This is a genomic window from Bradyrhizobium jicamae (genome assembly GCF_018130215.1).
Taxonomy (GTDB): Bacteria; Pseudomonadota; Alphaproteobacteria; order Rhizobiales; family Xanthobacteraceae; genus Bradyrhizobium; species Bradyrhizobium jicamae_A.
The window spans coordinates 55,305-166,817 of the sequence record NZ_JAFCKQ010000003.1 but is presented as its reverse complement, the minus strand read 5'-3'; the positions used below and the strand labels follow the sequence as shown (position 1 = coordinate 166,817).

108 protein-coding genes, 1 tRNA gene and 1 pseudogene (1 of these 110 cut by a window edge) are annotated in these 111,513 nt (G+C 63.8%); 49 read left to right on the top strand and 61 right to left on the bottom strand.

Annotation, left to right across the window (positions count from 1 at the left end; genetic code table 11):
• The 4 genes from JQ586_RS06800 to JQ586_RS06785 form a co-directional block, all read right to left on the bottom strand.
• Window positions 1–786 carry the 5' end (the start) of a molybdopterin guanine dinucleotide-containing S/N-oxide reductase gene (locus JQ586_RS06800; protein ID WP_212393744.1) on the bottom strand. The gene continues 1,536 nt to the left of window position 1, outside the view, so only the first 786 of its 2,322 coding nucleotides appear in the window; the start codon lies at window positions 784–786; the stop codon falls past the left edge of the window.
• Between the two features lie 223 nt (window positions 787–1,009).
• Window positions 1,010–2,152 carry a S9 family peptidase gene (locus JQ586_RS06795; protein ID WP_212393743.1) on the bottom strand — a complete coding sequence of 381 codons (1,143 nt, stop codon included), beginning with the start codon at window positions 2,150–2,152 and terminating at the stop codon, window positions 1,010–1,012.
• Between the two features lie 4 nt (window positions 2,153–2,156).
• On the bottom strand, window positions 2,157–2,651 hold the full coding sequence (locus JQ586_RS06790) for a hypothetical protein (protein ID WP_212393742.1): 495 nt from the start codon (window positions 2,649–2,651) through the stop codon (window positions 2,157–2,159).
• Between the two features lie 380 nt (window positions 2,652–3,031).
• Complete coding sequence (locus JQ586_RS06785; protein ID WP_212393741.1) at window positions 3,032–4,588, bottom strand: porin; 1,557 nt, start codon at window positions 4,586–4,588, stop codon at window positions 3,032–3,034.
• Window positions 4,589–4,896: 308 nt separating this feature from the next.
• Here JQ586_RS06785 and JQ586_RS06780 point away from each other — a divergent pair, with 308 nt between their 5' ends.
• The 4 genes from JQ586_RS06780 (at window position 4,897) to JQ586_RS06765 (ending at window position 7,233) form a co-directional block, all read left to right on the top strand.
• Window positions 4,897–5,388, top strand: coding sequence for a MarR family winged helix-turn-helix transcriptional regulator (locus tag JQ586_RS06780; protein ID WP_212393740.1), 492 nt, complete (start codon window positions 4,897–4,899; stop codon window positions 5,386–5,388).
• Window positions 5,389–5,484: 96 nt separating this feature from the next.
• Window positions 5,485–5,700, top strand: coding sequence for a hypothetical protein (locus JQ586_RS06775; RefSeq protein ID WP_212393739.1), 216 nt, complete (start codon window positions 5,485–5,487; stop codon window positions 5,698–5,700).
• A 143-nt stretch (window positions 5,701–5,843) separates the two neighbouring features.
• Window positions 5,844–6,398 carry a hypothetical protein gene (locus JQ586_RS06770; RefSeq protein ID WP_212393738.1) on the top strand — a complete coding sequence of 185 codons (555 nt, stop codon included), beginning with the start codon at window positions 5,844–5,846 and terminating at the stop codon, window positions 6,396–6,398.
• 4 nt (window positions 6,399–6,402) lie between these two features.
• A complete protein-coding gene (locus JQ586_RS06765; protein ID WP_212393737.1) occupies window positions 6,403–7,233 on the top strand; it encodes a TIGR04222 domain-containing membrane protein in 831 nt (276 codons plus the stop codon).
• Window positions 7,234–7,493: 260 nt separating this feature from the next.
• On the opposite strand, the gene JQ586_RS06760 is transcribed toward JQ586_RS06765, so the two are convergent.
• Window positions 7,494–7,823, bottom strand: coding sequence for a plastocyanin/azurin family copper-binding protein (locus tag JQ586_RS06760; protein ID WP_212393736.1), 330 nt, complete (start codon window positions 7,821–7,823; stop codon window positions 7,494–7,496).
• A 32-nt stretch (window positions 7,824–7,855) separates the two neighbouring features.
• Entirely contained in the window at window positions 7,856–9,235 is a 1,380-nt protein-coding gene (locus tag JQ586_RS06755; RefSeq protein ID WP_212393735.1) for a hypothetical protein, read from the bottom strand.
• A 466-nt stretch (window positions 9,236–9,701) separates the two neighbouring features.
• Between JQ586_RS06755 and JQ586_RS06750 the strand changes: the two genes are divergently transcribed.
• Window positions 9,702–11,999, top strand: coding sequence for a bifunctional diguanylate cyclase/phosphodiesterase (locus tag JQ586_RS06750; RefSeq protein ID WP_212393734.1), 2,298 nt, complete (start codon window positions 9,702–9,704; stop codon window positions 11,997–11,999).
• A 1,323-nt stretch (window positions 12,000–13,322) separates the two neighbouring features.
• The gene (locus tag JQ586_RS06745; protein ID WP_409334565.1) at window positions 13,323–14,180 is read left to right on the top strand and encodes an urea carboxylase-associated family protein; all 858 of its coding nucleotides are present in this window, start codon (window positions 13,323–13,325) and stop codon (window positions 14,178–14,180) included.
• Between the two features lie 104 nt (window positions 14,181–14,284).
• On the opposite strand, the gene JQ586_RS06740 is transcribed toward JQ586_RS06745, so the two are convergent.
• Window positions 14,285–14,881 (bottom strand): TetR/AcrR family transcriptional regulator, encoded by a 597-nt coding sequence (locus JQ586_RS06740; RefSeq protein WP_212393732.1) that lies wholly within the window; start codon window positions 14,879–14,881, stop codon window positions 14,285–14,287.
• Window positions 14,882–14,974: 93 nt separating this feature from the next.
• On the opposite strand from JQ586_RS06740, the gene JQ586_RS06735 reads away from it, so the two are divergent.
• Together JQ586_RS06735 and JQ586_RS06730 are read left to right on the top strand one after the other, a co-directional pair.
• Window positions 14,975–16,285, top strand: coding sequence for an MFS transporter (locus JQ586_RS06735; protein ID WP_212393731.1), 1,311 nt, complete (start codon window positions 14,975–14,977; stop codon window positions 16,283–16,285).
• Between the two features lie 346 nt (window positions 16,286–16,631).
• A complete protein-coding gene (locus tag JQ586_RS06730) occupies window positions 16,632–17,495 on the top strand; it encodes a L,D-transpeptidase (protein ID WP_212393730.1) in 864 nt (287 codons plus the stop codon).
• Between the two features lie 116 nt (window positions 17,496–17,611).
• On the opposite strand, the gene JQ586_RS06725 is transcribed toward JQ586_RS06730, so the two are convergent.
• Together JQ586_RS06725 and JQ586_RS06720 are read right to left on the bottom strand one after the other, a co-directional pair.
• Window positions 17,612–19,372, bottom strand: a complete 1,761-nt coding sequence (locus tag JQ586_RS06725; protein ID WP_212393729.1) for an adenylate/guanylate cyclase domain-containing protein — start codon at window positions 19,370–19,372, stop codon at window positions 17,612–17,614.
• A 53-nt stretch (window positions 19,373–19,425) separates the two neighbouring features.
• Window positions 19,426–21,153 (bottom strand): adenylate/guanylate cyclase domain-containing protein, encoded by a 1,728-nt coding sequence (locus JQ586_RS06720; RefSeq protein ID WP_312016938.1) that lies wholly within the window; start codon window positions 21,151–21,153, stop codon window positions 19,426–19,428.
• 209 nt (window positions 21,154–21,362) lie between these two features.
• On the opposite strand from JQ586_RS06720, the gene JQ586_RS06715 reads away from it, so the two are divergent.
• Complete coding sequence (locus tag JQ586_RS06715; protein WP_212393727.1) at window positions 21,363–22,037, top strand: recombinase family protein; 675 nt, start codon at window positions 21,363–21,365, stop codon at window positions 22,035–22,037.
• A gap of 459 nt (window positions 22,038–22,496) precedes the next feature.
• Here JQ586_RS06715 and JQ586_RS06710 read toward each other — a convergent pair.
• Window positions 22,497–22,571 (bottom strand) — tRNA-Glu (locus JQ586_RS06710).
• Window positions 22,572–23,073: 502 nt separating this feature from the next.
• Between JQ586_RS06710 and JQ586_RS06705 the strand changes: the two genes are divergently transcribed.
• Window positions 23,074–23,526: a (2Fe-2S)-binding protein gene (locus tag JQ586_RS06705; RefSeq protein WP_212393726.1), complete on the top strand. Its 453-nt coding sequence runs from the start codon at window positions 23,074–23,076 to the stop codon at window positions 23,524–23,526.
• Between the two features lies 1 nt (window position 23,527).
• The gene (locus JQ586_RS06700) at window positions 23,528–25,843 is read left to right on the top strand and encodes a molybdopterin cofactor-binding domain-containing protein (protein WP_212393725.1); all 2,316 of its coding nucleotides are present in this window, start codon (window positions 23,528–23,530) and stop codon (window positions 25,841–25,843) included.
• Window positions 25,844–26,028: 185 nt separating this feature from the next.
• On the opposite strand, the gene JQ586_RS06695 is transcribed toward JQ586_RS06700, so the two are convergent.
• The 3 genes from JQ586_RS06695 to JQ586_RS06685 form a co-directional block, all read right to left on the bottom strand.
• Window positions 26,029–27,759 (bottom strand): methanol/ethanol family PQQ-dependent dehydrogenase, encoded by a 1,731-nt coding sequence (locus JQ586_RS06695; protein ID WP_212393724.1) that lies wholly within the window; start codon window positions 27,757–27,759, stop codon window positions 26,029–26,031.
• Between the two features lie 66 nt (window positions 27,760–27,825).
• Complete coding sequence (locus tag JQ586_RS06690) at window positions 27,826–28,473, bottom strand: ubiquinol-cytochrome c reductase iron-sulfur subunit (protein ID WP_212393723.1); 648 nt, start codon at window positions 28,471–28,473, stop codon at window positions 27,826–27,828.
• Window positions 28,474–28,597: 124 nt separating this feature from the next.
• Window positions 28,598–28,933: a hypothetical protein gene (locus tag JQ586_RS06685; RefSeq protein ID WP_212393722.1), complete on the bottom strand. Its 336-nt coding sequence runs from the start codon at window positions 28,931–28,933 to the stop codon at window positions 28,598–28,600.
• Between the two features lie 47 nt (window positions 28,934–28,980).
• Here JQ586_RS06685 and JQ586_RS06680 point away from each other — a divergent pair, with 47 nt between their 5' ends.
• Complete coding sequence (locus tag JQ586_RS06680; RefSeq protein WP_212393848.1) at window positions 28,981–29,961, top strand: RluA family pseudouridine synthase; 981 nt, start codon at window positions 28,981–28,983, stop codon at window positions 29,959–29,961.
• 216 nt (window positions 29,962–30,177) lie between these two features.
• Complete coding sequence (gene rpoH / locus JQ586_RS06675) at window positions 30,178–31,074, top strand: RNA polymerase sigma factor RpoH (protein ID WP_021077401.1); 897 nt, start codon at window positions 30,178–30,180, stop codon at window positions 31,072–31,074.
• Between the two features lie 289 nt (window positions 31,075–31,363).
• Here the strand turns inward: rpoH and JQ586_RS06670 are convergent, their stop codons facing one another.
• The gene (locus tag JQ586_RS06670; RefSeq protein WP_212393721.1) at window positions 31,364–32,098 is read right to left on the bottom strand and encodes an SDR family oxidoreductase; all 735 of its coding nucleotides are present in this window, start codon (window positions 32,096–32,098) and stop codon (window positions 31,364–31,366) included.
• Between the two features lie 238 nt (window positions 32,099–32,336).
• Between JQ586_RS06670 and JQ586_RS06665 the strand changes: the two genes are divergently transcribed.
• Window positions 32,337–32,573: a DUF1127 domain-containing protein gene (locus JQ586_RS06665; RefSeq protein ID WP_409334563.1), complete on the top strand. Its 237-nt coding sequence runs from the start codon at window positions 32,337–32,339 to the stop codon at window positions 32,571–32,573.
• A 136-nt stretch (window positions 32,574–32,709) separates the two neighbouring features.
• Here the strand turns inward: JQ586_RS06665 and JQ586_RS06660 are convergent, their stop codons facing one another.
• From JQ586_RS06660 to JQ586_RS06620, 9 genes are all read right to left on the bottom strand, one after another.
• Entirely contained in the window at window positions 32,710–32,901 is a 192-nt protein-coding gene (locus JQ586_RS06660; protein ID WP_212393720.1) for a hypothetical protein, read from the bottom strand.
• Between the two features lie 229 nt (window positions 32,902–33,130).
• On the bottom strand, window positions 33,131–33,595 hold the full coding sequence (locus JQ586_RS06655; protein ID WP_212393719.1) for a lipocalin-like domain-containing protein: 465 nt from the start codon (window positions 33,593–33,595) through the stop codon (window positions 33,131–33,133).
• 37 nt (window positions 33,596–33,632) lie between these two features.
• On the bottom strand, window positions 33,633–34,604 hold the full coding sequence (locus JQ586_RS06650; RefSeq protein ID WP_212393718.1) for a hypothetical protein: 972 nt from the start codon (window positions 34,602–34,604) through the stop codon (window positions 33,633–33,635).
• Window positions 34,605–34,942: 338 nt separating this feature from the next.
• Complete coding sequence (locus JQ586_RS41465; protein ID WP_212393717.1) at window positions 34,943–35,161, bottom strand: adenylate/guanylate cyclase domain-containing protein; 219 nt, start codon at window positions 35,159–35,161, stop codon at window positions 34,943–34,945.
• A 66-nt stretch (window positions 35,162–35,227) separates the two neighbouring features.
• Window positions 35,228–35,848, bottom strand: coding sequence for a peptidoglycan recognition family protein (locus tag JQ586_RS06640; RefSeq protein ID WP_212393716.1), 621 nt, complete (start codon window positions 35,846–35,848; stop codon window positions 35,228–35,230).
• 35 nt (window positions 35,849–35,883) lie between these two features.
• Window positions 35,884–37,107 carry a GGDEF domain-containing protein gene (locus JQ586_RS06635; protein WP_212393715.1) on the bottom strand — a complete coding sequence of 408 codons (1,224 nt, stop codon included), beginning with the start codon at window positions 37,105–37,107 and terminating at the stop codon, window positions 35,884–35,886.
• A 635-nt stretch (window positions 37,108–37,742) separates the two neighbouring features.
• Window positions 37,743–38,354 carry a LysE family translocator gene (locus tag JQ586_RS06630; RefSeq protein WP_212393714.1) on the bottom strand — a complete coding sequence of 204 codons (612 nt, stop codon included), beginning with the start codon at window positions 38,352–38,354 and terminating at the stop codon, window positions 37,743–37,745.
• Between the two features lie 15 nt (window positions 38,355–38,369).
• Complete coding sequence (locus JQ586_RS06625; protein ID WP_212393713.1) at window positions 38,370–39,242, bottom strand: dienelactone hydrolase family protein; 873 nt, start codon at window positions 39,240–39,242, stop codon at window positions 38,370–38,372.
• A 79-nt stretch (window positions 39,243–39,321) separates the two neighbouring features.
• Window positions 39,322–39,723 carry a response regulator gene (locus JQ586_RS06620; protein ID WP_212393712.1) on the bottom strand — a complete coding sequence of 134 codons (402 nt, stop codon included), beginning with the start codon at window positions 39,721–39,723 and terminating at the stop codon, window positions 39,322–39,324.
• 228 nt (window positions 39,724–39,951) lie between these two features.
• Between JQ586_RS06620 and JQ586_RS06615 the strand changes: the two genes are divergently transcribed.
• On the top strand, window positions 39,952–40,806 hold the full coding sequence (locus JQ586_RS06615) for an SDR family oxidoreductase (protein WP_212393711.1): 855 nt from the start codon (window positions 39,952–39,954) through the stop codon (window positions 40,804–40,806).
• A gap of 35 nt (window positions 40,807–40,841) precedes the next feature.
• On the opposite strand, the gene JQ586_RS06610 is transcribed toward JQ586_RS06615, so the two are convergent.
• From JQ586_RS06610 to JQ586_RS06600, 3 genes are all read right to left on the bottom strand, one after another.
• On the bottom strand, window positions 40,842–41,690 hold the full coding sequence (locus JQ586_RS06610) for an FRG domain-containing protein (protein ID WP_212393710.1): 849 nt from the start codon (window positions 41,688–41,690) through the stop codon (window positions 40,842–40,844).
• Window positions 41,691–41,793: 103 nt separating this feature from the next.
• Window positions 41,794–42,600: a lytic murein transglycosylase gene (locus tag JQ586_RS06605; RefSeq protein WP_212393709.1), complete on the bottom strand. Its 807-nt coding sequence runs from the start codon at window positions 42,598–42,600 to the stop codon at window positions 41,794–41,796.
• Between the two features lie 77 nt (window positions 42,601–42,677).
• Window positions 42,678–43,079 carry an ester cyclase gene (locus JQ586_RS06600; protein WP_212393708.1) on the bottom strand — a complete coding sequence of 134 codons (402 nt, stop codon included), beginning with the start codon at window positions 43,077–43,079 and terminating at the stop codon, window positions 42,678–42,680.
• A gap of 277 nt (window positions 43,080–43,356) precedes the next feature.
• Here JQ586_RS06600 and JQ586_RS06595 point away from each other — a divergent pair, with 277 nt between their 5' ends.
• On the top strand, window positions 43,357–43,593 hold the full coding sequence (locus JQ586_RS06595; protein ID WP_212393707.1) for a hypothetical protein: 237 nt from the start codon (window positions 43,357–43,359) through the stop codon (window positions 43,591–43,593).
• Window positions 43,594–43,772: 179 nt separating this feature from the next.
• On the opposite strand, the gene rpoD is transcribed toward JQ586_RS06595, so the two are convergent.
• Both rpoD and dnaG read right to left on the bottom strand, forming a co-directional pair.
• The gene (rpoD, locus tag JQ586_RS06590; protein ID WP_212393706.1) at window positions 43,773–45,908 is read right to left on the bottom strand and encodes an RNA polymerase sigma factor RpoD; all 2,136 of its coding nucleotides are present in this window, start codon (window positions 45,906–45,908) and stop codon (window positions 43,773–43,775) included.
• Between the two features lie 249 nt (window positions 45,909–46,157).
• Entirely contained in the window at window positions 46,158–48,164 is a 2,007-nt protein-coding gene (gene dnaG, locus JQ586_RS06585) for a DNA primase (RefSeq protein WP_212393705.1), read from the bottom strand.
• Window positions 48,165–48,325: 161 nt separating this feature from the next.
• On the opposite strand from dnaG, the gene JQ586_RS06580 reads away from it, so the two are divergent.
• Window positions 48,326–48,880: a chlorite dismutase family protein gene (locus tag JQ586_RS06580; RefSeq protein WP_212393704.1), complete on the top strand. Its 555-nt coding sequence runs from the start codon at window positions 48,326–48,328 to the stop codon at window positions 48,878–48,880.
• Between the two features lie 13 nt (window positions 48,881–48,893).
• On the opposite strand, the gene JQ586_RS06575 is transcribed toward JQ586_RS06580, so the two are convergent.
• The 3 genes from JQ586_RS06575 to JQ586_RS06565 form a co-directional block, all read right to left on the bottom strand.
• Window positions 48,894–49,292 carry a gamma-glutamylcyclotransferase gene (locus tag JQ586_RS06575; RefSeq protein WP_212393703.1) on the bottom strand — a complete coding sequence of 133 codons (399 nt, stop codon included), beginning with the start codon at window positions 49,290–49,292 and terminating at the stop codon, window positions 48,894–48,896.
• Window positions 49,293–49,401: 109 nt separating this feature from the next.
• Window positions 49,402–50,214 carry a transglutaminase family protein gene (locus JQ586_RS06570; RefSeq protein WP_212393702.1) on the bottom strand — a complete coding sequence of 271 codons (813 nt, stop codon included), beginning with the start codon at window positions 50,212–50,214 and terminating at the stop codon, window positions 49,402–49,404.
• A gap of 2 nt (window positions 50,215–50,216) precedes the next feature.
• Entirely contained in the window at window positions 50,217–51,116 is a 900-nt protein-coding gene (locus tag JQ586_RS06565) for a transglutaminase family protein (RefSeq protein WP_212393701.1), read from the bottom strand.
• Window positions 51,117–51,219: 103 nt separating this feature from the next.
• Between JQ586_RS06565 and JQ586_RS06560 the strand changes: the two genes are divergently transcribed.
• The gene (locus JQ586_RS06560; RefSeq protein ID WP_212393700.1) at window positions 51,220–52,026 is read left to right on the top strand and encodes an N-formylglutamate amidohydrolase; all 807 of its coding nucleotides are present in this window, start codon (window positions 51,220–51,222) and stop codon (window positions 52,024–52,026) included.
• Between the two features lie 69 nt (window positions 52,027–52,095).
• Here JQ586_RS06560 and JQ586_RS06555 read toward each other — a convergent pair whose 3' ends face one another.
• Window positions 52,096–53,073 carry an AraC family transcriptional regulator gene (locus tag JQ586_RS06555; protein ID WP_212393699.1) on the bottom strand — a complete coding sequence of 326 codons (978 nt, stop codon included), beginning with the start codon at window positions 53,071–53,073 and terminating at the stop codon, window positions 52,096–52,098.
• A gap of 558 nt (window positions 53,074–53,631) precedes the next feature.
• Between JQ586_RS06555 and JQ586_RS06550 the strand changes: the two genes are divergently transcribed.
• The 3 genes from JQ586_RS06550 (at window position 53,632) to JQ586_RS06540 (ending at window position 55,852) form a co-directional block, all read left to right on the top strand.
• Window positions 53,632–53,829: a hypothetical protein gene (locus JQ586_RS06550; protein WP_212393864.1), complete on the top strand. Its 198-nt coding sequence runs from the start codon at window positions 53,632–53,634 to the stop codon at window positions 53,827–53,829.
• A 79-nt stretch (window positions 53,830–53,908) separates the two neighbouring features.
• On the top strand, window positions 53,909–55,105 hold the full coding sequence (locus JQ586_RS06545) for an OpgC domain-containing protein (RefSeq protein WP_212393698.1): 1,197 nt from the start codon (window positions 53,909–53,911) through the stop codon (window positions 55,103–55,105).
• 459 nt (window positions 55,106–55,564) lie between these two features.
• Window positions 55,565–55,852, top strand: a complete 288-nt coding sequence (locus JQ586_RS06540; RefSeq protein WP_212393697.1) for a hypothetical protein — start codon at window positions 55,565–55,567, stop codon at window positions 55,850–55,852.
• Between the two features lie 49 nt (window positions 55,853–55,901).
• Here the strand turns inward: JQ586_RS06540 and JQ586_RS06535 are convergent, their stop codons facing one another.
• Complete coding sequence (locus tag JQ586_RS06535) at window positions 55,902–56,252, bottom strand: hypothetical protein (RefSeq protein WP_212393696.1); 351 nt, start codon at window positions 56,250–56,252, stop codon at window positions 55,902–55,904.
• Window positions 56,253–56,396: 144 nt separating this feature from the next.
• The gene (locus JQ586_RS06530) at window positions 56,397–56,630 is read right to left on the bottom strand and encodes a DUF6894 family protein (RefSeq protein ID WP_212393695.1); all 234 of its coding nucleotides are present in this window, start codon (window positions 56,628–56,630) and stop codon (window positions 56,397–56,399) included.
• A 200-nt stretch (window positions 56,631–56,830) separates the two neighbouring features.
• Between JQ586_RS06530 and JQ586_RS06525 the strand changes: the two genes are divergently transcribed.
• Genes JQ586_RS06525 through JQ586_RS06515 form a run of 3 tightly spaced genes read left to right on the top strand, consistent with a single transcriptional unit; the run spans window position 56,831 to window position 61,091 of the window.
• On the top strand, window positions 56,831–57,490 hold the full coding sequence (locus tag JQ586_RS06525; protein WP_212393694.1) for a TetR/AcrR family transcriptional regulator: 660 nt from the start codon (window positions 56,831–56,833) through the stop codon (window positions 57,488–57,490).
• Entirely contained in the window at window positions 57,490–60,171 is a 2,682-nt protein-coding gene (locus tag JQ586_RS06520) for a molybdopterin-dependent oxidoreductase (protein WP_212393693.1), read from the top strand. The genes JQ586_RS06525 and JQ586_RS06520 overlap by 1 nt, the downstream gene beginning before the upstream one ends.
• Window positions 60,168–61,091, top strand: a complete 924-nt coding sequence (locus JQ586_RS06515; RefSeq protein ID WP_212393692.1) for a xanthine dehydrogenase family protein subunit M — start codon at window positions 60,168–60,170, stop codon at window positions 61,089–61,091. The genes JQ586_RS06520 and JQ586_RS06515 overlap by 4 nt, the downstream gene beginning before the upstream one ends.
• A 105-nt stretch (window positions 61,092–61,196) precedes the next feature.
• Here JQ586_RS06515 and JQ586_RS06510 read toward each other — a convergent pair whose 3' ends face one another.
• From JQ586_RS06510 to JQ586_RS06495, 4 genes are all read right to left on the bottom strand, one after another.
• Complete coding sequence (locus JQ586_RS06510; protein ID WP_212393691.1) at window positions 61,197–61,790, bottom strand: DUF1349 domain-containing protein; 594 nt, start codon at window positions 61,788–61,790, stop codon at window positions 61,197–61,199.
• Window positions 61,791–61,881: 91 nt separating this feature from the next.
• Complete coding sequence (locus tag JQ586_RS06505) at window positions 61,882–62,856, bottom strand: substrate-binding domain-containing protein (protein ID WP_212393690.1); 975 nt, start codon at window positions 62,854–62,856, stop codon at window positions 61,882–61,884.
• The gene (locus JQ586_RS06500) at window positions 62,843–64,177 is read right to left on the bottom strand and encodes an ABC transporter permease (RefSeq protein ID WP_212393689.1); all 1,335 of its coding nucleotides are present in this window, start codon (window positions 64,175–64,177) and stop codon (window positions 62,843–62,845) included. Before JQ586_RS06500 ends, JQ586_RS06505 begins: the two co-directional genes overlap by 14 nt.
• Window positions 64,174–65,751, bottom strand: a complete 1,578-nt coding sequence (locus tag JQ586_RS06495) for a sugar ABC transporter ATP-binding protein (protein ID WP_249147388.1) — start codon at window positions 65,749–65,751, stop codon at window positions 64,174–64,176. Before JQ586_RS06495 ends, JQ586_RS06500 begins: the two co-directional genes overlap by 4 nt.
• A gap of 218 nt (window positions 65,752–65,969) precedes the next feature.
• Between JQ586_RS06495 and JQ586_RS41460 the strand changes: the two are divergent.
• Both JQ586_RS41460 and JQ586_RS40385 read left to right on the top strand, forming a co-directional pair.
• A pseudogene (locus JQ586_RS41460) lies at window positions 65,970–66,164 on the top strand (hypothetical protein); the annotation flags it as partial.
• Between the two features lie 27 nt (window positions 66,165–66,191).
• Window positions 66,192–66,698, top strand: coding sequence for a GntR family transcriptional regulator (locus JQ586_RS40385; protein WP_312016937.1), 507 nt, complete (start codon window positions 66,192–66,194; stop codon window positions 66,696–66,698).
• Window positions 66,699–66,752: 54 nt separating this feature from the next.
• On the opposite strand, the gene JQ586_RS06485 is transcribed toward JQ586_RS40385, so the two are convergent.
• The 3 genes from JQ586_RS06485 to JQ586_RS06475 form a co-directional block, all read right to left on the bottom strand.
• Window positions 66,753–67,370, bottom strand: coding sequence for a LysE family translocator (locus JQ586_RS06485; protein WP_212393686.1), 618 nt, complete (start codon window positions 67,368–67,370; stop codon window positions 66,753–66,755).
• Window positions 67,371–67,590: 220 nt separating this feature from the next.
• Window positions 67,591–68,130, bottom strand: coding sequence for a hypothetical protein (locus JQ586_RS06480; RefSeq protein WP_249147366.1), 540 nt, complete (start codon window positions 68,128–68,130; stop codon window positions 67,591–67,593).
• 8 nt (window positions 68,131–68,138) lie between these two features.
• Window positions 68,139–69,581 (bottom strand): LVIVD repeat-containing protein, encoded by a 1,443-nt coding sequence (locus tag JQ586_RS06475; protein ID WP_212393684.1) that lies wholly within the window; start codon window positions 69,579–69,581, stop codon window positions 68,139–68,141.
• 121 nt (window positions 69,582–69,702) lie between these two features.
• On the opposite strand from JQ586_RS06475, the gene JQ586_RS06470 reads away from it, so the two are divergent.
• The 3 genes from JQ586_RS06470 to JQ586_RS06460 are packed head-to-tail and all read left to right on the top strand — an operon-like array spanning window position 69,703 to window position 71,022.
• The gene (locus tag JQ586_RS06470) at window positions 69,703–70,017 is read left to right on the top strand and encodes a helix-turn-helix transcriptional regulator (RefSeq protein WP_212393683.1); all 315 of its coding nucleotides are present in this window, start codon (window positions 69,703–69,705) and stop codon (window positions 70,015–70,017) included.
• Window positions 70,010–70,474, top strand: coding sequence for an SRPBCC family protein (locus JQ586_RS06465; protein WP_212393682.1), 465 nt, complete (start codon window positions 70,010–70,012; stop codon window positions 70,472–70,474). Before JQ586_RS06470 ends, JQ586_RS06465 begins: the two co-directional genes overlap by 8 nt.
• Window positions 70,475–70,509: 35 nt before the next feature.
• The gene (locus JQ586_RS06460; RefSeq protein WP_212393681.1) at window positions 70,510–71,022 is read left to right on the top strand and encodes an SRPBCC family protein; all 513 of its coding nucleotides are present in this window, start codon (window positions 70,510–70,512) and stop codon (window positions 71,020–71,022) included.
• 57 nt (window positions 71,023–71,079) lie between these two features.
• On the opposite strand, the gene JQ586_RS06455 is transcribed toward JQ586_RS06460, so the two are convergent.
• A complete protein-coding gene (locus tag JQ586_RS06455) occupies window positions 71,080–72,678 on the bottom strand; it encodes an acyl-CoA synthetase (RefSeq protein ID WP_212393680.1) in 1,599 nt (532 codons plus the stop codon).
• A gap of 158 nt (window positions 72,679–72,836) precedes the next feature.
• Here JQ586_RS06455 and JQ586_RS06450 point away from each other — a divergent pair, with 158 nt between their 5' ends.
• The gene (locus tag JQ586_RS06450) at window positions 72,837–73,796 is read left to right on the top strand and encodes an MBL fold metallo-hydrolase (RefSeq protein ID WP_212393679.1); all 960 of its coding nucleotides are present in this window, start codon (window positions 72,837–72,839) and stop codon (window positions 73,794–73,796) included.
• Window positions 73,797–73,855: 59 nt separating this feature from the next.
• On the opposite strand, the gene JQ586_RS06445 is transcribed toward JQ586_RS06450, so the two are convergent.
• From JQ586_RS06445 to JQ586_RS06435, 3 genes are all read right to left on the bottom strand, one after another.
• Complete coding sequence (locus JQ586_RS06445; protein ID WP_212393678.1) at window positions 73,856–74,323, bottom strand: hypothetical protein; 468 nt, start codon at window positions 74,321–74,323, stop codon at window positions 73,856–73,858.
• A 16-nt stretch (window positions 74,324–74,339) separates the two neighbouring features.
• Window positions 74,340–74,795, bottom strand: coding sequence for a GatB/YqeY domain-containing protein (locus JQ586_RS06440; protein ID WP_212393846.1), 456 nt, complete (start codon window positions 74,793–74,795; stop codon window positions 74,340–74,342).
• Window positions 74,796–74,875: 80 nt separating this feature from the next.
• The gene (locus JQ586_RS06435) at window positions 74,876–75,577 is read right to left on the bottom strand and encodes an alpha/beta fold hydrolase (RefSeq protein WP_212393677.1); all 702 of its coding nucleotides are present in this window, start codon (window positions 75,575–75,577) and stop codon (window positions 74,876–74,878) included.
• A gap of 160 nt (window positions 75,578–75,737) precedes the next feature.
• On the opposite strand from JQ586_RS06435, the gene carA reads away from it, so the two are divergent.
• The 3 genes from carA to JQ586_RS06420 all read left to right on the top strand — a co-directional run bounded on the left by carA (window position 75,738) and on the right by JQ586_RS06420 (window position 78,122).
• Window positions 75,738–76,931, top strand: coding sequence for a glutamine-hydrolyzing carbamoyl-phosphate synthase small subunit (gene carA, locus JQ586_RS06430; protein ID WP_212393676.1), 1,194 nt, complete (start codon window positions 75,738–75,740; stop codon window positions 76,929–76,931).
• A 148-nt stretch (window positions 76,932–77,079) separates the two neighbouring features.
• Window positions 77,080–77,532, top strand: a complete 453-nt coding sequence (locus tag JQ586_RS06425) for a PaaI family thioesterase (protein WP_212393845.1) — start codon at window positions 77,080–77,082, stop codon at window positions 77,530–77,532.
• A 68-nt stretch (window positions 77,533–77,600) separates the two neighbouring features.
• Window positions 77,601–78,122: a hypothetical protein gene (locus JQ586_RS06420; RefSeq protein ID WP_212393675.1), complete on the top strand. Its 522-nt coding sequence runs from the start codon at window positions 77,601–77,603 to the stop codon at window positions 78,120–78,122.
• Between the two features lie 129 nt (window positions 78,123–78,251).
• Here JQ586_RS06420 and JQ586_RS06415 read toward each other — a convergent pair whose 3' ends face one another.
• Window positions 78,252–78,791, bottom strand: coding sequence for a DNA starvation/stationary phase protection protein (locus JQ586_RS06415; protein ID WP_312016936.1), 540 nt, complete (start codon window positions 78,789–78,791; stop codon window positions 78,252–78,254).
• Between the two features lie 128 nt (window positions 78,792–78,919).
• On the opposite strand from JQ586_RS06415, the gene JQ586_RS06410 reads away from it, so the two are divergent.
• Entirely contained in the window at window positions 78,920–79,609 is a 690-nt protein-coding gene (locus tag JQ586_RS06410) for a class I SAM-dependent methyltransferase (RefSeq protein ID WP_212393674.1), read from the top strand.
• Window positions 79,610–79,871: 262 nt separating this feature from the next.
• Here JQ586_RS06410 and JQ586_RS06405 read toward each other — a convergent pair whose 3' ends face one another.
• A complete protein-coding gene (locus JQ586_RS06405; RefSeq protein WP_212393673.1) occupies window positions 79,872–80,243 on the bottom strand; it encodes a helix-turn-helix transcriptional regulator in 372 nt (123 codons plus the stop codon).
• Window positions 80,244–80,357: 114 nt separating this feature from the next.
• Here JQ586_RS06405 and JQ586_RS06400 point away from each other — a divergent pair, with 114 nt between their 5' ends.
• The 4 genes from JQ586_RS06400 (at window position 80,358) to JQ586_RS06385 (ending at window position 86,555) form a co-directional block, all read left to right on the top strand.
• A complete protein-coding gene (locus JQ586_RS06400; protein ID WP_212393672.1) occupies window positions 80,358–81,524 on the top strand; it encodes an MFS transporter in 1,167 nt (388 codons plus the stop codon).
• Between the two features lie 160 nt (window positions 81,525–81,684).
• On the top strand, window positions 81,685–85,149 hold the full coding sequence (carB, locus tag JQ586_RS06395) for a carbamoyl-phosphate synthase large subunit (protein ID WP_212393671.1): 3,465 nt from the start codon (window positions 81,685–81,687) through the stop codon (window positions 85,147–85,149).
• Window positions 85,150–85,347: 198 nt separating this feature from the next.
• Window positions 85,348–85,821 carry a transcription elongation factor GreA gene (gene greA, locus JQ586_RS06390; protein WP_212393670.1) on the top strand — a complete coding sequence of 158 codons (474 nt, stop codon included), beginning with the start codon at window positions 85,348–85,350 and terminating at the stop codon, window positions 85,819–85,821.
• A gap of 335 nt (window positions 85,822–86,156) precedes the next feature.
• Window positions 86,157–86,555 (top strand): DoxX family protein, encoded by a 399-nt coding sequence (locus JQ586_RS06385; RefSeq protein WP_409334465.1) that lies wholly within the window; start codon window positions 86,157–86,159, stop codon window positions 86,553–86,555.
• Window positions 86,556–86,694: 139 nt separating this feature from the next.
• On the opposite strand, the gene JQ586_RS06380 is transcribed toward JQ586_RS06385, so the two are convergent.
• Window positions 86,695–87,174, bottom strand: coding sequence for an Lrp/AsnC family transcriptional regulator (locus JQ586_RS06380; protein ID WP_212393669.1), 480 nt, complete (start codon window positions 87,172–87,174; stop codon window positions 86,695–86,697).
• Window positions 87,175–87,455: 281 nt separating this feature from the next.
• On the opposite strand from JQ586_RS06380, the gene trxB reads away from it, so the two are divergent.
• From trxB to JQ586_RS06365, 3 genes are all read left to right on the top strand, one after another.
• Window positions 87,456–88,421: a thioredoxin-disulfide reductase gene (trxB, locus tag JQ586_RS06375; RefSeq protein WP_212393668.1), complete on the top strand. Its 966-nt coding sequence runs from the start codon at window positions 87,456–87,458 to the stop codon at window positions 88,419–88,421.
• Window positions 88,422–88,423: 2 nt separating this feature from the next.
• Entirely contained in the window at window positions 88,424–89,347 is a 924-nt protein-coding gene (locus JQ586_RS06370) for a LysR family transcriptional regulator (protein ID WP_212393667.1), read from the top strand.
• A gap of 533 nt (window positions 89,348–89,880) precedes the next feature.
• Window positions 89,881–90,798, top strand: a complete 918-nt coding sequence (locus tag JQ586_RS06365) for a 4-hydroxy-tetrahydrodipicolinate synthase (protein WP_212393842.1) — start codon at window positions 89,881–89,883, stop codon at window positions 90,796–90,798.
• A 181-nt stretch (window positions 90,799–90,979) separates the two neighbouring features.
• On the opposite strand, the gene JQ586_RS06360 is transcribed toward JQ586_RS06365, so the two are convergent.
• On the bottom strand, window positions 90,980–93,373 hold the full coding sequence (locus JQ586_RS06360; RefSeq protein ID WP_409410964.1) for a heavy metal translocating P-type ATPase: 2,394 nt from the start codon (window positions 93,371–93,373) through the stop codon (window positions 90,980–90,982).
• A 64-nt stretch (window positions 93,374–93,437) separates the two neighbouring features.
• Between JQ586_RS06360 and JQ586_RS06355 the strand changes: the two genes are divergently transcribed.
• Window positions 93,438–93,713, top strand: coding sequence for a metal-sensitive transcriptional regulator (locus JQ586_RS06355; RefSeq protein ID WP_212393841.1), 276 nt, complete (start codon window positions 93,438–93,440; stop codon window positions 93,711–93,713).
• Window positions 93,714–93,884: 171 nt separating this feature from the next.
• Here JQ586_RS06355 and ychF read toward each other — a convergent pair whose 3' ends face one another.
• The 4 genes from ychF to JQ586_RS06335 form a co-directional block, all read right to left on the bottom strand.
• On the bottom strand, window positions 93,885–94,982 hold the full coding sequence (gene ychF, locus JQ586_RS06350) for a redox-regulated ATPase YchF (RefSeq protein WP_212393665.1): 1,098 nt from the start codon (window positions 94,980–94,982) through the stop codon (window positions 93,885–93,887).
• Window positions 94,983–95,035: 53 nt separating this feature from the next.
• Window positions 95,036–95,647 (bottom strand): aminoacyl-tRNA hydrolase, encoded by a 612-nt coding sequence (gene pth, locus JQ586_RS06345; RefSeq protein ID WP_212393664.1) that lies wholly within the window; start codon window positions 95,645–95,647, stop codon window positions 95,036–95,038.
• A 55-nt stretch (window positions 95,648–95,702) separates the two neighbouring features.
• Entirely contained in the window at window positions 95,703–96,434 is a 732-nt protein-coding gene (locus JQ586_RS06340) for a 50S ribosomal protein L25/general stress protein Ctc (protein WP_212393663.1), read from the bottom strand.
• 272 nt (window positions 96,435–96,706) lie between these two features.
• On the bottom strand, window positions 96,707–96,964 hold the full coding sequence (locus tag JQ586_RS06335) for an accessory factor UbiK family protein (protein ID WP_212393662.1): 258 nt from the start codon (window positions 96,962–96,964) through the stop codon (window positions 96,707–96,709).
• A 176-nt stretch (window positions 96,965–97,140) separates the two neighbouring features.
• Here JQ586_RS06335 and JQ586_RS06330 point away from each other — a divergent pair, with 176 nt between their 5' ends.
• The 7 genes from JQ586_RS06330 to JQ586_RS06300 all read left to right on the top strand — a co-directional run bounded on the left by JQ586_RS06330 (window position 97,141) and on the right by JQ586_RS06300 (window position 103,228).
• Entirely contained in the window at window positions 97,141–97,875 is a 735-nt protein-coding gene (locus tag JQ586_RS06330; RefSeq protein ID WP_212393661.1) for a dienelactone hydrolase family protein, read from the top strand.
• Between the two features lie 14 nt (window positions 97,876–97,889).
• On the top strand, window positions 97,890–98,732 hold the full coding sequence (lgt, locus tag JQ586_RS06325; RefSeq protein ID WP_212393660.1) for a prolipoprotein diacylglyceryl transferase: 843 nt from the start codon (window positions 97,890–97,892) through the stop codon (window positions 98,730–98,732).
• A gap of 69 nt (window positions 98,733–98,801) precedes the next feature.
• A complete protein-coding gene (locus JQ586_RS06320; RefSeq protein ID WP_212393840.1) occupies window positions 98,802–99,857 on the top strand; it encodes a class I SAM-dependent methyltransferase in 1,056 nt (351 codons plus the stop codon).
• A gap of 2 nt (window positions 99,858–99,859) precedes the next feature.
• On the top strand, window positions 99,860–100,630 hold the full coding sequence (pgeF, locus tag JQ586_RS06315; protein WP_212393659.1) for a peptidoglycan editing factor PgeF: 771 nt from the start codon (window positions 99,860–99,862) through the stop codon (window positions 100,628–100,630).
• A gap of 68 nt (window positions 100,631–100,698) precedes the next feature.
• Window positions 100,699–101,397: a cytochrome c oxidase assembly factor Coa1 family protein gene (locus tag JQ586_RS06310; protein WP_212393658.1), complete on the top strand. Its 699-nt coding sequence runs from the start codon at window positions 100,699–100,701 to the stop codon at window positions 101,395–101,397.
• 103 nt (window positions 101,398–101,500) lie between these two features.
• Window positions 101,501–102,106 (top strand): hypothetical protein, encoded by a 606-nt coding sequence (locus JQ586_RS06305; RefSeq protein ID WP_212393657.1) that lies wholly within the window; start codon window positions 101,501–101,503, stop codon window positions 102,104–102,106.
• A gap of 168 nt (window positions 102,107–102,274) precedes the next feature.
• The gene (locus tag JQ586_RS06300) at window positions 102,275–103,228 is read left to right on the top strand and encodes a ribose-phosphate pyrophosphokinase (protein WP_212393839.1); all 954 of its coding nucleotides are present in this window, start codon (window positions 102,275–102,277) and stop codon (window positions 103,226–103,228) included.
• A gap of 42 nt (window positions 103,229–103,270) precedes the next feature.
• Here JQ586_RS06300 and JQ586_RS06295 read toward each other — a convergent pair whose 3' ends face one another.
• The 8 genes from JQ586_RS06295 to JQ586_RS06260 all read right to left on the bottom strand — a co-directional run bounded on the left by JQ586_RS06295 (window position 103,271) and on the right by JQ586_RS06260 (window position 111,340).
• Window positions 103,271–104,077 (bottom strand): SDR family NAD(P)-dependent oxidoreductase, encoded by an 807-nt coding sequence (locus JQ586_RS06295; RefSeq protein ID WP_212393656.1) that lies wholly within the window; start codon window positions 104,075–104,077, stop codon window positions 103,271–103,273.
• A 79-nt stretch (window positions 104,078–104,156) separates the two neighbouring features.
• A complete protein-coding gene (locus tag JQ586_RS06290) occupies window positions 104,157–104,618 on the bottom strand; it encodes a carbon monoxide dehydrogenase subunit G (RefSeq protein ID WP_212393655.1) in 462 nt (153 codons plus the stop codon).
• An 8-nt stretch (window positions 104,619–104,626) separates the two neighbouring features.
• On the bottom strand, window positions 104,627–105,463 hold the full coding sequence (locus JQ586_RS06285) for an XdhC family protein (protein ID WP_212393654.1): 837 nt from the start codon (window positions 105,461–105,463) through the stop codon (window positions 104,627–104,629).
• A 1-nt stretch (window position 105,464) separates the two neighbouring features.
• Window positions 105,465–106,676 carry a VWA domain-containing protein gene (locus tag JQ586_RS06280; RefSeq protein ID WP_212393653.1) on the bottom strand — a complete coding sequence of 404 codons (1,212 nt, stop codon included), beginning with the start codon at window positions 106,674–106,676 and terminating at the stop codon, window positions 105,465–105,467.
• A complete protein-coding gene (locus JQ586_RS06275) occupies window positions 106,673–107,545 on the bottom strand; it encodes a MoxR family ATPase (protein ID WP_212393652.1) in 873 nt (290 codons plus the stop codon). Before JQ586_RS06275 ends, JQ586_RS06280 begins: the two co-directional genes overlap by 4 nt.
• Window positions 107,542–109,968: an aerobic carbon-monoxide dehydrogenase large subunit gene (locus JQ586_RS06270; RefSeq protein WP_212393651.1), complete on the bottom strand. Its 2,427-nt coding sequence runs from the start codon at window positions 109,966–109,968 to the stop codon at window positions 107,542–107,544. Before JQ586_RS06270 ends, JQ586_RS06275 begins: the two co-directional genes overlap by 4 nt.
• Window positions 109,965–110,465, bottom strand: coding sequence for a (2Fe-2S)-binding protein (locus JQ586_RS06265; protein ID WP_212393650.1), 501 nt, complete (start codon window positions 110,463–110,465; stop codon window positions 109,965–109,967). The genes JQ586_RS06270 and JQ586_RS06265 overlap by 4 nt, the downstream gene beginning before the upstream one ends.
• A gap of 11 nt (window positions 110,466–110,476) precedes the next feature.
• The gene (locus tag JQ586_RS06260) at window positions 110,477–111,340 is read right to left on the bottom strand and encodes a xanthine dehydrogenase family protein subunit M (protein ID WP_212393649.1); all 864 of its coding nucleotides are present in this window, start codon (window positions 111,338–111,340) and stop codon (window positions 110,477–110,479) included.
• Between the last annotated feature and the right edge of the window lie 173 nt (window positions 111,341–111,513).

Genomic DNA, 111,513 nt, shown 5'->3' with positions numbered 1-111,513 from the left:
GATGCCTATCATCAGCGCGGTGTCGGTCCCGGGCAACGCCGTCATCCACTCGGCGCCGGCCTCCGCCGGCAGGTCGTCGCGCAGCGGACTGACCAGGACGAACTCGCAGCCGCGCCGGCGCGCAGCCGCCATGGCGCCGCGCTCGACATGCTTGGAGATCGAGCCGCCGGCCACCATCGAGTTCTTCAGCGCCATGCCCCCGAACGCCAGCACGATGTCGGTCTCGGCCGCGATCTGCTCCCAGGTGACGTTGCGCTTGGTGATGTCTTCGTAGCCCGAGAGGATCTGCGGCAGCAGCACCGAGGACGCACCCGAGGAATAGGTGTTCACCGAGCGCACATAGCCGCCGAGTGCGATGTTGAGGAAACGGTGCACCTGGCTCTGCGCATGATGGAAGCGGCCCGCGCTTGACCAGCCGTAGGAGCCGCCGAACACCGCGCCGGGACCGATGGTATCGCGGACCCGCGCCAGCTCGCCGGCAAGCAGGTCGAGCGCCGTCTCCCAGCTGACGGAGACGAACTCGTCACGGCCGCGCCGGTCGTCGGGACCGGCACCGCGCTCGAGCCAGCCGCGGCGGATCGCCGGTTGCGCGATGCGCGCCTGGTGACGCAACGCAGTGGGGAAGTTGTCGATGATGCCGTTCGGATCGGGATCAGCAGCATACGGCCTGACCTCCAGACCATCCTCCTTCAGGCGCGCCGAGAACACGCCCCAATGCGAGGTGTGCGGCTTGAAGCCGTCGGACAGGTCGAGGCCGGGATCGGGGAAGCCAATGGTTTCGCTCATCACATCGTCCCAATCGCAGGGCGGGCAGCCGTGCGAGTCCTGAATGCCATGCTCGGCGGGACAGGCCGCCTTGACCGTGACGATAGCCGCGCCGGGTTTCAGAGTACAGCCACGCGCGTCCGATCGCGCGCTGCAACGTTCACGCGCCGGAACCGGGAGTTCGACGGAACGGCTGTCGTCCGGCCTGCGACGTGTCACCGGGCGGGGGTTCGCCCAGGCTGCCTCAGGACAGGCTCTTCCTCAGCCCCAGCCGGTCTTCGAGCCAGTCGAAGATCACTTCGTTGGCCAGGGTAGGGTTATCGATATGCCCCTGCATGGCGGCCGTTTCGGCACGGCGAAACAGGATCAGCCTGGCGTCGCGATGGATGTTGTTCAACTGGTCGCCGAACTCGATCAAGGCGCCCGGAAGCAGCCAGCCGCCTTCGCCCGCGGTGACGAGGAGCGGACAATCGATGCTGCGTGAAATCGCGTTGGGCTCGTCAATCAATCGCGTCTGTTCCTGGGGAGCGGCATGTCGGTGGAAGAAACTTCTCTCATGCGTGTCCCAAATGCCGGCGTCGCAGACGGCTGCGGCGAACCGGGTGTCACTTGCGGCCGCGCGTGCGACCAAAGAAGAGCTCCACGCATCCGCCACGATGGCGATCCTTGTGTTGTCGACACCCGGCTTCTCGGAGAGATAGTCCAGCACGTGGCTCAAGGCAGCCTCGAACTTCTGGCCTTCGAGCCGCTCTGGCGGCAAGGCCATCTCGGTCCCAAGGAGATCCACCGTCAGAAGCGCCAATCCCCGCTCATAGGCATGAGCTGCGTATTTGGCGATCAATTCTTCCTTGTAGGAACCCGGCTCGCCGATGCACACGATGACCGGCGCATTGTCGCGAAAGGCCGATGGCAGATAGCAGGCTTGAAGGGACACCTCCTCGGTCCAGGGAATCGAAAGCACCTGGCCGGCCGGAACGCGGCTCTTCAGATAGCTTCTTGCGCATCGCCGCATGCCGTCGACGGCACATTGCAACAGATCATTGGCATATCCGGCAGGCCTCGCGGCCGCATGGAAATACGTAATCGCGCGCAGCCAGTTGCGACGGGCCGTGATCAGATTGCCGTTCAGATAAGAAAGATCGGCCCTGTTCTCGTTCAGCTCCGCGGTCCTGATCCACTCCTCGGACCACGAGACCTCCGACGCGAGGTCGATCCTGCTCAACGTCAACCAGCATTCGGAAACGGTCGAGCCGCCCTCCTGCGCGGCAGCGAGGATCTTGATGAACTCCGCCGACAGGTCCTCACGACCCGGCCAGCACGGCCAGCCCTTGTCATCAAACTCGACGCTGCTCAGGAAGGCGCCTCGCGCCCCGCGGTGGCCATGCATGTCGTCAGCTCGTTCGCTTTCCGGCAGGGGCGCTGATGCCGTTGCCGTAAGGGCGGCCCCCTTCAGCATTTCGCAGGCCCGCGGAAATCATCTTCAGATAAGCAGCATCGCTCCGACGAGTTGATAACGCCGACGTGATCAGTGTGAGCGAATCGTTCGGCAACAGACTTCCTCTTGCGAGCTGCGGCGGACCAGGTTCATTTGCCGGTATGCGTTTTCGATCCGAGTGCGCCAAATTCGTGTCCGCAAGCCGCTCAGCAAGCAGCCGCAACAAGAAAACCGAAATCGTAAACGCACCCGGCTCTCCCAGAAAAACGCCGCACGGATGCTCGGTCACATAATTGAAGCAAACTTCTCTGCTCGCAATCGTCGATATGGCGGCACAGGAATGCGATGCGCTTATGCCTGCGCGCGGATTGTTGCCTACGCAATTACCTTCCGCGCAAACGTTCGACGGTGTCTCGTCCTGCAAACCTGGAATAGGCGCAGGCTTGCTCACGAGGTCGCGAGACGAAAGGCATCGACACTCACTCGACTGTGATTGCGCAAGGTGCGTCGGGTCGAACGGTCACGGAAACGTTTGAAGCCGAAAGCGCAGTGCGCGCGGGATCGGCAGGCTTGCCGAAGCTTGCAGCCGACGATCGAAAGACCGAGCCAAAATGAAAAACCTCCGGCAGGGCATTGCCGGAGGTTTCGGAGGTTAGTTCATGAAGGCTTGCGTAATCTCCTCACTGACGTGGGCGGCAAAAGCCGACGCGACCTTATACATAAGCTAATAATGTTAGTAAATCACATAACAGATACTTGCTTAACACAAGACCCCGACGGGTGTCGCCCGTCGGGGTCGTTTTTCGAGATCGAGATCGGGCCAGCCCGATATTACCAGTTGCGCTGGGCGCGGAGCAGCAGGGTGACCGCGTCCTGGTTCTTCAGCTCGTACACGGCGGCCGGCTTGCCGATCGCGGCGCTGCCGGGATAGGTGATCGTGCCGGCGTACTTCTGATCGAGGCGCTGCCAGGTCAGGTCTGCCGTGAAGGTCAGGTTCTTGACCGGGGTCCACTGGGTCTGCGTGCCGATCTGCGCGATGTTGTAGTCCGGATTGCACGAGGTCAGGCCGGCGGTACCGAACACGGCGCCGAACGAGCCACCCACACCGTTGCCCGCCGGGCCGCAAATCGCGGTCTTGGCCGTGCTGTTGTACATGACCTGTGCGTAGGCACCGTAGATGCTGGTGTTCCAATAGGGATTCCAGTTGTGGGTGTACGCACCGCGCATGCCCCAGGTCTGGATCAGCTGTTGCTGACCGCCGGAGACGAACACGCTGTCCGGAGCCACGCCGAGGCCGATGCTCTGGTAAGCGCCGGCCACGTTGGTGCCGCTGAAGTAGGTCATGCTGCCGGCTTGCGACAGATCCTGGATGTTGTAGCGGGTCGCGCCGTCCGTATAGACGCCCTGGACGTTGATGGTGTCGCCGGGTCCGGTCGGGATGTTCTTGATCGACAAGGCCAGCTGGGCAGCCCAGCCCCACTTGTCGTCCGGATGACCAGTGAGCTCGGTGGCGCCGTAATAGGCCGCGTGGTTGTCATGGGCCGCGAACGACGCCTGGAACAGACCCCAGGCCTGGTCGACGCGGAGCGCTGCGACGAGATCCGGAGCGATCGTGCCGGCGTAGTCGCTCGCGCCGTAGGCGCCGAGAGCACCGGTGCCGAGCACGCCGAGATTCTGCACGCCGGCCTGATAGTAGGCCGCCTGGTCCTGAGCCGACAGCGACAGCGACACGCCGTTGCCGAACTGCGCGGTGTAGGTGAACTGGTTCACACCGGTGACCGTGCCGCCGCCGCCGACGAGACCATCGAAGTTGTTGCCGGGGTAGTTGGTCCACGGAGCCGAGAACTGCGAGACCGCCTTACCCATCGTGAACCCGGCGAACTGGATGAAGGCGTAGTAGACACCGAGCGCACCGCCGGCGACACCGCCACCGGTGGCGTTGCCGGGAGCGGCGGTCGTGCCGATCGGCGAGTAGACGGTCGAGCCGGCCGCAGCGCCCGCGCCATAGGTGTCCGACGTCCAGCTGAAGGTCAGGTCGACGTAGGTACGAACCACGCCGTACTCGGTCGCGGTGCGGGTATCGATGTTCAAGTCCTCGCGCGACCGCCAGGTGTAGCCGTTGGTGAAGCGGTTCTGTGCGCCACCGGCGCCCGCCATGTTGCCGGACGCGTCCGAGTTGGTGTTCGCCAGAACGTCGGCGCGCAGGTAGCCGCCCAGCTTGATGCAGGTGTCGGTGCCCGGGATGAAGTAGAACCCCGGACCGTACAGGGAGCAGATCTTCACATACTCGACCGCCTTCGCCTTGACGGGAAGGTCGGCCGCCAGCGCTCCGCTGCTCGCCGCGAGAGCTGCCGCCGAGCCCAACAAAAGGCCCTTTACCATCTTCATGCTATCCTCCAAGTGATGCCTTGCGCTGCAGGCAAAGCGACAAACGTATCCCCTCCCGAAGCCGCTGCCGTGCAGCGGATCTTCAAGATGCTCGTGGTCGGGTCGGCCACCGTGAGACGGTGGGTGCCCCCCTCCGCCATCGCCGACTATGCATTAGGTATTCACGTGTTCAACTTATATTAGTTAGTCATTCTATTGTTTTGTCGCTCATGTGTCATTCATGCAACGCCCGGGTGTGAACAATTTCGCCGACCCAGCTTCAAAACGAACCGGATATCTGTGAAGATGACGTGTGCCGAAGGAACGTCATGAACGAGCGCAAGTCGACCGACAAACTGCAGGACGCCGCTGAGCGATTGGCCTGGGAGATCGTGTCGACCAGCGTCCGGCTCGACGAGTTGCGCAGCATCTGGGCCAAGATGATCGGGATCACGGGTCCGCAATGGATGATCATGATGGTCCTGGCGAACGCCGAGGATCGCGCCGTCGGCCTGCCCGTCGGCGCGGTTTCGCGAGCGCTGCGCGTCGATCAGTCGTTCGTGGTGACGCAGTCGAAACTGCTGGAAAAGAAGAACCTGCTGCGCCGGAAAAGCTCGACCGAGGATGCCCGCGTCGTCAACCTGTCGCTGACCGACCATGCATACAAGCAGATGGCGAACCTGTCCTCGCAGCGCAGGGAGTTGAACGAATTCGTCTATGCGGATTTCGACCTGAAGGAGCTGCTGCAACTGACCGGCAAGATGAGCTCCATCAAGAGCCGCCTGGAAAAGGCGATACTGAAAATCTCGGTCGACCTCTAGGAAGGTTGCCGGGATCGGCCCGCAGGCCAACGCCTTGGCATCGGCCACAGGCCGGCATATCGGGCTCTGGAGAGATGAGGCAGAGGAGTTCCTGCAATGAAGCCATACGTCGTCTTCGCAACTGTCGCGTTGCTGGCGTCGATCGGGCCGGCCGCCGCGCAAAGCAGCATCAGCGGCCAGCGCAAGCCGGCGGGCCAGATCGGCGGCCCCACGACGGCCGCAAACCCCGTCGTACCGCAGCCGCGCGCCGCGCGAGCGTCGCTGCCGGCAAAGCCTGCGACGTCGGCACCGCAACCGCGTCCAGCGCATTAATACCGCCTGCAGGAAAAGCTGCGGGCTTATGCTATTGATCTTTTACGATGATTCCTGATTACGGCGATCGCCACCCCCTCTTCGGCGCGTTGTCTTGCCGTCTTGTGCTATAATCACCCATAGACGGTCATTCGGAGCCTTTGTTGCAACGGGCACAGCTCAAGATCGACCTCCAGTCGGGCGAGCCGGCCTGGACGCCCGCCCGACGGGACCTGTGGCGGCGCATCGAGCAGCATGATTTCGAGCCCGACACACCGCTGAACTTCACCCGCCGGCTTGCACGCGACCACGGCTGGGGCCTCGAGGAGGCCCGAGCGGCCGTCGAGGCCTATCGCCGCTTCTGCTTTCTCGCCATCGTTTCGCCGACGCCGGTCACGCCGAGCGAGGTCGTCGACGAGGTGTGGCACCAGCATCTGATCTATTCACGCGACTACTGGATGGTCTGGTGCGGAGAAAGGCTGCTGGCGCCGCTGCACCACGATCCCACGCCCGGCGGCCCCGAGGCCCAGGCAACCTATCGTCGGCAATATGCCGAAACCCTGGCGCTGCACGAGCGCTTCTTCGGACCGCCGCGTCAGGAGCTTTGGCCGGCCACACATCTGCGCTTCGCAAGCCCGCGCTATCATGTCACCGACCGCGGCCGCTGGCTTGTCGTGCCCAAACCGATCGCATGGATCCGCCATCTATGGAGGAGGTGAGCTGATGACATGGAATCCGTTCGACTGGACTGCCGGTCCCTTCCTGACCCTGTACGTCGCCCTCGCCGTCACGCTCATCGTGCTCGGCATCTACGCCAGGGCGACGATCGGACCGGCCGCCCGGGTGACCGATCGATTGAGCGTACTGGAATTGGCTTACCTTGCCGGTGGTGCGCGTCGTCTCGGCGATGCGATGTTGCTGAGACTGCTCGCGGGGAACGGCGCGACCATCGCCGCCAATGGTCGCGACATAACCGTCGCCGACCAGGCGCCGCTGACGACACTCATGAGCCGACTGCCCATTCTGTCGTTCGGGTCGAACATGACGCGACAGCACTTCCAGGCGGCGGTCAAGCCTGTGGTCGAGCGGATTCAGACGCGTCTGCAGGAGCTGGGATATTCCCCGACCGACGAGCAAATGGCGTCGTTCCGAATGTCCCTGCTGCCCTTCGTCGGGCTGCTCCTGATGTTCGGGACGATCAAGGCCTTCATCGGTGCGGAACGGCACCACCCGGTCGGGTTTCTGATCGTCTTCCTGATCCTCACGGCGATCGCTGGAATCGTGCTGGCGACGCGTCCCGCACGAACGCGCGCCGGCAAGGATGCGTTGCGGACCTATCAGGTCTCACATGCACGAGCCTCGCGCGCGCCGCTCGATCACGAATTGCTGCTTGCGGTCGCACTGTCGGGCGCCGTCGTTCTGTCGGGCACCGCCTACGCACCGGTCTATGCCGCCTCGCAGGCGATGAGCGGGACCGGTAGCGGCTGCGGCAGTGGTGGCGACGGTGGTGGCGGTTGCGGCGGCGGCGGTGGCGGTTGCGGAGGATGCAGCTGACGTCGACTTGCGGAGATCGGTCATAATGGCTGGCTCAAGTTTCGATTGACTCCACCTGAATGCGGCATAGCCTGTTCGACGGATCGAGACCGGTCTCCCACACCAGCAGCGCCCGAGCGGGTCGCTCCCGCCAGTGCCAGTCGAAGTGGGCTCGATCCACGCGTCAGGTGCACCAGAACGGCGCTGGCAACAGCGCCGTTTTCGTATGCGCCGAGGGTGCGAGCGAGCCGGACGTCGATCGACCCGCTTATTTGACCCGGCTATTTGACCTGCACAGACATCCTGACGGACGGGTGAATGTTGCAGCGAACCTTGTAGCTGCCTGACTTGTCGAACTTGTAGGTAAGTGTCTTGCCCGGCTTCTGCAGGCCGAGGTCCACGCTGTCGTCCTCTCCACCAGGTCCGAAAATATGGATGTTGTGAATGACATCGTCGTCATTGGTGAAGACCAGCCGATCGCCCTTTGCGATGGTGGCAGAGTCCGGATTCAGCGCCAGTCCATGCTGGATCACCTTCAGCGTGGTTGCTGCCGGCACGGCAACCGTGAAGCCCAGCAAGACGGCAAGTGCAATGGCAAGGCGATTTGACATTGGGGTTCCTGAAGCTGACATCGCTCTACTCGCTAAAACTTCACGGCGGTCCATAGGCTGAAATAGAGGTTGTTGTTCCTGCTGGCGCCAACAGACGTACCGTCGAACCTGAAATACGTCACGTATTGCACGGCGAGCCGCACGTTCATGTTCGGAAAGGGCGAATCCGGTTTGCCCCAGGGCACATAGGCAACCTCGAAGATCATGCCATCGGAATTGGGGCTGCCGTCGGGAGTTCCCCAGTAATTTCCATCGGCCGTGCCGGTCGTACGGAAATACTGCACCGACGGCGTGACGGTCGCCGCGATGCTGTAGGAGACGTCGGCGCGCATGGTGTCGAGCCAATGGCTCGGCAGTGCGCCGAGTGCCATCGCATCCATGTCGCCCATCGTGGCGGTCTCGTGGATGTAGGTCGCGTGCGCCGACAAGCGGTCGCTCGTGACCTTGCTCGCATCCGAGATGAATTGGTAGGTCGCATCCAGCGCGAGGTCTGTCTTGCGGACCGGAAGGCCCAGGGTCTGGCCACCGCCTGGAATCACGGTTCCCGACAACACATAGGCGCCGACCTCGGCGTGATGCTGCTCCCAGTCCTTCAACAGCGCGACACGTGCGTAGGGAAGAAAGGACGAGGTCTGGTCGCTGTCGTCAGGCACCTGACCGGTTGCCCGAAGCATCCCCCTGTCGAGCCCCTTGTAGACATCGGCCTCCAGATACAGGAGGTTGTTCCAGACCGAGTAGGCACCGACCCCGAGGACGCGCTGACCGAGCGTGTTGTCGACGAGGGTCGCCGCCATCGGCGTCGGCGCCAGCGCCGAGCTGTTATAGGGAAATCCCCACACCGGCGTGGAATTCCATGGATCCTGCACGGTCGGACTGTTGTTCGCCGTGATCCCCCAGAGCACGTCCTGCCCGAACAGTTCGCCTTCCTTGGCGTAGCGAACATCCATGTTGTTGAGCTTGGCCTGCTGAGCCACGCCGTCGTAGTTCAACTCAACGAAAGCCCCGGCGTTGGAAGCCACGGCTCCGGCATAGTAGAGCGACAGTTGATCGACGGCGAAATTGTCGTTCGACTTGAAGCCCGGCGCCGCTCCTCCTTCCTGGGGTTGCGCAGTGTGCGTGAAGGAGGATTGCGCGGTGAATGCGAGCGGCAGTCCGTGGTCCTTGCCGTCGCTTGCGACATAACCGTGCAATTTGAAGTCGCGGCCATAGGGCGTGAGCTGAGGTCCAAACGCTCCGATGTGGCATGCGGCGCAGGGCTGTCCGGTCTGGATGGCGAATGACGGCAGCGCCTGCGCCGGATGAATGCTCGCGAGCGCGATGAGCAACGCAGCGAACCAGGCAACCAGCGACCACGAACTGCTTGATCCGAGCGCTGCGCCCCCGCTTCCCCGGCCAAGAAAGACCTTCGGCATCTCGACCCCGACGCGGCTCGTTCAATGGCACACGACATCCGATTATGGTTAAGATTCGGTCAAGCGAGGCTCCCGCGACTTATCCGCGACGAGCAGCGATGCCTGTGATCGAGAATTGGCTCCTGGCCTCGCGAGGCCCCTTCATGCTCGTCGAAATACGGATGCACCTCCGTTGAAGTACGGATGTGCCCGGAGCTCCCGGGCACCGCGTGGGCCTCGTCCTCTGATTTTCCCAAAGCGAACTCCGCACGGCGAGCAAGACATTGCGTCGAGACACGCGCTCGTCGGGATCGCTCGCCTGGAACCTGCAGAAGGTTACCCGCCGCGCGACACGCGCTGACGCGCCGCCCTCATACCTGAACTTAAGACAAGCCGCCTATCGTCTCCCGGGATCGTCTATGGCTTGGTCTATGGCTTGGGGGCTGAAGTGGATCGCGCGGGTTCGGCTGACACTGGTGCGGAAGCAATGAACAAGTCGGCTCGGGGCGTCATTTCGACCGCCCTGGCAGGCGATCGCTACACGATCTCCTTTCGCCGCCGTTTCCTTGCGCTAACCACCGTCCTTCTGGCGGTCAATCTTGCAGTCGGGCTGATTGCGCGCCAGCAGCAACGCGCCATCATCGATCACGCCGTCAACATCTACGATACCGCCTTCATCTCCACCAACTACGTCAATCTCGCACAGATTGCGTTCCAGCACTATGTCGACGAGCGGATGCGCGCCGAGGATACCGTCGAGACATCAAAGGCGAACGAGCTGCTGGATGACGTGCTGGACAATATGGATGTCGCAATCGAACGCGCCAGCTCTCCCCTGACCAGGGTCGGGGCACAGGACATCAGAGTCAGGCTTTCCGAGCTTCGCGACGCGCCCGCCGGCGACATCGAGAACCACATCGCCGCGATCCGCAAGAAGATGGAGCGGCTGCGACAGCGCAATTCCGATATCGGTTTGAAGAGCCGTGATGACATCGAGGAATCTTCGGTGAAGGCCGACCTCCTGCTGGTGGCCTCGATCCTCACCAGCATCACCCTGGCGGGTCTTGTGCTGCTGGTCATGCATCGCATGATCGGCTCGATGAAGCGGCGTTCAAACGATCACTTTCAGGCAGCGCTGGAGGGCATGCCACAGGGCCTGAGCCTGGTTGACGACAAGCTGCGACTGATCGTCTGCAACGCACGATACGCGGAGATGTACGATCTTCCCGCCGAGCTCACGAAGCCCGGCACGTCGATTCGCTCCATCATCGAACACCGGGCGAAGCACGGCACGGCCTCCGTCGACTCGGAGGACTTCGTCTCCGAGAAGCTCGCTGAGGCGGCGCAAGCCACGACCCTGGCGCTCGAGCAGCAACTGCAGGACGGCCGCATCATCTCCCTGATCAAGGCTCCCCTGACCACCGGCGGCAGCATCACCATCCACATGGACGTGACCGAGAAGCGGAACTCGGAGAGGAAGATCGCATTCCTCGCCCATCACGACGCGCTCACGGCATTGGCAAATCGTGTCCAGCTGCGCGAGCATATCGAGAGGACCGTCAAGGACGTGGATCGAGCCGGCCGGGCGGCCATCCTTTGCCTCGACCTCGACAACTTCAAGACCGTGAACGACACCTTGGGGCACTCGGTCGGCGATGCCCTGCTTTGCGCGGTCGCCGGACGCCTGCAAGGCCTGCTCGGCGAGGGCGACCTGGTATCGCGGACAGGCGGCGACGAGTTCGCCATCGTTCAGACGGCAAGCGAGCATGCGGTGGAGGCTGCGGCCGCGCTCGCGCCCGGCATCATCGAAGCCTTGAGTGCGCCGTTCGAGATCGGCGATCATACGGTCGTGATCGGAGCGAGCGTGGGCATCGCAATGGCACCGGACGACGGCGGCGATGCCGACCAGCTCCTGAAGAACGCGGATATGGCGCTGTATCGCGCCAAGGGCGAGGGGCGCGGTCGATTCCATTTCTTCGAGCCGGAGATGGACGTCAAGGCCCAGAACCGCCGGCTGCTCGAGCTTGATCTCCGCAAGGCGATCGGCGCCCGAGAATTCGAGTTGTTCTACCAGCCGATCGTCAATCTCGCGGACAACAGGATCTCCGGCTTCGAGGCCCTCCTGCGCTGGAATCATCCCACCCGCGGCAGGGTCCCGCCCGGCGAATTCATCCCCGTGGCAGAAGAGACCGGGCTGATTACGACCATCGGAGAGTGGGTGATCCGGCAGGCCTGTATCGACGCCAAGACGTGGCCGTCGGACTTGCGCGTCGCCGTCAATGTCTCGCCGGTGCAGTTCCGCGCCAAGGGTTTGGCTCTTATCGTGACATCGGCGGTCGCCAACGCCGGACTGATCCCCGATCGTCTGGAGCTCGAAATCACCGAAACCGTGCTGATGCACGACAATGAGGAGACACTGGCGACCTTGCGCCAGTTGCAGGTGCTCGGCGTTCGCATTTCCATGGACGACTTTGGAACCGGCTATTCGTCCCTGAGCTATCTTCGCAGCTTTCCCTTCGACAAGATCAAGATCGACCAGAGCTTCGTGCGCGACCTCATCAACAACCCTGATTCGATCGGGATCATTCGCGCCATCGCCGGCCTTGGGCAGAGCATGGGCGTCACGACCACCGCGGAAGGCGTCGAGACCCAGGAGCAGCTGGACCAGATGCGCAACGAAGGCTGCACCGAGGTGCAGGGCTTCTTCTACAGCCGTCCCGTGCCCGTCAGCGAGGTCGCCTCGCTGCTGTCCGGCTTTGGCGGCCGCGGCCACGTTGCGGCGTGAGCGAGCTCAGCCTGTCTTGATCCCTGCAAAGTAGCAGACCAGCTGGGGACGGCGGCAAGGCAATCGTCGGCAACGTCTCTGTCACCGCAATTCGCCTTTCCTGAGGGAAATACGGCGATACGGTCGCGGAGCCAGCACCCTCGAACGAAGGGGCTGCAACCCTACGCGTCGGCTAATGGCCACGGGACAAAATTGTGAAGCCTGACGCCCGGCTTAAGGCGATTTGGAAACGGTCCAGCCAATTGCAGTCACTTGCCCGGCGGGTTCTGAAGCGAACGACGCACTTCTTGGAACAAAGGGGGGTTTGCCACGAGTAGTACCGGACGAGACCAAACTTGCCATCACAAACTGCGCATCGGGCGGTTCTGCCAGATCCAAGACTCTCGGAGCAGTGGGGCATTGTCGTCTCCTCCTGGGTTTCTGGACAGGCCGCCCCGGAAATGGGTCCGGACAGCCTGCCCAAACATCGACTCGACGAACGATGTTTAGCTTTTTAGCATCACTAAACAAAATACTAAATTTGAAAGACCGTCAAGTGGCTTTCTTCGAGACCAACGAGAATTATTGATGCGGGTGCATGTACCGGCGCTTTTCCACGGTGAATCGCCAGATGCTTGGTGCAATTTGAGCGTCGCGAAGGACGCGGCGCGAAAATGCGGAGCCGCAAAGCTATGTTTAGTAATTAGTTTTACTGAACGTTAAATCCACGCCCGCCCGTTCTACGGAGCGCCGGACAAGCCCGCCAATCAACTTGCAATGCCGCAATACAAACTGCCGCCCGTAGCGCACAGTCGGTGGCGTACGCTCGCGCGCGGGGCGAAGAGCGTTCGCCCACGAGATTCCGTCGAGGCCATGCTGGTGGCGCAGATGGTCTCGGTTCATGTGATGGCGATGCGATGCGCCCGGCACCCCGCGACTGCCGCATGCACGGCGGCGCACAGGGATCCGGTGCGCCGAGGGCAAACAGGAACGCGCACAGCACGGCCGGTTCACCAAGGCTGCGATCGCCGAGCAAAGGCAGATACGGGCATTGTTGGATGAGGCGCGGAAGCTGCCGAGGGGATGGAGTGATACTGTTTGCCCCTCACTCTTGTGCAGTTCGCGGCGCGATCATCCTGGACATCTCTCATGGCGGGATGAACGCGATGCAAACGATGGTTGACGCTTGTCCTCTGAAAAACCAGAAGGGAGTAGAAACAGATTCGATAAATCGAACAATTCTCACAACGTTGCAACAGAACAGGCCGAATGCGAAAAACCGACCTGGCTGAGCGTGTAGCCAACCAGGCGCCAGGTGCATATCGGTTGGATCAGGAGGTCATCGTGCAGAAATTGTTGTCAGTACCCGCGCCTCCGGATGCCGCTGAAAGGCGCCGCAAGCGCGCAGTCGTGGTTTATCCGGTCGAGACGCTGCCATCCGCGGATTTCGATGTGTTGAATGCCGCGAGACAAACTTTGAGAAAGGTGAGTGAGGTCATCGTTCCGCCCAGGGACGCACGCAGCTTCACCGTTCCCCGGGGGCATTTCTTTCGAATTGTCAGCGTGGAGGGCTCCCAGGTCGGCGACCTGAATCTCTGGAACGCAGAAAACCTGTCCGAGCGTTTCTTCAGCGGCAAGACCCGCGCGCTTCACGCAACCCATGTCAGCGTCGGCGATCGGCTGTGGAGCACACTGCCCTATCTGAGGCCGATGGCGACCATTACCTACGATACTTTGAGCTGGTACGGCTGGGATGACGACGGAGCTGGAGTGCATGACGTCATTGGAACACGTTGCGATCCCTACACGAACCGGCTCCTGAAAGGTGACGACTATCATCATTGCTGCCATTCGAACCTGATACGCGCGCTCTCGGCGGCCAAGGCCATATCGATGCAAGAGGCCGAGCATCATGTGCATGATGTGCTGAATGTCTTCATGTGCACGGGGTTTACCCGGGATACCCACCAGTATTTCATGAAGGCCAGCCCCGTGAGGACAGGCGACTACATCGAGTTCTTCGCCGAGATCGATCTTTTGGGGGCCTTATCGACGTGTCCCGGTGGCGATTGCAGCGCGAGCCATTCGAGCGATGCCGCCGCCTGTTATCCACTGAGGGTCGAAATATGGCAGGCTGATCCGGATAGCCTTGTCAAATGGGTGTATCCAAGCCCAAGTTCTTATGCCGGGACCCACCGATAGCAAGGCCAGCAATCACCTGTTGCACCGTGAATGGGATGGTCCGGCAAAGAAGTGGTGAAACACCAAGCTGCTGAAGCTACAAAATACTCCAAGTCAAGCGCAGCTCATCCCTTCGCCACGCTCGCATCGATCAGCAGCTTCGCGGCCGTGAGCGCCGACTGCGCCGGGCCGTCTTCCGACTGCTGGCCGGTGACGTAGATGCCTTCGATCAGCAGCAGCAGGGCGTCGCCGAGCACGGCGGGCTGACGCGCGCCCATGCCGGCTGCGAGCTCGCGCAGGCGCTTGCGGAAGACCTTCTTGTGCGCTTCGGCGACCTGCCGCGCGGGATTGTCGCGCGCGGGATATTCCACGGTCGCATTGCTCAGCCCGCAGCCGCGATAGCCCTTGCGCACGGCGCGCGAGGCGAGCCCTCTGACATAGGCGAGCACGTGCTCGCGCGCATCGCTGTATGATTTTCCGTCGGGCTTCTCGAATTCCTCCCAGAAGGCCAGGTCGTAATCGCGCATATAGGCGGCGGCGAGGTCGTCCTTGGACGCGAAGCTGCGATAGAGGCTCGGCTTGGTGACGCCGGCCTGCTCGACCACCTCGTCGACGCCGACGGCGCGGATGCCCTCGCGATAGAACAGATCGCGAGCGGAGGCGCGGATGCGGTCGGCGGCGCGGACCGGGCGTTCCGCAACTGGTTCGACGGTCTTCTTCATGACGGCTATCCGGATCCTCCCGCACGGCGGGCTTGACAATGTTACTTACCGGTACGTATACATGGCACATCGCAACACGTACCGGTAAGTAACATGCCGAACAGCCCGCTTCAAGCCGCCTCCGTTCCACCCGCCCCCGTGTCGAGACGCCCGTTCGGCCAGAATTACGCCTTCGTCGTCGTCGCCGTGATCTTCCTCGCGCTGCTCGCCTCGGCAGGCCTGCGCGCCACGCCGGGCGTGCTGATGCTGCCGCTGCAGCAGGCCTTCGGATGGAACGTCGGCGTGATCTCGTCGTCGGCCGCGATCGGCATCTTCCTCTACGGCCTCGCCGGCCCGTTCGCGGCGGCCGTGATGCAGCGCTTCGGCATCCGCCGCACGGTACTCGGCGCGCTCGCGCTGATGTCGGCCTCGACCGGCGCCAGCTTTTTCATGACCGCGCCGTGGCAATTGTTCCTGACCTGGGGATTGCTCTCCGGCATCGGCTCGGGCGCGGTCGCCAACGTGCTCGGCGCCACCATCGTCAATCGCTGGTTCACCACCAATCGCGGCCTCGTCATGGGATTGCTGACGGCGAGCACCGCGACCGGCACGCTCATCTTCATGCCGGGCCTCGCGGCGCTGGTGGAATGGGGCGGCTGGAGACCGGTGGTGCTGACGGTGGCCGCATGCTGCGCGGCGCTGATCCCGTTGGTGTACTTCCTCGTGCCGGAGCGGCCGGCTTCGGTCGGCCTGCGCTCGTTCGGCAGCCGGCACGACGATCATCCCGCACTGAGGCCCGAGGGCAATCCGTTCACATCAGCGCTCAGCAACCTCGCGCGCGCCGCGACGACGCGGGCGTTCTGGTTCCTGTTCGCCACCTTCTTCATTTGCGGCTTCACCACCAACGGTCTCGTCGGCACCCACCTGATCGCGTTCTGCGGCGACCATGGCATCGTCGAGGTGCAGGCCGCGAGCCTGCTCGCGCTGATGGGGTTCTTCGACCTGTTCGGCACCACATTGTCAGGCTGGCTCACCGACCGTTTCGATCCGCGCAAGCTGCTGTTCCTGTATTACGGACTGCGTGGCCTGTCGCTGATCTACCTGCCCTACTCGGATTTTTCGCTGGTCAGCCTGTCGGTATTCGCGGCGTTCTATGGTCTCGACTGGATCGCGACCGTGCCGCCGACGGTGCGCATCGCCAACGAGGCGTTCGGCGACAAGAACGCGCCGCTGGTGTTCGGCTGGGTGGTCGCCGGCCATCAGCTGGGCGCCGCCTGTGCCGCGTTCTTCGCCGGATTCATGCGCTCCGCCCAGGGCGATTATCTGCAGGCCTTCATGATCGCAGGCCTGACCGGGATCGTTGCGGCCGTCCTGTCACTGATGATCGCCCGGCGGCCGGCGCAGGCCGTGCTCGCGGCTGCGTGAGGCTCGTTGTCGCCTTGGCGCTGTGCCGCACGCCATCAGGCCATTGCGGTGCCGGCGCACTCAGCCGTTCGCGTCCTGAAGGGCGTTGTCATCTGAGTGCACTGTCACCGTCATTGGCCTGAACGTGGCGCACCCCGGGGGCGCTTCAGATCCCGAGCAGTTCCACCGTGAGAGGTGCGTTGTCCAGGTCGCTCCCGGATATCGAGCGGTGCGCTGAACTTTTTGTATTCCTGGCAGGAGCCGGCGTTAACGACGTTCAACGATCTCCAGCCTGAGCGGGGTCGCTTCGAAGTTTATTAGAATTTTGCCGAGTACCCCTTCCAGGCATGGGCACCTGGAGAAAGATATGAGTAAGCGGGCCAAACGCGGGAAGTCGGAGACGCTCGCACTACCGGTGATCGGAAGAGTTGCAATTGGCGCCATGGCCGCTGCCGCACTGGGGTACGGTTTGCTGTATCACCCGGCGAGCGTTCAGCCGATACGGACGCCGTCCACGCACCAGGTCCTGGTACCGTCAACTCCAGCGCACGTACCAGCTCCGGCTCCAGCTCACGCAGTCGCGTCAGCTCCAACCCCGATTCCGGCCCCGGCCCCGGCGGTTCGGGTCGAAACACCAAAAGCTGCTGACGTTCCCGGAAAACTTGTTCGGCAGGTGGTTGACTACGTCAGCCACCAGACGCCTGGCACGGTCGTCATCGATACCGGAAACACGTTCCTCTATCTCGTCCTGAACGACGCGCAGGCGATGCGCTACGGCATCGGTGTTGGCCGCGAGGGCTTCACGTGGTCCGGTGAACAGACCGTGGCTCGTAAGACAGAATGGCCGGATTGGCGTCCGCCTGCAGAGATGCTCACGCGCCAGCCCTATCTGCCGCGGTTCATGGCGGGCGGTCCCGGCAATCCGCTCGGCGCGCGAGCGATGTATCTGGGTGAGACCGAATATAGAATTCACGGCACCAACAAGCCCGATACGATCGGGAAGCGGGTTTCGTCCGGCTGCATACGGCTGACCAACGAGGACATCATTGACCTTTATGAGCGGGTGAAAGTCGGAGCGAAAGTGATCGTGCTTCCGGCAACCGCTGCCCGTCGACCGTCGCAGGGAACGCCGCCCGACGCCGACGCCGCCTTGCCTTCGCCGCCGAACCGGCCCTCGGCAACCAACGCGCAGGTGCCGTCACCGGAACCGAAGATGGCCGAGGCCCGGTAACTCACTTGCTCTGTCAGGGGTCTGCAACCGAGGACAGGCAGCCGTTCAGGTCGTAGCTATTGCGGCCGGGTCGCGTGGACTTCTCTCTTGACCGTTGATCCGGAGTTACGCGGGGATCACTCGGGCAGGCCCGTTTTCCGAAGCCCTTCGAGTATCCACTTGGAACGTGCTCTGCCGGCGACCCGCGCGCTTATTGTAAAGCCTGGGTCGAGTTCGAGAAGGCGACCGGCACTCTCCTGCGCCTCAGCATCTTGTCCAAGGTTCGCGAGGGCGGAGGTGAGACAGTAATGGGCCGGTAAGAAGGAGGGGTTTAGACGAAGGGCCCTCTTCGCGGCCTGCACTGCCTCGTCGTACCGACCAAGCTCGATCAACGCGAGCCCCATAACGTTGAACGATTGAAACAACAATGGGTCTACCGGGCTCAAGCGGATAGCGATGTTCTGACTTCGGACAGCTTCCTCAGGAAATCCCGCAATCCTGTAAACGGTGCCTCTGCCGTGCCAAGCATGAAACGAGTTCGGGTTGAGCGCAATCGACCTGTCAGCGATTTCGACGCTATCGTCACAGTCTCCATTCAATGCGAGCGTTGCGGCGACAAATGCTAATTTCTCCGCATCATCATCGTCGATCGCCAGCGCCAACCTTGCGAGCCGAACCGCTTCCGCACGGTCCGACTTGGGGTCGCTCGAATACCCAGAAATAACTGACAGAACGTGGCAGGCTCCTGCAACAGCAGCAACGAACCCGTATCGAGGATCTAGTTCTAGAGCGCGACGAGCAAGACGTATCGTTTCTCCCATTCCTTCCCGAGTAGAAAGATAGTAGTTCGGCATCATTCGCAGGAAGAACTCGTAGGCCGTAAGGTTATCCGGTCGCCGCCGCCTCGATGTCTCAATTTCTGTTTGGAGCAATTTTGGATGGATCGCTGAGACAACTGCAGCCGTCACCTCGTCTTGCAGAGAAAAAATGTCCTTGTAGTCGCGCTCAAACTTGTCCGCCCAAATGTGTGCGCCAGAAACCGCATCAATTAGCTGTCCCGTTATGCGAACTCTGTCCGATGCTTTACGTACCGAGCCCTCAAGAACGTATCGCACTCCCAGCCTGTACCCAACTTCCTTTACATCGACGGCTCGGCCTTTGAATGTGAAGCTTGAATTGCGCGCGATCACAAACAATGATTTGAACCGCGAAAGCGCCGTGATGATTTCCTCGACCATCCCGTCCGCAAAGTATTCCTGCTCGGGATCACCGCTCATGTTCTGGAACGGAAGCACGGCAATGGAAGGCTTGTCGGGCAGAGCCGGCGGGCTATCAATTTCAGCAAGGCTCGCGGAAGCCTCTCCCGGATCAGCCAGCGCATTCACCTGATAAGCCTTGATTGGCTCTTGGATGTTCTTCATCCGCTGAGTACCAAGATCCCCAAAGGTGATCGGCATGACCTTGTGCACCTGATCGTACGTTGCCCCAGAGATGCAGACGCCACCTGGCCTCGCCAATGTCTGTAGCCGCGCGGCAATGTTCACACCATCACCGAAGAGATCCCCAGCGCGCACCATCACGTCACCGATGTGCACGCCGATGCGGAAGTTGATGCGGCGATCAGGTGCGAGACCAGAGTTCGCGTCGGCCATGGCGGTCTGCGCCTCTACTGCGCACTGCACCGCCTCCACAGCGCTTCCGAACTCCGCAAGTACACTGTCGCCCGCCGTGTTCGCTATGCGGCCCCTGTGCTCCCCGATGAGCCTGTCGAGGACTGCGCGCCGTTCCGTCAGCCCCTTGAGCGTGCCGACCTCGTCATCACCCATGAGGCGGCTGTAGCCCTCGACATCTGCAGCGAAGACTGCGACGAGGCGTCGGTTGACTGTAGGGTCTGACATATTTACCCCGAAACCAACTAATCTGACCGCGCAGTGGTCGCCGCGGATGATACCTAGGGAAGCCCGGCTCGGCGCAAGCCTTCCGCGTATTTTTCCACGAACTCCTGCCGCCGATACGGCCCTAGATATTTACCAATGCGAGAAACACTGAACGCTGGATCAACTTCCAGCAAACGGCACGCTAATTGATGTGCCACGTCATCGCGTCCCGCGAATGCGGCACTCGCCGCTCCAATGCGTAAAGCGGGATGCATATCCGGATGGCGCTGGAGAAAATGCTGCGCCTGATCAAGCGCTTCTTCATAGCGTTCCAGAAAGTAGTAGGCGTGCGCCATGGGAATTGGGAAGCTAGTTGAAACGGGGTCCAGCCGCTGCGCGCGACTGAGTTGCTCAACGGCGATTTCGGGATGCCCAAGCCAAAGGCTTATCCAACCACCGGATGCCTGTGCGTTAACGAGATTGGGATTGAGTTCGACGGCACGGTCAATCAGTTCCTTTCCGGACGGAAGGTCCCGTAGCATGTACGCCACTGCCCAACCCGCCCCCGCCAAAGCTCTACCATCGTCGTTTCCTACTAGCGCAACAATTCGCCAAAGTCGGGCAACTTCGCTTTGCTCTCGTGCGAGGTCCTTGATTGACCCGAAGCTAAGGCGATTAGCGTGGCAAACCATCGCCTGCGCATAGGCGGATGCAAAGCCAGGATCGAGAGTTGTCGCCTTGCTGAGCAGCTCAAGCGCTTGATCTGTGTTTTTGTCTGTTGCCGGAGCGAGATACGCGAGGGCCTTCCAAAAGTAGTCGTAGGCATCGGGGTTGCTCGAAGATCTACGCCACGCCCGAGCAATCTCGGCCCGCTCGACCCGTGGGGCGGTAGCGATAATAACCTTCTCGGCCACATCGTCTTGAAGTCTAAAAATATCCTCCGCTGAGCCTTCAAAACGATCCGCCCATACGTGAGCTCCGGTCAGGGCATCTATCAACTGCGCCGTGATGCGTAGTCTGTTTCCGACCCTACGTACACTCCCTTCAAGGACATATCTGACGCCAAGGTCGCGCCCAACCTGCCTAATATCGGGTGATTTGCCTTTGTAGGCGAAACTTGAGTTGCGCGCGATAACGAACAACGATTTGAACCGCGACAGCGCTGTGATGATATCCTCGACCACGCCATCAGCGAAGTACTCCTGCTCAGGATCACCGGACATGTTTTGGAACGGTAGAACCGCGATGGAGGGCTTGTCGGGGAGCGGAAGCAGCGTGGGCTCGGAGTGCAGCACAGGCGCGACCATCCCGAGGTCCTCAGATTTTGCGGCGTAGACGCGCACTGGGCGGTCGATGTTCTTCAGCCTCTGCTCACCCAGATCAGCGAACTCAACAGGGACCTTGCCACGAACCTGTTCGTAAGCTGATGACGCGACACAGATACCACCCGGCTGAGCGATCCCCTCAAGTCGGGCCGCGACGTTGACGCCATCGCCAAGAATGTCATCGCCCTCAATGAGGATGTCGCCGAGATTGATCCCGATCCGGTACAGCATACGGCGGTCCTCGGGGACGCATTGGTTGCGCTCAGCCATTACCGCCTGCATGGCCACGGCACACTCAACCGCATCGACCACTGAGGGAAACTCAAGCAACACGCCGTCGCCCGTGGTCTTCACGAGGCGACCACCGTGTTTCGCCACAAGAGCGTCGGTAATCTGGCGGTGTTCGCGGAGTGCGCGGGCGGTGCCGACCTCGTCGAGCCCCATGAGCCGCGAGTAACCCACAACGTCGGCGGCCACTATCGCCGCCAACCTGCGTCCAACCCGAACTGGCCGCTCTTGCTCCATCGCCGAACTGCCCTAGCGACATCTCCTTGGCCGACGTCGCCTGGAACTAGTCTGAGCTTGAAGCCGGGCCTGGTCAACAAATGGGTCCGATGGTCCTCTGAGGATTGTATAAATTCTAAATGGTCGATAAGATTCTTTACAGATGACCTTTGGAGGCCGCTGTGACGACCGAACGCACCCTCATCACCTACATCCGGGTCTCGACCTCCCAACAGGGGCGCTCAGGGTTGGGCATAGAAGCGCAGCGTCAGGCCCTCACTCACTTCGCCCAAGCTGAGGGGTTCACGGTGGTGCGTGAGTTCGTGGAGGTTGAGACGGGCAAGGGTGCGGACGCACTCGGCCGCCGACCGCAACTGAAGGCTGCCTTGGCCGCTGCACGGAAACTCAGATGCCACGTAGCTGTAGCTAAGCTGGACCGTCTAAGCCGCGATGTTCACTTCATCTCAGGCCTCATGGCCCACAAGGTGCCGTTCCTCGTGGCCGAGCTTGGCCCGGACGTTAATCCCTTTGTCCTACACCTGTTCGCCGCCTTGGCTGAAAAGGAACGCGCGCTGATCTCGACACGCACCCGGCAGGCGCTATCGGCCGCTAAGGCTCGCGGGATAACTCTGGGCAACCCGAGGCTACAAGTGGCCCGTAAGACCGCTGTGGAGACTGTGAAGGCTGAGGCTGACAGATACGCGGCTAACGTGCTGCCAATCATCCGTGAGGCACAGAAGGCTGGCGCGAGCACGCTGCGGCAGATTGCTGATGCACTCAATGCACGAGGGATACCTACGGCACGCGGGGGGCTGTGGTACGCGCAATCTATCGCCAACATCCTCGAACGCGCCTGAGTAGCACGGGTGGCGCAGGCCCCACGGTGCATCATTCGGCCTGATGCAACAGGTTCAATAGCTTAACAGACCAACCGGCTTACGCTTACAGCAAAGGGCTGACCTTTCGGGCGGAACGGCAGCCAACGGTTGCTTTGGCGTCCGCTTGATCAGCGCTTCAGCTTCTCGCAGCGTACGGTCCAAATCTGCAAGGGTGCACAGCCTTCGACTGGCCTCACGCCGGTCTTTCGTTCCGAGAGACTTCTTGAGATAGGCTGGTCCTTCTTGCCGCCTAGTACGCGCGCTACGGCGACCTCAAGCTTCTCTGGCACCTTCCGTTCGACGCACCAGACACCCACAGAATTCTTAATCAGATAAGGCATCGCGCGCATCAAAAGCTACCATCATTTGCTACCAGTCAAGGACAGCAAAGCTTTTGATTTGTGGATGTTTTTGAAAGCTCAGCGCTTCTGAAGCTGCTGGCGCTCCCTAGGGGAATCGAACCCCTGTTTCAGCCTTGAGAGGGCCGCGTCCTAACCGCTAGACGAAGGGAGCGTTGAGAGGCAACGCAATAGCCTTGAAATCGGCCTGCCGCAAGGTGCCTTGTGCATTGCGGCGAGGTTTTCTCGGGCATGCTTTACGGCCCGGGGGCCTTTTCGGTGCCGAAGCCGGCCTCCACAGGCGCGCGGGACATCAGGCGCTTTCACCTGAGGGCATTGTCCGGGAACATCACCCAACCGGCGACAGCGCATCCATTGCCCTGTCACCTCGCAGTTCCGCGCAGCCGCGCTTTCGACAAACCGCGAACGCAAAACACCTGCCTGTGAAGTCGTGCGGCGCCGACGTCTGATAGCATCGCAGACCTTCACCCAGCTGCGCCGGGCATGGAGCGAGAGCAGCGAGAGGAGTGCTTGGAACAGGGCGCAAGCCCTTGGCGCAGGGCAATTCAGCACACCAACATCTTGGCACACAGAAACGACGCGGCCCGCAGGCGATGGAAGGTGTTCCGTCCCTCACACCGCACCGGTCAACAGCTTAGGCAGAGCGAGGACAGACCATGATCAAGCTAAAAATCAACGGCCAGGAGCAGACTTGGGACGGCGATCCGGATCTTTCGCTGCTCTGGTATCTTCGTGACGAGGCCGGCCTGACCGGCACCAAATTCGGCTGCGGCCAGGCGCTGTGCGGCGCCTGCACCGTGATGGTCGACAAGGAGGCGGTGCGCGCCTGCATCACCTCGGTGTCCGACGTGGTCGGCCGCGAGGTCGTCACCATCGAGGGCCTGCACCCCACCGGCGATCACGCCGTGCAGAAGGCCTGGCGCCAGGTCAATGTGCCGCAATGCGGCTACTGCCAGGCCGGCCAGATCATGCAGGCCGCGGCGCTGTTGACCGCGAACCCGAAACCCTCGCACGACCAGATCCGGGAAGCCATGTCGGGCAACATCTGCCGCTGCGGCTGCTACCAGCGGATCGAGAATGCCGTGCATCTCGCATCGACGGGGGTGTGACATGAATATCCTCACCAATCCGAACAGGCTTCGTGGCTTCGAGAAGCACATCAAGATCGAGAACGTCTCCCGCCGCAGCATCATCAAGGGCCTCGGCATCGCCGGCGGCTTCGTGCTCGCCGCCCCCGTGATGTCGCGGCCTGCCTTCGCCTATGAGACCGGCGCCGGCAAGATGCCGCACGGCGTCGTGGTCGACCCGCGCGTGTTCGTCGCGATCGCACCCGACGGCATCGTCACCATCCTGGCGCATCGCTCCGAGATGGGAACCGGCGTCCGCACCAGCCTGCCGCTTGTTGTCGCCGAGGAGATGGAGGCCGACTGGTCGCGCGTCCATGTGCAGCAGGCGCATGGCGACGAGGTCAAATACGGCAACCAGGACACCGACGGCTCGCGCAGCACGCGCCATTATTTGATTCCGATGCGCCAGATCGGCGCGGCGGCGCGCACGATGCTGGAGGCCGCCGCGGCCAGGAAATGGGGCGTGCCGGCAAGCGAGGTGAAGGCCGAGAACCACGAGGTGGTGCATGCCGCAAGCGGCCGCAGAAGCGGCTTCGGCGAACTCGCCCCGGATGCCGCCAAAGAGGCCGTTCCCGACATCAAGAGCCTGAAGCTGAAGGACCCGAAGAACTTCCGCTACCTCGGCAAGGGCGAGGTCTCGATCGTCGACCTGCACGACATCACCACCGGCAAGGCGATTTACGGCGCCGATATCCGGCAATCGGGCATGAAATACGCCGTCATCGCCCGGCCGCCGGTCACCGGCGGCAAGGTCAAGTCGTTCGACGACAGTGCGGCGATGAAGGTACCGGGTGTCGAGAAGGTGATGGAGGTCAAGGGCTGGCCCTGGCCGTCCAAATTCCAGCCGCTCGGCGGCGTGGCCGTGATCGCGCGCAACACCGGCGCTGCGATCAAGGGGCGCGACGCGCTGACGGTGATCTGGGACGACGGCGCCAACGCCAAATACGACTCGGTTGCTTATCGTGCGACCCTCGAGGAAGCCGCGCGCAAACCCGGCCTCGTCGTGCGCAAGGAAGGCGACGTGGATGCGGCCTTGAAGAGCGCCGACAAGGTCATAACAGGCGAATACTATCTGCCGCATCTCGCCCATGTCAGCATGGAGCCGCCGGTCGCGGTCGCCGACGTCAAGGGCGACAAGGCCGAGATCTGGGCACCGGTGCAGAGTCCGGGCGGCACGCGCGAGGATGTCGCCAAGACGCTCGGCATTCCCGAGGACAATGTCACCGTCAACGTGACGCTGCTCGGCGGCGGTTTCGGCCGCAAGTCGAAATGCGACTACGCGCTCGAGGCGGCGCTGTTGTCGAAGGCGCTCGGCGCACCGGTCAAGGTGCAATGGACGCGCGAGGACGACTTGCATCACGACTTCCTGCACACCGTCTCCGTGGAACGGATCGAGGCCGGTCTCGACAAGAACGGCAAGGTGATCGCGTGGCGGCACCGCAGCGTGGCGCCGACCATCGCCTCGACCTTCGCCGCCGGCGCCAATCACGAGGCGCCGTTCGAGCTCGGCATGGGATTGATCGACAATCCGTTCGAGATCGCCAATTTGCAGTGCGAGAATCCGGAAGCCGCCGCGTTCACGCGCATCGGCTGGTTCCGCTCGGTGTCGAACATCCCGCGGGCATTCGCCGTACAATCGATGGTCGGCGAAATCGCGCATGCAACGAACCGCGACCAGAAGGACATGCTGCTCGAGCTGATCGGCAGTCCGCGGATCGTCAACCTGTCCTCGGTGAAGGATCCCTGGAACTACGGCGAGCCCTATGACAGCTACCCGATCGACACCGCGCGTTTGCGCAAGGTGGTCGAACTGGTCGCCGAGAAGGGCGAGTGGGGACGCAGCGTGCCGAAGGGCCACGGCCTCGGCATCGCCGTTCACCGCTCCTTCGTCAGCTACATCGCGACCATCGTCGAGGTCGCGGTCGACGACAAGGGAAAGCTCACGGTGCCGCGGGTCGATACCGCGATTGATTGCGGCACCTATGTCAATCCGGAACGCATCCAGTCGCAGATCGAAGGTGCTGCGATCATGGGGCTGAGCCTCGCCAAATACGGCGAGATCAGCTTCAAGGACGGCAAGGTGCAGCAGAACAATTTCGACGGCTTCCCGGTGATCCGGATCGACGAATCGCCTGTGGTGACCAACGTCCACATCGTGCCGCCGGGGGCGGACACGCCGCCGAGCGGCGTCGGCGAACCCGGCGTGCCGCCGTTCGCACCGGCGCTGATCAATGCGATCTTCGCCGCCACGGGAAAACGCATCCGCGCGCTTCCGATCGGCAAGCAACTGGAGACGTGAGGGTCATATAGGATATTAGACAAGGCAGACCGGACGCCCGCTACTCCTCGGTCGCGGGCGTCTTGCTTGGAGGGAAGGATTGCTTCGCTTCGCTCTTAATGAGTGGATAGAAACGCGCGCTAGCCGGGAAGCGGCGAACTCCCCATTCGCCGCTTCCCGGTCGCATCGCCCCCTTGCAGGCACCGCTACTTCTTGTTGACGGCGAAGACCCAGACCACGCCGCCTTGCGGCACGTTGTTCTCGAAGCCGGCAACCTTTCCCGCCAGCGCGTCCTGGATTCGCTGCGCGTCGACGCCCCAGCCGGACTGCACCGCGATATACTGCGTGCCGTCGACCTCATAGGAAATCGGCATCGCCATGATGCCGGAATTGGTCTTCTGCTCCCACAGCAACTCGCCGGTCTTGGCGTTGAAGATGCGGAAGAAGCGATCGTTGGTGCCGCCGGCCAGCACGAGGTCGCCGGCGGTCGCGGTCACCGCGCCGAACAGTTGCGAGGTCTTGTAGTCGTGCTGCCAGACCTTCTTGCCGGTCGCCGGATCCCACGCCTGCAACTCGCCGAAATGATCGGCGCCCGGGGCCGGGCTCAGCCCGATGTCTTCCGGCCTGGTGCCGAGCCAGAGCTGGCCGGGGACCAGCGGCGTCTTCTCGCCGGTGAAGCCGCCGCAGAAATTCTCGTTGGCGGGAACATAGACGAGCTTGGTGTTCTGGCTGTAGGCCGCCGACGGCCAGTCCTTGCCGCCCCACAGCGACGGACAGAACTCGACCCGCTTGCCGAGCACCGGCTTGTGGTCGGGATCGAGGATCGGCCGGCCGGTTTCGGCCTCGACACCCTTCCAGACATTGGTCTTCACGAACGGCCAGCCGGCGACATAGTTGATCTTGTCCGGCTTGCGCTCCAGCACCCAGAAGATGGCATCACGTCCCGGATGCACGAGGCTCTTGAAGGAGCGTCCGTCGCGCTGCATGTCGATCAGCATCGGCGCGTCGACCTCGTCCCAGTCCCAGGAATCGTTCTGGTGATACTGGAAGTGGGTCTTGATCTTGCCGTTCTCCGGATCGAGCCCGAGCACCGAGCTGGTGTAGAGATTGTCGCCGGGATGCATCGATCCCGGCCACGGCGCAGCGTTGCCGATGCCCCAGTAGATCGTCTTGGTGTCCTTGTCGTAATTGCCGGTCATCCAGGCTGCGCCGCCGCCGGACTTCCAGTCGTCGCCGCTCCAGGTGTCGTGGCCGGGCTCGCCTTCGGCGGGAATGGTGAAGGTGCGCCAGAGCTCCTTGCCGCTGTTGGCGTCGTAGGCGACGACATAGCCGCGCACGCCGAACTCGCCGCCCGAGCCGCCGACGATCACCTTGCCGTCGACCACCAGCGGCATCAGGGTCATGTACTGACCCTTCTTGTAGTCCTGAACCTTGGTATCCCACACCGGCTTTCCGGTCTTGGCGTCGAGCGCCACGACATGGTCGTCGGTGGTGGCGAGATAGACCTTGTCCTGCCACAGGCCGACGCCACGGCTGGTCGGATGCAACTGGAACAGATCATCGGGGAGCTGGCGCTTGTAACGCCAATATTCCTCGCCGGTCTTGGCGTTGAGCGCGATCACCTGCCCCATCGGGGTCGCGACGAACATCACGCCGTTGTTCACGATCGGCGGGGCCTCGTGGCCTTCGAGCACTCCGGTGGAGAAGGTCCAGACCGGCGTGAGATCCTTGACGTTGGAGGTGTTGATCTGGGTGAGCGGACTGTAACCCTGTCCGTCATAGGTCCGGCGATAGAGCATCCAGTTGCCGGGTTCGGGGTTTTCGAGACGGGCCGACGTTACCGGGCTGTAGTTTTCGATCGGCCCTGCGACGGCAAAAGTCGAGACGAGGCACGAGAACGCGACACAGCCCGACAATAACAACTGCTTCCTTGTCATGAGATGCTACCTCCCTGCTCTGATTGTTTTTCAGTCTTGTTTGCGTGCAGAAATCCCGATGCGGCCTCATCCTCCCTGCTGGGCACCCACCTTTCCGATGAAACCTGCGGCGACTGATATCGCGCCGTCGGCGACATCAAGCGGCAGCGCCGCAAGACGTCGCGGCGCTGGACCGAACACGACCTGCGCATTCTGCCGCGGATCATATTCAGAGTTGTGACAGAGGCATTTGAGGACGTTCTTGTCGCCCTGCTCTTCCTTCACCCAGGCGGTGATCGGACAACCGGCATGCGAGCAGATCACGGAGTAGCAGACGATGCCGTCGGGCGCGCGGGCGCGCGTATCGTCGTCGAACTCCTTGGGATCAAGCTTGACGAGCACGACCTCGTTCAGGCGCGAGCCGTTGCGAATGACGGATGTCTTCGGATCCTTCGGCCAGGCGCGCAGCGGCGGGCCGCCGAGCGTCAGATCGTCCGCCTTGATGACTTCCCCGGCTTTGTCACCTTCGGCGCGCACCAGCACGTCCGCCTTTTGCGGCCGCTCGCTGCTTCCGGGCTGCGCGTCATCGGCTGCGGCGGGTTCCGCAGCGACGAGACAGGCGCATCCCGCCAGCGCCGTCAGCAGCAGCACGCGACGCGTCGGATCTGCACACGGAACCGCAAGGTCGGATGCTCCGATCTCTTCGATGGAACCGCTGAGGTTCTGATCCGACATTGCACAAGCTGAGCGTGCAACTCGGCCGAAAAGATGGCGGCGTGCGGTCTCGATGCGTCGACGGAGGTGAAATTTATACTTTGCAGCCGTGGGTTGATCGGCTGCGCGCTCGCGATTTTCCTGATCAGGGCTCGTTGACGAACGTCAGCTTGCCGACAGGTTTCAGGGTCTTAGCATCGAATGTGCGGATCTCGGTCACGCCGCCTATATCAAGCGTCACGACCAGCCGTTCGCCGGCGACGCCGGTCGACACGATCCGGGCGCCCTTCGGCAGCGCAGCAGTGACCTCGGAGACGGAAACGGGGCTTCCCTCGCTGCGATAAAGGCGGTAGCCGATGGCGATCAACACGACGGCTACGGCCAGTGCCGAGGTCAGGCCCGCGATCAGCATCATCCGTCGCACCCGCGCAATCAGCGCGGCCTGCTCGGGGGTCGGTTCGGTCACGGCGGTGTCGGTCATCACAAGGCTCTTCTTTGCAACAGGTCTCTTTGAATAACGGTCGGAAGCTGGAGGTCATCGTCGCGGGCGACGAGGGTTCGGTGCGGCTCGACCGCGTGCTCGCGCAGCACACCCCCGAGTTGTCGCGGTCCCGGCTCAAGGCGCTGATCCTTGCCGGTTCCGTGACCGTCAAGAACGCCGCCATCCGCGACCCCGCTTATCATGTCGCCAAGGGCGATACGATCATAATCGACGTGCCGGAAGCGGCCCCGGCCGAGCCTCAGGGCGAGGACATCGCGCTCGATATCGTATTCGAGGACGACGACATCATCGTCATCGACAAGCCGAAGGGCCTGGTCGTGCACCCTGCCGCGGGCCACGCCACGGGAACACTGGTCAATGCGCTGATCGCCCATTGCGGGACCAGCCTGTCCGGGATCGGCGGCGTGCGGCGGCCCGGCATCGTGCACCGCCTCGACAAGGATACCACGGGGCTGATGGTGGTCGCCAAGAACGACCAGGCCCACCAGTCGCTGACCGCTCAATTCGCCGATCATGGCCGCACCGGACCGATGCAGCGCGGCTACATGGCGTTTGCCTGGGGCGTGCCCAACCGACCGCACGGGACCGTCGACGCCCCGATCGACCGCCACCCGCACGCGCGGGAGAAGATGGCCGTGCGCCAGGGCGGTCGGGATGCCATCACGCATTTCGAGGTGCGAGGGAGCTTTGCCGGCCGCGACGGCAAGCCGGTCGCCTCGCTGCTGGCCTGCCAGCTCGAGACCGGGCGGACGCATCAGATCCGGGTACATCTCGCCCATATCGGCCATCCCCTGCTCGGGGACGCCGTCTACGGGCCGCACTTCAAGACCAAGGCCGGGCATCTCGGACCGGAGGCCCAGGCGGCGTTGACTGGGCTGGACCGGCAGGCGCTGCACGCCTACCTGCTCGCTCTGGAACACCCCAGAACCGGGGAACTTTTGCACTGGGAAGCGCCGTTGCCGGAGGATTTGCTTCTCCTGCAAAGGGCACTTGCAGCGGCGGTATGACGCACCCTCTCCTGGAAAGCCAAGGTATGACAACAGGTTATATCTGGCACACGGGGACGTGACGTCAGCAATCCTTCCCTATCACGGACCGTTTAGTGTATGTTGCACCTGCGTTGAATATCCAACGCGGAACATCGCAGCGCGGCCGGCTTTAACCCAGCGGCCGCCTGCCGGGCCCGCCGCTATCGGGGGCCTGAACCACTGGAGGGCGCACGAATGGCCCGTACAGCTACGTTACCGGTTCTCAACGGAGAATCCGGTCTTTCACGATACCTCGCCGAAATCCGCAAGTTCCCCATGCTGGAGCCCCAGCAGGAGTACATGCTCGCCAAGCGTTGGCGCGAGCATGACGATCGCGACGCGGCGCATAAACTCGTCACCAGCCACCTCAGGCTCGTGGCCAAGATTGCCATGGGCTATCGCGGCTACGGTCTGCCGATCTCCGAGGTCGTCTCGGAGGGTAACGTCGGCCTGATGCAGGCGGTGAAGCGATTCGAGCCCGAGAAGGGCTTCCGTCTCGCCACTTACGCCATGTGGTGGATCAAGGCGTCGATACAAGAGTACATCCTGCGTTCCTGGTCGCTCGTGAAGATGGGCACCACCGCGAACCAGAAGAAGCTGTTCTTCAACCTGCGCAAGGCGAAGAGCAAGATTTCCGCTCTGGAAGAGGGTGATCTCCACCCCGACCAGGTGAAGCTGATTGCCAAGCGCCTCGGCGTGACCGATCAGGACGTTGTCGACATGAATCGCCGCCTCGGCGGTGACGCGTCGCTCAATGCCCCGATCCGCGACGACGGCGAAGCCGGCGAGTGGCAGGACTGGCTGGTCGACAACTCGCCCAATGCCGAAGCCTTGATGGCGGAGAGCGAGGAGTTCGATCACCGTCGGCAGGCCCTGAACGGCGCGATCGGCGTGCTCAACCCGCGCGAACGTCGCATCTTCGAGGCGCGGCGCCTGGCGGATGAGCCGATGACCCTGGAAGACCTCGCCGCCGAGTTCGGCGTGTCGCGCGAGCGCGTGCGGCAGATCGAGGTTCGCGCCTTCGAAAAGGTGCAGTCGGCCGTCAAGGGCACGATCGCCCGGCAGGAAGCAGCGCTGGAGGCTGCGCACTAAGCGCGCGGCGACCAGACGAGAGATACGAAAGCCGGCGGCAACGCCGGCTTTTTGTTTGCCTGTAGGATGGGTGGAGCGCAGCGATACCTCTCCGGCTGCCCGCCTCGTTCCGATGGCCAAGCGCGCCGGTGGTCGCAAGCCTCGAAAGTGCCGGCGCCATACACTGGAGCCGGAGTGGCTCAGATCCGCTAGAGCATGATCCGGAAAAGTGTGTAGCGGTTTTCCGAGAAGATCATGCTCAAACGAAGAGCTAAAGCGCGATGACGATTCAGCCTTATCTCATAGCGTTTTAGTCTTGGGCAGTGGGCCTGATCACGATGCTTCCCACATCGACTTCGCTCGGCTGTTCGATGGCATAGGCTATGCCGCGAGCGATTGCATCCGGCGAGATTGCAATGCCCTTCGCGCGGCTTTCGATGGCTTCCCTCACGGCGGGGTCAGTCATGGAACTCGCGAAGTCGGTTGCGATCATTCCTGGGGATACCTCGGTGACGCGCAGATACGGCCCCGCTTCCTGTCGGAGGACCTCGCTTACGGTCCGCACGGCGTTCTTGGTGGCAGCGTAAACTCCCATGGTCGGAAGGAGTTTGAGGCCGGCTGTCGAGATGACGTTGACGACATGTCCGAACCCCTGCCGCTGAAACACCGGTAGCGCGGCGGCGATCCCGTACAGCGTCCCGCGGAGATTGACGTCGATCATCGCGTCCCAATCCTCGACACGGAGAGCGTCGAAGCGCGAGATCGGCCCGATTCCGGCATTATTCACAATGACGTCGAGCTTACCTCCGTGTTCAATCGCCAGCGCTACGAGCGCTTCGAGATCGGCGCGGCGCGTCACATCCGTGACCCGAAAGGTTGCTTTTCCACCGGTGGCCGCGATTCCTTCAACGATCGCGGTCAAGGCTTGCTCTCGCCTGGCGCCAAGCACAACCGTAGCTCCAAGCTCGGCAAGCAATTGCGCGGTCGCGCGACCGATCCCGCTGCTGGCTCCTGTGATCGCCACGACCTTCCCTGCGATGCTCATATTCGTTCTCCTTCGCTGAAACAGACGCCAGCCGGTGCGCTTTCAGCGTCTCTGCAAAAGCCCGCGCAGGACGGCGGTTACTTGCCGTGCGCCCTCAACATCGGACATGTCGCACTGCGCAAACGACGCGATGGGAGCCGAGGGCTCGGTCTGGCCCGAGAATGCCAATCGCTGCTGACAGTATGCTGGCAGCAGCACAGCGATACAGTTCTCCCGAACTTACAAGGGAGACAAAGCCGTGAAATCTGCCTCAACACGCCTGATCTCCGCTGATATCAAGGGTTTCCACGAGAAGTTGCCGGGCCAAACGTTAGAGCGGCGCGTGCGAGCGTTCGTAGAGATCCTTCATCTCTGGCGGCAGCGTTTTCGCTATCGCCGGGAGCTCGCAAGCTGGACCGAACGCGACTTGCACGATATCGGCGTCTCCAGGAGCGACATCGCCCACGAACTCGAAAAGCCGTTTTGGCGGGCCTAGCGGTGGCGGCCGGTCCGGTGTCGTCCTAGGGATTTCCGCTTCAGCCGCAAAGAGCGGACATCTGGCGGACATGCCGGGTCAGCCGCTTCGCGCCAATAGTTGACCATGCGAAAAAGGCAGCCAACTAGGCAGAGCCCTACTGCTTCGAGCGCCGCTTCAAAACGTCCTTGTCACCTTTCTCTTTCTTGGATCTGATTACGTCAGCCTGTGCCCGGTAGGCTTGGGCCATGGCATGCAAATCATCAGCGACATCGGGGTCGCGGGCCGAGACTGCCGCGCGCTCTGCGCCGTCAGCCTGCTTGCGAAGGGACTTAGTCAGCTTGGCCATAGTCGATTCTAATGAGGTACCTACTCATAGATGACAAGTGCCCCTAGCGCGATCAAGACGACCAAGGCTGCTATCGCGAGGACGGATTGCGAGCGCATGCTGCTTCCGCCAGTTCCCAACCGGCGACGCGCCAAGATGCCCGGTCAACCCCTAACAGTGACCAAAGAGCGGACATTTTCTGAGGTCGCAGATGGCCATGAGCAGACCTCGCGTTGCCTGGATCAGAAATCTAGCGTGCACTTTTTGCGCGCTCGAAGATTGTTGTCGCCACCCCACCGCCCGACGAGTGCGGGTCTGTGAAGTGCAGCTCATCACCCCTGATACCGAACGAACGTTTCGTGTTCTTGCCGTCCCAGTTGGGCAATGTCGCACGCTCGACTTGAAACGTGAAACTCTTGTCCACCTCGTCGACGACGTAAGTGCCGAAATGAGCGAAGCTTCCAGAAACGACAGCGATGCTCTCATCTGCCGTCGGGCTGGAGCGGCTACCCGACGCAAACTTCGGGAGGCCACCGGAAATGAAGATGATTGAATATCGCCCGATCGAATCGAACACCAGATGGCCCTTTGCATTTGGGCCATAAGCGTCGAATCTTTTGCCGTCCCGCTCGGTTACGACGGAAACAAGCGTCCACGTGCCTTCCAAATCTTTCGGATCATAGCTAACCGAAGGGGTGAGTTCCGAATTGACCATGGGCAATCCTCCTTTCATTGCTCGAAAAGCATTCCGGTCAAGCACGATCCTTAAGTGAACGTCTTGCGGCCGCGAAGGCGCCGACAATCTGAGGCGTCAAATAGATCGGAAGTTGGAGCAGTGCGAAGTAGAGCCACGTCAGCTCTGGCAGCGACGATCCCGACAGGGCGGCGGCCATAAGTCCAACGTTGCGATGGCCCGTCGCAAACCCCGTTACGAAGGCTTCGTCGGCTCCCATGGCTCGAAGCGAGACTATCGCGATTAAGAGACTGCCAAGAGCGACAAAAAAGGCGACCGCAGAGAGACCAAGCAGCAGGATCGGCTCCGCGAAGAGCTTCAACACGACGCCATCGAACATCGCAAGAGCAAACAGCGTAAAAGCTATAAGGTTGATACCGGCGAGTTCGCTGCGATACGCCTCGACACGAGCGCGACCGAGCCACAACCTCAAACCTGCCGCAACCAGAGCCGAACCGCCGATCATCACGAAGAGGTTGCGGCCGAGAACAAAGCCGTCAATCGGGATTGTCGTCCCGGCAACCCAGCTTACCAAAATGGGCGCAGTGAATGGTTGGATCGACATCGTGGCGAGCAAAAGCAGAACCGCGAAGGTCACGTCGATGCCCAGCACAAGAGCAACCGCCGGGGTGGCCATGATCGGTGCGGCCCCAGCCTGCAAGCTCAGCGACAAAACAAAATCGGGATCAAATCGATCTCGGCCGACAGTGTTCAGGAACGCCCAGAACAGGGCAGGAATAGCCAGCATCGCCCAGGCCGTTGCGGTCAGCAACCTCGTTGGCCGCGTGAGGCTTTGCTTTGCGTAGCTTAGATCGAGCTGCGCAAACGCATTGACAAGGAAAATTGCTATCATCAACGGGAGGCTCGGCCTGAGGGCCGTGCCCAATCCCGGCCAAATCACCGGAACGAAGACGCCGATGCAAAGCGCGATGGTCATTCCCCTCGCACCCTGCGTACCGACAATCGACAGCAAGGTTCGCAGCCTGGCCATCCGACCTTCCCCCCGGGAACATAATATTGCACATCGACGACGCGATGTCCGCTGTGGTCATAAGCGTCGGTTTGAGCCCCACGGATGACTTCCGCTCCCCACTCAACTTCAGGCTTTTTCCGGTGCCGCGCAAATGGTCGCAAGGGGCCAATGGCGGACCTTGGCGCTGCAACACATACTGCCGGACTTGACGTGTCTCTACAGCTGGTTCGGATGCCGGCTGCGCAATGCGTGAACTGCGATCTCGCGCTCTATGCCTTTCACGCGAACGATCTTTGAGCCGAAATGCATCTCCGCCAGCAAATCGGCAGCGCCCGTCGAGTCGTACATTTCGTCGCTCAGATAGATCTCGTTCTCCGCCGCCAGCCCTGTAGGCGCGACGCTAGGTTGACTGATTGACCGAAATAATCGAGCCGTTCGTTCAACGTTACCGCCAAGCACGGCCCGACATGGGCCCCAATTCTTAGCATGATCAGTTGCTCGCCCGCACCATCGTTGAAGCGCCTGATCTGCGCAAGAATGTTCAGCGCCGCACGAATAGCGTTCAGTGACCCCATGCCTGCCGGGTCGAGTTTCCGCTTCGTCCCCAAAAGCGGGCGCCCGGAGTTCAATGAGTAGGGGCCCTACTCGCCCCATTCCCGCGCCATGGTCGCGAGCGCGCAGCCCTCGCAATAGCGGGCATCCTTGAAGTCAATCCAGTTGTGCGCGTAGACGTGGTCGAGCGGGATGTCGTAACGCGCGCGCAGCACCTTCACCAGGATCCGCCAGGCCGCGATCTGGGCGTCGGTCGGCCCGCGCGTGACATCGGGGTAATTGCCGGCGAACTCGACGCCTATCGACGTGTCCTTGTTCACTTGGTGATAGGTCTTGCTGTTGTCGATATATTTGTTGTCGTTGCGGTCGGCGCCGTCGGTGTGGGTCGGAATCAGATTGTCCGCGACCGCCCAATAGACCGTGCCGTCGGTCTCGACCCAGACCATGACGCCGCGCCGGGTCGGGTTCTTGTGCTGCGCCTCGGCGCCATACCGCGCCGATCCGGCCGGCCCCTCGGTCTGGTGCACGATGATGTTGCGCCATGGATGGGCGCTGGCAACGTCGCCCCAGGGCGACAGCCAGACCATCCTCAGCCCGGGAATCCCGGGCGTGCCCGGCGAGCGCGCGATGGCCGCGAGATCCGGCGTTTCGGCGAAGGCGGACGAAGACAAGAAGAGTGCGAAGAGGGCGGCAAGCGGGCGGAGCGTCATGCGGACAGATCCAGTGCCGCTACGCCATAGCACGCTCAGGCGCTCCGGCGCAGCGCGCTCTCCGGAAGATCGGTCATGTCGGGCGCGAGCGGGGGCGCTCCCGGCTCGTAGGTCGAATAGCCGTTCTTGCCGCCCTTCTTGGCGTCGTAAAGCGCGTGGTCGGCGGCGGCGATCAGGCGGTCCGGATGCAGGCCGATCTCGCGGCTCCATTGCGCGACCCCGATCGAGACCGCGATCGGGATGTCGCCGCCGGTGCACTGTTCGGCATCGGCGCGGACGACTTCCAGCACGCGGCGGGCGATCATCGCGCCTTCGCGCAGCGTCGAGGACGGCAGCACGATGCAGAACTCATCGCCGCCGGTGCGGGCCAGCATGTCGCCGGCCCGCAGCCGGGTCTGCGCCATCAGGGTGAAATGCTGCAGGCAGGCGTCGCCCGCGGCGTGGCCGTGGGTATCGTTGATGCCCTTGAAGCCATCGAGATCGATCACCAGCAGCGCGAACGGATCGCCACTGCGGTCGGAGCGCGCGCATTCCTCGGTGAGCCGCTGCACCAGATGGCGGCGGTTGCCGACGCCGGTGAGGTCGTCGAGCAGCGCGAGGTCCGCGACCTCGCTGCGCAGCCGGTCCATTGCCATCAACAGGAAGCCGAAATTCAGCGCCATCGACAGGAATACCAACAGCAGGATGACGAGCGACTGGCCGGCGTTGAAGTGCACGAAGGAGAAATCGGCCGGCTCGACCAGGACGCCGACAAGGCGCAGCGCATAGATGCCGATGATCATGGTGGCGACGATGGTCGCAAGCCTGGCGCCCGGGGTGACGCGTCCGTTAGCCGGCGCCAGCAGCAGCTTCACCGTGAGCGCCATCGGCGTGATCTGCGCGGCCGTGTAGATGACGACGCGGGCCGGCATGCTGTCATAGGCGAAGACGAAGACGCCGAGGCCGGCGAAGGTCAGGCCCGAGAGCAGCGCGGTACCGCGCCAGGTGACGGGACGGCCGTAGAAGCACCGGACGCCCATCTCGGCGAGACATGCGGCAAGGATCAGCAATGTGCCGGCGACGATCAGCGGGAGGAGCGAGTCCGTCAACACCACGCGGAGCATTGCGATGGCCGCGCCAGCGGCCGCGGCGAAGGCCGAGCCGGTCCAGAATCGCGCCGCGCCGAATGCGGGATAGCTGTGCGTGACGTAGGCCCAGATCAGGCCGAGCGCGAGAAAATTGATGACGAACACCGTCCAAAGCGTCGGAACGCTCAACATCCAATCTGTCCGAGACCGCTGCGGCCTCGCCTCCCCTGCAATCCACCGCCCGCCCTTAGGGCGCTCCTCCGATGACAATCCCCGTTGTCTTGCGGACAGGATGCGGCCGCGCCGCTTAACGGACTCTGACCCGTCACCCGGCAATCCATGCCGTGGTTTTGAATTGATGAAGACGGCGCGCCGCCGCGCGTTTGCGCACCGTTAAGCATGATGCGGGCGATGGTGCCTGGCGCCGACGTGATGTGGAATGTCGCGAAAACACGTCGAAAACGCATAACAGCTGTGGATAACGTAATGACAGCGGCGTGACAGCCCACGGCAGCCGCCAGCGAATCTGCTGAGTTTGCTATCGAGGATGTTGCGAGGCTGGCCCTCCGCCAAGCATGCCTCGGAGTCGCGTTCAATCCATTTAACCCTGAGAGGATACTATGGCTAAGAAAGCGAAGAAGGCGAAGAAGGCGAAGAAGGCCAAGAAGACGAAAAAGGCCAAGAAGTAGTCCGATCTCGCCCGGGTAGCGGCTCAAGCCCTGCCCGGGCACCCGGAACGGGCAGATCGGTCTCGAGCTTCGAGCAAATGGGTTCCGACATCGCAGGCGCAACGCCTGCTTTTTTGTTGCCTGCATCCAGGCCGCGAGTCAGCGCTCCGCGAAGGCGAGCTTGGCGCCGAGCAGCGCAAAGCCGGCGGCAAAGCTGCGCCGCAGCCAGGCCATCACCTTCGGCCTGGTGATGATGCGATCGCGCACCGAGGCCGCAAACAGCCCGTAGATCGCGAACACCCCGAATGTCATCGCCATGAACACCGCCGAGAGCTCGGCCATCCGCGCCAGCGGATGCGGCTCGTCGACGGCGACGAACTGCGGCAGGAAGGCAAGGAAGAAGATCGACAGTTTTGGGTTGAGGATGTTGATCAGGATCGCGGTGACGATCACCCGCCCGCTCGAGCGCGGCTTGACCTCGGTATCGACGGCGAGCGCCCCGCTCTCGCGCAGCGCCTGCCAGGCCATATAGAGCAAATAGACCACGCCACACCATTTCAACGTCGCGAAGGCCATCGCGCTGGTGTGCAGGATGGCGGCGAGCCCGAGCATCGCCGCGATCATCTGCGGCACGATCCCGAGCGTGCAGCCGAACGCCGCCGCGACGCTGGCCCTGGAGCCCCGCGTCAGCGCCACCGCCAGCGTGTAGAGCACCCCGGTGCCGGGCGAGGCCACCACGATCAGCGAGGTCAGCAGGAAGGACAGCGACATCTCGGACCCCCAAACTCATTCCAAATGCATCTTCAGATAGTCCAGCACGCGCGGAAATGCATCCTTGCGCGCCTCAGGGTCGGTCCCGATCACCGGGATCGAACCGTCGTGCATCCGATACTGCGGCAGCTCGGTGCGCGGCAGATTGGGCGCATCGAAGGCATGCACGGCGCCGGGATAGCTCTTCAGTTCGACCGGATTGCCGCGCGCCTTGGCCGCGGCGATGAAGTCGTCGCAGGGTTTAAACGGCGTCCAGACATCGGCCTCGCCGATCAGTACGAGCAGCGGCACCTTCGTGGTCCAGCTGTTCGGCTCCACGTCCGTGTAGGGCTTCGACTGATAGCGGTCGGCGCAGGCGCCGGGATAGAACGACACCGCGGTCCGGAAATCCTGCGTCAGCCCGGCCGGCCGGCCGATGCTCCTGTCGTTGACGGTGAGGAGGGTCACCCCGCCGCCCTGCGACCAGCCCATCAGCGCGACATGGTCGGCCTTCACGAAGGGCTGCGCCTGCAGGTATCGCAGGGCGCCATAGGCATCCTTCGGCCGGTCATGCCACATCCTGCGGCTGTCGGGCCCGCGCGAGCAGGTCTGGCCGAGGCCGCGCGGCGTCGCGCTGTCGACGACAAGCGTGACATAGCCTTGCACGGCAAGCGCCCGCGCCCAGGCGCGATAGATCGCGAAAATGCGGCCCTTCCTGTCGTTGAGCCCGGAGCAGCCGTGCATCATCACCACCGCCGGCCGCGGCGCTTCGCCTTCCGGCCGCGTAAGGTGACCGATCAGGTCGGTCGTACCGTCGAGCGAGGGGAAATTGACCACCGTCTCCGCTGCCGCGGACGTGACCGCGAGGACAAACCAGGCCAGCGCGATGAGCGACCACAGGCGGGACATCCGCCGCCCATATCACGGCGGCCTTGCGGGCGAAAGCGATGCAGCCGCGCTGCGTCGCATGCCCGTGCTGACAACTTCGTTATGAGGACCGGCCGCCGGCCGCTTGCAGCTCGGAGGCCTTCGTCTCGGCGACGCGGATCACATCCAGCGGCGCCCAGGGCTTGGCCCAGAACATCGCCCCTTCCGGCAGGCGCTGCCGCAGCGGCCGGCCCGAGGTGACGATCACCTCGAGGTCGGGATTGTACTTCTTCGCGGCGTGTGCGAGCTCGACACCGGTCATGTGCCCGGCAAGCTGGACATCGGTCATCATCAGGACGACCTTGCGGCCCGTCCTCTGCAGCACCAGCTCGGCGGCCTCCGCGCTCTCGCAGGCGATGACGTCGAAATCACTTTCCTCCAGCAGCAAACCAATCATCTCGCGTTGCATCGGGTCGTCCTCGACCACCAACGCTTTCGCACGATAGGGTCTCGATTGTCCCATGGGTGTGCCTCCCTTAATGATCGCCGATTGACTGAAGCTGCTTCCGTTCCGATAAACGGAACGAAGCTCCAGGTTCTCGTCGCGACGCGTTTCTCCACGCGAACCGATATCCACTTCGCACTAAAACGCTCCAACGATCATATGTTAAGTGTGAAACCACTGGATGGTTCGGTTCCAATCTGAGAAAAAGCGCGGAACACGTACTTTATTTGGATGGAGCTGCCCCACATGACTGCGATCCGTGGATCCACTGCCGCCGTGACCGGAGCCGCCAGCGGCATCGGCCGCGCGCTGGCATTCGAGCTCGCGCAGCGCGGCTGTGACCTCGCGCTCGCCGACCGCGACGAGGCCGGCTTGCAGGCGGCCGCCGCCGAGATCACCAAGGGGAGCCAGCGCAAGGTCACCGTGCATCGCGTCGACGTCAGCGAGCCGGCCCAGATCGCGGCGTTCGCGGAGACCGCATGCGCGACGCATCCCACGCTCAACATCGTCATCAACAATGCCGGCGTCGCCCTGCTCGGCGACTTCAACGAGCTCGAACAGGCGCAGATGGAGTGGCTGTTCAACATCAATTTCTGGGGCGTGGTGCACGGCACGCGCGCCTTCCTGCCGCATCTCGCCCGGCAGCGCGAGGCCCATATCGTCAACCTCTCCTCGATCTTCGGCATCGTCGCGCCGCCCGGCCAGAGCGCCTATTGCGCGGCGAAGTTTGCGGTGCGCGGCTTCTCCGAAAGCCTGCGTCACGAGCTTGCGATGGCGAACAGCCCGGTCAGGCTTTCGGTGGTGCATCCTGGCGGAATCGCAACCAACATCGCGCGCAACTCCCGCACCGGCGCAGGCATCACGGACAATGCGCGCCGCGCCGAGTCGCTCGAGCGCTTCGACGCGCTGGCCAGGAAATCGCCGGCCGCGGCGGCGATGCACATCGTCGAGGGCATCGAGAAGAACCGGCCGCGCATCCTGATCGGCAGCGACGCCCGCTTCCTGGATCTGCTGCAGCGGTTCCGCCCCAGCACCTATTGGAAGGTGATGCAGCGGCAGATCGAGAAGGCGGCGGCGAAGGCGGCGGCAGGCGCAAAGTGACCGGCACCGAATAACCGGTAGCCAAATATTCGGTGTCACCCGCCCATCTGCTTCTTCACCCCGAGCGCCAGGCGATAGAGCGGATCGCTTTTCTCCGAGGGATACAGCGCGCTTCGCGCTACCTGCGGAAAGTCGTCGTTCTTCCAGAACGAGGCCGGCGAGAACGAGAATTTCGCGACCAGCCGCCTGCCGAAATCCATCTCGTAGGGAAAATAGTTCTCCCTTTGCTCGTAGCCGGCCATGTCGGGGTATTCACCGAGCAGATAGCCTTCCTGGATGTGCGGCCGCACCGCGGAGGGCGGGCAGACGCTGGAGAGCCGTACGATCTGCAGGCCGGCCTCGGCGCTCGCGGTGATCGCGCCGCTCAGATTCGGCACGCCCAACACATAGAGGAAGGCGGTCGCTGTCCCGGCGAGCGAGGCAAAGGACGCAGCGATCCGGATCGAATGGGTGACGTCGAGCAGCGGCGTTTCGCAGACCTCGTAGTGCTGCAGGATCGACCAGCGCAGGATGCGATGCCGCTTCAGCCGCTCGACGCCGAGCAGCTTGGCCTTGGCATAATCAGCGACCAGGAATCGCTCGGCGCGTTGCAGCGCCGCGAACCGCGCCACCAGCGTGGCCCGATCGGGATTGCCGTTGATGCCGCGGAACAGCGTCGGCTTAAGGGACGAATTGCGCTTGACGTTCCTGTGGTCGGCGCCCTGGCCGCGAAACAGCAACACATGGTCGCGGTTGAGGAATTGCAGCTCGGCGATCTTGGTAGCGAGCTCGAGGTACGAGCCGACGCGATGACCCGGCCCCTGCCGGACCGCGGTGTTCTTCGCGATCTGGCATCCCCTGCGGTCGAAGAACGACCAGATCTTCTGGCTGCCGATCGTTTCCATGCCGCCGAACTCTCTCAAACGTCATTCCGGGGCTCGCGAAATGAGAACCCGGAATCTCGAGATTCCGGGTCCGACTCTTCGGACCATCCCGGAATGACGTCCCTCACCGCCCAACCAGCTGATCCGCAAAATACCCGATCGTCTTGCGGTAGATCACCGCCCTGTTCCACTCGCGCATCGCCTCGAAATTGGCGCTGCCCTCGCCGTAGGGCGCGCCCATCTTGAAGCCGTTGGTGTGCAGCAGGTTCGCGGTCGAGGCCAGCACGTCGGCCACCGAGTGGCGCAGATCGACACGGCCGTCGCCATCGAAATCGACGCCATACTTGATGTAGGACGACGGCAGGAATTGCGTCTGGCCGATCTCGCCGGCATAGGCGCCGATCAGGTCGTTCAGACGAAGGTCACCGCGCTGCACGATCTTGAGTGCGGCGAGCAGTTCGCCCTGGAACAGGTCGGAGCGGCGGCAATCATGCGCCAGCGTTGCGAGCGTGCGGATCACCGGCAGCTTGCCCATGTCGCCCTTGCCGAAATCGGTCTCGAGCCCCCAGATCGCGACCAGGATCTGCCTGGGCACGCCGAACTGCTGCTCGATTCTCGACAACAGCGCCGCATGCCTTTGCAACATCGCCCGCCCGCCATTGATGCGGCCGGGACCGACCCGGGTCGAGACATACTGTTCGAACGTCTTGTTGAAGGTGTAGCGCTGCCGCCGATCGAAAGCGAGCACCCCGCCATCCTCCGTCACGCCGCCAAGTGCCGTCGAGATCACATCCTGCGAGATGCCGGCCGCGGCGGCATCCTGCGAGAACGACTGCACGAAGCTGCCGAAAGGGCCGCCGCAACGCGCGGCGTAGGAGGGAGACGCTGCGACAAGCGCGCCGAAAAGGACAAACCATCGAAGCTTGAGCATATTGATTTCCCGGAAGAGCCACCCGCTGCGGATCATGCCATGCGTCCGACGCGACGGTCAAAAGCCATCCTCAGCCCTCAGATACCGCTCCAGCCCCGCAAAATCGATCTCCGCCCAGCGTTCGCAAATCTGCCGTCGCGGATGCGCCAGAAAGTCATGCCGCGAAATTCGACGTGCTTGCCGGTGCGCGGGATACCGCGCCAGGGGCTTCGGTGCGTGCCACGCCAGATGAAGCGGCCGGCAACCATGTCGCGTTCGGCGACCAGGCATTCGGCGACCACGGACAGATTGGCGAAGGCTTCCTTCAATGGGGTCATGCGCGCGATCACCTCGTCCGCGTTCATCATCTTCCCCATCGAATGGTCGAAGAAATCGGGCGTAAGCTGGGTGCGCACCGCATCGGGGTCATAGCGATTGGTCACGGCCTCATAATGCGCGAGCACGAGCGCCTTGTTGGCCTCGAGGGTGGCGTTGGACATTGGGGGATCGCTCTTGGAGATACAGGTTGCAAGCTGGCGAGATACGCCTCATACGCGAATAGATCGCGACGGCGCAAGTACCGATCGTCAGAAAATTGTCATCCGTCGGCCGATCCGAAAATCATCGGTTAACCTCGTGGCACACCAGCCGCCGCCCGCGCGCGTGATCGAGCGGCGCCGCGCAAGGCCTTTTTGGGCCGATTGCGCAAGGCAGATCAGCGCAGTCGCCTGTGCGATTTGCTTTGACTTGGGCGCGCCGATTGACGACAAGCCGCGCATGCCGAAGAAACCCGGGACCAATCCCAAAGCCGAATTCGCCTTCTTCAACGTCGTCTATGAAGACGGCTCGCAGCGCTCCAACCGCCGCGTGCCGGCCGAACTGCTCGGCGGGCTCGACGGCGACGAGCCGGCGCGCGGCTTCATCATGGAGCAGGACCGCGAGATCGCGGAAAAGTCCGGCCGCCCGGCGCTCGGGATCAAGACGCTCGAGCGGGTCGGGGTGAAGAAGAAGTAGGCGCTGCGGCGGCTCGTCCGCCCAATCAACAGCAGCAGAGCAAGCGGCACCCCACTCCCCTTGCGGGAGAGAGTGGGCAGAGGGGCGGCCGCGGGCGCCGACGGTTGAGATCGACGCGCTCCATCAAAAACAAAAACGGCGGGCTGAGGCCCGCCGCATTGCTTTGGATCGATGTCCGATCAGTTGTCGAGGAAGCTCCGCAGCTTCCGCGACCGCGACGGATGCTTCAGCTTGCGCAGGGCCTTGGCTTCGATCTGGCGGATGCGCTCTCTCGTCACCGAGAACTGCTGGCCGACCTCTTCCAGGGTGTGGTCAGTGTTCATGCCGATGCCGAAGCGCATGCGCAGCACGCGCTCTTCGCGCGGGGTGAGGGAAGCCAGCACGCGCGTGGTGGTCTCGCGCAGGTTCGACTGGATCGCGGCGTCGATCGGCAGGATCGCGTTCTTGTCCTCGATGAAATCGCCGAGGTGCGAATCCTCTTCGTCACCGACCGGGGTCTCGAGCGACAACGGCTCCTTGGCGATCTTGAGGACCTTGCGGACCTTCTCCAGGGGCATGCCGAGCTTCTCGGCGAGCTCTTCCGGGGTCGGCTCGCGGCCGATCTCGTTCAGCATCTGGCGCGAGGTGCGGACGATCTTGTTGATCGTCTCGATCATGTGCACGGGGATGCGGATGGTGCGCGCCTGGTCGGCGATCGAACGGGTGATCGCCTGCCGTATCCACCAGGTGGCGTAGGTCGAGAACTTGTAGCCGCGGCGGTACTCGAATTTATCAACCGCCTTCATCAGGCCGATGTTGCCTTCCTGGATCAGGTCGAGGAACTGCAGGCCGCGGTTGGTGTACTTCTTGGCGATCGAGATCACGAGACGGAGGTTGGCTTCCACCATCTCCTTCTTGGCCTGACGGGCCTCGCGCTCGCCCTTCTGCACGCCGTGCACGATCTTGCGGAATTCGCCGATCTCGAGCCCGGTGAGCGCGGCCAGCGACTGGATCTCGTGGCGCAGCTCCTTGATGCGGTCCTTCTCGTGATGGACGAAGTTCTTCCAGCCCTTGGCCGAGAGCTTGGAGACGCGGTTGAGCCAGCGCGGATCGAGCTCCGAGCCCTGGTAGTTGCGCAGGAAGTCGTCGCGGGCGACGCCGTGGCTGTCACCCAAACGAAGCAGCCGGCCCTCGAAGGAGACCAGCTTCTTGTTGATGTCGTAGAGCTGCTCGACGAGCGAATCGATGCGGGCCTGGTTGAGGCGCAGCGACTTCACCTCGACGATGATCTCGTCCTTCAGCTTCTTGTACTTGCGCTCCTGCGAGGGCGACAGCGACTCGCTCTGCAGCTGGTTGGCGATGTCCTGCTCCTGCAGGCGGCGCAGCTTCTTGTATTCGGATGCGATCTTGTCGAAGGTCTCGACCACCTTCGGCTTCAGCTCGGCCTCGATCGCGGCGAGCGACATCTGGTTCTCGAACTCGTCATCGTCCATGTCGGATTCGGCCGCGGCCTCGCCCGGATCCTTTTCCTCGCCCTCGACCTCACCGCCGGCGGGTGCGGCGCGGAACGGGGTCGGCGACGGCGGCGCGGCCGGCGGCGCGACATGCGCGGGCGCGGCGCCTTCAGCACCGTTGCCATTGCCGTTGACCTCGGTGGCACCCTCGCCGCCGTTGTTGCCGATCAGGTTCGGATTGATGCCGCCCTTGGATTCCGGGCCGGCATAGGTGGCTTCGAGATCGATGATGTCGCGAAGGAAGATCTTTCCTTCGTTCAGTTCGTCGCGCCAGATGATGATGGCCTGGAAGGTCAGCGGGCTTTCGCAGAGGCCCGCGATCATCGCCTCGCGGCCGGCTTCGATGCGCTTGGCGATGGCGATTTCGCCTTCGCGGGAGAGCAGTTCGACGGTGCCCATCTCGCGCAGATACATGCGCACGGGATCGTCGGTGCGCTCGCCGGGCTCCGACTTCTTGACCTCGGTGACGGCCTTCTGCGTGACCTCGACGAGTTCGTTGTCGGTCTCGTCGTCGCCGTCGTCCTTCTCGTCCTCGCCCTCGCTATCCTCGGCCTCGGTGACGTTGATGCCCATGTCGGAGAGCATCGACATGATGTCCTCGATCTGCTCGGGCGAGGTGGTGTCGGAGGGGAGCACTTCGTTGAGTTGATCGAAGGTCACGAAGCCGCGCTTCTTGGCCTGCTTGATCATCTTCTTCACCGCGGCATCCGACAGGTCGAGCAACGGCGACGGCGCGTCAGCGGCATCCTTCTCAGGAGCATCGGCTGCCTTGTCGTCCTTTTCCTTGTCCTTAACCTGCAGCGTCTTTGCCTTGGTGGCCATTCACTAAGCTCCCGAAACGCGGTCATGCGAAATGGCGCACGCGCACATCCCACACAAATTCACCTGATCAGCTCTCGACGCGCAAAGGGCGGCGCAAACCTCGCCACCCCTGCACACGTCTCGAAGGTTTCCATCTGCAAATAGCCGCGAGGCTATTAAGTTTCGCTTAACCCTGTTTTTGCAGCCAAACCATGGATTTGGCGAGTCTTTTTGCGGTTGCCAAGAGGGTCATCCGCATGAATCTTGTTGCTATACGCTGCGCTGGAACCGGCCCGATAATTCGCCGAACCCTTCGATCAGGGCTTCGGTCCCGTCGGCTTCTGCCATCCGGGCCTGGATATCCTGCAACCACGCCAGATTGGCCTCGCTGGAATCTTCAGCCAGAGCCGCCTCAGCGTCCTTTTTCTCCCTAAGTAAGGCGTGGGTTTTCTGATGCAAGGCAACAAGTTGGCGCCAGGTCGATAAAACATCCTCTCGCGCCGCGCCGACCCGGACGCCCCACACCGCTCCGGTCGTAATCGCCTTCTCAACTCTTTGAAGAATCTGCGAAAATCCGCCCGCTTCGAGATCGGTGCGCATTTTCTCGGCCTGTTCCTCCTCGTCGGGAGAATGGTGATGATCGTGGGCGAACGCCGCAATGATGGCGGCGCGGAGCTTGTGGGCCTCGGGGTGGGCCAGTTCGAGGGCCGCGACCTCCTCGAGGTGATCGTGGAGCAGCCAGGGGTGGTTGATCAGGGATTGCAGGATCAGGGCCTCGCGGCGGGAGATCGCGCTGCGCTGGCCCCGCATGATCGGGCTGTTGGCAAGCTGGGGGCTCGCCGCCTGGTAGGGCCCACGCGACAGGATGGGCATACCTCCCTTGGGGGCGAAACGGCTGCCTTGGACCGCGCTGCGGGGAACGAAGGCGCGGGCTGATTCGCCGCCACGACCGCTGCCGAATTTGCTGCCGCCGAAATTGCCGCGGCCATAGCCGCCGCGGCCGCCCTCGGGCGCGAAGGTTCGCTGCAGGCGCTCCTGCATGTCCTGGCGATAATAGCGGCGCAGCACCTCGTCATGGATGCCGTTGGTGAGTTCACCGATCCGCGCCTCCAGCGCGGCGCGGCGCTCCGGGGTGGCGAAATTGCCGCCCTCGATCTCGCGCGACCAGATCATGTCGGCGAGCGGGCGCGAGGCCGATATCACGTCCTCGATTGCGCCGCGGCCGCCGGAACGCGCGAGATCGTCGGGGTCCTGCCCCTCCGGCAACAGCGCGAAGCGCAGGCTCTTGCCGGGCTTGAGGTGCGGCAGCGCAAGGTCCGCAGCACGATACGCCGCCTTCTGTCCGGCGCGGTCGCCGTCGAAGCAGAGGATCGGCTCGTCCACCATCTTCCAGAGCAGCGCGAGCTGGTTTTCGGTCAGCGCCGTGCCGAGCGGCGCTACGGCGCCGGGAAAGCCTGATGTCACCATCGCGATGACGTCGACATAGCCTTCGACCACGATCAATTGCGCGCCGTCATGCGCGGCTTGGCGCGCGGTGAACAGATTGTAGAGATTGTCGCCCTTGTGAAACAGCGTGGTTTCCGGCGAGTTCAGATACTTTGCCGGAACGTCCTTCTCCAGCGCACGGCCGCCGAAGGCGATGACGCGGCCGCGCGCATCCGTGATCGGAAACATCACGCGATCGCGGAAGCGATCGAACGGCACCGGCTTGTCCTCGCCGGAGACCAGGAGCCCCGCCTCCACCATGTCCTCGGTTGAGATGCCTTGCGCGCCCAGATGCTCCTTCAGCGCAAAGCGATCCGGCGGGGCGTAGCCCATGCGGAACTGGAGTTGCGTCGCCGGCGAGATACCGCGGTCGGCAAGATAGCCGCGGGCCTTGGCGCCGCCCCGTGCGGCCAGCGAGTCGGCGAAGAATTTGGTCGCCAGTTCCATCACGTCGTGCAGCGTGCGACGATGCTGTTCGTGGCGTGCGGCGTCGGGCGTCGCTGCCGGCAGCGGAACGCCCGCCATCGCGGCGAGGCGCTCCACCGCTTCGGGGAACGGCACGCCCTCGGTCTTCATAACGAAGTCGAAAATGTTGCCGTTCATCCCGGACGAGAAGTCGAACCAGGCCTGCTTCTGGTCATTGACGAAGAACGACGGCGTCTTCTCCTGCTGGAATGGCGACAGGCCCTTCCATTCGCGCCCGGCCTTCTTGAGCTTGACGCGCCTGCCCACGACTTCCGAAACCGGAAGCCGGGCACGCAGCTCATCAAGGAATTCGGGCGTGAAGCGCATTGGACGTAAGGGTTCGGCGTCAATCGGTCATCGATATAGTGAGGAGGCATTCATAGTATCAAGATTCTCTGGCTTCTCCCGGCTATTCACACCCCGGAATGACGGTGGAGGGTGACCGATCCATGCTTGCCCCCTTCCCGGTTCCGGGGTTGGATAGTGCCATGTTCACGACGTTCAGAGGTGGTCAGAGCGGCGGCTGGAAGGTTACTTCGGTCGCACGGGTGAAGGGCGAGACGCTGCCGAAGGTCGCGGCGCTCTCGATCATTTCCAGCGAGGCGATCGCGCTGCCGCTGCTGCCGTCGCAGACCTCGTGGCGACTAGCGGGCGTCGCCGGCCATCTGCGCTACACCGAGAAGGCCGAGAAAGAGCAGCTCGCCGCCGTGCAGGCCGGGCTCGGACGGAGCGAGGCGACGCATGCCGCGCTGATCCCGATCCGGAAGAATGCAGCATGGTGGGAGCTGACGCAGGACGAGCGGCGCGAGATCTTCGAGGACAAGTCGCACCATATCGCAGGCACGCTGAATTACCTGCCGGCGATCGCCCGCCAGCTCTACCATGCGCGCGATCTCGGCCAGCCCTTCGACTTCCTGACCTGGTTCGAATTCGCTCCCGAGCATGTCAGCCTGTTCGACGAGCTGCTCGGCACGCTGCGCGCGACCGAGGAATGGAGCTATGTCGAGCGCGAGGTCGAGATCCGCGTGGAGCGGGAGGCGTGACGCGAGAGCTATTCTAGTGCTCGAGGAATCGTCCTGACGCGATCCGCGGCAGCTCCCCTACCGGCCAATTGTAGAGATAGGTCCACGCCTCGCTCGCGCTGCCGTCGGCGCACGCAATCGGCAGCATCGCCCTGATATATTCGGTCGGCTGCGGAAAACCCTCGCCGCAGGCCTCGTACATGTCGAACTCGCGCAGCATCGCCTCGCGCTCGCGCAGGCGGAACAGCTCGCCATGCGCGATGTCGGCCGGATCGTCCGAGGCCACGAGGCCCGGATAGTGCTTCACGAGATAAAGCCGGCCGCGGCAACTCGCCGCGCCGAGGAAGTCCGCATTGGCCGACAAGAGCTTCGCCATCGGATGGTCGAAGCCGCGCATCAGCGTGCCGTAGACGAACAAAAGGTCGGAGGTCATGTGTTACCGCGTCATTCCGGGGCGATGCGCAGCATCGAACCCGGAATTTCGAGATTGCGGGTTCTGGTGCTTCGCACCATCCCCGAATGACAGAAAAACGTGAGATGCGCTAGGCGCCCTTCACTTCATCCGTCACCACCACGAACTTCGCCAGAGTCATGCGGCCGAAGCTCGTGGTGAGCGCGACGTCTGCGGCGTCGCGGCCGGTGCCCATCAGGATGCGGCCGATCCGCGGCATGTTGTGGCGGGCGTCGAAAGTGTACCACTGGCCGGAGAGATAGACCTCGAACCATCCGGAGAAATCCATCGGATCCGGCTCCGGCGGCACACCGATATCGCCGAGATAGCCGGTGCAGTAGCGCGCCGGGATGCCCATGCAGCGGCACAGCGTGAGCGCCAGATGCGCGAAGTCACGGCAGACGCCGGCGCGGCTCTCATAGACGTCATGCGCCGACTTCATGTGATGCGCGTGCGGATAGCCGAACGTCACATGCCCATGCACGAAGTCCGTGATCGCCTGCACCCGCGCCCAGCCGGGCGGCGTGGTGCCGAACAGCGTCCAGGCGACGTCCGTCAGCTTGTCGGTCTCGCAATAGCGGCTCGGCATCAGATAGAGCAGCAGATCGTCGGGCAACTGCTCGATCGGAACCTGCTGCGCGGCCGGATTGACGACGTCGGGCAATCCGGAATCGCGCACCAGCGCGTCGCACCGGAAGGTGACGCCGCCGGCGGGGGCGACGAGCCGGCCGCACACATTGCCGAAGCTGTCGCGATAGAAGCCGACCGGCACGTCGGGCTCGGTCGTGATCCGCTCGGTGCCGACGATGTCGCCGTAGCGCGAGGGATGGATCGACAGCATCATCACCATCGGCGTCGGCTGGGCGGCCGTGTAGGTGATCTCGAAGCCGACCTTGATCTGCATCGTCAGGCCATCTCCCGCTCCGCGTCCTCGCCGGCCGGGACGACATTGATGTCGACATCCATGCGCAGGAACGCGTCGGCCGCGCCGAGATACACGCCGTGCAGCGGGATCGCCTGGCGCGGGTCGCGCGCCACCGCAACCCGGATCAGGTCACGGGTGCCGACGATGCCGTTGGTCGGATCGAACTCGATCCAGCCCGCGCTCGGCAGGTAGACCTGCACCCACGCATGCGTCGAGCCCCCGCCGACATGGCCGTGCACGGTGCCGCTATCGCCCGCGAGATAACCGGAGACGAACCGGGCGGCGATCCCGAGCCGGCGCAGCGCCTCGATCATGAACAGAGCATAGTCGCGGCAGGTGCCGGACTTCGTCTGCAGCGTATCAAGCGGATGCTGGGTGCCCTGCTCATGGCGCCTGCGATAGCAAAACGTCTCGCGGATGCGATGCGTCATGCTGCTCAGGATGTTGAACGTCGGCGTGGGCGCCTGGACGTCGAGAAAGCGCAGCGCCCAGGCCGACAGCTCGCCGTTCGGATCGCCATATTGCGGCGTGATGAACTGCTGCAGGTCGGGGAATTCCTCGTCATCGTACAGGAACGGATAGAAATAGGCGGGATCATCCGGCGTCAGCGCGAACTCCTCCGCCGGATTGTGCTCGACCGTCACCGTCGACACGAACGAGAGCTCTTCGGCGCGATCGTCGAAGGTCGCGATCGCGACGCTGTTGCCGAACACGTCGTGGATCCAGCGTAGCCGCATCGGCTGCGGATCGATCACGAGCCGGCTGGCCAGCACGCGCAGATCGTGGCTGTCGCGCGGCCGCAGCATGATGCGGTGCTCGCCGAACGCCACCGGGCGCGTGTAGCGATAAACGGTTTTGTGATGGATAGTCAGCAGCGGCATCGTCGAACAATCATCGTGATTTTGGGTGGCTTAATCTATAGGGAATGATGCTCATTTCCAGACCGGCCTGCCGCCCGAATAGGCAAAATTGAGGAAAAGACCCTTGAATCGTGGCGGCAAGCCTTCCCTTCTGCTCGCAGAGACCGATGTTCCACCGGTCCTCGAACGCAATGCGCTCGCGCGCTCGCCGTTCCTGCTCACCTGCGATCATTATGGCCGGATGATTCCCTCCCCGCTCGGCGGTCTCGGTCTGCCCGAAAGCGAGCTCGTCAGGCACATCGCCTGGGACATCGGCATCGCCGGCGTTGCAGAACGTCTCGCCGATCGGCTTGGCGCGCATTTGATCGCGCAGCGATATTCGCGGCTCGTGATCGACTGCAACCGCCCGCCGCACGTCGCAAGCTCGATTCCGCTGATCAGCGAAGCCACCACCGTGCCAGGCAATGAGGGCCTGTCGCGCGAGGAGGCCGAACTGCGGCGTACGCAGATCTTCGATCCCTATCACGCGCGCATCGATGCCGTGATCGATGCGCGCGCGCAGCAGGGCTGGCCTACGGTGCTGGTGTCGCTGCACAGCTTCACGCCTGTCTATGCCGGCATCGCGCGGCCCTGGCATATCGGCACGCTCTATCATCGCGACAAGGTGCTGCCGCGGCTGCTGCTGCAACATCTGCGCGGCGAGGCCGATCTCGTGGTCGGCGACAACGAGCCCTATGCGGTGGGCGACGAGACCGACTACACGATCCCGGTGCATGGCGAGATGCGCGCCCTGATGAATTCGGGGATCGAGATCCGCCAGGACCTGATCTCCGACCAGGCCGGCGAGGCCGCATGGGCCGATCGCCTCGCCCGCATCCTCGGCGAGATCGAGACGACGCTGCGCAAGGAGGCGTTGATTGCGCGTGAATAGACCAGGCCTAGAGCGATAATCGCTCTATCATGTGAACATTGCAGGTGAACATTGCAGTTGTCAGCGCGGTCACGCGGCCCGGCTTCCGGTGCTGCGCACGCCGCGGGGCGAATCGCCGAAGCGGGCGCGGAACAGCCGGTTGAAGTGTGATATGTCCGAAAAGCCGACGTCCAGCGCGATATCGGAGATTCGCCGCGCACCATCGCGTGGCGAGATCAAGAGCGTGAACGCCTTTTGCAGCCGCAACTCGTTGACGCGCTCCGTGAAGGAAACTCCCGATGACGTCATCAGGCGTTGCAGGTAACGCGGCGAGATGCCCTGGCAACGGGCCACGATCTCCAGGCTGAGTTCCGGATCCTGAAAATGCGCCGCGATGTGGTCGAGCGCGGCACTGTGGCGCGCCGCGATCACCGCGCTCGCGCGGCTCTCGCCCAAGGGAACGCGCTCGTCGATTGCGAGCGCCACTAGGTCGTGGATGTGGGTCACGATCGAATCGTGCAACTTTGGCGTAGCCAGCGCGCCCTGCCGCAATGCCGACTTCAAGTAGATCATGAGAAGCCTGAGCGCCTCGGTTCTGCGAGAGATCGGCCGCATGGCGAGGCTGTCGACATCGGTCACGCGCGGCACGAGTGCGTCACGCGGCACGGCCAGACCGAGTTGACGTCCTCCGACATAACAGACAGTGGCCGGCTCCGAGTGCAGAATCGCGACGGCTTCGCCACCGCGGCATTCGATCTCCCGGCCGCGCTGCGATAGCTGGCTCGCACCCGGAGAACTCACGATGAGGCCGATCGAGTCATCGCCATCGACGATATCTGTTCGCGAACGCTTGAAGCGCATGGGTGCCCCCTGCAATGCGAGCATGCGCAGCCCCTGAACTGCTTGCAGCGTTGCTTCGGCGTGAAACGGAGCGTCGGACGCGGCCGCGATATCGGCGTGGACGACGCACCGACCGAACTCTTCGCGCCACATCGGGATTCGCATCCTCTCGGGGAGCTCGCGAGTGGAAAATCGAATCGACTTGAAATCGGCTGCATCCGCTGACATGTGGAATCTCCAAGCCTCACGCAACAACCGGAGTTATTCCGACAATCGACTGCCGATATCTGCAATTTGCGCGTCGCGCACCGACTGTCCAATTCAAGGTGCGCAGAAGTCCAAGAAACGACACTGTCCGCTTGCTAGTGTCACTCAAGGCAATCGACGCCGCAAGTGAACTGGTTCACGTCGAAGCGCGACAATCTGTACTAGGGTGGATGCGAAAGTCGTGGTGAAAATATCTCTCTAAAGAGGAGAGAGCCATGATGAAGCTATTTCTGGTTGCTGCGATCGGATCCGTTTTTGGCATCGTCGGCGCTGCGGCCGCAAGCATAGCTCGAACATGCCGCGTTGTTCGCAATCAAGCGAATTCAGTGATCTGGGCTACGATCCGCTGGCTGCGTCCGGGATGTCCGCTTCCCCGATGACGTCGTGCCGCGCGCGGGGCGCGAGATGGCAGTCTTCATCAGGACGGTACCCGTCGGCTCTGCTCGTCCTCAGCCCGGGTGAAATGACCAAAGAAATTGCATGGGGCGTCGATGGTGCTGATCAAGCGAGGTTTCGATCATGTCGATACTCGACCTGCTGTATCGGGAATTTTGTCGTGCCCGGCTCGCTGAAATGCGCAAGCAGATCCTGGTCCCGGTCGTCGGCGACGAGGTTCTGGAAATGAATTCGGATGCCACCAATCCGGCCAACCCGGGTCATCGTTGCCATGGACTGGACGACGGCACCACGGCAGGCAAGGCCTCAATCACCCGGTAGCCGGCAACCGCATCGGGCCGTTCCGGAGGATTTCCGGTCCGGGCAGAGACCATGGTCGCACGTCGGTCAGGGCAACCAAATGCACAATCGCATGCACATGTCGAAGCCGTTGGTCGACAGGTCATCGCCGGAGTTCGAGAAATCCGGGCGAGACCTGCGCATCGACGCCTGCCGCGGCATCGCGCTGTGGTGCATCTTCCTCGACCATATCCCCAACAACATCGGAAGCTGGCTGACGCTCAAGAACTACGGCTTCAGCGATGCCGCGGAAATCTTCATGTTCATGTCCGGCGTCACCTGTGCGCTGGCCTACGGCAGGGCGCTCCGCTACGAAGGCTGGAATGGCGTGGTCAGCCGCTCGCTGCGTCGGGGATGGGATATCTACGCGGCGTTTCTGCTGCTCACGCTCGCTTGCGTGATCATGATCTATCTCGCAGGCGGCGACGATCTTGCAGATGCGACCAATACGCGCGTTCTGCTGGAAAATCCCGGTGCGACGCTCGCGCACGCGGTGATCCTGCAATACCGCCCGGTCAATGCCGACGTTTTGCCCATTTTCGTGCTGCTTCACCTCTTGTTCGCGCCGCTGTTGTGGCTGTTGTTGCGCTGGCCGAACGCGACGCTGAGCGCCTCCTTCGCACTCTATGTGCTGGTACAGGTCTTCGGCTGGATGGTTCCGGCATGGCCGAGCAGTCATTGGGCCTTCAATCCGCTGGCCTGGCAGTTCCTGGTCGTGCTCGGCGCGTGGTGGATGATCGCGGGCGCGCATGCGCGGCCATGGATAGTTTCGCGCACGGTGCTGGCCGTTGCCGTGCTGTATCTGCTCTTTGGCCTCTTCATTGCCCTGAGCTGGCACATCGAGCCGCTGGAAGCGATGGTCCCGGCGACGTTGGCGAAGCAGTTTCACGCCCTGGACAAATCGAATCTCGATCCCGTGCGACTGCTGCATTTTCTGGCGATCGCGGTGGTGACGGTGCGGCTGGTGCCGTGTGATTGGCCGGCGCTGAAGACCCCGGCGCTGCGCGGCGTGATCTGCTGTGGCCAGAACTCGCTGCCGATCTATTGCCTCGGCGTGCTGCTGGCCTGCGGCAGCCACATGGCGCTGCTCGAGATCTCGGATGGAATTACCACGCAGATCGCGCTCAGCGTTGGCGGCATTATGGTGATGATCGCGGCTGCGACGCTGCTGAACTCGATCACGATCAAGCCCGCTCGGCGGCCCGGGGCCAAGCCCCCCGACATATCGGCACGCTCCATCAACGCGACGCGGTGCTGAAGCCGCTGCTCTTGAAACGTCTGCGCGGCGGGATGGAGACGACGCTTCGCAAGGAGGCGTTGATCTGGTTGCCTACCTATGGATCAGGATGCCGCGGACGATGCGGTTGCTCGCACCGCCTTTTCACGGCTGAGCGAGCGTTGCCGGGTTCGGTAACGGCGCAAACTGCATCTCCGCAACCGCAGAGCCAGCATACGCACTGGCGATCACGATCATGATCCGGATGGCGACGAGCATGACTGCCTCTCTTTGCTGCTCCCTTTTTGCCAGGATGCCAGAGACTCGTTGCCGGCCGATGAGGAAAGCTGGTTGCCGCGTGCTTGAAAAGATTGGTGAGCCAAAGCTTTACGGCATCGTATTCACGAACTGACAACTGTACCGACCGATCATCCGACCCGCTAAATGCGGCGTATACAATCAGATGGCATCGTCGCCTCAATCAAGAAGGCGCAGACAAAGATGCTATTTTTCAGGGTTTTCCTTGCTGCCGTTTCCGGATTCCTTGCCTGCCTGTACGTCTACGATGCCTGCTTCGGAGACGGCGGCATCCTGCTGCCTTCGGCCGGCACGATCGTTGCCCGCCGCTGGGCAGACCCGGACGAATTCCGCCCCATCGTGGCCGCAGCTTCCCCGAGACCCGCGGAGACGACGCCGGCGGCACGCGTTAGGGAAACGTTTGCGATGTTCATGGTGGGCGACGGCCGCGGCGTACTTCGACCGCTCGCGTCGGCAAGGCCGCAGGGGTAACGGCCTGCGCGACGCTGCACTGTTGTTCGCCGAGCCGAGGCTCGGATGCTCAGCTGTTTGGCTGCCACCACCCGATGATCGCGGCGACGAAGCATAGAACCGAGGTGACGGTCTGCGTGCAGACGACGATCCAGTATCGGATCGGCGCGGTCTCCCTGTGAATGACTTGCCTCGACGGCGACCACCAGTCCAGAAGATCCGTATTGAAGAACGTGATTTTTCTCTCGACAAGGCCGCACCACACATTGCGGCCGCAAGAGAAACACAGCGCGATTGCGACGATCCGGTAGGCGACATCAAGAAAAGGGTTCACAGACCAACGCTCCGTCAACAACGTCCCCGGCGTGAGAATGGCCTGCTGCAAGCGATAGCAAAACGGCCGGGCACGGCGAAATCTCAAGATTGTCTCACCCTTAGTAGTGCCGCCTGGTCTCAGGTTCACCGGTCGGCGGGAAGCATGACGGAGCGCGGCTCAGCCAGCCCGTCGTGATCGCGTTCGAGCCGCGGCGTAGAGATGACGGCTGGTCCGACGCCGCGCACCCTCTCAGTGCGACTTGCCGAGAACGAATGCGAAGGGCAGGACAAAGATCTCCTCGCCGGCTTCGTCGCTGACATGAAGGACCCAGTCACGCCAGTCTTCCAGGCTGACGGTTGCGACCAGCGAACGCACCATGCGCGTTGCCGCTTCGCAGGCCTCGGTAAGGCCGGCCACGGAGCTGCCGCGGCGATCCATCAACACACCGCGCGTGTTGGAGCAATGGAAATAGACCTGGGTCATGTTCGCGTCCTCAGAAGATCCGTGCGCGGGTTCAACCGTGCATGACCGAACCATAGGCAGGCGGAGCAGGGTCATCCGTGATGTCGCTCACACGAGCGTCCGGGCCGCGGAGCTCCCGAGACCGTGATCGGCGCCACGGGGCACCGCGCCCTCACCAAATCGCGATTTGACAATTCTTCCCATTTTGTCAAAATCGACAAATGGGACCGAAGACCCGCATTCTCGATGCCACCATGCTGGTGTTCCGCCGTCACGGCTTTCGCCGCTCATCGATCGAGCAGGTCGCCGAAGCTGCCAACCTGACGCGGCAGGCGCTCTATCATCATTTCGAATCCAAGGAAGCGCTGTTCCGCGCGGTGATCGAACGCGTGCATGAGTCCGCGATCGCGGCCGAGGATGCCGCCGTCGCCGCGACCGAACAGGCCGGCGGAGACCTCGCCGACATCCTTGCCTCCGGCATGAACGCACGGATGAAGACCATGATCGCGTCCTTCGACGGCTCACCGCACATCGAGGAGCTGTATTCCGAGCACCTCGTGCATGCGCGCGACCTCTACCAGACCTATGCGGCACGCTATGCGGAGCGGCTGGTCGCGACGGTCGAGCGGACCGCGCGCAGGCTGAATCTCGCTCTGCCGCAGGGCCTGTCGCCGGCCGAATTCGCGCGGCTCGTCGAAATGGCGGTGCACGGATCGAAGTCCCAGCATCCTGCGATGCAGCCAGCGGACGCATTTCTCAAGGACATGACGATGATGGTGCGGACGCTCTGTGCCGGCGCCGTACCGAAATCGCAGAAGCCGCCCGCAGCCAGGGCGGCGACCAAGGCCAAACCATCACGCAGCAGAGCTGGAGCACGTTAATGAGTACGATGATCATCAACGGCCGCATCGAATCCCTGCCCGACGACCCCGACGCGCTGCTCGTCGACGTCGTCCGCGATCAGCTCAAGCTCACCGGCACCAAGCTCGTCTGCGGCGGCGGCGTGTGCGGCGCCTGCACGGTGCTCGTCGACGGCGCGCCGGTCGCAAGCTGCCTGATGCCGGCGCGCGCGGCTGCGGGCAGGTCGGTGACGACGGTGGAGGGCGTCGGCGCGGCCAGGCTGCATCCGGTGCAGAAGGCATTCATGGCGAATGACGCCCTGCAGTGTGGCTTCTGCACGCCCGGCTTCATCGTGGAAGCCGTCGCGTTCTGCGACCGCTGGCGCGCAACCAGGGGAACGGCGGTACCCTCACGCGAGGAGATAGGCGCGGCGCTGTCGGGCCATCTCTGCCGCTGCGGCGCCTATGACGGGATATTCCGTGCGGTGGCGGATGCCTGCGCCGGCCGGTTCGACGGCGACAACGTCGTCACGCCGCGCATCGAGGCCCGCGACAAGGTGACGGGCGCGGCGAAGTACACCGTCGACATCAGGCATGACGGCCAGCTCGAAGGCGTGATCCTGCGCTCGCACGAGCCGCATGCGCGTATCACCGTGCTCGATCTGGCCCCGGCGCGCGCGCTGTCCGGTGTCGCCGCGGTGTCGTTGCTCGGTGACGACCGCATCGTGCGCTATGTCGGCGAACCTATCGCGGCAGTCGCGGCCATGGACCGCAAGACCGCGCTTGCCGCGCTCGCAGCGATCAGGCTGACCAGCGAACGCCTCCCCGCGGTGATCGGGCTCGACGCCGGCCGAAAGGGTGACGCGCCCGTCGTGTTCGACAAGACGAACCGCAAGCGCGCAGGCAACGTCTCGGAAGCCGGCGGCGGCCCGGCGCCGTGGAAGCAGAACGTTCGCGGGCCGACCGCGGCCTTCTCCAAGCGCGCCGGCAAGGCCCGCAGCTGGGTCAACGAGGCGCGCCAGGCCAACAACAGGCTGTTGATCGAGGGAACCTTCCGCACCGGAACGCAGCAGCATGCCTGTCTCGAGCCGCATGCCGCGGTGGCGCGTTTCGACGGCGACCGGCTGACCGTGCACGCCTCGTCGCAATGGGTGTTTCATCTGAAGGAGCAGATCGCAAAGCGCTTCAAGCTCGATCACGACAAGGTCCGCGTGATCGCCGATCATGTCGGCGGCGGCTTCGGCTCGAAGGCAAGCCTCGGCACGGAGACAATTGCCGCGATCGAGCTGGCGCGCGCGGCGAGCGCGCCGGTGCGGGTCGCCTATGACCGGCACGAGGAGCTCTCCGTCGCCGGCTATCGGCCCGCGGCCGAGGTGAAGATCGCGCTGCTCTCGTCCGAGCAGGGCGGCCTGAAGGCGCTCTCCGTCACCGCGCATGCCGATACCGGTGCTGCGACCAACTCGACGATCGCGGGCCTCGCACGGCTGATCTATCCGGCCGAGGCGAAGGAACTTGCGGATTTCGACGTCATCAGCAACCTGCCGCCCGGCGCCGCCTTCCGCGGCCCCGGCGGACCGCCGATGGCGTTTGCCGTCGAGCAGGCGATCGACGAGGCCGCGCTGCGGCTCAATGTCGACCCGATCGCCTTGCGCAAGCGCTGGGATCCGGATCCCAACCGCCAGCGGCTCTATGACTGGGCGTCCGGGCTCGACGTCTGGCGCAATCGGAAACCGGCGCAAAGCGGCCGCTATCGCCGCGGCGTCGGGGTCGCGACCGGCTACTGGCTCTATCTCTGGCAGCCCAAGGTGAAGGTCGAAGTGGCGGTCAGGGGCGGCCGCATCATCGCAAGCACCGCGACTCAGGACATCGGCACCGGCACGCGCAGCGTGATTGCCGACACCGTCGCGCGCGAGTTCGATCTCGAACCCGCCGACATCGAGGTGCGCATCGGCGACTCGTCACTGCCCGAAGGTCCCGGGTCCGGCGGCAGCCGCGTCACCGCCTCGGTGTTGCCGCCGACACTGCAGGCGATCGCAAAGCTGAAGGCCGCGATCCTCGAACAGGCCACGCGAAAGCCCGCGCCCGGCTCCAACGCGCCATGGCGCGAACTGATCGCGCGCTCGCCCGATATCGCGGTGACGGAGACCCGCGGCGAGGACGGCAGGAACACCACACCGGGCATCCGCTCGCCGCTGCGCGACGCGGGCTTCATCGGCATCATCTTCGGCTGGATGATGCGCCGCTTCTCCAACATCGTGGTCGGCGCCGGCGTCCCGAGCTCGGTGCAGGTGATCGAGGTCGAGGTCGACACCTGGCTCGGCCATGTGCGCGTGCTCAACGTGCATACCGGCATCGCGGTCGGAAAGGTCGCGGCGCCCGCGCTGGCGCACAGCCAGGCTTGCGGCGCGGTGATCCAGGGCCTCGGCTATGCGCTCTATGAGGCACGCGAGCTCGATCCACGGAACGGCGACGTCCTCACCGCCGGGATGGAGGATTATCGCATCCCGGGGATCGCCGACACGCCCGACATCGATGTGCATTTCGACGAAGCCGGCTTCGACCATGTACTCGGCAACAGCGTCGGCATCGGCGAGGTGGCGACGGTGCCGACGTCGCCTGCGGTAGCGAATGCGATTCACGATGCGATCGGCGTCCGCCTGACCGAGATTCCGATCCGGCCTGACCGTATCGTCGCCGCACTGAAAGGGAGGGCCGCCGCATGAGCGCCGCAACCGCAGCCGCAATCACCGTGCCGGAATTCCGCGCCGCCGGCACCGATCTTTCGGAACGCCGCCGCAGCGGCGTGTCGTGCGGCCCGATCGTCGATCTCACCGCCGGTCCCGACACGATCGGGATCGCGTGGAGTGCGGATGGTTCGGGGCGCATCGGCGCCTTGACCGCAATCGCGGCGATCGCGTCCGATGCCCGCATCGCAGAGGCCTATCCCGGCATCGCCGCCGCCGCGCAGGGCCTCGCCACCCCGCAAATCCGGCATCTGGCGACGCTCGGCGGCAATCTCGCACAGCGTTCGCGCTGCTGGTATTTCCGCAACCCGCAGATCGCCTGCCTCAAGAAAGGCGGCGCCGACTGCCCTGCGCGACCGGGCAATCACCTCTATCACGTCGCGTTCGATCTCGGCCCTTGCGTGGCGCCGCATCCGTCGACGATGGCGATGGCGCTGCTGGCCTATGATGCAACGGTCGCGACGGACCAACGCCGCGGAATGTCGATCCGCGACCTGCTCGGCGACGGCAGCAATGGGGCGGCCGACAATCTGCTTGCATCAAGCGAGAGGATCGAGCGGATCGAGCTCCCTGCCCCGCTCGCCGGCGAGCGTGCACTCTACAAGCGCGCCATCAGCCGTACCCATGCGGAATGGCCGCTGGTGGAAATCTGCGCGCGGGCGGTGATGTCGGGCAGCACCTTCCGGCAGGTCCATATCAGCGCAGGCGGCATCGCGCCGGTGCCGCTGCGGCTGACGACATGCGAGGCGGCGCTGGAGGGGCAGCCCGCCAGTGCGGAGACCATCGCCCAGGCCGCGAGGCTTGCGACGTCAGGTGCTAGACCACTGCCGATGACCGGATACAAGCTCGACCTTCTCGAGGGGTTGGTGCGGGACGTGATGGAGCGGATCGCGGGTTAGGATCGGGCGAAGGCGCCGCTGAGGTCAGGACGACGGCTATCCTCGTCATCGCGAGCGCAATGACGGGTTGCAAAGCCTTGCATCCCTCGCAGCGAGGCGCGCATCTCAACCCAGATCGTGCAGATCCTTGCCGAGCGGCGGCGTCAGGCGGAACGCCGAGAAGATCACCTTGAGTCCGGCCCGCTCGGGCGTGCAGGCCATGGGCCCCACGAGGTAGGAGTTCGCCTTGGGGAATGACGCCAGCCGCATCAGCGGCCAGAGCTTGCCATCGGCTGAGGCCTGCAAGCGAAGCACGCCGTTCGCGACGGTGGCGCGCAGGCGGAAGTCGCTCGCGTCATGCCCGTAATGCGCGGTCGCCCAGTCCGATCGCCCGTCGGTGAGAACGCTGCCGAGCATGGCGCGACCATCCGAGAATTCGATCCCGGCCTTGACCCAGCGCCGTGCGTCGATGCGCACCATGAGGCCGGCCTGATCGTAGAGCTCGCGGAAGTCGCCCTGCACGCGCAGCTCGGCGGTGAAGGCCTCGGTGGTCGGAAAGCCCAGGAAATGTCCGCTGTCCCGGACGAATCCGTAATGCGTCTCGCGCCAGAAATCGGTGGCGCTGTCGGTGACGATCTGAAGGCTGTCGCCCTGCGCGGACCATTGTTCGGGCTCGTTCAACCACACGCCATCGCGTCTGGCGAAGATCGGATTGTTCATGCTGACCTCGGCAGGAAGCACGACGCAGGGTCTGGTTCGATTGATCGAACCAGACCCCGTCGGCTGTTGGTTTGCCGTGAACGCGAGCGGATCAAAGCAGCCCGTTCTTCTTCAGGATGTCGGGAGCATTGTCCTTCGTGATCAGCATCGTCGGCAGGGTTATGACCGGTTGCAGCTTCTCGCCCCTCAGGAGCTTGACGGCCTGTCGCAGGCCCTCGGCGCCGGGCGTCGCATAGAGGAACGTCGCCGTGAGCTGCCCCTTGCTGACCCAGGTCACGCCTTCATCAGGCAGGCCGTCGATGCCGAGGATGAACTTGATGTCCTTGTCACGGCCGGCGTCCTTGGCTGCGAGATAGGCGCCATAAGCCATCGGATCGTTGTGGCCGTAGACCAGATCGATCTTCTCGTTGTTGCGAAGCGCCGTGGTCATGATGTTGTAGGCCTTGTCCTGCTTCCAGTCACCGGACTGGTTGTTGAGCAGATTCTTGATGCCGGGCTCCTTGTCGGTGAAGGCATGGAAGCCGTCGTGCCGGTCATGCGCCGGCTGGGTACCCATGCCGCCCCAGATCTCGACGACGTTGCCGGCGGCCTTGCCCGGACCGCCGAGCAGCTTCACTGCGTATTCGCCGGCGGCGCGACCGATCGCGACGTTGTCGCCGCCGATGAATTGCGTGATCCGCTTAGTATCGACGTTGCGGTCCAGCACGATGACCGGAATCTTGGCGTCGATCGCCTTCTCTACGACGCCGGTCAACCCGGCCGACTCCTTCGGGGAGATCAGGAGGACGTTGACCTGCTGCACGATCAGGTTCTCGCAATCGGCGACCTGCTTTTCGGTCTTGTCCTGGCCGTCGGTGATCACGAGGTCGACGTCCGGCTGGTTCTTGGCCTCGGCCTGGATGTCCTTGTTGAACTGGACGCGCCACGGCTCCAGCGTGGTGCACTGGCTGAAGCCGACCTTCCACTTGGCGGCGGCCCTGGCAGGCGTCCAGTTCGCCGGCATGTAGACGGTCATCGCGGCACCAGCAATGGTGGTCGACAATTTCAGGAATTCACGACGCTTCATCGAAATCCTCCCTTGCAAATTGCGCCTTGGCAGCGCTTGGCAGCCGATCGGTTTCGGCTGTTTTCGGATCGGCACTCGCCTGCGGCGATCGGCTGAGCCGCCATCGCGCGAAGAGCTGGCCGAGATTCTGTTCCTGCACCAGGACCGTGCCGACGATGATCAATCCCTTCATCAGGAGCTGGACGTTGGAATCGATGTTCTGGAGTTGCAGGATGTCGGACAAGAGGCCGAAGATCAGGACGCCGACGAAGGTGCCGGCGAGCCCACCCCGGCCACCCATCAGGCTGGTGCCGCCGATGACGACGGCGGCGATCGCGTCGAGTTCGAGGCCTGCGCCGGCGTCGGGCTTGCCCTGCCGGTACTGGGCGACGAACAACACGCCGGCGATGCCCGCCAGCAATCCGGAGAGCAGATAGGCCGTCAGCTGGACCTGCGCGACCTTGATGCCTGAAAGCCTGGCGGCCTCGATGTTGCCGCCGATCGCATAGGCGTAACGGCCAAAGGCCGTGAAGCGCAGGATCGCACCGAACAGGATGATCGCCGCCAGGAAGAAAACACTCGGCACCGGAAGGACGCCCCACAGCATCGAACGAAGCAGCTCGAACGCTTCGGTGGCATTGGTGCCGGTGTAGACAGGGACGACGGCATTGTCCTGCCCCGCGGTGAGCCGGGAGATGCCGAGCGCGCTCACCATCATGGCGAGCGTGGCGATGAAGGGCTGCAACCGTCCGGCCACGATCAGAAGTCCGTTGATGCCGCCGAGCAGCAGCGCCAGGCTCGGCGCGACCAGCAGCACACCGAGAACGCCGAACCTGGTCGTCACCTGGCCCACGGTCCACCAAGCGATCGCGATCGCGGCGACAAGGCCGAGCAGTGAAGGAACTCCCACGCTTCGCCAGGGCGGCAGCGTGATCTCGCGGCGCCGTCCCGCGCCGACATCGTTGCCGCGCGCCAGGCCGATCAGGATGAAGCGTGCCGCCAGCGCCACGGCTGCGCCGCCGACCATTGTCGCGGCCGGCACGCCCATCGCGGACGCCGCGGTCCAGCCCGGCTTGGTCAGCAACATCGCACAAATCACCGTCGCAAAACCCATCACGGAGCCCACCGACAAATCGATGCCGCCGAGCAGGATGACCATGGTCATGCCGGTCGCCACCAGTCCGGTGATCGAGACCTGGCGCAGGACGTCGGTCAGGTTCGCGTAGGACAGAAAGATGTTGTGGCCGGCGGACGTATGCGGAGAGGTGAGCGCGCCGATCAGGCAGATGATCAGCAGCCCCCAATAGAGCTTGGTCCGCGAAAGCAGCCGCAGCACGTTCATGACCGTGTTCCCCTCGACCGCGCGGCCATGCCCGGCGCCGCAAGGCGCATCACCGCCTCCTGCGTTGCGTCCTCGCGCTGCAGGATTCCGGTCTGTCGTCCCTCGCACATCACCAGAACACGATCGGACAGCAGCAGAAGCTCGGGCAATTCCGACGTCACCACGATGATGCCGAGGCCTTGCCCGGCGAGATCGAAGATCAACTGGTAGATCTCCTGCTTGGCGCCGACATCGATGCCGCGGGTCGGCTCATCGAGCAGCAGGATGCGCGGCTCGGTCGCAAGCCATTTGCCGATCACGACTTTCTGCTGATTGCCGCCGGAGAGCGTTGCCGCCGCCTGGCCGATGCCCGTGCAGCGGACGGAGAGGCGGCCAACCATCTCGGCGGCCAGCACACGCTCTCTGGCGAAGGCGCGCAGGCCGAACTGCGACATGGCGCCAATCGACGGCAATGCAATGTTGTCGCAGATCGAGGCCGCAAGATGCAGGCCGCGCTCCTTGCGATCCTCGCTGACCAGCGCAAGGCCAAGGCGATAGGCGTCGGCCGCCGAGTTGATCTCGGCGCTCTCGCCGTCGATCTTGATCTCGCCGCCTCGCCAGCCGCGCGCAACCCCGAAGATCGATTCCAGGATCTCGGTCCGGCCGGCGCCAAGCAGGCCGCCGATGCCGAGGATTTCGCCGCGACGGAGCTGAAAGTCGATGCCGTGAAGGGTCCGCCGCCAGCCGTGCGGGCCTGATGTGTCGAGTGTCAGGTTACGCACCGAGAGCACGACCGCGCCGTCCGATGCTGCCGCGCCCCGTTCGCTTGCCGCCATCTCGCGGCCAACCATCGCCGAGATGATCGCCCCATGCGACAATTCGCCGATCGGAGCCGTCACAACCCGCCTGCCATCGCGCAACACGGTCACGCGATCGGCGAGACCGAGGACCTCCTCGATCCGGTGCGATGTGTAGATGATCGCGACGCCTTCGGCCGTCAGCTGGCGCACGATCTTGAACAACGTCCGGCATTCCGAAGCTGACAATGCCGATGTCGGCTCGTCCATGATGAGGATGCGTGCGTCCAGCGACAACGCCTTGGCGATCTCCACCAGTTGCTGTTCGCCGACGCGCAAATCGGCGACCCGCCCTTCGGGCGCGATCCTGACGCCGAGGCGCTGCAAGATCCGCCCGGCCGTCTCGACCATGCGCCGCCGATCGATCAGCACGCCGGCGATGCGGGGCTCGCGGCCGAGGAAGATATTGTCGGCGACGCTCAGCTCGGGGACGAGATTGAGCTCCTGATGAATGATCGCAACTCCCGCCTCCTCGGCGTCGCGCACGCCGGCGAACGACGCCGCGCGGCCCTCGACCTGGACGGTCCCGCCATAGCTCGTGTGCACGCCGGCGAGAATCTTCATCAGGGTGCTCTTGCCGGCGCCGTTCTCGCCCATCAAAGCGTGCACTTCGCCGTGGCGCAGGTCGAAATCGACGTTGGTGAGCGCCCGCACGCCTGCAAAGGACTTCGAGATCTGCTCCGCGGACAGGACAATTGGCCCGGTGGGCGCGCCAGTCCTGCTGCCGAGCTCGACCATGCGGGATGAGCGGGGGGCGCCGCGCTCATCGTCCGCTCCGAGGGCGCCGGGGCGTCTCTCCATCGGGCCATTCCTCCCCGGCGGCCCTGTCTCTGTGGACATCGAGCCGCAGGTCATGCTTGCTTGTTTTACTGATATGCTAGTTATATCAGTTGTCCCGTCAAGTCTCTTCGCCCTGGCGGGACCGGACGCGCAAAAATCAGCCGAAAGATCACGGCATGGATTCAGTCGGTGGGTTCAGTGGAGGCACGGCAGCGGCGCGAGGCCGCCGAACGGCCGGGTCGAAAGTCGATCAGGCCTATTTGGCACTGAAACGTGCCATCGTTTCAGGCGCGCTCGCGCCGGACACCCCGATCGACAAGAACGAGTGGTGCGTCAGGTTCGACGTGTCCAGGCTCTCGATCACGACCGCCATCAACCGGCTCGCCTTTGAAGGCCTCGTGGTGGTCGAACCGCAGCGCGGCTCCTACGTCGCCAAGATCCACCTCGAGGACGTGCGGCAATGGATGTTAATGCGCCGCGCCCTGGAGATCGAGGTCGTCGGGGTCTGCGCCGCCAGCATGTCTGATGATGCAATCGCGGCGCTTGGTCAGAACCTCGCCTACCAGAAGGCGGCCATCGCCAGTGGAGATCTCGAAGGCTTCCACGAGCTCGATACCAGGTTCCATCGCCAGATGACCGAGGGCTTGAACCTGGCACGGATGGGCGAGGTGCTCGATCCGATCCGAACCCATCTCGAACGCGTCCGCAGGACGCTGCTGCCGGAGCCTGGGCGACCCGAGGGAACCTTTCGCGAGCACGAAGCGATCTTTGGCGCGATCGCCGCGCGCAAGCCGGAACAGGCCAAAGGGGAAATGGCCGATCATCTCGACCGCGTCTGGCGCGAGCTGCACTCCTTTGTCGCCAGACACCCTGGCTTCTTTGATGAGACCGATCCTCGCGAGTGAAGCGCGGCCGCGATCCGCCTCCGGTTCCTCGCCGCTGGCTGAAAGCCTGCAGGCCTACCGCGCCCGCGTCAGCGCGAGCCAGATGCCGCCGCCGATCATGAAGCCGCCCGAGATGCGCGACATCAGCCGCGTGCGCCTCTTGGAAAAGAACTTGCGGGCGCGGCCGGCCAGCACGGCATAGGCGCCGTCGGTCATGACGGCTGTCGCCATGAAGGTGATGCCGAGCAGCGCCACCTGCGGAACGTGCGGCTTGTCCATGTCCATGAACTGCGGGATGAAGGCGCCGAAGAACACCAGCACCTTCGGGTTCGACAGCAGCACCAGAAAGCCCTGCAGGAAGAAACCGCCGCGCGGCGGCGGAGGTGACTCGTCGGTGCCGACACCTTCGACCGGCGAGCGGATCAGCTTGATGCCGAGCCAGACCAGATAGGCGGCGCCGGCAAAGCGCACCCAGTCGAACCAGTAGCCCATGGTGGCCATCAGCGAGGTCAGGCCGACCGCGACGATGCTGATCACGATGCCAAGTCCGACCTGCGCGCCCAGCACATTGGTCAACGCGGCACGCGTGCCGTAGCGCAGGCCGTTGGCGATCACCATCGTGACGATCGGACCGGGCAACAGCGCCAGCGCAATGCAGGCGGCGACGAAGGCGAGATAGGCTTGCAGGGACATGGAGGGCTCGCTTGTTTTCTTCACCATTATGCACGCGAGAGGCCGACATGGAAGGCGCTCGGCTCCCTCGCCGCGCTCTTGCGGGGAGAGGGCGGGGGTGAAGGACTCTCTCCAACGGGCAGTGGAGGCGGTGAGAGCGGTATCCCCTCACCCCGATCGCATCTGGCGATGCGATCCGACCTCTCGCCGCAGGCGGGCGAGGTGAAGGAAGGTGACGCGCTCAGCGGCTCCCCATCGCGGCGGTCATCCATGTCTTGATCTCCCGCGATCCCAGGAACGCCAGTGCCGCTTGCCGTACCTGCGCCGCATCGCCGCTGCCCTGCGCAGCGATCACCATGAGATCGCAGCGGTGCGACAGCGCGATGCCGATCGCGGTGCGTTTCCCGCCGGGCAGCTCCACCGCATACGCCCTGATCCGGCCAGGCATGTCTGCGACATCCACCGAATCGCCCGTCTTCAGCGGCACGAAGCGCGCGCTGATCATGTCGACGTCGGCGACGCGGTCGACCTCATCGTCGTCGGCGACGCCGCTGGTGCAATTGCAGAAGCCGAGCTTGGGCCGGACATAGACCTCGACGTCCCCGCCGCAATCCGCAGCGCCGCAGCGGAAGGCGCGGCCGGCCGGCCAGCCGTCGCGCGGGAATGGCCAGGCCATCTCGTGCCATTCGCCGGCGCGCGGCGGCGCCATCTCGTAGGCGGCGACGGCCGAGAGGCCGCCGAGCGCGAGGAACATCGCCGCGATGACCGGCCACGTGCGCATCATGGTCCTCACTGCCGGCCGGCGATGGCGCGCGCCTCGCCGGTCAGCTCGAGGATGTGCAGCCCGGTGTTGGCGCGGTCGACCGCGTAGATGTAGCCGCGGTCATCGGTCTCGACATTGTTGGTCTGGATCGCGACCTTGCAACGCTCCTTGCCGTCGACGGTGACGCAGCGCTTGTCGGTCGCCTGCGTGATCGACGGAATGAAATAGCCGACTTCCTTCGGGTGATAGGGATCGCGGACATCGAGCGCGCGGACGCCGGCGTTGAAGAAGGCGATGAACGCCAGCTTTTTGTAGTAGACCGGCGCCATGCTCTCGTTCGAGGAGTGCGAGCCGAACCGGCCGCCGCGCTCGCAGAAGTTTCCGCTGGCTTCCGGCACGGTGAAGCTCGAGATCATCATCGGCCGCGCCTCGGTGGTGACGTCGGCGAACCACACCATCTGCCGCGCCTCGCCGCACTCGTTCTGGATCGCCTCGTCGACGATCATCACGACGTCGCGCGTGCTGCCGTCCTTGTCATGCGCGAACTCCGCGATTCTCATGCCGGGCATCGGGAAGGCGGTGTGCGCGCCGTTCATCGCCGACAGCGGCATCCGCGCAATCTCCGGAAATTTCAGATTGTCCGGCGTCGGCTCCTTCGGCCCGTTCAGGAGCTTGTCGCGATCGACGATCTGCAGGAAGCCGCCCTTGTCGGTGCCGTAGCCGAAATAGACGCGGTTGCCTTTCGCGCCGGTCGAGATCGGCCCGTGCAACTCGGTCGGCACCGCGCCGGTCGCACCCGGCTCCTGCCCGGGCAGGCCGAAATCCCGGATCTTCACAGGATGGGCGGGATCCGAGAGATCATAGACCTGCGTCATGCGCCGCGTGCGCCAGCCGGGCGCGCCCGACACCAGGAAGGCGATTCCGGTGTCGCATTCCCACCAGCTCTTGTGCGTGTCCTTCAGCCCGCCGATCCGCGCCACCAGCACGGGATTGGCGGGATCGGCGACGTTCCAGATCTCATGCGCCTCGCTGCCGAAGGTGCGCAACATGTAGACCGCGTTGCGATCACCCTTCGGCAAGTGGTCGCCGTCGCAGACCCGCACCATCTGGGCGCCGCCGGATTCATATTTGCCTTCCTGCCCGGGAATGTGCCGCAGATAGTTCGGATGCGCGGGATCGGTGACGTCGACGATCGAGGTGCCGTTCGGTTCCGGTTTTCCGGTCATCGGATTGACGGGATCTGGAATGTCGTCGGTGCCGCCATGATGGCCGATATAGGCGATCCAGCGGTTGCCCTGGTGATGGATCGTCGGCTGATAGGCGCTGCGCGCCTGCAGGTCGCTATATCCGACCAGCTTCATGTTCGAGGCTTCGGGCGGATCGCCGATCTTCGGCTGCTGGGCGCTCGCGCCATGCGCGAGCAGTACAACAACAACGGTTCCGCAAACCGCCGAAACGCGACCACTCATGCGCACCACCCCGAGTTCCCCCGCCAATCTGCGTTGGCTGTGCGCGACGCTAGCACGGCGGTATCCGCGTACAAACACACGCTCTTGACATGCAACCATTTGGTTGCCTATTATCCGACCCATGGATGAAGTCTTCAAAGCGCTCGCGGATGCCTCACGGCGGACGCTGCTGGACCGGCTTCACGACCACAACGGACAGACGCTCGGCGAGCTCTGCGACGGCCTCGACATGACGCGTCAGGCCGTGACCAAGCACCTTGTCATTCTCGAAGAGGCCAACCTCGTCACCACGATCAGGCACGGCCGCGAGAAGCTGCACTACCTCAACCCGGTTCCGATCCATCAGATCGGCGAGCGGTGGATCAGGAAATTCGAGCGCGGGAAGCTCGCTGCGCTCAGTGAATTGAAGAAACAACTGGAGAAGCGTGATGGGTAAGCCCGAATTCGTCTACGTCACCTTTATCGAGACCACGGCGGAGCAGCTGTGGGATGCGCTCACCAACAGCGAGTTCACGCGGCAATACTGGTTCGACACCGAGCTCAGGACCGACTGGAAGGTCGGTTCACCCGTCGCGCTCGCGATGGGCGGCACGATCACCGACACGGGCAAGATCCTTGAGTTCGACCGGCCGCACCGTCTCGCCTACAGCTTCAAGCACGAACTCGATACCGAGATGGGCAAGGAACCGCCGACCAGAGTCGTCTTTACGCTCGAGCCGGTCGGCAAAGTGGTCAAGCTGACCGTCACGCATGACGGCTTCGGCGCCGGCAGCAAGCTCTATGAGGGCATTTCCAGGGGCTGGCCTGCGATCCTGTCCGGACTCAAGAGCCTGCTCGAGACCGGCAAGGCATTCACGATTCCGCTCGAGGCGCTCGGCGTCGACTGCCACTGACAGCCATGAAGATCTATCGAAGGGTGCGTGCGGACATGAATATCGAAAAGTTCAAGCCGGCGATCGTCTACACGATCTACGTTGCCTCGACGCCCGAGAAGGTGTGGCAGGCACTGACCAATGCGGAGTACAGCCGAAAATACTTTTCCGGCAATGCCGTCGAGGTCGACCTCAGGATTGGCGGCGCCTACATCGTGCGTACACCCGACGGCGCGCTGCATATTTCGGGCGAGGTGATCGAATGCGATCCGTTGCGGCGGCTGACCGTCACCTTCAACGTCAACTGGCCGCAACTGATCGAGAAGCTCGGGCCGACGCTCGTCACCTACGAGATCGAGCCGGCCGGCGACGGCGTCAAGTTGACGCTGCTGCAATCGCATGACCGAGTGATCAGCGACGACATCCTTTCCGGCGGCCGTACCGGCTGGCCCGCGATCCTCTCCAGCCTGAAGAGCCTGCTGGAAACCGGGCAAGCCATGGTGATCCCGATGCAGCCGCCGGTGCGCATGCTGGCCGCCCTGAAGGAGCTGGGGATTCCGATGCCGTGAACAACTCGGCCATTGTCCCGGCGAGGGCCGGGACAACAATGGGGGGATATCGCGCCGTCACCCCAGCGCCCGCAGCTCGCGCCGCAGCACCTTGCCTGTCGCAGTCATCGGCAGGCTCTCCGCGAACTGCACGAAGCGCGGGTATTCATGGGCGGCGAGCTGGATCTTGACGAACTCCTGGATCTCGCGCGCCAGCGCGTCGCTCGGCGCGTAGCCCGGGCGCAGCACGATCCAGGCCTTGATCGATTCGGTCCTGATCGGATCGGGAATGCCGACAACGGCGGACATCGCGACCGCCGGATGCTTCATCAGCGTATGCTCGATCTCGGACGGGCCGACGCGATAGCCGGCCGTGGTGATGACGTCGTCCTCGCGGCTGACGTACCAGAAATATCCGTCCTCATCCTGCACGCCGAGATCGCCGGTCAAAAGGAATTCGCCGGCATATTTCTTATGCGTGGCCTCCGGGTTGCGCCAGTACTCGATCATGGTGCAGGGACACGGCTGGCGCACGCCGATGATGCCGCGCTGGCCCCGCGGCAATTCCTCGCCCTTGTCGTTGACGATGCGCACATCGAAGCCCGGCGTGGCACGGCCCATCGAGCCCGGGCGGATCGGAAACAGATTGGAATTGGAGCCGATCACGAGATTGCATTCGGTCTGGCCGAACACCTCATGGGCGTCGACGCCGAAGCTCTCGCGTACCCAGCCGAGCAGCTCGCCGCCCAGCGACTCGCCGCCGGTGAAGATGCTGCGCAACTTCACGCCCGGATTTTCGACATTTGCCTGCCGCATAAGCTTCAGCGCTGTCGGCGGCAGGAACACGTTGCGGATGCCGAGCTTGGCCATCATCTGCATCGCGGCCTGCGGCTCGAATTTTCGCGCGCGGTGACCGACCAACGGGATGCCGTGATACCAGAATGCCAACAGGGCGTTGATCAGCCCGCCGATCGCCGGCGTCCACATCAAGTCGCCGGGCCTCGGAAGGAAGTTGTGGCACATCTCGACATTGGGCAGATGGCCGAGCACGACGCGATGCGCATGCAGCGCGCCCTTGGGATTTCCCGTGGTGCCCGAGGTGTAGATGATCAGCGCCGGATCGTCGGCTGAAGTGTCGACGGTGATGAATTCGGGAGATGCCGATTCGATCGCGCTCCAGAACGACGTCGTGCCCGCTGGCGTGCTTTGGCCGACGATGTAGATGCTCTTCAGGTCAGGCAGGCGGTTGCGGATCTTGGCGATCTTCTCCCAGCCGGCCTCGTCGGTGATGATCGCCTTGGCAGCGGAGTTCGACAGGCGGAATTCGAGCGCATCCTCGCCGAACAGCGCAAACAGCGGGATCGAGATCATCGCCGAGCGGAACGCCGCGAGATGCGCGACCGGCAGCTCGAGCGATTGCGACAGGAACACCGCGACGCGGTCGCCGCTGACGATGCCGTCAGCCTTCAGCACATTGGCGAAGCGGCGCGAGGCGTCCGCGACCTCGTCGAACGAGGTCAGCGTGGTGCCGCCGTCCTCGTCGACATAGACCAGCGCGAGCCGGCCCGAACCATCGGCATAACGATCGCAGCAGGCGGTCGCGATGTTGAAGCGCGCAGGGATATCCCATCGGAAGTTGCGATAGAGCTCGTCGTAGGTGGTGGCTTCAGTCAGCATGGGACCCAACGAGGTTGGACTTCAGGGCTCGACTTCACTTGAACCAAAGATTTTCCGAGAGGCGCTTTGCGATCGCCCCACGTTCAGCTATCCCAAGACAATCACTGCATACAAGTCTCCGCACAATCGCCGAGAGACGAGCCATGGGGGATCAGGTCATGCAACATATGACGCGCCGCAACATCCTTCGCGCGGGTGCGACACTGGCCGCCGCGCCTTTCCTGCCCGCGTGGGCCGCTGATGACGCCGCAAAGCCGGCGTCCGAGGCGAAGCCGAAGTCCCGCCTGATCCTGCTCGGCACCGCCGGCGGGCCCACGCCGAAACCCAATCGCGCAGCGCCCGCGCAGGTCATCGTCGTCAACAACACGTCCTATGTGATCGACTGCGGCAACGGCGTCGCCCGGCAGATGATCCTGGCAAAGCTCAAACTGGCGTCGATCCGCAACGTGTTCCTGACCCACCACCACTCCGACCACAATGCCGACTACGGCAATCTGCTGCTGCTGGCCTGGGCGACCGATCTCGCCAGGCGGGTCGATACCTACGGGCCGCCGCCGCTGGCGGAGATGACGGCGCAGTTCCTTGCCCTGAATGACTACGACATCCGCACCCGCATCGCCGACGAAGGGCGCCCGCCGCTGAAAGACCTGATCGTTCCGCACGAGATCAGCGCCGGTGGCCTCGTCATGCAGGACGACAACGTCAAGGTGTCGGCGGCACTGGTCGAGCATCCTCCCGTGGAGCCTGCATTCGCCTACCGTTTCGATTGTCCTGACCGTTCGATCGTGATCTCGGGCGACACCAGGCCATCGCAAAACCTGGTCAAGCTTGCGCAGGGCGCCGACGTCCTGGTCCACGAGGTCATGCACCTGCCGTCGCTCGAGCAGCTGATCGCGACCGAGCCCAACGCAAAGACGCTGCGCGAGCATCTGCTGGCGAGCCACACCACGACCGAGCAGGTCGGCCGCATCGCTACCGAGGCGGGGGTGAAGACGCTCGTGCTGTCGCATTTCGTCCCCGGCGGCTATCCGTTCCTCAAGGACGAGGTGTGGTTCGATGCGGTACGACCCTATTATTCAGGAAATCTCGTCGTCGGCCACGACCTGCTGGAGCTTTAGATTCCTGTCTTGACGCATTTTCTTCACGCGAACCGGCATCCACTTCGCCCGAAGACGCTCTAATCACCCTGCATGTAGCGGACCGGATTTTCCTTGTCCGCCTTGAAGATGTCGGCGGCCTCGGCAAACAGCGCCGCCACGGCCGGGGCTTTCAGGTCGTCGAATGTCTCGAAGCTGAAATTGTTGCCGCCGCGCCGCAATTCGCCGAGCTTGCCTGCATAGCAGGACACCAGTGGCTTGCCGCCCCGCGTCACCGCGACATAGACGCTGATGTAGTTTTTCTGCAAAGCCACGCCGATCACCGGCCACGGTGTCTGCTTGCCGGACTTGATCGCGTAGCGAAACTGACCGTAGCCGATCATCTTCATGCGCATCCCGGCCTCGCCCGCCGGCGTTCCCGCATGGAGGTGCCGTTTCAGTGACGGCGCCGCCTTGCGCATCACTGCATGCAGCTTCTCGAGATCCGCGGTGCGGCCCGAATCAAAAGCGAGATAGGCCTCCAGACTGTCCGCGGCGACACGAAACATCGGTGGCCTCCGGCAGCTATCCGGCCAGCGCTGCCTTCACCAGCCCGCTGGCCTTGCCGAAGTCCATTTGCCCGGCGTATTTGCCGCGCAGCACACCGATGACCTTGCCCATGTCCTTCATGCCGGCAGCGCCGGTCTCGGAGATGGCAGCGGCGATCGCGGCCTTCACTTCGTCATCGGACATCTGTTTCGGCAAATAGGCCGTGATCACCGCGATTTCCTCGCGCTCCTGCTGCGCGAGCTCGGCGCGGCCGCCCTTGTCGTAGAGCTCGACCGATTCCTGGCGCTGCTTGATCATCTTCTGCAGCAGGCCGAGCAGGTCGGCGTCGGAGAGCGGCGGCTTGCCCTGCCCGCGCGCGTCGATGTCGGCGTTCTTGATGGTCGAATTGACCATGCGCAGCGTGGAGAGCTTGCGCTCATCCTTGGCCTTCATCGCCTCCTTGACCGCAGTGTTGATCTCGTCGCGCAGCATCGTTCTGTCCTTCAATCTGGCAATCGCTTGATGTAGGTGGTTCGCAGCGCCAGAACAACTCCATGTCGCTTGAAAACGCTTCAGTTCCGCAGCCATTCAACGAGCGCATCGGCGCAGGCCTTCGGCTGCTCCAGTTGCGGCAGGTGGCCGCAATTGGAGAGAACCACGAGCCTTGCACCGGGAATGCCGTTGGCCATCTCGTCCGACAACGCGTTCGGAACGGTGTTGTCGGTATCTGTTGTCAGCACCAGCGTCGGGCACTTGATCCAGGCCATGCTCGGCCGCGAATCCGGCCTGGAGAGCACCGCGGCCTGCTGGCGGATGAACGCCTCCGCGCCGACATCCTCGCTCATGTCGTCGACAATCTGGCGCAGGCTGGTGTCCCCGTGCCGCGAGGGATGTACGAAACCTGGAAACAATTCGTCGACCACGCTCCGATACTGGCCACCCTTGGCGCGCTCGATCATGCCGCGGCGGCGTGCCGTTGCTTCCGGCGTATCGGCTCTGGCCTGGGTGCTCATGAGCGCCAGCTTTGCCACCCGCTCCGGCGCCTGCCGCATGATCTCGAAGGCGATGTAGCCGCCCATCGAATGGCCCGCGAGCGCGAAGCGCGGTGGCGCCTCGGCCAAGATCCGGCGCGCGATCGCGCCCATATTGTCGTCGCGGATGTGGTTGGCGACCGTCACCGGCCCGAACCGCCAGAGCGCCGGTATGACGGGGGCAAAAATCCGCGGCGAGCAGATGACGCCCGGGACGAGCAGGATCGGCATCGAATTGTCCATGCGAAGCTCCGAACCGGGTCATTTTCGGCAAGCAAACGGCCGATCGAGGGAACTTTAGATTAAAAGGCCGTTTGGGCCTGTCAATTCGGTCGGGAATGCCGTGTGAATCAGCGCCCTTTCGCTTTGACGCCGCAGGGTGCGGCGTCTATTTAAAGGGCTCATGACACCATCCGAAAACGCTCCCGCCTGGCCGGACCACAAGCCGACCGCGCTCCTCGTGCTTGCCGATGGCACCGTGCTGGAAGGCTTTGGCCTCGGCGCGGAAGGCCACGCCGTCGGTGAAGTCTGCTTCAACACCGCGATGACCGGGTATGAGGAGATCCTCACCGATCCGTCCTATGCCGGGCAGATCATCACCTTCACCTTCCCGCATATCGGCAATGTCGGCACCAACGAAGACGACATCGAGACGGTGAACATGGCCGCGACGCCCGGCGCGCGTGGCGTGATCCTGCGTACGGCGATATCGGATCCCTCGAGCTACCGCGCCACCCGCCACCTCGACCAGTGGCTGAAGGCGCGCGGCATCATCGGGCTCTCCGGCATCGACACCCGCGCGCTGACCGCGCTGATCCGCTCCAAGGGCATGCCGAACGCGGTGATCGCGCATTCGAGGTCCGGTGAGTTCGATCTGCACGGGCTGAAGGAAGAGGCCCGTGAATGGCCCGGCCTCGAGGGCATGGACCTCGTGCCGATGGTCACCTCCGGCCAGCGCTTCACCTGGGACGAGACGCCCTGGGTATGGGGCCAGGGCTTTGGCCGGCAGACGGCGCCCGAATTCAACGTGGTTGCGATCGACTACGGCATCAAGCGCAACATCCTTCGCCTGCTCGCCGGCGTCGGTTGCAAGGTCACCGTGGTGCCGGCGACGACGCCAGCCGAGGACATCCTGGCGATGGAGCCGGACGGCGTGTTCCTGTCGAACGGCCCCGGCGATCCCGCTGCGACCGGCAAATATGCCGTACCCGTGATCCAGAAGGTGATCTCTTCGGGGACGCCGACCTTCGGCATCTGTCTCGGCCACCAGATGCTGGGGCTCGCCGTCGGTGCGAAGACCATGAAGATGCATCAGGGCCATCACGGCGCCAATCACCCGGTCAAGGACGAGACCACCGGCAAGGTCGAGATCACCTCGATGAACCACGGCTTTGCCGTGGACCAGGCGACGCTGCCCAAGGGCGCGACGCAGACCCACATCTCGCTGTTCGACGGCTCCAATTGCGGAATCGCGCTCGACGGCAAGCCGGTATTCTCGGTGCAATACCACCCCGAGGCCTCGCCCGGCCCGCGCGACTCCCACTATCTGTTCCAGCGCTTTGCCGATCTGATGCGGCAGAAGAAACCCGCCGCCTAGAGGCAATCGTCATTGCGAGGAGCGAAGCGACGAAGCAATCCATCCATCCGGGGCGGAGCGATGGATTGCTTCGCTTCGCTCGCGATGACGGAGACCTTTCCAGGTGATCGATAGCCCCCCTCCGCCGGTCGAATACGGCATCACCCCGATGGAGGTGATGGCTTCGATGCCGGGCCTCGACTTCGTGCGTGCGATCTTCGCCCGGCGACTTCCGGAGCCGCCGATTATGCAGACGGTCGAGCCGTTCGATTGCACCGCCGAGGAAGGCGTTGTGGTGATCCACAGCATCCCCGGCCTGCGCCACTACAATCCGATCGGCTCGGTGCATGGCGGCTACGCCGCGATCCTGCTCGATTCCGCGATGGGGCTCGCGGTGCAGAGCACGCTGCCGAAGGGCTCGGGCTATACCACGCTGGAGTTCAAGATCTCCTTCGTCCGCGGCATGAGCAGGGACACCGGCACGATCCGCACCGAGGGCCGCGTGCTCAATGCCGGCCGCCGCGTTGCGACCGCGGAAGCGCGTATCACGGACGACAAGGGCAAGCTGATCGCCCACGCCACCACGACCTGCCTGGTCTTCGAACTGCCGAAGACGGCCTGAGCTGCAGGAACACGAGACCCTGACAGCGGGTTGAGCAAAGCATAATCTCCTGCTGACGGGAGGCACCCATGTCCGCAGTCAAAGCCGGGATCGAGCCGCAGGCAATCGTCTTCGCCGACGACGGGCTCGTGCCCAACAATCCGATGCCGTTCCTGGTCTACAAGGGCGCCGTCGAGGTCGGAGGCGATCCCGAGGCCACCATCGAGGACCTGTTCGCCCGCAACGGCTGGGGCGCGATGTGGCGCAACGGCGTTTACGATTTCGCGCATTATCACGCCACTGTGCATGAGGTACTCGGCATCGCCCGCGGCCGCGCGCGGGTGCAATTCGGCGGCGAGCGCGGGCGCGCGCTTGACATCGCGGCCGGCGACGTCGCGATCCTGCCGGCCGGCACCGGACATCAATGCCTGTCGGCGAGTGACGACTTCTCCGTGGTCGGCGCCTATCCGCCCGGCCCGCCGATGGATTTGCAGCGGCCGTCGCCGGAGAACCATGCCAGGGCATTGAAGACAATCCCGCGCGTCGCGGTCCCGGCGACTGATCCGGTGCTGGGAAGTGATGGGCCGCTGGTCAGGTTGTGGCACCGATAAGCTCCGGCCCGTCGTTGCGAGCGCAAGCGAAGCAATCCATCCCTCCCCGCCGGGAATGAGTGGATGGCTTCGTCGCTTCAGCGCGACATTGCCTTGCAATCTTGTCGCGAACTCCACGCCATGACCGGCCTACGCCGCGTTGCTGCCTTCCTGACGGCTGGCCTCGAACAGAAACCAGGTGCGACGCTCGGTTTCGTCGATGAATGTCTCAAGCAGACCCGCGGTGCCGGAATCCTCGTGCTCGTCGCACAGCTTGTGCGCCTTGCGCATCGCGGCCGCGATATGCTTGTTGTCTTCCATCAACTCGCGCAGCATCTCGCGCGGCGGCACGTAGAGTTCGTTATTGTCCTGGATGGTCTGATGCCTGGTGATGTCGCTGATCGATTTCAGCGTCGTGCCGCCGAGCTTGCGCACCCGTTCGGCGAGCTGATCCGTGGTGGCGAAGATCGCATCCGACTGCTCGTCCAGCATCAGATGATAGTCGTGGAAATGCCGACCGCTGACGTGCCAGTGGAAGTTCTTGGTCTTCAGGTAGAGCGCGAAGGCATCCGCCAGCAGCGTATTGAGCGAGGCTGAAATCTTCTCTGCCGCAGCCTGCGGGAGGTCGCTGGGCGTATCCAGATCGGGCGAGATTTTGTCGGATTTGTCGTCAGTCTTGGCTTTGCTCACGGTGGACCTTCCTGTTAGGAACCGGACGTTCGGCGCATTGCACATTCGTCGCCGGACCGCTAACGCATCACCCACCTGCCCGTTCCTGTGTGCAGCGGAACCCCGATTTTTGCCGGAATGACCACGCGATGGATGAATGGATCGACTACTACGATTCCACGCATACGATCTATGCGAGCAGGCTGCACCGCGACCTGCACTTCGAGGCCATCGCGCGCGATATCATCGGCTACATCCCCTCCCCCGATGCCGTGGTGCTGGACTATGCCTGCGGCGAAGCTCTCTCGGCCATGAAGGTCGCCGATGCGTGCGCCAAGCTCTATCTGGCCGAGCCCGCGCCCGGCGTGCGCGGCCGGCTGATCGCGCGCTTTGCGCCCAACACCAGGATCCGTGTTCGCTCGCTCGACGACCTGAAGCAGATGGAGCCGGACACGGTCGACCTCGTCGTGATGAATTCGGTCGCGCAATACATGACGCCGGAGGAACTGGATTCCGCGTTCGGTGTGGTCCGCCGCCTGCTGAAGCCCACCGGCCGTTTCGTGCTCGGCGACATCCTGCGGCCCGAGGTCGGGATGCCGCGCGATGTGCTGGCGCTGCTGCGCTTCGCTGCAACCCATGGCTTCCTGCGCGATGCGCTGATCGGGCTGGTCTCGACGGCACTCTCCGACTACCGCCAACTGCGCAACAAGATCGGCCTGCAGCGTTACGCCGAGGGCGAGATGATCGCAAAGCTGGGCGCAGCCGGCTTCACGGCCACGCGCGCACCTGAAAACATCGGGCACAACCCGTGGCGGATGACCTTCGTGGCGCACCATTGACCGGCCGTCGGCCACGTTAAGGTTAATGATGACTAAACGTGGCTGCCGCGGACATAGTCGGCAATGATCGACTTGGCCCGGTGGCGGAAGGCGTCGACGCGAGAGCAGTGCATCGCTCTTTATCCTGGTTCAAACCCAGGCCGGGCCTCCAGCCTTCGCTGCCGACGCAGCTTCGGCTCGGCAGGCCTTCCCTGGCGAAGGCTGCCGCGGCGTAGCCCGAAGGGCAAAGCCGGGCTGGATGTCCCCACATAAAAGTGCTGCTTCAATCCGTGTCGGCGATCTCGCATTCAGCGACGAGCGACAATCGTCCGGCATCGCGCGCCGCGGACTTGATCACCGCATCGATCAGGCCTGGAAAGCGCGCGTCGAGATCCTCACGGCGCAGCTTCATCAGGCGGTTGGTGCCGACGATGCGGGTTTGCATCAGTCCCGCGTCGCGCAGCTTCGTGAAATGATAGGCCAGATTCGATTTGCCGCTGAGTTCGTTGAAATCGCCGCAGCACAACTCGGTCCCGTCGCGTTGGTGCTGCGCCAGCTGATAGACGATCGCCAGTCGAATGGGATCGCTCAGGCAATCCAGCACGAGTGGCAACTCGATTTCGTCGCGGGTCGGATGTCGCAAGGGTCTTGCCATCACCCATCCATACTGATTCCGATCGGCGCCCGCAATGTTCAATATTTCTTGAACTAATTGACTCGGAAAGAACGAGCGATCAATAGTTCAATAAACCTTGAACAAGGAACGATGATGAGCGTGCTTTGGTTGGCGACGGCGGCATTTGCGATTGGGACAGAAGCATTTGTAATTGCGGGACTTTTGCCGGTTATCGCGGCGGACCTGCAGGTCTCCCTGGCATCGACCGGCCAATTGGTGACCGTGTACGCCCTGACTTACGCCGTCGGCTCGCCGCTTCTCGCGGTCGCCTTCAATAACCTCGATCGCCGGACATTGCTGGCACTTGCCCTCTCCTCTTTCATCGCCGCCAATTTTCTGGCGGCAACGACTTTTCTGCTGCTGCTGATCTCGCGCATGCTGATGGCCGTCGGAGCCGGTCTGTGTATGCCGACCGCCCTTGCCGTGTCGGTCGCCATCGCTTCTCCCGAGCGGCGCGGCCGAGCAATTGCACTCGTGACCTCGGGACTGACTGTGGCAACGGTCGTTGGCGTTCCGTTCGGCACCCTGATCGGCAATCACCTCGGCTGGCGCGCCACTTTCGTCATGGTCGCCGGCCTCGGCGCGGTCGCATTGCTGGGACTGCTGTTCGGACTTCCGCGTGGCCTGCCGCGCACGACGGCCACCCTCGGTGAACGCATCGCGGTTGCGCGGCGTGGAGCCATTCTGCACGCACTCGCCATCACAGTTCTTTGGGCGGCGGGCGGTTTTACCGTATTCGCCTATTTGTCGGTGCCTCTGCGCGTGCTCGGCTTCGGTCCCACTGAAATCAGCCTTGCATTGCTGATTTTCGGCTCAGCCGCTGCGATCGGCAACCTGCTCGGCGGCGCGCTTGCCGACCGCATCGGCCCGATTCCGACTGCCGCGCTGGGGCTGACCGGAATGGTGCTGGCCCTGGCCCTGCAATCCGTCACGCTGAAATTCGTGCCGCCGGAACTGGCTCGGCCGCTCTTCCTCGGCCTGATCTTTTGGCAGGGTCTCGCGGCCTGGGCCTTCTATACCGCGCAAGTCGCAAGCATCGTGCGAATTGAACCCAACGTCGCCACGATCGCGCTGTCGCTGAATGCCTCGGCACTGTATCTCGGCATCGCGATCGGAGGGATGGCGGGCGCCGTAGTGCTGTCGGTGATGGACCCGAGCGACCTTGGCTGGACGGGCGGCCTCAGCGTCGTTGCCGCACTCGCAGCGCTCCTGGTTCAGGGTCGGCAGATGTGGCTAAAACCGCTCAAAATTGCCGGTTGATTCGGTCTTTTTAGGGGTTTCGCGGGTGCGGAAACTGGTCTAAAGACCACCCGCGCGCGAGGGATCGCGCTTCCCGCGCTACAAACTGTAGCGCAGGGCTCGAGGGACGCGCGATCCGCGCGCCCTTTTTTTGTGCCCAAATTCCAGTTCGCGAGACCTGATGCCCAAAAGAACCGACATCTCCACCATCCTGATCATCGGCGCCGGTCCCATCGTGATCGGCCAGGCCTGCGAATTCGACTATTCCGGCACGCAGGCCTGCAAGACGCTGAAGGAAGAGGGTTATCGGATCGTCCTGGTCAATTCCAACCCGGCGACGATCATGACCGACCCGGAGCTGGCTGATGCGACCTATATCGAGCCGATCACTCCCGAGATCGTCGCCAAGATCATCGAAAAGGAGCGCCACGTCGTCCCCGGCGGATTCGCGCTGCTGCCGACCATGGGCGGGCAGACTGCGCTGAACTGCGCGCTGTCGCTCCGCAAGCAGGGTACGCTGGAGAAGTTCGACGTCGAGATGATCGGCGCTACCGCCGATGCCATCGACAAGGCCGAAGACCGCCAGCTGTTCCGCAACGCGATGGAGAAGATCGGCCTGAAGACGCCGAAGTCGCGGCTTGCCAACGCCTCCGCGCTGAAGAAATCCGACCGCGACAAATATCTTGCCGACCGCGAGAAGCTGTCCGGCGCCGAGCTCGCAGAGTTCGAGCAGCAATGGGACGCCGGCGAGAACGAGCGGCGCAAGCGCTACCAGCAACAGGCATTCGCCGAAGCGCTGATGGCGCTGTCCGACATCGGCCTGCCGGCGATCATCCGCCCCTCCTTCACGCTCGGCGGCACCGGCGGCGGCATCGCCTACAACAAGGAAGAGTATCTCGACATCATCGAGCGCGGCCTCGACGCCTCGCCGACCAACGAGGTGCTGATCGAGGAATCCGTTCTCGGCTGGAAAGAGTTCGAGATGGAGGTGGTGCGCGACAAGAAGGATAATTGCATCATCATCTGCTCGATCGAGAACGTCGATCCGATGGGCGTGCACACCGGCGATTCCATCACCGTGGCGCCGGCGCTGACGCTGACCGACAAGGAATACCAGATCATGCGCGACGCATCGATTGCGGTGCTGCGCGAGATCGGGGTGGAGACCGGCGGCTCCAACGTGCAGTTCGGCATCAATCCGGACGACGGCCGCATGGTCGTGATCGAGATGAACCCGCGAGTTTCCCGCTCTTCGGCATTGGCATCGAAAGCGACCGGCTTCCCGATCGCCAAGGTCGCGGCCAAGCTCGCGATCGGCTACACGCTGGACGAGATCGCCAACGACATCACCGGCGGGGCGACGCCGGCCTCGTTCGAGCCGACCATCGACTACGTGGTCACCAAGATCCCGCGCTTCGCGTTCGAGAAGTTTCCCGGCGCCTCCTCCACGCTGACGACCTCGATGAAATCGGTCGGCGAGGTGATGGCGATCGGCCGCACCTTCCAGGAGAGCCTGCAGAAGGCGCTGCGCGGGCTCGAGACCGGCTTGACCGGCCTCGACGAGATCGACATCGAGGGTCTCGGCCGCAGCGACGACAAGAACGCAATCCGCGCCGCGCTCGGCACGCCGACGCCGAACCGCCTGATGCAGGTCGCGCAGGCGATGCGGCTTGGCTGGTCGAACGAGGAGATCTTCAACTCCTGCAAGATCGACCCCTGGTTCCTCGCCGAGATGCGCGGCATCGTCGAGATGGAGGACAAGGTTCGCAAGAACGGCCTGCCGCCGAACGGCTACGGGATGCGCATGCTGAAGGCGATGGGCTTCTCTGATGCGCGGCTTGCCGTCCTGACCGAAACCACCGAAGCCGAGGTGACCGCGAAGCGACACGCGCTCGGCGTCCGTCCGGTGTACAAGCGGATCGACACCTGCGCTGCGGAATTCGCCTCGCCCACGGCTTACATGTATTCGACCTACGAAGCGCCGTTCGCAGGCCGCCTGGCCGACGAAAGCGAGCCGTCCGACAAGAAGAAGGTGATCATCCTCGGCGGCGGGCCGAACCGTATCGGCCAGGGTATCGAGTTCGACTATTGCTGCTGCCATGCCTGCTTCGCGTTGGCCGACGCCGGCTACGAGACCATCATGGTCAACTGCAATCCCGAGACGGTGTCGACCGACTACGACACCGCCGATCGGCTGTACTTCGAGCCGCTGACCGCCGAGGACGTGCTCGAGATCATCGCAACGGAGCGCCGGAACGGCACGCTGCACGGCGTGATCGTGCAGTTCGGCGGCCAGACCCCGCTGAAGCTGGCGCGCGCGCTGGAAGCCGCCGACGTGCCGATCCTCGGCACCTCGCCCGATGCGATCGACCTTGCAGAGGACCGCGACCGCTTCAAGCGCATCCTCGACAAGCTGCGCCTGAAGCAGCCGAAGAACGGCATTGCCTATTCGGTCGAGCAGGCGCGGCTGGTGTCGGCCGATCTCGGCCTGCCGCTGGTGGTGCGTCCATCCTACGTGCTCGGCGGCCGCGCGATGCAGATCATCCGCGAGGAGAACCAGCTCAACGATTACCTGCTCGGCACGCTGCCCGAGCTGGTGCCCGCCGACGTCAAGGCGCGCTACCCGAACGACAAGACCGGTCAGATCAACACCGTGCTCGGCAAGAACCCGCTGCTGTTCGACCGCTATCTGTCCGACGCGACCGAGGTCGACGTCGACTGCCTCTCCGACGGCAAGGACACCTTCATCGTCGGCATCATGGAGCATATCGAGGAAGCCGGCATCCATTCCGGCGATTCAGCCTGCTCGCTGCCGCCGCACTCGCTTGATACGACGATGATCGAGGAGCTGGAGCGGCAGACCCGCGAGCTCGCACTCGGCCTCGACGTGGTCGGCCTGATGAACGTGCAATACGCCATCAAGGACGGCGAGATCTACGTGCTCGAGGTCAACCCGCGCGCCTCTCGCACGGTGCCGTTCGTCGCCAAGGTGGTCGGCACGCCGGTCGCCAAGATCGCGGCGCGCGTGATGGCCGGCGAGAAACTCGCCGACTTCAAGCTGAAAAAGAAGCAGCTCGGCCATGTCGGCGTGAAAGAGTCCGTCTTCCCGTTCGCGCGCTTCCCCGGTGTCGATACCGTGCTTGGCCCCGAGATGCGCTCGACCGGCGAGGTCATGGGCATCGACCGCTCGTTCGAGGTGGCGTTCGCCAAGAGCCAGCTCGGCGGTGGCACCCGCGTGCCGCGCCGAGGCACGGTGTTCGTCTCGGTGCGCGGCGACGACAAGATGCGGATCGCGGACGCGGTCCGCCTCCTGCACTCGCTCGGCTTCAAGGTGATGGCGACCTCGGGCACCCAGCGCTATCTCAGCGACAATGGTGTGCCGACGGAGAAAGTGAACAAGGTGCTGGAGGGGCGTCCGCACATTGTCGACGCCATCACCAATGGCGACGTCCAGCTGGTCTTCAATACCACCGAGGGTCCGCAGGCACTGGCCGACAGCCGCTCGCTGCGCCGGGCTGCCCTCTTGCATAAAGTGCCGTATTACACCACTCTTTCCGGCGCGGTGGCGGCCGCGCAGGGGATCCGCGCCTATCGGGACGGGGACCTTGAGGTCCGCACGCTTCAGAGTTACTTTTCCGAGAGCTGACCGCTGCTCCGGCCGAAGGCCCCAGCCGGTCAGCAATTAGCCTGACGGCTGGAACTCACCGCGCGATTGGATGTTGTCTCGGCCCTTAGCGGGGCCGAAAATCACTGGGCTTCCGGGCGCTTTTCGGCCCTGATTCCTGCGTTAGCTGAAACAAATGCTCGTGCACGCCGGGGGCGCGCGCGATAAAGGACGAAGATGATGGATAAGGTTCCGATGACCGCGGGTGGATACGCCGCGCTGACGGACGAGTTGAAGCATCGCCAATCGGTGGACCGTCCGCGCATCATCGAACATATCGCGGAAGCTCGATCGCATGGCGACCTCTCGGAGAACGCCGAGTATCACGCGGCGAAGGAAGAGCAGTCTCACAACGAAGGCCGCATCGCCGAGTTGGAAGACAAGCTCGCGCGAGCCGACATCATCGACATCTCCAAGCTCTCCGGCGACACCATCAAGTTCGGCGCCACCGTGACGCTGGTCGACGAGGACACCGAGAAGAAGGCGGTGTGGCAGATCGTCGGCGAGGTCGAAGCCGACGCGAAGAAAGGCCGCATCTCGATCACCTCGCCTTTGGCGCGCGCGCTGATCGGCAAGAAGAAGGGCGCTACCGTCGAGGTGATGGCGCCGGGCGGCGCCAAGGCCTACGAGATCACCAAGGTCGAGTGGCGCTAGTTACCTCGATGTGACTGGTGCAGAAAAGCCGCGTCGGCCACGCGGCTTTTTTTGCACCCGCATTCTGACGCCAATGTGAGTGGAGAGGCGCTGCGCCCCATACTATGGGGAGATCACGATATGATTATGCATCATAATCATCTTGAGGTGGGTTTGGAATCAGCACGGTGATGCGTTGCAACACGCGCCTTGTGTCGTTGCATGTCGCTGCTGTGCGACGATATTTCGCGGTCTCGACGGCGAGGAATGATTCCAGGCGCAGGGTGTTAACATCACGCGGTTGTGGCAGACACCGTCGACGCGTGCAAAGTTCCAGCGTGTCAAACAAGGGGTAAATGACATTGGACCAGACGTTTTCAAAGTTTCAGCCGCTGGCTCTCAGCCTGCTCCGGTTCATCACCGGACTGCTGTTGTTTCAGTTCGGCGTCGCCAAGCTGCTTAAATTCCCGCCCGGGACGATGTTCGACAAAGTCGAATTGTTCTCGTTGGTCGGAACTGCCGGCATTATTGAACTGATCCTCGGCGCGCTGCTAATGATCGGCCTGTTTTCCCGGATCGTGGCCTTCGTCTTGTCGGGAGAAATGGCTTTCGCCTATTTCATCTACCACTTCCCCAAGGGCTTTTATCCGCTGCTCAATGGCGGCACTCTGGCGATCGCGTTCTGCTTCGCCTGCCTCTACCTCGCGACCTCGGGCCCCGGCCCCATCAGCGTCGACGCGATGCTGAAGAAGTAGCGAACACCCGTCATTGCGAGTGCAGCGAAGCATTTTCTCCGCGAGCGACGAAGCATGGATTGCTTCGTCGCTTCAGCGCAAAATTGCATGCAATTTTGTCGCGAACTGCTCGCAATGACGGATCAACGGAGACCGCGCCTCAGCCGGCGGCCCTGAGATCCAGCGGCACCGCCGCCTCGTACTTTGAATTGTGCAGCACCAGCGACGTCCGGACGTTGCGCACATGTGGCGCGGCTGTCAGGTGGGTGACGAAATCCTGGAACGTCGCCATGTCGGGCGCGACGCATTTCAGGATGAAGTCGACCTCGCCCGACAGCATCCAGCATTCCCGCACCAGCGGCTCGGCGCGCACGAAGGTCTCGAAGGCGCGCAGATCGGCGTCGGCCTGGCTCGACAGATGAACCGCAGCGAACACGGTCACGTCGAAGCCGAGACGGCGCGGATCGAGCAGGCCGCGGTATCCCTGGATGTAGCCTTCCTCCTCCAGAGTCCGGACCCTGCGCAGGCAGGGTGGCGGCGAGATCCCGACGCGCTTGGCCAGTTCCACGTTGGTGATTCGGCCGTCCGCCTGGATTTCGGCGAGGATTTTGAGGTCGATCTCGTCAAGGTTCTTCGACACGCGACTACGGTTCCCTAAGGGCTTGGAAGGCTCGGCAGCTCTGCCGGCAACTCTCATAGCGCAGGCGGCGCAGCTTGCGCAATTTTATTGCGCGTGCAGCGCACGATTTCGCGAATTTGATTTCAGTTCCGGGGAAAAATCGCTGGCTTGGATTGCAATTCTTGCATAGCTACCCAGATATCATATTCTTGGATTTGACACTTTTGGCGCCGCTGCGACGCGTTTCCGGGCGCTTCCCGCACAAGTCCTGATCAAAGTCCCCAAAACAGAGGGATCTGCCAATGCCCGCGCCTATCCATGCCAAGGTCGCCATCATCGGGTCCGGCCCCGCCGGGTACACCGCGGCGATCTACGCGGCGCGCGCGATGCTCGAGCCGGTGCTGATCCAGGGCATCCAGCCGGGCGGGCAGCTCACCATCACCACCGATGTCGAGAACTATCCGGGTTTCGCCGACGTGATCCAGGGTCCCTGGCTGATGGAGCAGATGGAGAAGCAGGCGTCCCATGTCGGCACCAGCATCGTCACCGACCTTGTCACCAAGCTTGAGCTCTCCCAGCGGCCGTTCCGCCTGACCTGCGATTCCGGCGACATCTATCTGGCTGAAACCGTCATCCTCGCCACCGGCGCACAGGCGCGCTGGCTCGGGATACCGTCGGAAGTGAAATTCCAGGGTGGCGGCGTGTCGGCTTGCGCCACCTGCGACGGCTTCTTTTATCGCAACAAGGAGGTCGTGGTGGTCGGCGGCGGCAATACCGCGGTCGAGGAGGCGCTGTACCTCACCAACCACGCCACGCAAGTCACCATCGTGCATCGCCGCGACCACTTCCGCGCCGAGCGCATCCTGCAGGAGCGCCTGTTCAAGCACCCGAAGATCAGGGTGGTCTGGGACTCCGTGCTCGACGAGATCTGCGGGACCGAGAACCCGAGCAAGGTCACGTATGTGCGACTGAAGAACGTCAAGACCGGCGCGCTGACGGAACTCAAGACCGACGGCGTCTTCGTCGCGATCGGCCACGCGCCCGCGACCGAGTTGGTCAAAGGCCAGATCAAGCTCAAACCGTCTGGCTATGTCGAGGTGGCGCCGAATTCGACCGCAACCTCGGTCCCTGGCCTGTTCGCCGCAGGCGACGTGGCGGACGAAACCTATCGGCAGGCGGTCACCGCCGCCGGCCTCGGCTGCATGGCGGCACTCGAGGCGGAACGCTTTCTGGCTCTTCGCGCGAATGATCGCGCAGCGGCGGAATAGTCATGGCACGATCTCGCGACGGATTTACGGATATGGACTGGGACAAGCTGAAGGTTTTCCACGCAGCGGCGGAAGCGGGCAGCTTCACGCATGCCGGCGAGCAGCTTGGACTTTCGCAATCGGCGGTCTCCCGCCAGGTCAGTGCGCTGGAGCAGGAGCTGTCGGTCTCGCTGTTCCACCGCCACGCCCGCGGCCTGATCCTGACCGAACAGGGCGATCTGCTGTTCCGCACCGCCCACGACGTGTTCATGCAACTGCAGGCTGCGCGGGCAAAACTCACCGACAGCCGCGAACGGCCGAGCGGCGACCTCAAGATCACGACGCCGCCCGCGCTCGGCATCAACTGGCTGATCCCGCGGCTCGACGAGTTCACCGCGCTCTATCCGGACATCCGGATCTCGCTGATCGTCACCGACGAGGATCTCGATCTGTCGATGCGCGAGGCCGACGTTGCGATCCGCACCCGCAAGCCGACCCAGCCCGACCTGATCCAGCGCAAGCTGTTCTCGATCGGTTTCCACGCCTACTGCTCGCCGGAATACATCAAGCGCTTCGGCACGCCGCGGACGCTCGATGATCTCGACTCGCATCGCATCATCATGCTCGGCGATGCGCAGGTGCAGCCGCATCTGCAGAACCGAAGCTGGCTGATCGACGCCGGCCGCAACGGCTCCGGGCCGCGAGAACCCTACTTCAAGGTCAACAACATCCTGGGGCTGGTGCGCGCCTGTCAGCAGGGGCTCGGCATCGCCGCGCTGCCGGACTATCTGGTCGAAGAGAACAACCGCCTCGTGCAGTTGTTCGGCGAATCCGACTCTATCGCACTCGACACCTACTTCGTCTATCCGGAGGAGCTGAAGACGGTGGCGCGGGTGCAGGTGTTCCGCGACTTTGTGGTGAGCAAGGCGCAGCGCTGGCCGTCCTGATTAAGCGGCCCTTATACGTTTCCGTTATACGGCTCCGCGCCGCTGCAAGATGCCCCCCAAATCTCCGCATGTCTGACATGCGGCTCGGACGGTTGCCGCATGGCGGTTATGGGGATCATAGTATCAACACGCTGAGCGGTCGCGTCGCGCATATGTCCCCCTCCTCCAGTGGCGCGGTTGTTCAGTAATCCCTCTTGGAAGGTGATTGTGTCGGCCTCACGTGGCCAATACCTCAAGCCGGGCTCAGTCGAGCCCGGCTTTTTTTCATCTCGACGTCATGTCCGCGCCGACATAACGGATTGCACCTGCGGGCTTGTGCACGCATTGACAATACGAACGCATCGCAGCATCATCGTTTCATGATCACGACTTCGTGCGCAGCTCTCTCGTCGAAAAAAGGTCCCCTCCCGGGGACACGAGATCGCGCGCGATAAGATCATCCTTCGCATTTGAACGATCCCGAAACCCCGCCGTCTGGACGGGGTTTTTTGTTGGGTCCCGTCTCCGGCTTCCCCACCTCAAGGAGATGGAACATGACTGATCTACAACAACAATTGCATGGCCTGTGGCTGCCTTTGATCACTCCGTTTCGCGACGGTGAGCTCGACGTCACCTCGCTGCGCCGTCTGGTGCGGCACTATGCCGGCCAGCCCGTCGACGGCTTGATCCTCGGTGCAACCTCCGGTGAGGGCATGTCGCTGGGCCTGGGCGAGCTGGAGGGGCTGGTGAGCGTGGTGCTCGCCGAGCTCAGTGCCACCTCCCGCCATCTGCCGGTCTGCCTGGGACTTTCCGGCGCCAGCACTGCACGAATGAAGGAAACGCTTGATGACACCGCCGACTGGCCGATCGACGGCTACCTGATCGCAAGCCCCTATTACACGCGCCCCTCGCAGCGCGGGCTCGTGCAGCACTTCAACGCGCTCGCCGATCACGCCGCCTGGCCGATCGTGCTCTACAACATCCCCTACCGCACAGCGGTGAACCTCACCAACGAGACGCTGCTTTCGCTTGCCGCGCACCCAAACATCGTCGGCATGAAGGATTGTTGCGCCGATCGCGCCCAGACGATCGACTTCATCGCCCGGCGGCCGGCCGGCTTCCGCGTGCTGACCGGCGAGGACACGCAAACGTTCGACGCGCTGTCCGACGGCGCCGATGGCGCGATCCTGCTGTCGGCGCATGTTCAGACCGAGACCTTCGCCTCGATCAGAATGCTGCTGAGAGAGGGCAATCGCGATGCGGCGCTGGCCGCGTGGCAGAGTGTCGCCCCCCTGACCCGGCTATTGTTCGCCGCGCCGAGCCCGTCGCCGGCCAAGCACTGGCTGTGGCGGCTGGGCCTGATCGACAGCCCCGAGGTCCGGCTGCCAATGGTTGAGGTCAGCGCCGATCTCGCCGCCTGGCTCGATGCGGAAATGGAGCGGCGGGCACAGCCGATGCCGCAGCCGGCGTGATCTTCGTGTCCGGATGAAGCGTCAGCGAAATCCGGGCTATTCGCCAGCGGAGCCTAGAGCATGATCCGGAAAAGTGTGCAGCGGTTTTCCCTCGCGACAAACGCGGAACGCGTTTGCGCGGAGATCATACTCAAACAAGGAGCCAAAGCGCGATGACGATTCGGCCTTATCTCGTCCCGCTTTAGTCCAGTTTCGTGCGGGACAATCGCAGCGCGTTGCCGATGACGCTGACCGAGGACAGCGCCATCGCAGCTGCGCCGACCATCGGCGACAACAGGATGCCGAACAGCGGATACAGCACGCCGGCTGCGATCGGAACGCCGGCGGCGTTGTAGACGAAGGCGAAGGCCAGGTTCTGGCGAATGTTGCCCATGGTCGCAACCGACAGCCGCCGGGCACGAACGAGGCCCGTCAGGTCGCCGGTGAGCAGCGTGATGCCGGCGCTTTCGATCGCGACATCCGTGCCGCCGCCCATCGCGATGCCGACATCGGCGGCGGCGAGCGCCGGCGCGTCGTTGACGCCGTCGCCGGCCATCGCGACGGTGCGGCCCTCGCGGCGCAGCCGCCGCACGACCTCGCTCTTGCGTTCCGGCAGCACACCGGCCTCGACCTCATCGATGCCGAGCGTGCGCGCCACGGCCTGCGCCGTGGTCTGGTTGTCGCCGGTCAGCATCACGATGCGCAGGCCTTCGGCGCGCAGCGCCTGCAAGGCTTTCGCTGCCGACGCCTTGACCGGATCGGCGATCGCGATCACGCCGGCGATGCGGCCATCGACGGCGACATAGATCGCAGTGGCGCCGTCCACACGCGCGGCTTCGGCGGCCCGATCCAGCGCTGACGTAGCGACCTTGAGCTCACCCATCAGCATGGCATTGCCGAGCGCGACCTGCTTGCCCGCAACCATGCCGGTCGCGCCCTTGCCGGACGGTGAGGCGAAGTTGCCGACCGCAGCGGGTGCAAGCTCGCGCTCCTTCGCCGCTGTCAGGATCGCTTGCGCCAACGGATGCTCGCTGCCTTGCTCGACACTTGCAGCGAGGCGCAGCAGGCCGGCCTCGTCGAAGCCTTCAGCCGGAATGACGCGCGCGACCTTCGGCTTGCCCTCGGTCAGCGTTCCGGTCTTGTCGATGACAAGCGTATCGACTGCCTCCATCCGCTCCAGTGCCTGCGCGTCGCGGATCAGGATGCCGGACTGCGCGCCGCGGCCGACGCCGACCATGATCGACATCGGCGTCGCGAGCCCGAGCGCGCAGGGGCAGGCGATGATCAGCACCGTGACCGCGGCGACAAGCGCGAAGGTCAGGCGCGGCTCCGGTCCGTACAGCTCCCATGCGACGAAGGCGAGCACGGCGGCGGCGATGACCGCCGGCACGAACCAGCCGGCGACGCGGTCGGCGAGCCGCTGGATCGGCGCGCGCGAGCGCTGCGCCTTCGCGACCATGTCGACGATCCGCGACAGCATGGTGTCGCGACCGACCTTCTCGGCCTGCATCACGAAGCCGCCGCTCTGGTTGACGGTGCCGCCGATCACGCGATCGCCTTCGGCCTTGGGCACGGGCATCGACTCGCCGGTGACCATGGATTCATCGACCACCGCGTGCCCCTCGGTCACGATGCCGTCGACCGGGGCCTTCTCGCCGGGCCGTACCCGCAAGCGATCGCCGACCTTGATCGCGTCGATCGCGATGTCTTCTTCACCGTGATCGGTGATGCGCCGCGCGGTCTTCGGCGCAAGGCCGAGCAGCGCGCGGATCGCGCCCGAGGTCCGCGCCCGCGCACGCAGCTCCAGCACCTGGCCAAGCAGCACCAGAACGGTGATGACCGCCGCCGCCTCGAAATACACCGCGACCGCGCCATGCATGTCGCGAAACGCGGGCGGAAACAGCTGCGGCGCCAACGTCGCGATCACGCTGTAGATGTAGGCAACACCGGTGCCCATCGCGATCAGCGTGAACATGTTGAGATTGCGCGTGACCAGCGACTGCCAGCCGCGCTGAAAGAATGGCGCGCCGGCCCACAGCACCACAGGCGTCGCCAGCACGAACGAGATCCAGTTCGACCAGGTCTGCGGAACCAGATGCATCAGGCCGAGATGGCTGCCCATCTCGAGCACGAAAACGGGTAACGTAAGCGCCAGCGCGATCCACAAGCGCCTGGTCATGTCGATCAGTTCAGGATCGGGCCCGTTGTCGAGCGAGACCTGCTCAGGCTCCAGCGCCATGCCGCAGATCGGACAACTGCCCGAACCGACCTGACGCACCTCGGGATGCATCGGACAGGTGTAGATGGTGTCCGCAGGCGCGGGCGGCTCGGGTTCGCGGGGGCTCAGGAATTTCTCCGGCTCGGCCTCGAAGCGCTCGCGGCAGCGGCCGCTGCAGAACAAATACTCATCGCCCTTGTAGTTGAAGCGGTGCCTGGCGGTGGCCGGATCGACCTTCATGCCGCAGACAGGATCGATCGCCATGTCGGGCTCGGCCGGCGTGTCACCATGATCATGCTTGCCAGCGCAACAGGAATGTGCGGCCGCGCCGTGATGGCGGTGATGCGCGTGTGGATGGTCGTGCTCTGCGTGTGCCACCAGACTCTTCCCCGCCGGTTTCCGGCCTCTTGCGTTTAATACCCTAGGGGGGTATATGACGCTTATGCGCGAAGAGATCAAGGCATCCTGTTTAAAACGGCTCAAGCGAATCGAGGGCCAGATCCGCGGCCTCGCCGGCATGGTCGAGGAGGATCGCTATTGCATCGACGTGGTGACGCAGATTGCCGCCGCGCGCGCGGCGCTGCGTCGCGTCGAGGAAGAGGTGCTGCGCGACCATGTCGCCCATTGCGTCGAGCATGCGATCTCGTCCGGCGACAAGGCCGACCAGCGGCGCAAGATCACCGAGCTGATGGATGTGATCGGCCGCGTGGACCGGTGAATTGCCACATATTCGCTGTCGTCCCTGCGAAAGCAGGACCCATAACCACCAATGGTGGATGGGGCGAGGCTTGGGCCGCAGCCCGCTTCAACGACACAATCCTGCGGTTATGGGTCTCGGGTCGCGCTTCGGTTGCCCGGGATGACGTGGGGAAAGAGGCCGCGATCGCGATCAGGTATTGAAGCGGAAATGCATGACGTCGCCATCGGCGACGACGTAGTCCTTGCCTTCGAGCCGCAGCTTGCCGGCATCGCGCGCGCCGGCTTCGCCATTGCCGGCGATATAGTCAACATAGGCGATGGTTTCGGCGCGGATAAAGCCCTTCTCGAAATCCGTATGGATCACGCCGGCGGCGGCCGGAGCCTTTGTGCCACGATCGATGGTCCACGCGCGCGCTTCCTTCGGCCCGACCGTGAAATAGGTGATGAGGTCGAGCAGCTGATAGCCGGCGCGGATCAGGCGGTCGAGCCCGGCCTCTTCCAGGCCCAGCGTGTCCAGGAAATCGACGCGTTCCTCACGCGACAGCGTCGCGATCTCGGATTCGATCTTGGCTGAGATCACGACCGCCACCGCGCCCTCCTCCCTGGCGCGCTCGAACACTGCACTGGAAAAGCTGTTGCCGTCTTTCGCCGAGCCTTCCTCGACGTTGCAGACATAGAGCACCGGCTTCGAGGTCAGCAGGCCGAGCATGCGGAACGCCCGTTCCTCCTCCGGCTTGCGCTCCAGCGCGCGGGCCGGCTTGCCGTCGCGCAGCAACACCAGCGCGCGGTTGACGAGATCAAGCTGCTCCTTGGCGTCCTTGTCGTTCCCCTTGGCCTTCTTGGAAAGATTGTCGACGCGTTTCTCCAGGCTGTCGAGATCCGACAGCATCAGCTCGGTCTCGATGGTCTCGATGTCGGCGAGCGGTGCAATCTTGCCCTCGACATGGGTGATGTCGGAATCCTCGAAGCAGCGCACCACATGCGCGATGGCGTCGACCTCGCGGATATTGGCAAGGAACTGGTTGCCGAGGCCTTCGCCCTTGGAGGCGCCGCGCACCAGTCCTGCGATGTCGACGAAGGTCAGCCGGGTCGGGATGATTTGCGCGGACTTTGCGATCGCCGACAGCTTGTCGAGCCGCGGATCGGGCACAGCCACCTCGCCGACATTCGGCTCGATGGTGCAGAACGGATAGTTCGCCGCCTGCGCGGCCGCCGTCTCGGTCAGCGCATTGAACAGCGTCGATTTGCCGACGTTGGGCAGCCCGACGATCCCGCATTTGAAACCCATAGCATCCTCAACATTCTTTCCCTGCCCGGCACGAGGCCAGACGACGACAGCGATCAGGCCGGCTGTCCGCCGTTCTCACCCTTGTCGAAAAATCCCTTCGCCTGCATCACGAGATGCACCTTGTTGGCGAACGAGGCGTCCTGCCCCTTCGCCAGCAGGCCGGCATTGTCGGCGATGGCCGCGCACAAGGCCTCCACCCACGGCCGGTCGCTCTTGGCGAAGTCCGACAGCACGTGGCTGTGCACCAGCTCCTTGACGCCGGGATGACCGATCCCGAGCCGCACGCGGCGATACTCGTTACCGATATGGCCGGAGATTGAGCGGAGCCCGTTGTGGCCGGCAATCCCGCCGCCGATCTTCACGCGCAGCTTAGCCGGCGGCAGTTCGAGCTCGTCCTGGAACACCGTGACATCGGCGGCCGCGAGCTTGAAGAAGCTCGCCGCCTCCTGCACCGCGCGCCCCGACTCGTTCATGTAGGTGGCCGGCTTGAGCAGCACGACCTTCTCATGGTCGAGCACGCCTTCGGAGGTCTCGCCCTGAAAGCGACGGCGCCACGGTGCGAAACCATGACGCCGCTGAATCTCGTCCACCGCCAGGAACCCGATATTGTGCCGGTTGCCGGCGTATTTCGCGCCGGGATTACCGAGACCGACGAAGAGGCGCATGGCGCGGCTTCCCGTATCGGCGCGCCATCAGGTGATTGCGCGCCGACGTGACCGGTTACTTCTTCTTGTCGCCACCGCCGGCGGGCGCCTTGGCAGCTGCGGCCGGAGCCGCGGCAGCCGCGGCCGGTGCGGCAGCAGCAGCCGGAGCGGCAGCAGCACCCGCAGCCGGGGTCGCTGCGCCGCCAGCAGCCGCCGCAGCTGCGGCCCTCTGCTCTTCGGCGTAGCCTGACGGCGGCACGATGGTGACCAGCGTCGCATCCTCGCGGGTCAGCGACTTGACGCCGGCGGGCAGTTTGATCTCGGAGAGATGCAGCGAGTGGCTGATCTCGAGCGCGCTGACATCGGCCTCGATAAATTGCGGGATGTTGTCGACCGAGCACTCGAGATCGAGCGCATGGGTGACGATGTTGACGGTGCCGCCGCGCTTGATGCCGGGAGCGGTTTCCGCGTTCACGACGTGCAGCGGCACGCTGACGCGGATGGTGGCGCCTTCGCCGAGCCGCATGAAATCGACATGGATCGGGAAGTCCTTCACCGGGTCGAGATGGAAGTCGCGCGGAATCACGCGGTGCTTCTTGCCCTCGAGGTCGATGTCGTAAATCGTGGTCAGGAACCGGCCCGCGCCGATGCGCTGACGCAGCTCGCGGTCGTCGACCGAGATGGTCACGGGGGGCTGGTTGTTGCCGTAGATCACTCCGGGAACTCTCCCGGCGCGACGCTCCGCCCGGGCGGCCCCCTTGCCGCTCTTCGGACGCGCGGTCGCCTTCAATTCCTTGACGGTCGCCATAGCGTTAAGTCCTTGTATTTAAAAAGTTAAAGGCCGCAGCGCGGCCCATGCTCAGGTCCACAGCAAGCCTCCAGGGGTGCGGGGGCCGCGGACGTGGCCGGCTTTTAGCCTCAAAGGGGCGAAATGACAAGGAAATGAAGGAAATTTTCTTGCTCGCGGCCCAACCGCGAACCTGTAGCCCGGATGGAGCGCAGCGCAATCCAGGGGCCGCTCGAACAGTGAATAGTCCTGTCCCGGATTTCGCTTCGCTCCATCCGGACTACGGAAGCTGCCTAGCCCGTCGTCCCGAGCTTGGCTTCCAGCACGGCAATCCGGGCCTTCAGCGCCTCGTTCTCCTCGCGCGCGAGTCGGGCCATATCCTTGACCGCATCGAACTCCTCGCGCTTGACGACGTCGAGGTCACGCAGGATGCGCTCGGCCTGGTTACGCATGACCTGGTCGACCTCGCGCTTGACGCCTTGGGCGGCGCCCGCGGCGTCGTTCATCAGACGGCCGATCTCGTCGAAAAACCGGTTGTTGGTCTGGGTCATGTCGCAAGCTCTCCGCATTCACAGGTGGCGCCAAGACAATGGCGATCCGCGCTGACAGGTTCAAGTCCGGAACGAATGGCTGGGCCTCGGCAGCTTGCCTTGTCATGCCATAGTTTCCTTGCAATCGTATTGAACTGACAACAGAAATCGCAACTCAGAACGCGAGCAGAAACGCCATGATCGAGCAAACGGTCGATATCCAGACCAAGGACGGCAAGACCACCACCTTCATCACTCATCCCGAGCGCGGCGGGCCATTCCCCGTCGTGATCTTCTACATGGACGCGCCGGCGATCCGCGAGGAGTTGCGCGACATGGCACGCCGGCTCGGCACCTCCGGCTACTACGTGATGCTGCCCAACATGTATTACCGCGCCGGCGTCATGGAGCTCGGCCCGATCAACCCCGATCCCGAATCGCCGGAGCGCAAGCGGATGTTCGCGCTGATGCAGTCGCTCAACATCCCCTTGGTGATGGAAGACACCAAAGGCCTGCTCGCCTATGCCGAGACGCAGAAAGCCGCCAACACCAGGGTCATCGGCACCGTCGGCTACTGCATGAGCGGCCGTTATGCGGTGAACGCTGCGACGCATTTCCCCGATCGGGTGAAAGCGGCGGCCTCGATCTATGGCACGCATCTGGCGACCGATCAGCCGGACAGCCCCCATCTCGCCGCAGGCAAGACCAAGGCCGAACTCTATTTCGCCTGCGCCGAGACCGACATTTACGCCCCGGCCGAGATCATCGAGCAGGTAAAGGCGGGGATGAAGGCATCGAGCAACGAGGTCGAGATCTATCCCGGCACGCATCACGGCTTTGCGTTCCCGAAGCGCCCGGTCTATGACCGCGACGCCGCCGAACGCCATTGGGAACGGCTGCTCGCCCTCTATCGCCGCAACCTCGTGAGCTGAGCCCAACACGCACGATGCCGTTCCTGCTGATCGACTTTCCGGTGTTCAACCCCGTCGCGGTCTCGCTCGGGCCTGTCGTCATCCGCTGGTATGCGCTGGCCTACATCGTCGGCATCGTGCTGGGATGGGTCTATGCCCGCTCGCTGCTCAAGAAGGAACGGCTGTGGGCCGGGCCGGCGCCGATCACGCTGGTGCAACTCGACGATTTCATCCTCTGGGTCACCATCGGCATCATCGTCGGCGGCCGCACCGGCTACGTACTGTTCTACAATTTGCCCTTCTTCGCGGAGCATCCGCGCGAGATCCTCGAATTGTGGAAGGGCGGCATGTCGTTCCACGGCGGCTTCCTCGGCTGCGTCGTCGCCGTGATGCTGTTCGCACGCCGCAACAACGTCTCGATTCTGTCGCTCGGCGACATCACCACCGCGGTGGCGCCGATCGGGCTGTTGCTCGGCCGGCTCGCCAACTTCATCAACAGCGAGTTATGGGGCCGCCACGCCGATCCGAGCCTGCCTTGGGCCATGATCTTCCCCAATGGCGGGCCGCTGCCCCGTCATCCGAGCCAGCTCTACGAGGCCGGACTGGAAGGCATCCTGCTTTTCACGGTGCTCGCCATCATGATCCGGATGGGGGCCTTGCGGCGGCCCGGCCTGATTCTCGGCTGTTTCATCACCTTCTACGGTATTGCCCGAATCATCGGCGAGCATTTCAGAGAGCCCGACCCGCAGCTGGGATTCCTGTGGGGCGGGTTAACCATGGGTATGTTGCTCTCTGTGCCAATGCTTGTTGTAGGCGCTATCATCATCGCGGCCACCATGCGTCGCGAGGCGCGGCAGCCGGCGCCGGACGAGACCTAAGGGAAGGCCGTGAGCGAACCATCCCCGCTGCTGGACGAGATCAGGAAGCTGATCAAATCGTCCGGACCGATGCCGGTCTGGCGCTACATGAAATTGTGCCTGATGCATCCGGAGCACGGCTATTACCTGTCGCGCGACCCGCTCGGACGCGAGGGTGATTTCACCACGGCTCCGGAAGTCAGCCAGATGTTCGGCGAGCTGCTCGGCCTGTGGAGCGCGTCGATCTGGCGGGCGATCGGCTCGCCTGCCACGCTGCGGCTGGTCGAGCTAGGTCCGGGCCGCGGCACAATGATGGCGGATGCGCTGCGCGCGCTCCGCGTTCTGCCGCCGCTTTATGCATCACTGAGCGTCCACCTCGTCGAGGTCAATCCGGTGCTGCGCGAGAAGCAGCGCGAGACGCTGTCGGGCGTACGCAACATCAGCTGGCACGACAGCATCGACGAGGTGCCCGAGGGGCCGGCAGTGATCCTCGCCAACGAATATTTCGACGTGCTGCCGATCCACCAGATGGTCCGGCGCGAAACCGGCTGGCACGAGCGCACGGTCGGCATCGACGCCAATGGCCGGCTGTACTTCGCGGCGGCCGCCGAGCCCGTGCCGCGTTTCGACGTGCTGCTGCCGCCGCTGGTGCGCGCCGCCCCGGTCGGCGCGGTGTTCGAATGGCGGCCCGATACCGAGATCATGAAGCTCGCGACGCGGGTGCGCGACCAGGACGGCGCCGCGCTAATCATCGACTACGGCCATTTGCGCAGCGACGCCGGCGACACCTTCCAGGCGATCGCACGCCACAGCTTCACCGACCCCTTGAAGAATCCGGGAGAGGCCGACGTCACCGCACATGTCGACTTCCAGGCGCTGACACGGGCCGCCGAGGATGTCGGCGCACGGGTCCACGGACCAGTGACGCAGGGCGACTTCCTCAAGCGCCTCGGCGTCGAGGCCCGCGCCGCCGGATTGATGGCGAAGGCCACTCCGGAAGTCTCCGCCGACATCCTCGGCGCGCTGAAGCGCCTGACCGACTCCGGCCGCGGCGGCATGGGATCGATGTTCAAGGCCATGGCGGTCTCCGATCCACGCATCACCTCGATCGCCGGGCTCAGCGATCTGCCTGACGAGGCCGAATAGTCATGACATTGGGATCATCGCTGCTGTCGGCCATTCCGGGGCTTCGCCACGCTTTCTTTTCGCGCGAGGGCGGCGTCTCCGACGGTCTCTATGCGAGCCTGAATGGCGGCCTCGGCTCCAATGACGATCCCGCCAAGGTGACAGAGAACCGGCGGCGGATGGCCGAGCAACTCGGCGTGCCGCTGGCGCATTTGGTCAGCGTCCACCAGGTCCACTCACCCGACGTCGTGGTCGCCACCGGCCCATGGAACGGTAGCCCGCGCCCGAAGGCGGACGCGCTTGTGACGCGGATCGAGGGCCTTGCGCTATCGGTCACGACCGCCGACTGCGGACCGATCCTGTTCGTCGACCCCAATGCACGGGTGATCGGCGCTGCGCATGCCGGCTGGAAGGGCGCGCTGACCGGCGTGCTGGAATCGACCATCGAGGCGATGGAGAAGCTTGGCGCCGCGCGCGGTGGCATCGTCGCCGCGATCGGCCCCTTGATCCGGCAAGACTCCTACGAGGTCGGCCGAGAATTCGTCGAGCGCTTCATCGAGGCCGATGCCGAGCACGGCATGTTCTTCGTCCCCGGCGAGCGCGACGGCCACGCAATGTTCGACCTCGCCGGCTTCATCCGGATGCGGCTCGAGAATGCCGGCGTGCTGATGATCGACGATCTCGGCATCGACACCTATGCCGATGAGCGGTTCTTCAGCTACCGCCGGTCGGTGCATCGCAAGGAGGCCGATTACGGCCGGCTCGTGCATGCGATCGCGCTGGCGCCGGAATAGCGATACACTGCAACGTTTTCGAGCGACGAGCGGAGCTCCAGGCCCGACCATTTCAGCAGGACGTGATCATGATCGAGCAGCGCGTCCCCCTCGATCCGAGAGTGCTTCCTCCGGAAATCGACCGCTGGAATTGGGGCGCATTCCTGCTGAACTGGATCTGGGGTGTTGGCAACAACACGTTCATTGCGCTGCTCATGCTGATTCCGTTCTTCGGCCTGGTCATGCCGTTCGTGCTCGGCGCGAAGGGCAGCCGCTGGGCCTGGCGCAACGGGCGCTGGGACAGCATCGAGCACTTCAAGCGCGTGCAGCGCCTGTGGGCGATCTGGGGCGCCGTGATCTGGTGCGGCGCGATCGTGCTGTTCGGCAGCGTGTTCGGCGGGACATTCTACCTGCTCAAGAATTCCGAGGCCTATCGGCTCGGCACAACGACGCTTCAGGCCAGTATGGAAGCCGCAGGCGCTCTTGGCGTCCCGATATCGACCGGCTTTCCGTCAGGCTCAATCTCGACAGACGGGGCAGGCGGACGGGCTTCACTGGCCTTCTCGGCAAGCGGCACGAAGGCCACGGGGCAGGTCTTCCTGGAGGCGATCAAGAAGCACGGAGCGTGGTCACTCACCAAGCTCACGCTCAGGGTCGACGGCAGCGACCGCGTGATTGATCTCCTGACGCAATCGAGCGCCGGGATTCGATGCACCTGGAGGTGCCATGGCCCAAACCGGGAATGGGCCTGGATCACGGAAGTTAGGTCGTATCATCTGCTTGGTTGAACGAGGAAATCCGGCTTCTCGTCGCACCCGCCGAACGGATCGCCGTGCGCTGTGCCCTCGCTGCCCTAGACGTTAAGCGATTTTAACGATATCGCAGGACGCAATGAGGGAAGCGTCGAACAGCCGGTTTCAAACCGGAACAGGGATGCGTGCCGCGATCGCCGGCGCGTGGCTGGCGGTAGCCTGCGGGCTCGGCGGCTGCGCCAATGGCGGCGCACCGGCCGACGCCTATGCGATGGCCGGAACGGCCAGCGGCGCAACGGTTGCGTTCGAGTCGATCGACGGTCCGCCGCCTCAGGTGTTCGACCGTATGGTGGGCGTGCTCGACAGCGAGTCCAAGCTGCGCAGCCTTTCGATCGTGTCGCGCGAAGGCGGCGCCGCCTATCGCGTGCGCAGCTATCTGTCGGCGCAGGTCGTGCGCGGGCGAACCATGATCGCCTGGGTGTGGGACGTCTACGACAGCAACCAGCAACGCGCGCTCCGCCTCTCCGGCGAGGAGCCCGCCGGCAAGGCGGGCCGCGACGTCTGGGCGGCCGCCGACGACCTGGTCTTGCGCAAGATCGCCCAGGCCGGCTTCAGCGGCCTGTCCGCCATGATCAATGGCGGCCCGGCATCCAACCCGGCACCGGACCTCCGCGGACCTGCCGTCGCGAGCGCCCCGACGCCGGCTGCGGCCGAGACGGTGGCGCTCGGATATTCCGCCAACTAACCCCCGCGATATCCCGGAGAACGGCCATTTTTGACCGGGAAAACCGGGCTTGTGGGTTGCCAGCCGAGGTGCCCGCCTGATATTCCCTCGCCCACCGAAAATCCGCCGGTTCTATAGGGACTTGAGATGCTGAACGTCGTATCCAGCAAGGCGCGGGAGGAAGCATCGATGTCGGCCAAGAACGGATCAATCAAGCTCGTCGCCGGCAACTCCAACCCCGTTTTGGCGCAGGACATCGCCAAGGGGCTTGGCATCGAATTGACCAAGGCCGTGGTCCGGCGCTTCGCCGACATGGAGATCTTCGTCGAGATCCAGGAGAACGTTCGCGGCTCGGACATGTTCATCCTCCAGTCGACGTCCTATCCTGCCAACGACAATCTGATGGAGCTCTTGATCATTACCGACGCGCTGCGCCGGGCCTCGGCGCGCCGCATCACCGCGGTGGTGCCCTATTTCGGCTATGCAAGGCAGGATCGGAAATCCGGTTCGCGCACGCCGATCTCGGCCAAGCTCGTTGCCAATCTGATCTCGCGCGCCGGCGTCGACCGCGTCATGACGCTCGACCTTCATGCCGGCCAGATCCAGGGCTTCTTCGACATCCCGACCGACAATCTGTTCGCAGCGCCCCTGATGGTGCGCGACATCCGCGATCGCTTCGACCTCGCCAAGGCGATGGTAGTCTCGCCCGACGTCGGCGGCGTGGCGCGGGCGCGCGGGCTTGCCAAACGCATCAACACCCCGCTCGCGATCGTCGACAAGCGCCGCGAGCGTCCCGGTGAATCCGAGGTGATGAACGTGATCGGCGACGTCGCCGGCTACAACTGCATCCTCGTCGACGACATCGTCGACTCCGGCGGCACCCTGGTGAACGCAGCCGAGGCGCTGATCGCCCATGGCGCCAAGGAAGTCTCGGCCTACATCACCCATGGCGTGCTGTCGGGAGGTGCCGCCGCGCGCATCGCCTCCTCGCGGCTGAAGGAACTGGTCATCACCGACTCGATCCTGCCGACCGATGCCGTCAACAAGGCGCCGAACATCCGCACGATCTCGATCGCCGGCCTGATCGCCGAAGCGATCGGCCGCACCGCGGCGGAAGAGTCGGTCTCGAGCCTGTTCGATTAGTTGTTTGACGCCGTCAATCCGGGGCGATGCAGCGCATCGAACTCAAAACCCCGGTCGCGGTACGTGGCTCATCAACGTCCGCACATAACCGCCATCGACGATGATCTCCTCGCCATTGACGTAGGATGACCGGTCGCTGGCCAGGAACAGGATCGCATCCGCCATATCCTGCGGTGCTCCGATCCGGCGTATCGGCACCACGGCGGTGCGCCGCTCGGTGACCCCCGGCGTATCGTAGAACGCCTGGCTCATCGGCGTGACCACGAGGCCCGGACTGACCACATTGCTGCGGACGCCGCGCGGGCCCCATTCGGCCGCGAGCTGCTGCGACAACATCACGACGCCGGCCTTGCTGACGCTGTAGGCGCCACTCTGCCCCTGGGCGTTGCTGGCGGCGATCGAGGCGACATGGACGAGACTGCCGCGACGCGTCTCTCGCATCTGGCGTCCGAACGCCTGGGCGCAAATGAAATAGCCGGTGAGATTGACCGCGAGCACCGCGTTCCATTCGGCGAGCGGCAGAGTGTCGAGCCCGCCGGGACGCAGGACGGCGGCCGTGTTGACGAGGATGCCGCACGGCCCGAGCGCACGCGCGACCGCTTCGGCGGCCGATGCGACGCTCTCCGCATTGGTGGTGTCGCAACTCGCTATGAGATGACCCTCGCCGATTTCGCGAAGCTTCGCTTGCGTCTCGGCGAGCCCGCGCTCGTCGCGATCGATGGCCGCGACTTTCGCACCTGCGCGCGCAAAGCTGACAGCCGTGGCGCGGCCGATGCCGCCGCCTCCGCCGGTGACGACGGCAACGCGGCCCGACAGGCCGAGCCAGTCAGGAGAATCTTCCTTGGGCATGGTGCAATCACTCTTTTGTGGTGAGTTGGCACCAAAAGCTTAGCCGAACGCGAGCAACAGCCAAGTGCAATTCGGCGGCTTACACCCCCGTCACAGCCACATGGCCGACCGCCTCGCCGAAGGAAGCAAAGAACTGGCTAGCCAGTTTCCTGGCCGTGGAATCGATCAGCCGCCCGCCGAGCTGCGCGAGCTTGCCGCCGATCCGGGCATCGACCTCATAGGTGAGGATGGTCGCCTCTGGACCATCGGATGCGAGCCTGACCGTCGCGCCGCCCTTGGCGAAGCCGGCGATGCCGCCGGAACCCTCGCCGGAGATGCGGTAGCTGTTCGGCGGATCGCGGTCGGACAGTGTCACCTTGCCGCCGAAGGTCGCCTTCACCGGCCCGACCTTGAGCACGACCGTGGCGGTCATCTCGTTGGGAGATGACATCTCGAGCGACTGACAGCCGGGAATGCACTGCTTGAGCACATCGGGATCGTTGAGCGCAGCCCACACCTTCTCCTTGGGGGCCGGGATACGCTGGCTGTCATTCATCTGCATGTTGGATCTCAGCTCCTTGCAACGGAATTGGCGGCACGCTGGCCGCGGCGGCGCTCGATGGTGATCTCTGCGAGGATCGACATCGCGATTTCTTCAGGCGTGATGGCGCCGAGATCGAGCCCTGCGGGCGCCTTGACGCGATCGATCGCGGCAGCGTCGAGGCCTGCCGCAGTCAATTTGTCCCGCAATGCAGACATCTTGCGCTTGCTGCCGACGAAAGCGTGATAGGCCGCATTGATCGCGAGCGCCTGCTTCAGGGCAGCCTCGTCGCCTTTGCCCTGGGTCGACACCACAACGAAACGTCTTGAATCGTTGAGACGCCCCGGGTCGAAGCCATCGATCACGACGTTCGCGTCCGGCGTCGCGACGAGATCGGATGCAGGCGCGGCGAGCGTGACGTGATAGCCGAGCTGGCGCGCCTGCGCAGCCAGCGACAGCGCGACAGGACTTGCGCCGAGAATGACCAGCGAGGGGTGGGGCAACATCGGCTCGACGAAGATATCCATGGTGCCCTTGCTCGGGCACATGTTCGAGGCAAAGCGCACGCCGTCCCTGCTGTCGCCGGGCCGGATGCCTAGCTCCGCGAGCAGGTTTTCCGGCTGCACCGACACCATGCGCGGCTCGCCATCGGACAGCGCCTCGCGTGCGGCCTTCAGCACCGCGCCTCTGGCGCAACCGCCGCCGATCCAGCCCGCGACGATGGTGCCGTCGGGACGAATGATCGCCTTCGCGCCGGCTTTTGCCGCCGTCACCGAGACCGTCCGCACCACGGTCGCCAGCACGAAGGCCTGCTCGGCGGCCTTCATCTCCGCGACCAGATCCATCACCTCGACATGCACGCCCATCTCACAGCCTCGCCAGATAGGGTTCGAGTGCGGTCAGGCTCGCCAGCGTATGGGCCGGCGCGTAGAGATCGACATGCGGCAGTGCCGCCTTGATGCCGCGGGCCTCCGGCGCATAGCCCCGCCATCCCATCATCGGATTGAGCCAGACGATGCGGCGGCAGCGGCGGCCGAGCGCGGCCATCTCGCGGCCCAGCAGCGCGGCATCGCCGGTCTCGTAGCCATCGGACACGATCATCACGCAGGTGCGCGAATGGATCACACGCGCGGCGTGCCAGCGGTTGAAGGTCTGGAGGCATTCGCCGATCCGGGTGCCGCCACCCGCGCCCTGCGCCATGATCGACAGGCGGTCCAGCGCGCGGCCGGCATCCTTTTCCTTCATCGCATCGGAGACATGGGCCAGGCGTGTGTGAAAGAGGAATGCCTCCGCCTCGCGGAATTCGTCGAGCACGCCATGGATGAAACGCAGGAACACTCCTGTGTACATGCTCATCGAGCCGGAGGCATCGAGCAGCACCACCAACCGCAGCGGCTTCGGCTTGCGCTGCCGCTTCACCAGGCTGATCGGGACGCCGCCATGGCTGATATTGCCGTGGATGGTGCGACGCAGATCGAGGCGATAACCGCGCCGCCGTGCCAGGTCGCGCCGCGTCAGCCGCGTGCGCATGGCGCGCGCCAGCCGCGCCGCGGCCTCGTGGGCCAATTCAATCTGTTCGGGATCTGCCAGTTTGCGGAAGTCGACCTCGGCAAGATTGTCTGCCCGTGACGCGCCCTCCATGCGCCCTTCGCCCGAACGCTCGGTTTCGGCACCGTCGACCGAAGGGACCTGGTCCATCATTGCTTCGGCTTCGCCACGCGCTTCAGCCTGCTGGTTCGGCAAGCTCTTCAGCGACGGACTGTTCGCCGCCTTAGCGGCACCCGTCGTGATCGAACGTGACCGCACCCGCTTGCCGAGCCAGAAGGCATCAAAGATGCCGTCGAACCTGTCCCACTCGGATTTGCGGGCCGTGAGCAGATGCTTGAGCGCAGAGCGCAGCAGGCCCGGCCGCTCCGCATAACCCGTAGCCATCAGGGCGGCAGCATCCTGTCCCTCGGACAGACCGACCGCGAAACCGCTGTCGCGCAAGGTGCGCAGGAATGCCGCAAGCTTGCCCGTGACCAGGCGGGAGACCTCGTTGACGTCTTCGATATCGGGCGATGCGCCGCAGCAGCTCATGCGACCTTCCCCAACAGTCGTAGCGAGACCTCGCGCGTCACCCGCAGGCGGTCCTCCTGCGTCTTGAGCAGGCACATCAAGGTTTCGTGCACGGTCTCGGGCGCACCGTGCAGATCCTTCACCTCGAGGCCGACCAGCGCGGCCGCCCAGTCCAGCGTCTCGGCGACACCCGGCACCTTGCGCAGCTCTTCCTTCCTGATGCCCTCGACCATGCGGGCGATCTGCAGCGCCAGCGACGCATTGACGCCGTCAACGCGCGTCATGATGATGCGCGCCTCCCGGTCGACATCGGGATAATCGACATAATGGTACAGGCAGCGCCGGCGCAGCGCGTCGGAGAGTTCGCGGGTGCCGTTGGACGTCAGCACGACATGCGGGATCGCGGTCGCCTTGATCGTTCCGAACTCGGGGATCGAGACCTGGAAATCCGACAATAGCTCCAGCAGGAAAGCCTCGAACTCATCGTCGGCACGGTCGATCTCGTCGATCAGCAGCACCGGCGGCGTGTCACGGCGAATGGCCGCAAGCAGCGGCCGCTCCAGCAGATACTTCTCCGAAAAAATCTGGTCCTCGACTGCGTCGGCATCGGCGCCGCGGTGGGCCTGGATCGACAGCAGCTGGCGCTGGTAGTTCCATTCATAGAGCGCCGCCGACTGGTCGAGCCCCTCATAGCACTGCAGACGGATCAGCTCGGTGGCGTGGACCGAGGCGAGCGCCTTCGCCACTTCGGTCTTGCCGACGCCCGCTTCGCCTTCCAGCAGAAGCGGGCGTCGCAATTGCTGCATCAACGCGATCGCAATCGCGAGCTCGCCGTCGGCGATGTAGCCGGCTTCACCAAGCGCGCGCGCGATTTCGTCACGGGTCTTCATGCGGCCTCGAACACACCGAGGTTCTTCGCCGCCTGCCAGTTCCGCCAGAAATCGTGCGGCATCTGGATGTGGGTGGAGCCGAGGAACGAAAATGCGTCATTGACCGCGTTGGAGAAGGCCGGCACGCCGCCGACGTTCGGGCTTTCGCCGACGCCCTTGGCGCCGATCGGATGATGCGGCGAGGGCGTGACGGTGAAGTCGGTCTCCCAATGCGGGGTCTCGACCGCGGTGGGCATGAAGAAGTCCATGAACGAGCCGGTCACGACATTGCCCTCGGCGTCGTAGCGGATCTCCTGCCCCATTGCGATGGCAAACGCCTCGGTGAGACCGCCATGCACCTGACCCTCGATGATCATCGGGTTTATGCGGGTGCCGCAATCGTCGAGCGCATAGAAGCGCCTGACCTTGTAGACACCGGTGTCGACATCGATGGTCATCACGCAGATGTAGGCGCCGAACGGATAGGTCATGTTGGGCGGATCGTAATAGCTGACCGCCTCCAGCCCGGGCTCCATGCCGGGTGGCACCGAATTGTAGGCCGCCCAGCAGATGTCCTTCATCGACATGAACTTCTCCGGCAGGCCCTTGACGCGGAAGCCGTCGATGTCCCACTCGAGGTCGTCCTCATGGACCTCGAGCTTGTAGGCCGCGATCATCTGCGCCTTGGCCTTGATCTTGCGCGCCGCCATCGCGATCGCGGCGCCGGCGACCGGCGTCGAGCGCGAACCATAAGTTCCGAGTCCGTACGGCGCGGTATCGGTATTGCCTTCCTCGACCATGATGTTGTCGGCGGGGATACCTATCTCGGTTGCGATGATCTGCGCCCAGGTGGTTTCGTGTCCCTGGCCCTGGCTCTTGGTACCCATCCGCGCGATGCCGGCACCGGTCGGATGCATGCGGATCTCGCAGGAGTCGAACATCGCAATTCCCAGGATGTCGCAGTTCTTCGACGGACCGGCGCCGACGATCTCGGTGAAGAAGGAGACGCCGATGCCCATGATCTCGCGGGTCTCGCCCCGCTTGAATGCGGCCCGCAACGCCTCCTGCTCCTTGCGGAGTTCGGCATATTTCACCGTCTCCATCGCTTTGCGCATGGCGGTGCCGTAGTCGCCGGAATCATATTCCCAGCCGAGCGCGGAGTGATACGGGAACTGCTCGGGCCTGATGAAGTTCTTCAGCCGGAGTTCAGCCGGATCCATGCCGAGCTTCTGCGCCAGGATGTCCATCGCCCGCTCGATGCAATAGGCCGCCTCGGTGACGCGGAACGAACAGCGATAGGCGACGCCGCCCGGCGCCTTGTTGGTGTAGATGCCGTCGACCGCAAGATGCGCGGTCGGGAAGTCGTAGGAACCGGTGACGATGTTGAAGAAGCCGGCCGGCCATTTCGATGGATCGGCGCAGGCGTCAAACGCCCCGTGATCGGCAAGCACGTGGACGCGCAGGCCCGTGACCTTGCCTTGCTTGGTCGCCGCGATCTCGGTCGTCATGTGATAGTCGCGCGCGAACGACGTCGCGGTCAGGTTCTCGATGCGGTCCTCGACCCATTTCACAGGCTTGCCGGTGACGATGGAGGCGACCGCGGCGCAGATGTAGCCGGGATAGGCGCCGACCTTGTTGCCGAAGCCGCCGCCGATGTCGGGCGAGATCACGTGGATCTTCTGCTCCGGCAGCTTTGCAATGAGCGCCACCACGGTGCGGATCACGTGCGGGGCCTGGAATGTCCCCCAGATCGTCAGTTCTCCCTTGATCTTGTCGAAGGAGCAGACGCATTGACAGGTCTCGAGCGGCGACGGGTGGGTGCGATGATAGGAGATCATCTCCTTGATCGTCACCTCCGCCTTCTTGAAGGCTGCGTCCGTCAGTTCCTTGTCGCCGACGGTCCATTCGAAGATGTGATTGTGGTGCTTGCGCGGGCCGTGGGCGCCGGTGGTCTTGCCGGCGAGGTCCTCGCGCAGCACGGGCGCGTCCGCGTCCATCGCCTTGAACGGATCGATCAGCGGCGGCAGAGGTTCGTACTCGACCTTGACCTTGTTGATGCCGTCGTCGGCGGCGTAGCGGTCGGTCGCGACGACGAAGGCCACCTCCTGGTTCTGGAACAGCACCTTGCCGTCGGCAAGCACCATCTGCACGTCGCCGGCGAGTGTCGGCATCCAGGCGAGGTTGACGGTCTTCAGCGTCTCGGCGGTGATGACCGCGAGCACGCCGGGCACCTTCAGCGCCTCGGAATCGTCGATCGATTTCACCCGCGCATGGGCGTGCGGCGAGCGGACGAAATCGCCGTGCAGCATACCCGGCAGCTTGACGTCGTCGACATAATTGCCCTTGCCCTGGGTGAAGCGGATGTCTTCGACCCGCTTGCGCTTGCAGCCAAGGCCTTCGAGGGCGGCGGTGCGTTGTTCCCGCGTGGGGGTCATGTCGTTCATTCTGCGGCCTCCCGGAATTCGACGCCGTTGATCTTGGCTGCGGCGTACTGAATGGCTTTGACGATGTTCTGGTAGCCGGTGCAGCGGCAGATGTTGCCGGAGATGCCCATCCGGATCTCCGCTTCCGTCGGCGACGGGTTTTCCTTCAGCAGCCGCTGCGCCCGCATGATCATCCCCGGCGTGCAGAAGCCGCATTGCAGGCCGTGCATCATGCGAAAACCCTCCTGCAGCGCGGACAGCGAGCCGTCGGGATTGGCCATGCCTTCGATGGTGGTGACATCCGATCCGTCGGCCTGCACCGCGAACATGGTGCAGGACTTCACCGACATGCCGTCGATGTCGACCGTGCAGGCCCCGCAATGCGTGGTCTCGCAGCCGATATGGGTGCCGGTCATCTGCAGATTCTCGCGGATGAAGTGCACCAGCAGGGTGCGGGGCTCGACGAGGCCTTCGACCTCGGCGCCGTTCACCTTCATCGTGATTTGGGTCTTTGCCATTGGTCCCTCCCTCAGGCGGCCTTGGCGGCGGCGCGCTGCAGCGCCCGCATCACCATGATGCCGCCGACATGCTTGCGGTATTCGACCGGCCCACGCGCATCCGCGGCCGGCACCATGATTGCTTCCGCTGCGGCCGCAGCCTTCTTCAGCGTGGCGGGATCGAGGCTGGTGCCGATCACCGCCTTGGCGGCGGCATCGGCGAGCAGCGGAGTTTCCGACAGATTGGTGAGACCGACCGTGCAGGTCGCGACCTTGCCGCCCGACATCGTCAGGATCACCGCGGCTGCGGCGGTGGCGTAGTCGCCGACCTTCCGCTTCAGCTTCTCATAGGCATGACCGTGGCCGGCCGGGGGGACCGCGATCGAGATCGCGGTCACGAGCTCGCCGGGTTCGATCGCGGTGAAATAAGCCCCCTGGTAGAAGTCGGCGGCAGCGACCTCACGTCCCCCCTGCGGCCCTTCGAGACGATAGGTCGCGCCCAGCGTCATCATCAGCGCCGGCATGTCGTTGCCGGGATCGCCGTTGGCGATGTTGCCGCCGATGGTGCCCCGGTAGCGCACCTGCGGATCGGCGATCAGCAGCGCGGTTTCCTGCAGGATGGGGATGGATTTGGCGATCTCGTCGGAGGCGAGCAGCTCATGCTGGGTGGTCATGGCCCCGATGACGACCTTGCCGCCGTCGCGCCGGATGCCCTTCAGCCCGGCCACGCCGTGCAGATCGACCAGATGCTCCGGGGTGGCCAGCCGGAGCTTCATCATCGGAACCAGGCTATGGCCGCCAGCCAGTGGACGCGCCTCGTCGCCAAGCGTCGACAGCAGTTTCACAGCATCGGCCACCGTGGCCGGCCGGTGGTAACTGAACGGACCAGGGATCATCGTCTCCTCCATCTCGTCCTGCGCAGCCCAGACGGGGCGATCGGACGTTGGAGGGAGGCTGGGCCGGGACTGATTCTCCTGCAATAACAGCGGCACAGAAGCGGGAAATTCGCACGAGCTGCGGCTGTGAGCGCACGAAATGCGTCAGTAATCGCACCCTAACGGGTCTGGGC

Excerpts from the sequence above, each read along its gene's own strand:
- JQ586_RS06795 (WP_212393743.1), bottom strand. The coding sequence starts at position 2,152 with ATGCATGGCCACCGCGGGGCGCGAGGCGCCTTCCTGAGCAGCGTCGAG.
- JQ586_RS06785 (WP_212393741.1), bottom strand. The coding sequence starts at position 4,588 with ATGAAGATGGTAAAGGGCCTTTTGTTGGGCTCGGCGGCAGCTCTCGCG.
- JQ586_RS06780 (WP_212393740.1), top strand. The coding sequence starts at position 4,897 with ATGAACGAGCGCAAGTCGACCGACAAACTGCAGGACGCCGCTGAGCGA.
- JQ586_RS06775 (WP_212393739.1), top strand. The coding sequence starts at position 5,485 with ATGAAGCCATACGTCGTCTTCGCAACTGTCGCGTTGCTGGCGTCGATC.
- JQ586_RS06765 (WP_212393737.1), top strand. The coding sequence starts at position 6,403 with ATGACATGGAATCCGTTCGACTGGACTGCCGGTCCCTTCCTGACCCTG.
- JQ586_RS06760 (WP_212393736.1), bottom strand. The coding sequence starts at position 7,823 with ATGTCAAATCGCCTTGCCATTGCACTTGCCGTCTTGCTGGGCTTCACG.
- JQ586_RS06755 (WP_212393735.1), bottom strand. The coding sequence starts at position 9,235 with ATGCCGAAGGTCTTTCTTGGCCGGGGAAGCGGGGGCGCAGCGCTCGGA.
- JQ586_RS06750 (WP_212393734.1), top strand. The coding sequence starts at position 9,702 with ATGAACAAGTCGGCTCGGGGCGTCATTTCGACCGCCCTGGCAGGCGAT.
- JQ586_RS06740 (WP_212393732.1), bottom strand. The coding sequence starts at position 14,881 with ATGAAGAAGACCGTCGAACCAGTTGCGGAACGCCCGGTCCGCGCCGCC.
- JQ586_RS06735 (WP_212393731.1), top strand. The coding sequence starts at position 14,975 with ATGCCGAACAGCCCGCTTCAAGCCGCCTCCGTTCCACCCGCCCCCGTG.
- JQ586_RS06730 (WP_212393730.1), top strand. The coding sequence starts at position 16,632 with ATGAGTAAGCGGGCCAAACGCGGGAAGTCGGAGACGCTCGCACTACCG.
- JQ586_RS06725 (WP_212393729.1), bottom strand. The coding sequence starts at position 19,372 with ATGTCAGACCCTACAGTCAACCGACGCCTCGTCGCAGTCTTCGCTGCA.
- JQ586_RS06705 (WP_212393726.1), top strand. The coding sequence starts at position 23,074 with ATGATCAAGCTAAAAATCAACGGCCAGGAGCAGACTTGGGACGGCGAT.
- JQ586_RS06700 (WP_212393725.1), top strand. The coding sequence starts at position 23,528 with ATGAATATCCTCACCAATCCGAACAGGCTTCGTGGCTTCGAGAAGCAC.
- JQ586_RS06695 (WP_212393724.1), bottom strand. The coding sequence starts at position 27,759 with ATGACAAGGAAGCAGTTGTTATTGTCGGGCTGTGTCGCGTTCTCGTGC.
- JQ586_RS06690 (WP_212393723.1), bottom strand. The coding sequence starts at position 28,473 with ATGTCGGATCAGAACCTCAGCGGTTCCATCGAAGAGATCGGAGCATCC.
- JQ586_RS06685 (WP_212393722.1), bottom strand. The coding sequence starts at position 28,933 with ATGACCGACACCGCCGTGACCGAACCGACCCCCGAGCAGGCCGCGCTG.
- rpoH (WP_021077401.1), top strand. The coding sequence starts at position 30,178 with ATGGCCCGTACAGCTACGTTACCGGTTCTCAACGGAGAATCCGGTCTT.
- JQ586_RS06670 (WP_212393721.1), bottom strand. The coding sequence starts at position 32,098 with ATGAGCATCGCAGGGAAGGTCGTGGCGATCACAGGAGCCAGCAGCGGG.
- JQ586_RS06660 (WP_212393720.1), bottom strand. The coding sequence starts at position 32,901 with ATGGCCAAGCTGACTAAGTCCCTTCGCAAGCAGGCTGACGGCGCAGAG.
- JQ586_RS06655 (WP_212393719.1), bottom strand. The coding sequence starts at position 33,595 with ATGGTCAATTCGGAACTCACCCCTTCGGTTAGCTATGATCCGAAAGAT.
- JQ586_RS06650 (WP_212393718.1), bottom strand. The coding sequence starts at position 34,604 with ATGGCCAGGCTGCGAACCTTGCTGTCGATTGTCGGTACGCAGGGTGCG.
- JQ586_RS41465 (WP_212393717.1), bottom strand. The coding sequence starts at position 35,161 with ATGGGGTCACTGAACGCTATTCGTGCGGCGCTGAACATTCTTGCGCAG.
- JQ586_RS06640 (WP_212393716.1), bottom strand. The coding sequence starts at position 35,848 with ATGACGCTCCGCCCGCTTGCCGCCCTCTTCGCACTCTTCTTGTCTTCG.
- JQ586_RS06635 (WP_212393715.1), bottom strand. The coding sequence starts at position 37,107 with ATGTTGAGCGTTCCGACGCTTTGGACGGTGTTCGTCATCAATTTTCTC.
- JQ586_RS06630 (WP_212393714.1), bottom strand. The coding sequence starts at position 38,354 with ATGTCGCTGTCCTTCCTGCTGACCTCGCTGATCGTGGTGGCCTCGCCC.
- JQ586_RS06625 (WP_212393713.1), bottom strand. The coding sequence starts at position 39,242 with ATGTCCCGCCTGTGGTCGCTCATCGCGCTGGCCTGGTTTGTCCTCGCG.
- JQ586_RS06620 (WP_212393712.1), bottom strand. The coding sequence starts at position 39,723 with ATGGGACAATCGAGACCCTATCGTGCGAAAGCGTTGGTGGTCGAGGAC.
- JQ586_RS06615 (WP_212393711.1), top strand. The coding sequence starts at position 39,952 with ATGACTGCGATCCGTGGATCCACTGCCGCCGTGACCGGAGCCGCCAGC.
- JQ586_RS06610 (WP_212393710.1), bottom strand. The coding sequence starts at position 41,690 with ATGGAAACGATCGGCAGCCAGAAGATCTGGTCGTTCTTCGACCGCAGG.
- JQ586_RS06605 (WP_212393709.1), bottom strand. The coding sequence starts at position 42,600 with ATGCTCAAGCTTCGATGGTTTGTCCTTTTCGGCGCGCTTGTCGCAGCG.
- JQ586_RS06600 (WP_212393708.1), bottom strand. The coding sequence starts at position 43,079 with ATGTCCAACGCCACCCTCGAGGCCAACAAGGCGCTCGTGCTCGCGCAT.
- JQ586_RS06595 (WP_212393707.1), top strand. The coding sequence starts at position 43,357 with ATGCCGAAGAAACCCGGGACCAATCCCAAAGCCGAATTCGCCTTCTTC.
- rpoD (WP_212393706.1), bottom strand. The coding sequence starts at position 45,908 with ATGGCCACCAAGGCAAAGACGCTGCAGGTTAAGGACAAGGAAAAGGAC.
- dnaG (WP_212393705.1), bottom strand. The coding sequence starts at position 48,164 with ATGCGCTTCACGCCCGAATTCCTTGATGAGCTGCGTGCCCGGCTTCCG.
- JQ586_RS06580 (WP_212393704.1), top strand. The coding sequence starts at position 48,326 with ATGTTCACGACGTTCAGAGGTGGTCAGAGCGGCGGCTGGAAGGTTACT.
- JQ586_RS06575 (WP_212393703.1), bottom strand. The coding sequence starts at position 49,292 with ATGACCTCCGACCTTTTGTTCGTCTACGGCACGCTGATGCGCGGCTTC.
- JQ586_RS06570 (WP_212393702.1), bottom strand. The coding sequence starts at position 50,214 with ATGCAGATCAAGGTCGGCTTCGAGATCACCTACACGGCCGCCCAGCCG.
- JQ586_RS06565 (WP_212393701.1), bottom strand. The coding sequence starts at position 51,116 with ATGCCGCTGCTGACTATCCATCACAAAACCGTTTATCGCTACACGCGC.
- JQ586_RS06555 (WP_212393699.1), bottom strand. The coding sequence starts at position 53,073 with ATGTCAGCGGATGCAGCCGATTTCAAGTCGATTCGATTTTCCACTCGC.
- JQ586_RS06550 (WP_212393864.1), top strand. The coding sequence starts at position 53,632 with ATGTCGATACTCGACCTGCTGTATCGGGAATTTTGTCGTGCCCGGCTC.
- JQ586_RS06545 (WP_212393698.1), top strand. The coding sequence starts at position 53,909 with ATGCACAATCGCATGCACATGTCGAAGCCGTTGGTCGACAGGTCATCG.
- JQ586_RS06540 (WP_212393697.1), top strand. The coding sequence starts at position 55,565 with ATGCTATTTTTCAGGGTTTTCCTTGCTGCCGTTTCCGGATTCCTTGCC.
- JQ586_RS06530 (WP_212393695.1), bottom strand. The coding sequence starts at position 56,630 with ATGACCCAGGTCTATTTCCATTGCTCCAACACGCGCGGTGTGTTGATG.
- JQ586_RS06525 (WP_212393694.1), top strand. The coding sequence starts at position 56,831 with ATGGGACCGAAGACCCGCATTCTCGATGCCACCATGCTGGTGTTCCGC.
- JQ586_RS06520 (WP_212393693.1), top strand. The coding sequence starts at position 57,490 with ATGAGTACGATGATCATCAACGGCCGCATCGAATCCCTGCCCGACGAC.
- JQ586_RS06515 (WP_212393692.1), top strand. The coding sequence starts at position 60,168 with ATGAGCGCCGCAACCGCAGCCGCAATCACCGTGCCGGAATTCCGCGCC.
- JQ586_RS06510 (WP_212393691.1), bottom strand. The coding sequence starts at position 61,790 with ATGAACAATCCGATCTTCGCCAGACGCGATGGCGTGTGGTTGAACGAG.
- JQ586_RS06505 (WP_212393690.1), bottom strand. The coding sequence starts at position 62,856 with ATGAAGCGTCGTGAATTCCTGAAATTGTCGACCACCATTGCTGGTGCC.
- JQ586_RS06500 (WP_212393689.1), bottom strand. The coding sequence starts at position 64,177 with ATGAACGTGCTGCGGCTGCTTTCGCGGACCAAGCTCTATTGGGGGCTG.
- JQ586_RS06495 (WP_249147388.1), bottom strand. The coding sequence starts at position 65,751 with ATGGTCGAGCTCGGCAGCAGGACTGGCGCGCCCACCGGGCCAATTGTC.
- JQ586_RS06485 (WP_212393686.1), bottom strand. The coding sequence starts at position 67,370 with ATGTCCCTGCAAGCCTATCTCGCCTTCGTCGCCGCCTGCATTGCGCTG.
- JQ586_RS06480 (WP_249147366.1), bottom strand. The coding sequence starts at position 68,130 with ATGCGCACGTGGCCGGTCATCGCGGCGATGTTCCTCGCGCTCGGCGGC.
- JQ586_RS06475 (WP_212393684.1), bottom strand. The coding sequence starts at position 69,581 with ATGAGTGGTCGCGTTTCGGCGGTTTGCGGAACCGTTGTTGTTGTACTG.
- JQ586_RS06470 (WP_212393683.1), top strand. The coding sequence starts at position 69,703 with ATGGATGAAGTCTTCAAAGCGCTCGCGGATGCCTCACGGCGGACGCTG.
- JQ586_RS06465 (WP_212393682.1), top strand. The coding sequence starts at position 70,010 with ATGGGTAAGCCCGAATTCGTCTACGTCACCTTTATCGAGACCACGGCG.
- JQ586_RS06460 (WP_212393681.1), top strand. The coding sequence starts at position 70,510 with ATGAATATCGAAAAGTTCAAGCCGGCGATCGTCTACACGATCTACGTT.
- JQ586_RS06455 (WP_212393680.1), bottom strand. The coding sequence starts at position 72,678 with ATGCTGACTGAAGCCACCACCTACGACGAGCTCTATCGCAACTTCCGA.
- JQ586_RS06450 (WP_212393679.1), top strand. The coding sequence starts at position 72,837 with ATGCAACATATGACGCGCCGCAACATCCTTCGCGCGGGTGCGACACTG.
- JQ586_RS06445 (WP_212393678.1), bottom strand. The coding sequence starts at position 74,323 with ATGTTTCGTGTCGCCGCGGACAGTCTGGAGGCCTATCTCGCTTTTGAT.
- JQ586_RS06440 (WP_212393846.1), bottom strand. The coding sequence starts at position 74,795 with ATGCTGCGCGACGAGATCAACACTGCGGTCAAGGAGGCGATGAAGGCC.
- JQ586_RS06435 (WP_212393677.1), bottom strand. The coding sequence starts at position 75,577 with ATGGACAATTCGATGCCGATCCTGCTCGTCCCGGGCGTCATCTGCTCG.
- carA (WP_212393676.1), top strand. The coding sequence starts at position 75,738 with ATGACACCATCCGAAAACGCTCCCGCCTGGCCGGACCACAAGCCGACC.
- JQ586_RS06425 (WP_212393845.1), top strand. The coding sequence starts at position 77,080 with ATGGAGGTGATGGCTTCGATGCCGGGCCTCGACTTCGTGCGTGCGATC.
- JQ586_RS06420 (WP_212393675.1), top strand. The coding sequence starts at position 77,601 with ATGTCCGCAGTCAAAGCCGGGATCGAGCCGCAGGCAATCGTCTTCGCC.
- JQ586_RS06410 (WP_212393674.1), top strand. The coding sequence starts at position 78,920 with ATGGATGAATGGATCGACTACTACGATTCCACGCATACGATCTATGCG.
- JQ586_RS06405 (WP_212393673.1), bottom strand. The coding sequence starts at position 80,243 with ATGGCAAGACCCTTGCGACATCCGACCCGCGACGAAATCGAGTTGCCA.
- JQ586_RS06400 (WP_212393672.1), top strand. The coding sequence starts at position 80,358 with ATGAGCGTGCTTTGGTTGGCGACGGCGGCATTTGCGATTGGGACAGAA.
- carB (WP_212393671.1), top strand. The coding sequence starts at position 81,685 with ATGCCCAAAAGAACCGACATCTCCACCATCCTGATCATCGGCGCCGGT.
- greA (WP_212393670.1), top strand. The coding sequence starts at position 85,348 with ATGGATAAGGTTCCGATGACCGCGGGTGGATACGCCGCGCTGACGGAC.
- JQ586_RS06385 (WP_409334465.1), top strand. The coding sequence starts at position 86,157 with ATGACATTGGACCAGACGTTTTCAAAGTTTCAGCCGCTGGCTCTCAGC.
- trxB (WP_212393668.1), top strand. The coding sequence starts at position 87,456 with ATGCCCGCGCCTATCCATGCCAAGGTCGCCATCATCGGGTCCGGCCCC.
- JQ586_RS06370 (WP_212393667.1), top strand. The coding sequence starts at position 88,424 with ATGGCACGATCTCGCGACGGATTTACGGATATGGACTGGGACAAGCTG.
- JQ586_RS06365 (WP_212393842.1), top strand. The coding sequence starts at position 89,881 with ATGACTGATCTACAACAACAATTGCATGGCCTGTGGCTGCCTTTGATC.
- JQ586_RS06355 (WP_212393841.1), top strand. The coding sequence starts at position 93,438 with ATGCGCGAAGAGATCAAGGCATCCTGTTTAAAACGGCTCAAGCGAATC.
- ychF (WP_212393665.1), bottom strand. The coding sequence starts at position 94,982 with ATGGGTTTCAAATGCGGGATCGTCGGGCTGCCCAACGTCGGCAAATCG.
- pth (WP_212393664.1), bottom strand. The coding sequence starts at position 95,647 with ATGCGCCTCTTCGTCGGTCTCGGTAATCCCGGCGCGAAATACGCCGGC.
- JQ586_RS06340 (WP_212393663.1), bottom strand. The coding sequence starts at position 96,434 with ATGGCGACCGTCAAGGAATTGAAGGCGACCGCGCGTCCGAAGAGCGGC.
- JQ586_RS06335 (WP_212393662.1), bottom strand. The coding sequence starts at position 96,964 with ATGACCCAGACCAACAACCGGTTTTTCGACGAGATCGGCCGTCTGATG.
- JQ586_RS06330 (WP_212393661.1), top strand. The coding sequence starts at position 97,141 with ATGATCGAGCAAACGGTCGATATCCAGACCAAGGACGGCAAGACCACC.
- lgt (WP_212393660.1), top strand. The coding sequence starts at position 97,890 with ATGCCGTTCCTGCTGATCGACTTTCCGGTGTTCAACCCCGTCGCGGTC.
- JQ586_RS06320 (WP_212393840.1), top strand. The coding sequence starts at position 98,802 with ATGCCGGTCTGGCGCTACATGAAATTGTGCCTGATGCATCCGGAGCAC.
- pgeF (WP_212393659.1), top strand. The coding sequence starts at position 99,860 with ATGACATTGGGATCATCGCTGCTGTCGGCCATTCCGGGGCTTCGCCAC.
- JQ586_RS06310 (WP_212393658.1), top strand. The coding sequence starts at position 100,699 with ATGATCGAGCAGCGCGTCCCCCTCGATCCGAGAGTGCTTCCTCCGGAA.
- JQ586_RS06305 (WP_212393657.1), top strand. The coding sequence starts at position 101,501 with ATGAGGGAAGCGTCGAACAGCCGGTTTCAAACCGGAACAGGGATGCGT.
- JQ586_RS06300 (WP_212393839.1), top strand. The coding sequence starts at position 102,275 with ATGTCGGCCAAGAACGGATCAATCAAGCTCGTCGCCGGCAACTCCAAC.
- JQ586_RS06295 (WP_212393656.1), bottom strand. The coding sequence starts at position 104,077 with ATGCCCAAGGAAGATTCTCCTGACTGGCTCGGCCTGTCGGGCCGCGTT.
- JQ586_RS06290 (WP_212393655.1), bottom strand. The coding sequence starts at position 104,618 with ATGCAGATGAATGACAGCCAGCGTATCCCGGCCCCCAAGGAGAAGGTG.
- JQ586_RS06285 (WP_212393654.1), bottom strand. The coding sequence starts at position 105,463 with ATGGGCGTGCATGTCGAGGTGATGGATCTGGTCGCGGAGATGAAGGCC.
- JQ586_RS06280 (WP_212393653.1), bottom strand. The coding sequence starts at position 106,676 with ATGAGCTGCTGCGGCGCATCGCCCGATATCGAAGACGTCAACGAGGTC.
- JQ586_RS06275 (WP_212393652.1), bottom strand. The coding sequence starts at position 107,545 with ATGAAGACCCGTGACGAAATCGCGCGCGCGCTTGGTGAAGCCGGCTAC.
- JQ586_RS06270 (WP_212393651.1), bottom strand. The coding sequence starts at position 109,968 with ATGAACGACATGACCCCCACGCGGGAACAACGCACCGCCGCCCTCGAA.
- JQ586_RS06265 (WP_212393650.1), bottom strand. The coding sequence starts at position 110,465 with ATGGCAAAGACCCAAATCACGATGAAGGTGAACGGCGCCGAGGTCGAA.
- JQ586_RS06260 (WP_212393649.1), bottom strand. The coding sequence starts at position 111,340 with ATGATCCCTGGTCCGTTCAGTTACCACCGGCCGGCCACGGTGGCCGAT.